The sequence below is a fragment of the Shewanella vesiculosa genome (assembly GCF_009994065.1).
Lineage (GTDB): Bacteria > Pseudomonadota > Gammaproteobacteria > Enterobacterales > Shewanellaceae > Shewanella > Shewanella vesiculosa.
Genome location: NZ_JAACSD010000006.1, coordinates 403,701 through 497,354, shown reverse-complemented (window position 1 = coordinate 497,354; position 93,654 = coordinate 403,701). Strand labels below are relative to the sequence as shown.

80 protein-coding genes and 2 riboswitches (1 of these 82 cut by a window edge) are annotated in these 93,654 nt (G+C 42.1%); of the genes, 37 read left to right on the top strand and 43 right to left on the bottom strand.

What is annotated here, in order from left to right:
* Nucleotides 1-206 precede the first annotated feature (206 nt).
* Nucleotides 207-608 (bottom strand): hypothetical protein, encoded by a 402-nt coding sequence (locus tag GW828_RS08140; protein WP_273059237.1) that lies wholly within the window; start codon nt 606-608, stop codon nt 207-209.
* A gap of 127 nt (nt 609-735) precedes the next feature.
* Entirely contained in the window at nt 736-1,284 is a 549-nt protein-coding gene (locus GW828_RS08135; protein WP_273059239.1) for a hypothetical protein, read from the bottom strand.
* A gap of 390 nt (nt 1,285-1,674) precedes the next feature.
* Between GW828_RS08135 and GW828_RS08130 the strand changes: the two genes are divergently transcribed.
* Nucleotides 1,675-2,631 carry an IS1595 family transposase gene (locus GW828_RS08130; RefSeq protein ID WP_109320312.1) on the top strand — a complete coding sequence of 319 codons (957 nt, stop codon included), beginning with the start codon at nt 1,675-1,677 and terminating at the stop codon, nt 2,629-2,631.
* A gap of 777 nt (nt 2,632-3,408) precedes the next feature.
* On the opposite strand, the gene GW828_RS08125 is transcribed toward GW828_RS08130, so the two are convergent.
* Both GW828_RS08125 and GW828_RS08120 read right to left on the bottom strand, forming a co-directional pair.
* Nucleotides 3,409-4,275, bottom strand: a complete 867-nt coding sequence (locus GW828_RS08125; protein ID WP_420542415.1) for a cobalamin-binding protein — start codon at nt 4,273-4,275, stop codon at nt 3,409-3,411.
* A 72-nt stretch (nt 4,276-4,347) separates the two neighbouring features.
* Complete coding sequence (locus GW828_RS08120) at nt 4,348-5,385, bottom strand: DUF2235 domain-containing protein (protein ID WP_182722724.1); 1,038 nt, start codon at nt 5,383-5,385, stop codon at nt 4,348-4,350.
* Between the two features lie 121 nt (nt 5,386-5,506).
* On the opposite strand from GW828_RS08120, the gene GW828_RS08115 reads away from it, so the two are divergent.
* The 3 genes from GW828_RS08115 (at nt 5,507) to GW828_RS08105 (ending at nt 8,394) form a co-directional block, all read left to right on the top strand.
* Entirely contained in the window at nt 5,507-6,049 is a 543-nt protein-coding gene (locus GW828_RS08115; protein WP_273059242.1) for a hydrolase, read from the top strand.
* 60 nt (nt 6,050-6,109) lie between these two features.
* Nucleotides 6,110-7,141 carry a sulfotransferase family protein gene (locus GW828_RS08110; RefSeq protein WP_273059244.1) on the top strand — a complete coding sequence of 344 codons (1,032 nt, stop codon included), beginning with the start codon at nt 6,110-6,112 and terminating at the stop codon, nt 7,139-7,141.
* 98 nt (nt 7,142-7,239) lie between these two features.
* Complete coding sequence (locus tag GW828_RS08105; RefSeq protein WP_273059246.1) at nt 7,240-8,394, top strand: aspartyl/asparaginyl beta-hydroxylase domain-containing protein; 1,155 nt, start codon at nt 7,240-7,242, stop codon at nt 8,392-8,394.
* A gap of 125 nt (nt 8,395-8,519) precedes the next feature.
* On the opposite strand, the gene GW828_RS08100 is transcribed toward GW828_RS08105, so the two are convergent.
* On the bottom strand, nt 8,520-10,094 hold the full coding sequence (locus GW828_RS08100) for a tetratricopeptide repeat-containing sulfotransferase family protein (protein ID WP_273059248.1): 1,575 nt from the start codon (nt 10,092-10,094) through the stop codon (nt 8,520-8,522).
* Between the two features lie 236 nt (nt 10,095-10,330).
* Between GW828_RS08100 and GW828_RS08095 the strand changes: the two genes are divergently transcribed.
* From GW828_RS08095 to GW828_RS08080, 4 genes are all read left to right on the top strand, one after another.
* Nucleotides 10,331-11,662: an ABC1 kinase family protein gene (locus tag GW828_RS08095; protein WP_124015618.1), complete on the top strand. Its 1,332-nt coding sequence runs from the start codon at nt 10,331-10,333 to the stop codon at nt 11,660-11,662.
* 58 nt (nt 11,663-11,720) lie between these two features.
* Nucleotides 11,721-12,500, top strand: coding sequence for a DIM/SIM/IMP family subclass B1 metallo-beta-lactamase (gene blaDIM / locus GW828_RS08090; protein ID WP_273059250.1), 780 nt, complete (start codon nt 11,721-11,723; stop codon nt 12,498-12,500).
* Between the two features lie 84 nt (nt 12,501-12,584).
* Nucleotides 12,585-12,968, top strand: a complete 384-nt coding sequence (locus GW828_RS08085; RefSeq protein WP_273059252.1) for a VOC family protein — start codon at nt 12,585-12,587, stop codon at nt 12,966-12,968.
* Between the two features lie 289 nt (nt 12,969-13,257).
* On the top strand, nt 13,258-14,982 hold the full coding sequence (locus GW828_RS08080; RefSeq protein WP_273059254.1) for an RluA family pseudouridine synthase: 1,725 nt from the start codon (nt 13,258-13,260) through the stop codon (nt 14,980-14,982).
* 101 nt (nt 14,983-15,083) lie between these two features.
* Here the strand turns inward: GW828_RS08080 and GW828_RS08075 are convergent, their stop codons facing one another.
* From GW828_RS08075 to GW828_RS08065, 3 genes are all read right to left on the bottom strand, one after another.
* On the bottom strand, nt 15,084-16,976 hold the full coding sequence (locus GW828_RS08075; protein ID WP_124015614.1) for a methyl-accepting chemotaxis protein: 1,893 nt from the start codon (nt 16,974-16,976) through the stop codon (nt 15,084-15,086).
* 713 nt (nt 16,977-17,689) lie between these two features.
* On the bottom strand, nt 17,690-18,484 hold the full coding sequence (locus GW828_RS08070; RefSeq protein WP_273059256.1) for a prolyl hydroxylase family protein: 795 nt from the start codon (nt 18,482-18,484) through the stop codon (nt 17,690-17,692).
* A 127-nt stretch (nt 18,485-18,611) separates the two neighbouring features.
* Nucleotides 18,612-19,979: an aldehyde dehydrogenase family protein gene (locus GW828_RS08065; RefSeq protein ID WP_273059258.1), complete on the bottom strand. Its 1,368-nt coding sequence runs from the start codon at nt 19,977-19,979 to the stop codon at nt 18,612-18,614.
* Nucleotides 19,980-20,090: 111 nt separating this feature from the next.
* On the opposite strand from GW828_RS08065, the gene GW828_RS08060 reads away from it, so the two are divergent.
* A complete protein-coding gene (locus GW828_RS08060; RefSeq protein WP_124015612.1) occupies nt 20,091-20,447 on the top strand; it encodes a winged helix-turn-helix transcriptional regulator in 357 nt (118 codons plus the stop codon).
* A gap of 146 nt (nt 20,448-20,593) precedes the next feature.
* On the top strand, nt 20,594-21,430 hold the full coding sequence (locus tag GW828_RS08055) for a substrate-binding periplasmic protein (RefSeq protein WP_273059261.1): 837 nt from the start codon (nt 20,594-20,596) through the stop codon (nt 21,428-21,430).
* 51 nt (nt 21,431-21,481) lie between these two features.
* On the opposite strand, the gene cobO is transcribed toward GW828_RS08055, so the two are convergent.
* From cobO to GW828_RS08015, 8 genes are all read right to left on the bottom strand, one after another.
* Nucleotides 21,482-22,120, bottom strand: coding sequence for a cob(I)yrinic acid a,c-diamide adenosyltransferase (gene cobO, locus GW828_RS08050; protein WP_124015610.1), 639 nt, complete (start codon nt 22,118-22,120; stop codon nt 21,482-21,484).
* A complete protein-coding gene (locus tag GW828_RS08045; protein ID WP_273059262.1) occupies nt 22,117-23,685 on the bottom strand; it encodes a cobyric acid synthase in 1,569 nt (522 codons plus the stop codon). The genes cobO and GW828_RS08045 overlap by 4 nt, the downstream gene beginning before the upstream one ends.
* Nucleotides 23,685-24,215: a bifunctional adenosylcobinamide kinase/adenosylcobinamide-phosphate guanylyltransferase gene (gene cobU, locus GW828_RS08040; RefSeq protein WP_182697458.1), complete on the bottom strand. Its 531-nt coding sequence runs from the start codon at nt 24,213-24,215 to the stop codon at nt 23,685-23,687. The genes GW828_RS08045 and cobU overlap by 1 nt, the downstream gene beginning before the upstream one ends.
* Complete coding sequence (locus GW828_RS08035; RefSeq protein WP_124015607.1) at nt 24,215-25,000, bottom strand: adenosylcobinamide-GDP ribazoletransferase; 786 nt, start codon at nt 24,998-25,000, stop codon at nt 24,215-24,217. The genes cobU and GW828_RS08035 overlap by 1 nt, the downstream gene beginning before the upstream one ends.
* 9 nt (nt 25,001-25,009) lie before the next feature.
* Entirely contained in the window at nt 25,010-26,065 is a 1,056-nt protein-coding gene (cobT, locus tag GW828_RS08030; RefSeq protein WP_273059264.1) for a nicotinate-nucleotide--dimethylbenzimidazole phosphoribosyltransferase, read from the bottom strand.
* 86 nt (nt 26,066-26,151) lie between these two features.
* Nucleotides 26,152-27,258, bottom strand: coding sequence for a FecCD family ABC transporter permease (locus tag GW828_RS08025; RefSeq protein WP_182754997.1), 1,107 nt, complete (start codon nt 27,256-27,258; stop codon nt 26,152-26,154).
* Nucleotides 27,251-28,060 carry an ABC transporter ATP-binding protein gene (locus GW828_RS08020; protein ID WP_273059267.1) on the bottom strand — a complete coding sequence of 270 codons (810 nt, stop codon included), beginning with the start codon at nt 28,058-28,060 and terminating at the stop codon, nt 27,251-27,253. Before GW828_RS08020 ends, GW828_RS08025 begins: the two co-directional genes overlap by 8 nt.
* A gap of 79 nt (nt 28,061-28,139) precedes the next feature.
* A riboswitch (cobalamin riboswitch) is annotated at nt 28,140-28,260 on the bottom strand.
* A 136-nt stretch (nt 28,261-28,396) separates the two neighbouring features.
* Nucleotides 28,397-29,110, bottom strand: a complete 714-nt coding sequence (locus GW828_RS08015; RefSeq protein WP_273059269.1) for a histidine phosphatase family protein — start codon at nt 29,108-29,110, stop codon at nt 28,397-28,399.
* A 420-nt stretch (nt 29,111-29,530) separates the two neighbouring features.
* Here GW828_RS08015 and metH point away from each other — a divergent pair, with 420 nt between their 5' ends.
* From metH to GW828_RS08000, 3 genes are all read left to right on the top strand, one after another.
* Nucleotides 29,531-33,247 carry a methionine synthase gene (metH, locus tag GW828_RS08010; RefSeq protein WP_273059271.1) on the top strand — a complete coding sequence of 1,239 codons (3,717 nt, stop codon included), beginning with the start codon at nt 29,531-29,533 and terminating at the stop codon, nt 33,245-33,247.
* A gap of 625 nt (nt 33,248-33,872) precedes the next feature.
* Entirely contained in the window at nt 33,873-34,361 is a 489-nt protein-coding gene (locus GW828_RS08005; protein ID WP_273059273.1) for a DUF6795 domain-containing protein, read from the top strand.
* 32 nt (nt 34,362-34,393) lie between these two features.
* Entirely contained in the window at nt 34,394-35,554 is a 1,161-nt protein-coding gene (locus GW828_RS08000; protein ID WP_165870058.1) for a lipase family protein, read from the top strand.
* Between the two features lie 367 nt (nt 35,555-35,921).
* Here the strand turns inward: GW828_RS08000 and GW828_RS07995 are convergent, their stop codons facing one another.
* The 4 genes from GW828_RS07995 to GW828_RS07980 form a co-directional block, all read right to left on the bottom strand.
* Nucleotides 35,922-36,368 carry a DUF3465 domain-containing protein gene (locus GW828_RS07995; protein ID WP_182722709.1) on the bottom strand — a complete coding sequence of 149 codons (447 nt, stop codon included), beginning with the start codon at nt 36,366-36,368 and terminating at the stop codon, nt 35,922-35,924.
* A gap of 94 nt (nt 36,369-36,462) precedes the next feature.
* Nucleotides 36,463-36,885 (bottom strand): thioredoxin TrxC, encoded by a 423-nt coding sequence (trxC, locus tag GW828_RS07990; RefSeq protein WP_182755003.1) that lies wholly within the window; start codon nt 36,883-36,885, stop codon nt 36,463-36,465.
* 177 nt (nt 36,886-37,062) lie between these two features.
* Nucleotides 37,063-37,602 carry a type II secretion system protein gene (locus tag GW828_RS07985; protein ID WP_182697468.1) on the bottom strand — a complete coding sequence of 180 codons (540 nt, stop codon included), beginning with the start codon at nt 37,600-37,602 and terminating at the stop codon, nt 37,063-37,065.
* A 282-nt stretch (nt 37,603-37,884) separates the two neighbouring features.
* Entirely contained in the window at nt 37,885-39,171 is a 1,287-nt protein-coding gene (locus GW828_RS07980) for an acetyl-CoA hydrolase/transferase family protein (protein ID WP_273059276.1), read from the bottom strand.
* A gap of 557 nt (nt 39,172-39,728) precedes the next feature.
* Here GW828_RS07980 and GW828_RS19310 point away from each other — a divergent pair.
* Nucleotides 39,729-41,051, top strand: coding sequence for a methyl-accepting chemotaxis protein (locus GW828_RS19310; protein WP_182697470.1), 1,323 nt, complete (start codon nt 39,729-39,731; stop codon nt 41,049-41,051).
* A gap of 189 nt (nt 41,052-41,240) precedes the next feature.
* Here GW828_RS19310 and GW828_RS07970 read toward each other — a convergent pair whose 3' ends face one another.
* Entirely contained in the window at nt 41,241-42,395 is a 1,155-nt protein-coding gene (locus GW828_RS07970) for a GGDEF domain-containing protein (protein WP_273059279.1), read from the bottom strand.
* A gap of 626 nt (nt 42,396-43,021) precedes the next feature.
* Between GW828_RS07970 and GW828_RS07965 the strand changes: the two genes are divergently transcribed.
* From GW828_RS07965 to GW828_RS07955, 3 genes are read left to right on the top strand one after another with little or no spacing between them, the layout of a single operon-like run.
* A complete protein-coding gene (locus GW828_RS07965; protein ID WP_182742875.1) occupies nt 43,022-45,895 on the top strand; it encodes a xanthine dehydrogenase family protein molybdopterin-binding subunit in 2,874 nt (957 codons plus the stop codon).
* Nucleotides 45,892-46,428: a (2Fe-2S)-binding protein gene (locus GW828_RS07960; protein ID WP_273059282.1), complete on the top strand. Its 537-nt coding sequence runs from the start codon at nt 45,892-45,894 to the stop codon at nt 46,426-46,428. Before GW828_RS07965 ends, GW828_RS07960 begins: the two co-directional genes overlap by 4 nt.
* Nucleotides 46,425-47,699, top strand: a complete 1,275-nt coding sequence (locus GW828_RS07955; RefSeq protein WP_273059284.1) for a cytochrome c — start codon at nt 46,425-46,427, stop codon at nt 47,697-47,699. The genes GW828_RS07960 and GW828_RS07955 overlap by 4 nt, the downstream gene beginning before the upstream one ends.
* Before the next feature lie 185 nt (nt 47,700-47,884).
* On the opposite strand, the gene GW828_RS07950 is transcribed toward GW828_RS07955, so the two are convergent.
* The 6 genes from GW828_RS07950 to pbpG all read right to left on the bottom strand — a co-directional run bounded on the left by GW828_RS07950 (nt 47,885) and on the right by pbpG (nt 52,907).
* On the bottom strand, nt 47,885-48,370 hold the full coding sequence (locus GW828_RS07950) for a hypothetical protein (protein ID WP_273059286.1): 486 nt from the start codon (nt 48,368-48,370) through the stop codon (nt 47,885-47,887).
* Nucleotides 48,371-48,534: 164 nt separating this feature from the next.
* Entirely contained in the window at nt 48,535-48,888 is a 354-nt protein-coding gene (locus GW828_RS07945) for a HopJ type III effector protein (RefSeq protein WP_273059288.1), read from the bottom strand.
* 132 nt (nt 48,889-49,020) lie between these two features.
* A complete protein-coding gene (locus tag GW828_RS07940) occupies nt 49,021-50,319 on the bottom strand; it encodes an MFS transporter (RefSeq protein ID WP_182722702.1) in 1,299 nt (432 codons plus the stop codon).
* 98 nt (nt 50,320-50,417) lie between these two features.
* A complete protein-coding gene (locus GW828_RS07935; protein WP_273059291.1) occupies nt 50,418-51,035 on the bottom strand; it encodes an FMN-binding negative transcriptional regulator in 618 nt (205 codons plus the stop codon).
* Between the two features lie 87 nt (nt 51,036-51,122).
* Nucleotides 51,123-51,767 (bottom strand): cupin domain-containing protein, encoded by a 645-nt coding sequence (locus GW828_RS07930; protein ID WP_124015586.1) that lies wholly within the window; start codon nt 51,765-51,767, stop codon nt 51,123-51,125.
* A gap of 228 nt (nt 51,768-51,995) precedes the next feature.
* The gene (gene pbpG / locus GW828_RS07925; RefSeq protein ID WP_182722700.1) at nt 51,996-52,907 is read right to left on the bottom strand and encodes a D-alanyl-D-alanine endopeptidase; all 912 of its coding nucleotides are present in this window, start codon (nt 52,905-52,907) and stop codon (nt 51,996-51,998) included.
* A gap of 323 nt (nt 52,908-53,230) precedes the next feature.
* Between pbpG and GW828_RS07920 the strand changes: the two genes are divergently transcribed.
* From GW828_RS07920 to rpiA, 3 genes are all read left to right on the top strand, one after another.
* Nucleotides 53,231-54,529, top strand: a complete 1,299-nt coding sequence (locus GW828_RS07920; RefSeq protein ID WP_182697479.1) for a P-loop NTPase family protein — start codon at nt 53,231-53,233, stop codon at nt 54,527-54,529.
* Between the two features lie 11 nt (nt 54,530-54,540).
* Nucleotides 54,541-55,353 (top strand): mechanosensitive ion channel family protein, encoded by an 813-nt coding sequence (locus GW828_RS07915; protein ID WP_182722698.1) that lies wholly within the window; start codon nt 54,541-54,543, stop codon nt 55,351-55,353.
* 65 nt (nt 55,354-55,418) lie between these two features.
* Entirely contained in the window at nt 55,419-56,078 is a 660-nt protein-coding gene (gene rpiA, locus GW828_RS07910) for a ribose-5-phosphate isomerase RpiA (RefSeq protein ID WP_182722697.1), read from the top strand.
* A 120-nt stretch (nt 56,079-56,198) separates the two neighbouring features.
* On the opposite strand, the gene GW828_RS07905 is transcribed toward rpiA, so the two are convergent.
* Nucleotides 56,199-58,061, bottom strand: a complete 1,863-nt coding sequence (locus GW828_RS07905) for a methyl-accepting chemotaxis protein (RefSeq protein ID WP_273059294.1) — start codon at nt 58,059-58,061, stop codon at nt 56,199-56,201.
* Nucleotides 58,062-58,455: 394 nt separating this feature from the next.
* Here GW828_RS07905 and GW828_RS07900 point away from each other — a divergent pair, with 394 nt between their 5' ends.
* From GW828_RS07900 to GW828_RS07890, 3 genes are read left to right on the top strand one after another with little or no spacing between them, the layout of a single operon-like run.
* A complete protein-coding gene (locus tag GW828_RS07900; RefSeq protein WP_124015580.1) occupies nt 58,456-59,019 on the top strand; it encodes an RNA polymerase sigma factor in 564 nt (187 codons plus the stop codon).
* A complete protein-coding gene (locus GW828_RS07895; protein ID WP_273059297.1) occupies nt 59,016-59,639 on the top strand; it encodes a hypothetical protein in 624 nt (207 codons plus the stop codon). The genes GW828_RS07900 and GW828_RS07895 overlap by 4 nt, the downstream gene beginning before the upstream one ends.
* Entirely contained in the window at nt 59,636-60,574 is a 939-nt protein-coding gene (locus GW828_RS07890) for a DUF4097 family beta strand repeat-containing protein (protein ID WP_273059299.1), read from the top strand. The genes GW828_RS07895 and GW828_RS07890 overlap by 4 nt, the downstream gene beginning before the upstream one ends.
* Before the next feature lie 162 nt (nt 60,575-60,736).
* On the opposite strand, the gene rsuA is transcribed toward GW828_RS07890, so the two are convergent.
* Nucleotides 60,737-61,426 (bottom strand): 16S rRNA pseudouridine(516) synthase RsuA, encoded by a 690-nt coding sequence (gene rsuA, locus GW828_RS07885; RefSeq protein ID WP_273059301.1) that lies wholly within the window; start codon nt 61,424-61,426, stop codon nt 60,737-60,739.
* A gap of 292 nt (nt 61,427-61,718) precedes the next feature.
* On the opposite strand from rsuA, the gene GW828_RS07880 reads away from it, so the two are divergent.
* The 4 genes from GW828_RS07880 (at nt 61,719) to GW828_RS07865 (ending at nt 65,893) form a co-directional block, all read left to right on the top strand.
* Nucleotides 61,719-63,806, top strand: a complete 2,088-nt coding sequence (locus GW828_RS07880) for a M13 family metallopeptidase (RefSeq protein ID WP_273059303.1) — start codon at nt 61,719-61,721, stop codon at nt 63,804-63,806.
* A gap of 150 nt (nt 63,807-63,956) precedes the next feature.
* Nucleotides 63,957-64,736 (top strand): RelA/SpoT domain-containing protein, encoded by a 780-nt coding sequence (locus tag GW828_RS07875; protein WP_273059305.1) that lies wholly within the window; start codon nt 63,957-63,959, stop codon nt 64,734-64,736.
* A 174-nt stretch (nt 64,737-64,910) separates the two neighbouring features.
* On the top strand, nt 64,911-65,312 hold the full coding sequence (locus GW828_RS07870; RefSeq protein WP_124015574.1) for an SMI1/KNR4 family protein: 402 nt from the start codon (nt 64,911-64,913) through the stop codon (nt 65,310-65,312).
* Nucleotides 65,313-65,392: 80 nt separating this feature from the next.
* The gene (locus GW828_RS07865; protein ID WP_124015573.1) at nt 65,393-65,893 is read left to right on the top strand and encodes a DUF4447 family protein; all 501 of its coding nucleotides are present in this window, start codon (nt 65,393-65,395) and stop codon (nt 65,891-65,893) included.
* Between the two features lie 61 nt (nt 65,894-65,954).
* On the opposite strand, the gene GW828_RS07860 is transcribed toward GW828_RS07865, so the two are convergent.
* Together GW828_RS07860 and GW828_RS07855 are read right to left on the bottom strand one after the other, a co-directional pair.
* Nucleotides 65,955-66,587, bottom strand: a complete 633-nt coding sequence (locus GW828_RS07860; protein WP_182697486.1) for a glutathione S-transferase family protein — start codon at nt 66,585-66,587, stop codon at nt 65,955-65,957.
* Between the two features lie 90 nt (nt 66,588-66,677).
* The gene (locus GW828_RS07855) at nt 66,678-69,245 is read right to left on the bottom strand and encodes a TonB-dependent receptor (protein WP_124015571.1); all 2,568 of its coding nucleotides are present in this window, start codon (nt 69,243-69,245) and stop codon (nt 66,678-66,680) included.
* A gap of 215 nt (nt 69,246-69,460) precedes the next feature.
* Between GW828_RS07855 and GW828_RS07850 the strand changes: the two genes are divergently transcribed.
* The 5 genes from GW828_RS07850 (at nt 69,461) to GW828_RS07830 (ending at nt 74,814) form a co-directional block, all read left to right on the top strand.
* A complete protein-coding gene (locus GW828_RS07850) occupies nt 69,461-70,000 on the top strand; it encodes a PH domain-containing protein (protein WP_182697487.1) in 540 nt (179 codons plus the stop codon).
* A 10-nt stretch (nt 70,001-70,010) separates the two neighbouring features.
* Nucleotides 70,011-71,276 (top strand): Nramp family divalent metal transporter, encoded by a 1,266-nt coding sequence (locus GW828_RS07845; protein ID WP_273059308.1) that lies wholly within the window; start codon nt 70,011-70,013, stop codon nt 71,274-71,276.
* Nucleotides 71,273-72,337 (top strand): serine hydrolase domain-containing protein, encoded by a 1,065-nt coding sequence (locus GW828_RS07840; RefSeq protein WP_165870057.1) that lies wholly within the window; start codon nt 71,273-71,275, stop codon nt 72,335-72,337. Before GW828_RS07845 ends, GW828_RS07840 begins: the two co-directional genes overlap by 4 nt.
* An 84-nt stretch (nt 72,338-72,421) precedes the next feature.
* Complete coding sequence (locus GW828_RS07835; RefSeq protein ID WP_124015567.1) at nt 72,422-72,886, top strand: YehS family protein; 465 nt, start codon at nt 72,422-72,424, stop codon at nt 72,884-72,886.
* Nucleotides 72,887-73,125: 239 nt separating this feature from the next.
* Complete coding sequence (locus tag GW828_RS07830; protein WP_182697490.1) at nt 73,126-74,814, top strand: NAD-dependent malic enzyme; 1,689 nt, start codon at nt 73,126-73,128, stop codon at nt 74,812-74,814.
* Nucleotides 74,815-74,958: 144 nt separating this feature from the next.
* Here the strand turns inward: GW828_RS07830 and GW828_RS07825 are convergent, their stop codons facing one another.
* Together GW828_RS07825 and GW828_RS07820 are read right to left on the bottom strand one after the other, a co-directional pair.
* Entirely contained in the window at nt 74,959-75,393 is a 435-nt protein-coding gene (locus GW828_RS07825) for a DUF3069 domain-containing protein (protein WP_124015565.1), read from the bottom strand.
* Between the two features lie 10 nt (nt 75,394-75,403).
* Nucleotides 75,404-75,940, bottom strand: coding sequence for a phosphatase PAP2 family protein (locus GW828_RS07820; RefSeq protein WP_124015564.1), 537 nt, complete (start codon nt 75,938-75,940; stop codon nt 75,404-75,406).
* Between the two features lie 234 nt (nt 75,941-76,174).
* Here GW828_RS07820 and GW828_RS07815 point away from each other — a divergent pair, with 234 nt between their 5' ends.
* Entirely contained in the window at nt 76,175-78,061 is a 1,887-nt protein-coding gene (locus GW828_RS07815; protein ID WP_273059311.1) for a diguanylate cyclase, read from the top strand.
* A gap of 40 nt (nt 78,062-78,101) precedes the next feature.
* On the top strand, nt 78,102-79,331 hold the full coding sequence (gene queG / locus GW828_RS07810) for a tRNA epoxyqueuosine(34) reductase QueG (RefSeq protein ID WP_165870056.1): 1,230 nt from the start codon (nt 78,102-78,104) through the stop codon (nt 79,329-79,331).
* Between the two features lie 14 nt (nt 79,332-79,345).
* On the opposite strand, the gene GW828_RS07805 is transcribed toward queG, so the two are convergent.
* Together GW828_RS07805 and metE are read right to left on the bottom strand one after the other, a co-directional pair.
* Entirely contained in the window at nt 79,346-79,558 is a 213-nt protein-coding gene (locus tag GW828_RS07805; protein WP_124015561.1) for a dodecin, read from the bottom strand.
* Between the two features lie 211 nt (nt 79,559-79,769).
* Entirely contained in the window at nt 79,770-82,061 is a 2,292-nt protein-coding gene (gene metE, locus GW828_RS07800; protein WP_273059313.1) for a 5-methyltetrahydropteroyltriglutamate--homocysteine S-methyltransferase, read from the bottom strand.
* 155 nt (nt 82,062-82,216) lie between these two features.
* Here metE and GW828_RS07795 point away from each other — a divergent pair, with 155 nt between their 5' ends.
* On the top strand, nt 82,217-83,119 hold the full coding sequence (locus GW828_RS07795; RefSeq protein WP_273059315.1) for a LysR family transcriptional regulator: 903 nt from the start codon (nt 82,217-82,219) through the stop codon (nt 83,117-83,119).
* Here GW828_RS07795 and GW828_RS07790 read toward each other — a convergent pair.
* The 6 genes from GW828_RS07790 to GW828_RS07765 all read right to left on the bottom strand — a co-directional run bounded on the left by GW828_RS07790 (nt 83,102) and on the right by GW828_RS07765 (nt 90,662).
* Complete coding sequence (locus tag GW828_RS07790) at nt 83,102-83,842, bottom strand: HDOD domain-containing protein (RefSeq protein ID WP_124015558.1); 741 nt, start codon at nt 83,840-83,842, stop codon at nt 83,102-83,104. The genes GW828_RS07795 and GW828_RS07790 overlap by 18 nt on opposite strands.
* Before the next feature lie 142 nt (nt 83,843-83,984).
* Nucleotides 83,985-85,964 (bottom strand): TonB-dependent receptor, encoded by a 1,980-nt coding sequence (locus GW828_RS07785; protein WP_273059317.1) that lies wholly within the window; start codon nt 85,962-85,964, stop codon nt 83,985-83,987.
* A gap of 140 nt (nt 85,965-86,104) precedes the next feature.
* Nucleotides 86,105-86,321: riboswitch (cobalamin riboswitch) on the bottom strand.
* 374 nt (nt 86,322-86,695) lie between these two features.
* On the bottom strand, nt 86,696-87,361 hold the full coding sequence (locus GW828_RS07780; protein WP_182697497.1) for a hypothetical protein: 666 nt from the start codon (nt 87,359-87,361) through the stop codon (nt 86,696-86,698).
* A gap of 125 nt (nt 87,362-87,486) precedes the next feature.
* Nucleotides 87,487-87,810: a DUF3622 domain-containing protein gene (locus GW828_RS07775; protein ID WP_182697498.1), complete on the bottom strand. Its 324-nt coding sequence runs from the start codon at nt 87,808-87,810 to the stop codon at nt 87,487-87,489.
* 195 nt (nt 87,811-88,005) lie between these two features.
* The gene (locus tag GW828_RS07770; protein ID WP_124015554.1) at nt 88,006-89,919 is read right to left on the bottom strand and encodes a peptidase U32 family protein; all 1,914 of its coding nucleotides are present in this window, start codon (nt 89,917-89,919) and stop codon (nt 88,006-88,008) included.
* Between the two features lie 176 nt (nt 89,920-90,095).
* Entirely contained in the window at nt 90,096-90,662 is a 567-nt protein-coding gene (locus GW828_RS07765; protein ID WP_101085918.1) for a phosphoribosyltransferase, read from the bottom strand.
* A gap of 369 nt (nt 90,663-91,031) precedes the next feature.
* Here GW828_RS07765 and GW828_RS07760 point away from each other — a divergent pair, with 369 nt between their 5' ends.
* A complete protein-coding gene (locus GW828_RS07760) occupies nt 91,032-91,697 on the top strand; it encodes a DNA-J related domain-containing protein (protein ID WP_124015553.1) in 666 nt (221 codons plus the stop codon).
* Between the two features lie 457 nt (nt 91,698-92,154).
* Complete coding sequence (locus GW828_RS07755; protein WP_273059320.1) at nt 92,155-92,811, top strand: thiol:disulfide interchange protein DsbA/DsbL; 657 nt, start codon at nt 92,155-92,157, stop codon at nt 92,809-92,811.
* A gap of 124 nt (nt 92,812-92,935) precedes the next feature.
* Here GW828_RS07755 and GW828_RS07750 read toward each other — a convergent pair whose 3' ends face one another.
* Entirely contained in the window at nt 92,936-93,466 is a 531-nt protein-coding gene (locus GW828_RS07750; RefSeq protein ID WP_124015551.1) for a cytochrome b/b6 domain-containing protein, read from the bottom strand.
* 3 nt (nt 93,467-93,469) lie between these two features.
* Nucleotides 93,470-93,654 carry the end of a menaquinone-dependent protoporphyrinogen IX dehydrogenase gene (gene hemG / locus GW828_RS07745; RefSeq protein WP_182697500.1) on the bottom strand. 337 nt of this gene lie beyond the right edge of the window, so only the last 185 of its 522 coding nucleotides appear in the window; its start codon lies off the right edge, out of view — the gene reads right to left on this strand; its stop codon occupies nt 93,470-93,472.

The following is a 93,654-nucleotide window of genomic DNA, read 5'->3' as shown; positions in this document are numbered from 1 at the left end:
AAACTCAGAAACCCGAAAATAACGAGAGTTATAAAATGCAAAATTGTGGCAATGGCAATCTGTTTAATTTTCATCGTGCAACATAACGCCCAATTAAGCAGCCCGAAACGCACTGGCTCACTTTCCACATTGCTCTGCAACACCAAACCCGACGCAAACCAAAAGTGCTGAGCGTTGAGGGTCTGCTTGAATTGTTTGTTATACGTTTACTCAAAGGCTGCGCAGTTGAAGCCTTGTAGCATCATGCCTGTATCTTGGTTAATTTTGCTGCTAATAACTTGGTTCATTTTAACAAATGCGGAATATTCTTGGTCGACTCGATTTAAAGGCTTCCCATACAGTACACGTGTATTACCACCATCCGTTGCGACAACTTTATGCCCCCAAACAGGGTCTTCATCTAGCAACAAGTTGTCTTTGATTTCTGTGACTTTGTATTCGACGGCTACGTTTCTGTTTTTATTTATCACATAAACACTATCACCAACCTGAACTTGACTAAATTCATCCCAGCCATGTTGAGAACTCTCTAAGTCAAAGAAAGAACCCGCACCAAATATCTTAGAATGACGTCTATCTGCAATGTTTGAAACTAAATATTTGGACATTTTTCCTCCTAAACGTATAACGCTGCCATAAGCCGCAACCGACCAGAGCGTTTTTTGGGCTAAACTGCCGCTCGCGGCAAGCCCAGAAAACGAGGCGGAAGGGCGTCGGTTTGATGGTTTTGTTAGGCTACTTAAAGCGGGCCTCAATACCTGCGATTGTAGCCTCTCCGTCTGGTGGCAAAAGCAACATCCAACTTCCGTCATGCAACTTTAACTTCTGAACAACATCTTTCTCAACTGATTGATCTTGAATATTCATAGTTAAAGTGTAATTTACGTAGGCGATGTCACCTTTCAAAGCAATTTTAACAACCTCAAAGTATGTAGATTTCATTAACGCTATCAATTGTGGTTGTGCTTTCGCGACAAAATCGTTAAGTCGCTTGTATGCTTCTACATCTGTTAAACTTTTGTATTGCTCAACATTTGAGACGGAGAACAAAGGTAACAACTCCATTTTCGCCTGCTCACGTTTACTTCCTTCGAGAGCGTTTAAAATTGGCGTTCGAAATCGTTTTAAAGCTTCAGGATGCATCATGCTTGACATGATTGCTGTATCATAAACCTGTATTGATTCAAAATACCTATCAACAACACTTTCAACTTCAGACTGATCAGAAGCTTGAACCAATAAGGAAAATACCAGTCCTACAATTAATAAGGAAAAAAACTTCATTACAACTCCTCTCTATAATTTGTAGCCTAACAGCGTATTAGCGAGAATTCCGATAAACATCCTGAGAAGCTCACCAAAACTCAACATCCATACTGCTTTAATTATTAATAATTTTAGTAACTTACCAGCTTAAATAACCCAAATCAATCACCTTTTAGTCTAGGCAAAAGCGAGAATTTAGATAATCGAGAATAATACAAACTCGTTATGTAGAGCAGATATATTAACAAAAATAAGCTAATTCAATTGGGTAGCATTGTCTTTTAGGTGAAACCGAGAATTTTCGCAATTACATAACGAGAAACAACACTGTTGTTCTAACACAAATGAATTATAACTGTATAAAAACAAGGGCTATCCATTTAGCGCCACCAGTGTCAATATGTAGTGATGAAAACTTCATCGTATTTATTAAAAGCTGGTGTAGATTACCCTACAAGTTGGGGCGAATTTGTTGATTGGTTTCATGATGAACAATCCTGCATTAGCTACCTTTACAAACTTCGTTGGCCAAACGGATTCATATGCCCAAGCTGTTCAAGCCATCAATCACCTTATCAGTTAAGTAATGGCAAGTTAAAATGTCATGCTTGTCGTTCTCAGTGTTCAGTAACATCAAGTACACTTTTTGACAAAACAAGAACCCCCATGAAAAGTTGGTTTGCTGCCGTCTGGTTTATTACAAATCAAAAAAATGGTGTCAGCGCTCTTGGAGTTCAAAGGTTATTAGGTCTTGGGAGTTATCAAACCGCTTGGTCATTAATGCACAAGTTAAGGTATGCCATGGTTGATCCTGAAAGGGATAAACTGTCCGGCATCGTAGAGGTTGACGAAACACTAATAGGTGGCGTCGTTCCCCAATCATCTATTAAAAATCAACAGGGTAAGCGTAAGGCTGTAGTTTTGGTAGCAGTTGAGCTGCTATCACGCTCTGGATTTGGCCGGATACGTTTAAGGCAAGTGGAAAGTGCAACCAAAGAACATATCCATCAATTCATTCAAGATGTAATTGAACCTGGTAGTACAATTTGTAGTGATGGCTCTCAAGCATACAAACAAATAGACAAGAAAGGATATAAGCATAACCGAATAGTGCATTTAGGTTCATCTGTACCTGCACATGAAACAATGGCTGGGGTGCATCGAGTCTCATCATTATGTAAAAGATGGCTTTTAGGTACATATCAAGGCGCGGTAAAGGCTAAGCAACTTGATTATTATTTAGATGAGTTTACATTTCGCTTCAATAGAAGAAAGTCAGATTCTCGGGGATTATTATTCTACAGGTTGCTTGAACAAGCAGTGCGTTCTAAGCCGATAACGTACCAATCAATTAAAAATCGATAACCACAATATATAGTGGTTGGTTGTGCTAAGTGGATAGCCCTTATAAAAACACAGTATGCTGTCGCAAAGATTTTATGATGTTAATCGTAGATAAATTTATATCAAAATGGTGCTTTCATAAATTAGCGATAACTAAGTTCGAGCAAAGTTTAAATTGGATGTTCTCTAACAAGGAACGGGGTAAAAACGAGTTAGTTTTCTGGTCTTTAAAAAGGACAGATTCAACTCTGAACTTGAGGCAGTTGAAGAAAATAGCGTGAAGCTCACATGGATGTGAGCTTAGCTTTCGCGGTACAGGTCGTTCCTTGGCATCCTGTCATCACGACATTCGTGAATCCATTCACATCAGATGTACCATTGGGAGCGTTAGCATTTTCGAGTAAGGCTGAAGTAGCTACCCAATAAAGTCAAAAGCTGGATCAATCCCCATGGCGACCTTTTCGCTGCTGTTGTTTAGTAAATAGCGAAAATGTTGCGGGGCGGCTGGGCTAATTCATTTATAAAGAGTAAAGAGGGAATAGCCGTTGATTTCCTCTTGGTCTGGTGTGGGCGAAGCGCCACGACGTTAGTGGCCACAGGCCATAAAAGCAACAAGCAAACACTTGGATCCCGGCTCAAAAGCATTGCCGGAATGACAAAGTATTTGGCCCGTGCAGGGTGGAACCTTGCGATGTTAATTCAAACGAAGTTTGAACAAAAAAGCTGGATCCCGGCTCACAATCATTACCGGGATGACGAGATAAGAAATCGACTATGCCGCCGCGACGGAATAAAGTCTTACTTTCTTACTTTATCCAACGCACCGCAAACTGCATTAATGCCTAAAATAGCCCTTGGGGTGGCCCGATGAAGTAAATCGGCATCGAACTGATATATATGGTGATTTTTTACCGCTGGTAGCTCAGGCCAATCAGACCAATTGATACCTAAAATATTGCCTTCATCCTGGCTTTGTAAGATAACTTCAGCGTCGGTTAGTAAAACATTTTCAATGCTGATTTGTGGGTATTCACTTGCTGCGTCAAAAAACACATTATCACCATGGCAGACCTCAATCAGGTTTTGGATCCAACTGCCTTTAGCAACGGTCATCAGCGGCGTTGACCATAATTGATAGAACACTTTAACGGCCGGCTTAGTTTGATTTTGCAGGGTAATATCAGCTAATTGCTGACGATAATCATCTGCCACTTGTTTGGCTTTAGCGCTATGGCCGGTTAACTGGCCGAGCAGCTCAAGATCTGTCGCAATGTCGGCTAAGTGTTTAGGGTCGCTATTAAACAGGGTAAAACCTAAATCACGTAACTGTTTAATGTCCTCCATTTTGTTGCCACTTTGCCACACCACAATTAAATCAGGATTGAGCTCAATCACTCGCTCGATTTGAATACCATAATAGCCACCTATACTGGGGATATCTTTAGCCGCTTCAGGGAAATCAGCATAATCTGTGGTCGCTAGAATCGACTCACCAGCGCCAATAGCAAACAGCATTTCAACCCCATGGGGCGACAAAGCAATAATCCGCTTAGCCGGCGGTTTATCTTGTAAATCATCTGTGGCCGTCGATGCTGCCGCGGGTAAAACAGGTGATACAGACGATAGTCCTATCACTGTGATGAGCAATAACAATACACGTAGCAAAATACTTTCCTTAATCGAAATGGTTTTTAATGGTGATGATTAACACGAGCAATTGAATGATGTTTTTACCGTTTATTGCGCCAGCTTGTCGGGCCAACCATGCTTATCGATGTAATCGACTAAATTTTTCGGTCGATAATTGCTGTCATTCAACCAGCGTGTTTTAACCGACTGATGTAATAATATTGGCACTAACTCTGGGTCTAGCGATCGTATAAAGCGTTTTTTAACTCGATAAAAGCTACGATATGAATCTTGAATATCCGCCATTGGATTAGGCAATAACGCATCGGCTAAATGTAACTCCACCGTCAAATTAGCCGTTCGCGCTTGGCTTATCATCCACTGTAACGCAATATCAGATAAGGTACTGCCGTCGTCATTAGGTGCAACACTACCACCAATATTACTATGGGCGCCGATAAACCAAACCTGTTGTATGTCTATGCTGGTTCGAGGGGCCCAAATGGTTGGCTCAAAATCGCTGCGATGTTCATCTAGTGCAAGTGCATGACGAGCCACTTTGACATTACGGCCTAATTTGGCATCATAAAACTCATCTTTGTCTTCAAACAAACCGAGAAACGACAGCGGGATCCCCATAGCACCAACAGTATCCCACACGCCAACAAAGGCCACTTCACGTGAAGGATGTGAATGTTGCTGACGAAACTGCACCGAGCGCTCACCATCTGGGGAAAAAGGTTGAGTTTTCATTTTATAGTGGTCGAACGCTTGTTGAATAAGCTTTGCATCTGGGCGAGTAACAATACCGCAATTATTAATCAGGCCACATAAACAGCGAACGGTATAAGCGCCACGGCTAAAACCGAATAGATAAATGTCATCACCAGGCGAATAATTTTGTACGATATAGCGATAAGCATCCATAATATTTTTATGCAGCCCACGACCAGTTGCGCCGCCGATAACAGAATCATAATATGAGCCGATTCCCCAATCGTAAAACACCTGCTGTGGCACACCGTCATCCGCAATGGGTTTGATAGCCCTAGCAAGCTTAAGCACATTAGTGGCGTGATCTTTTTCAAGATCCTTTTCTGGCCGATTCCAGGTGCCATCAGCACAAATAACAATACGTTTTTTCATATCAATCCTTGACACCCAGCATGAACAATAGATGAAGCATAATAGACTAAATGCCTATTTTCACCATCGGAAAAATAACCAATACTCGAAAGTTCACTTAAGTCGATTCGAGTAACTGACCATGATAACAGCAGAACAAAGTGTATTAATGATTGTAGACGTACAAGGCAAACTAGCCCAAGTTATGCAGCAATCAGCTCAACTACACCAAAAACTTGCAGTATTAATTCAAGGTGCGCAACTATTTGAGATTCCGATTATTTGGTTAGAACAATTACCCGATAAATTAGGTCCCACCAGCGAAGAGATCGCACAATTATTAACAAAAACAAGCAAACCCATCGCTAAAGAGCACTTTAGTGCTTGGCATTGTGACGAGTTAAAACAACAACTTAAAGGGTTAAACCGTAATAAGGTTATCCTTGCGGGTATTGAAACCCACGTGTGCGTTTATCAAACCTGTAAAGACTTACTAGACAACGACTATCAAGTGCACCTTGTTGCCGATGCGGTTTCTTCAAGGGGGACAGACAACAAAGTGCTTGGAGTACAAATGATGCTTAATGATGGCGCCCAACTGACCAATGTTGAATCATTACTGTTTGAACTTCAGCATGTCGCCCAAGGTGAACGCTTTAAGGCATTACTTAAATTGATAAAGTAGCCATAAGTTATCAGTATGGGTATGATGTTAAAATAATTATAACAATAACATCATACCGCTATGCACCTATTTGATCGGCCCATCATTATTTTATCTGCGCCCCGCTCAGGCAGCACTTTGTTGTTCGAGGTGTTATCAAAAAGCCAGTCAATATTCACTATTGGTGGTGAAAGCCATGCGCTGATAGAAACTATCCCCAAGCTGAATATTGCCTACCGTAAATTTAGTTCTAATGCCTTAAGTGAGCAGGATATTGATGATGATTTACGACAGTTGTTATTGCAACGCTTTAGCGATGCACTTCAAGATAGCCAGGGCAATAAGCTCAAAAGTGATAGCGATAAGAGTATTCGTTTTTTAGAAAAAACCCCCAAGAATAGTTTGCGGGTAGATTTTTTTAATGCGCTATTTCCTGATGCGTTATTTATCTATCTCGTCAGAGAACCCAAAGAAAATATCAGCAGTATTATGCAAGCTTGGCGCTCGAATAAGTTTGTCACTTATCCTAATTTACCGGGGTGGGATAAACGTAACTGGTCGCTACTGCTTCCTGAAAAATGGCAACAGCTTAATCGCCAGTCATTAGCGTCCATTGCCGCGTTTCAATGGCAAGCCGCTAATGAAGCGATTATGGATTCGTTGCAAAAGATCGACAGCAATCGCTGGTGCATGGTGTCTTACGATCAATTAATTGCAGACCCTGCGAAAACCGTTAAGCAACTCTGTCAATTTACCGCTACAGATTTCGACCCAGCCTTAGCGCAATTATGCAGCAAGCCATTAGCGCATTCTCGCTACACTATATCGACCCCAAAACCAGATAAGTGGCTCGAAAATTACCATGACATTGCCAAAATCTGGTCAAGTACTTGTACAACACTGAACAAAATCAATCATCATTTACGCCAGCGCGGCCATCCAATATATGACACTCAATGGCAGCAACACGACATTGCTAAGCCTGCAGCACTGGCTCCGGAACCCACAAATAAAGTGTTAGCTCAGCCAAACGATCAAAATGTGTCTCGCAACAGTCCCTGCCCTTGTGGTTCGGGCAAACGATTTAAGCAATGTCATGGTCAATTACATTAGCCCAAAAGCGCCAGTATTTGTAAATAGCCAGCAGAACGGGTAAAAATACCTGTGTAGAAAATCATAACGGTAAACGCCGCATTACAGAGAGCCCAATAATGAAGTTACCTCATGAGTTTTATCAATTACCTTTTAGCTTTGATGTCGGTCAATTAACCAAAGAAATCGAGCAATTTACCGGATCAGACTGGGTCACTCATCATGAAGGTTTTCAGGGTAATTCGGCCATTCCGTTAATCTCGGTCAATGGCGAGTTTAACAATGACTTTAAAGGGCCAATGCAGCCCACTGCGGCGTTAGAAAAAAGCCCTTACATCAAACAAATACTCGCTTCATTTGGTGAGGTACTCAGTCGTTCGAGATTAATGCGCTTAGCACCCGGTGCACAAGTGCCACTGCATTCAGACATTAACTACCATTGGTATAAACGCGTTCGAGTGCATATTCCGATTACCACCACCGAACAAGTGCAGTTTTTTTGTCATGATAAACAAGTGCATATGGGCGCCGGCGAGTGTTGGATTTTCGACTCGTGGAAGCTTCACAAAGTAGAGAACAACAGCGACCAATATCGCGTTCATTTAGTGGTTGATTTGGCAGGGTCAAGTCAATTTTGGCGAACGGTATTTAAGCACTCACGTTCAATCGCAGATAATCAATCAACAGCATTAAACAGTCAATTCGTCGGTTTTAACCCAGACTTAGCAGCAAGCTTGATCACAGAGCAATTTAACGCCCCCATTATCATGCCTGTGGCAGAGGTTGAATACTTAACCAATGAGTTGTTAGCTGAGGTCAAACACAATCCTGATAATAGGCTTGCAGAAGTGAATGCATTTTCGTTATTGATAGCTGAGTATGTTGCCGATTGGCGCATGTTGTGGCTGCAATATGAGTGCACTAAAGCCGGTTGGCCGCATTATCATGCGCTACGTGAACAAACCATGATAAAAGCACTACAATGCGCTAAATCACTTCAACTGACCCATTCTGGTTCAGCGGTTAAAGCGTTCGAACAATTGGTTATCGTGGCGTGTATGAATGTTGAACTTAGTGAGCCATTGGCAACGCGTAAACAAGCTATTGCTTCACCAAAAACCTCTCAAGTAAGAGCTAATTCAGCGCCAAAAACAGCGGTAATCAAATCCAGCGACCCGATGATTGAATCTATGATTGCACCGCCATCACGCAATAGCCCTTGCCCTTGCGGCAGTGGCGAGCGCTATAAAGCATGTCACGGTAAGATGAGTTAATAAGACGAAGACCTGCTTAGGTTTATCTGAAAAGTTATAGAAATGGCGCCCTTAGGCGCCATTTCTATAGCGTCAACCAAACGATGGTGTTTTAGCTTGTGGCAATGCCTTACCCCAAGTTTAGATTAACCAAAAAATTGCTGTGCTGCTTTTTTCGCAATGGCATCCAACTCGGCTATTTGCTCAGGTATAAAAGCTTGATATTTGTCTGCCTGACCAATTGCCTTAGGATTCATAGGCTGCCTAACTTGACTAGCGCTAGGTGTTAACACCGCCCGCTCAGACTCATAAAAGGTAAAACATTGCGCTTGAGTCGTTAACTCACAGTAATCCAATATGCGTTGAATTTGTGACTCTGGCTCACGCACTAATTGCTCAAAACAAACATGTAAAATCTCATTAGGGTACAACCTATCCCAATGTTGCATGATGTCTAAATAATGTTGCCAGTAACTTGAAATACCCGCAAACGAATACGAATAATCATGTCCAAAACTGAAATATTGCTTAAATACACTCAAACCATTGTCGACTGTATTACGTACCACATTGATTATTTTTGCTTGAGGAAATAAGGTTTTAATTAGCCCTATGTGTAAAAAGTTATTTGGGTTTTTATCGATTACATACGTTGGTGCATCGCTAAAGTAATGATTCACCTCGGCTAAATAACGTTGGCGGAATTGATCAATATGGCTAGCTGAAAGCTGACTTAATCTAGCCTGATAACCACCCGACATATCCATTTGCAGCGCAAAGCGTTCCATAAACGGTAACTCATCGGTAGCGCCAACATCGCTATGGCACGCCAAAATTTGCTCGACTAAAGTGGTACCAGAACGAGGCATACCAACGATAAAAATCGGTGTTTGGCTAGCCGCTGGCGAGCGATTAATATGCGGCGATGGTGTATGCCCAAGTAGCGACAACACAATATTGGCAAACTGGGTTTGTTTAAACGGTCGGTGAAGCGCCATGATTTGATTGGCTAATAACATCGACTCACACGCTTTTTCGATTTGCTGTGTTTGTTCGTAGGCTTTACACAAAGCAAAATACACCAGCGCTTGATTTTGTTTGCTTAACGACTCATCGGTTACAAAACCTTGTAATAAGGTCAAATCATCAGTGCTGAAACGATACTGCTTTAAATCTGCCAAACTCCAATAACCGACCCCCACTTGCGTTGGGCTTAATTGAATATATTGCTGATAAAAATTGGCTGCTTTTTCTGTATCGCCTTTGGCTTTATAGATATGACCCAAATTAAGCTGCACAGCGGGTTCAGCAAAATCATTTGCCACACACCATTGAAAACATTGTTCCGCTAAGGTCATATCGCCAACTTTAGTCGCGACCAGTCCGAGTTTATAACGGCATTTTGCGTCCTGTGGTAACAAATTAATTAACTGCTCTAAATAAGCTTTAGATAAGAAAAAGTCTTGTTTTACTTCAGCTATAGTCAGCAGCCCCATTAATACTGATACCGTATTCGGTTTAATGGATGCCGCACTGATAAAATAGCTCTCTGCTTGTGCATATTGTTGTTGCTGTAAATGAATATGACCTAGTATGGCTAAGGCTCCGACGTGTTTATCATCGCGCTTAACCACCTTACGAGCATACATTCTGGCCGACGAATAATTTTTTGATTGAAACAGCGATTCCGCTTGGCTCAAATATTGGTCAATAATACTCAAACGAGGGTCCTTTTTATTATAATTAATCCACTATTGTCGACTAAATCTAAGCTCAATCACTTGCCTTAATCACTTAGTTCAATCAGTTCTGTTTCTGTAGAATAACATAAATATCATCAGAATCTTGAGGCAACAAACAGTACCTAAAACCAACCTGAATTAGTGAACGAAATAATTAACTTAAGCGTACAATAGCCATATAGATTTCCCCGTTCACCCGACAAGAGTGAGTTTTGATGAAAAATAATGAAGCCAAAGTACCAACCAGCCGTCTATCTCGATTATCAAAAATGGGTGGGCTGGCTTCACGTTTAGCGGGTAACGTACTTCTTGAAGGCGCCAAACAATTTAGCCAAGGTAAATCGCCATCAATGCAGCAACTGATGATGACCCCCAAAAATATTGGCCATGTAGCAGATAAACTGTCGCAACTACGCGGCGCGGCCATGAAAGTGGGCCAAATGTTGTCAATGGATGCCGGAGACCTAGTGCCTCCTGAATTGGCTGAAATATTGGCTAAGCTGCGCTCTGACGCTAAGGCCATGCCACACAAACAATTAACCCAGTTATTAGTTGAGCATTGGGGCAGCGATTGGATTGCACCGTTTGCCCAATTTGAATTACGCCCTTTTGCTGCGGCATCGATCGGCCAAGTACATTTAGCCTATTTAGATACCGGCGAAAAACTGGCGATAAAAATTCAATACCCAGGTATTCGAGACAGCATCGACAGCGATATCGACAACGTGGCCAGCTTATTAAAAGTCTCGCGGTTAATTCCCGCTAACGTAAAACTCGATACCTTACTCGCTGAAGCAAAAGTGCAGCTGCATAACGAAGCGGACTATCACTTTGAAGCTGAGCAAGTTGCACTTTATCAGCAACAACTGGGCGATAACCCTCACTTCATCGTGCCTAAAGTTTACCCAAAATTGAGTAACAACAGCATTTTATGTATGCAATTTGTTGAAGGCGTGGCGATTGAGTCATTAACCGAATCATCACAAGCAGTGCGCGACCAAATCGCAACGTTACTAATGGAATTGTGCTTTAAAGAGCTATTTGAGTTTAAATTGCTCCAGTCAGATCCTAATTTTGCCAATTTTCAGTACCAAGCAGACACTCAAAAAATCGTCCTATTTGACTTTGGCGCCACCCGCACCATTAGCGACACATTATCGCAAGGTTATCTGCAACTGATGCAAGGTGCGATTGTTGATGATAAACAACAAATGACACAAGCAGCACAACAGATCGGCTTTTTTCAAGACGCCATCGACCCACAACAGAAACAGCTAATTATTGATATTTTCTACCAAGCTTGTGAGCCACTGCGCTTTGATGGTGAATACGATTTTGCTCAAAGCAGTTTAGCTAAACGTATCACTCAGGCAGGTAAAGCCATGAGCACCCAACAAGATGAATGGCATACCCCACCTACTGATGCCATTTTTATTCATCGTAAATTAGCAGGTATGTATTTACTCGCGGCAAAGCTAAAAGCCAAAGTAAACGTCGCTAAATTATTTTCTGTTTATCAAACTCAAATCGGTAAAAAAAATGTGTAACATGTCTACTTAATCTTTATTTTACTCGCCATTTACCATGGCATATATGGACATAGTTATGATTAACCTTACCTTTCACCGCTCATGGCGCATCATGGGCGTAGTTGCATTAATGCTCTGCTTACCCAGTTATGGCCATGAAGCAGAACAAACAACAAACCAAACCGTAAAACCTAGCCTTGAAGGCCAGCTGACTGTATCAAAACTTGCTGATGGAGTGTATTTACATCACTCCTATATGAATGTCAGCAATTTCGGCTTAGTCGAAGCGAACGGCCTTGTTGTGGTTGAAGATAAACAGGCCTATATTATCGATACGCCTTGGACCGACAGTGATACCGCAAAGCTTATTGACTGGATTGCCCAGCAAGGCTTCACCCCAGTTGCCAGTATTTCAACTCATTCCCATCAAGATCGTGCTGGCGGTATCGGTTACCTTAACAGCCAAGGCATTGCGACCACAGTATCTGAAACAACCCAGAAGATTTTAGCTAAAAATGCTAAACCTATCGCTAAAAACACCTTTGGCGGCACACAATACATAATGAAAACGGATTTAGTTGAAGTATATGATCTTGGTGCCGGACATACCGAAGATAACCTTGTGGTATGGCTACCCGCACAAAAAATATTATTTGGCGGATGTTTAATCAAATCGCTGAATTCAAGCGTATTGGGTTATACAGCTGAAGCAGACATGCAAGCTTGGCCATTAACGATTGCCAAGGTACAAGCCCAATTTCCGCAGGTGAAAATGGTAGTACCCGGTCATGGAAAGGTTGGGGATAAAGCATTGCTGACTCACACCATCGCATTACTGAACAACTTAAGCATTTAACATCAAAAAGATAAATCTATTGCGTCGATATGCGATAGCTTATTAACCATTGAGTTCAATTGAACTCGCACAAGGAGAGTTACCATGTTTAGTCACGTTATGATCGGCGTTAATGATATTGATACATCAAAAAAATTCTATGATGCGATTTTAGGTGCATTAGGCCATGCTCCAGGACAAATTGATCCTAAAGGTCGTTGTGTATACATGACAAAGACGGGGATTTTCATACTCACTAAACCGATTAACGGTGAGCCAGCATGCCATGGTAATGGTACAACAATTGGTTTTGCTGCAGAAACACCAGCGTTAGCAGATGCATGGCATGAGGCCGGTTTAGTCAATGGTGGCACCGCGTGTGAAGATGCGCCGGGTATTCGACCTGGCCCTGCATTTGATTTATACCTTGCTTACCTTCGCGATCCAGATGGTAACAAGATATGCGCCTTACACAGAGTGGCAAAGTAATCATCGCTAAGCATTAACCACTATATGGGTGACGTGATTGCACTTCGCCCATTTTTATTTAAATATCAGTGTAAATATCAATTAGCTGACTAATTAATCGATTCAAATAAAATCAAAATCCGAAGCTAACATGCCAATATTTATCAGCAACGGTTTTTTATGGTTAATCCCTTGTGCTCTCTTTTACAGCTAAAATAATTCCATTCCATATACCTCGAACACTTATAGATGCACCAAACAGTACAACAAGGTAAAATAATGGCCCTTTGGTGTAGTGAGTGTGTTTTTGATGTCTGTTAACGACCCGTGTTTTATTTCTTTCAATGATGCAATGGCTTTCAATAACACGCTTGCCGAACAAGGATTGCCTAACTCTTTCACCTTCCCGTTTTATTATCAACCTCATCCAATATGTTTACTGGCAGCAAAGCAGTTGCAGCAGGAGTGGCTTGAGGCGAATCCCTGGGGACATAATTTTGGCTTAGACAGCGAAAATGATCGCGGCATGGTGATTGGTAAAATGTTTGGTGTATTAGTGGTTAAGAATGCACACGGGCAACTTGGTTTTTTAGCGGCTTTTTCGGGTAAGTTAGCCGACAACAATATCTTGCCGCCTTTTGTGCCACCAGTGTTTGATATGCTGACCCAAGACAGTTTCTTTAGCGCTGAAAATAAACAGATTAACCACATTAATCTGTCGATTAGTCAGCAAGAAGCAAATCCATTGCTGGCAACATTAACCGCGACGTTAGTTGCGCAACAACACCAAGCGGAAAGTGAACTAGAGCAGCAACGTAACGCAATAGTTGAAGGCCGCAAGCTGCGTAAGCTACAACGTGAGCAAGCAGATGATGCATTAGCGCAAGCAAGCATCAGTGACGACACCCATAGAACATTGTCTATCGAGTTAAGCCGTCAAAGTGTGCAGCAAAAGCATCAGCTAAATGCGTTAAAGCAACAGTGGCAGACTCAAGTTGAAGCCACTAAAGTGGCATTAGATACGCTTCAATTGCAAATCAAACAGCTTAAACGTCAGCGCAAACAACTTTCAAATGGATTGCAAAAAAAGCTGTTTGCTCAATATCAGTTTTTAAATGTCTTAGGTGAAGCACGAGATTTAAACGATATTTTCAATGATGCACCTAATCATTTACCACCAGCAGGTGCAGGCGAATGTGCGGCACCTAAGTTACTGCAATACGCATTTACACATCAATTTACTCCAATTGCGATGGCAGAGTTTTGGTGGGGCTCATCGCCAAAATCTGAGATAAAACAGCATAAAAACTACTACCCGGCTTGTCACGGAAAATGCCGACCTATTCTGACTCACATGCTAAAAGGCATGCAAGTGGATGACGATCCACTGTTGATTAATCCGGGTAAAGATCAGCACATTGATATTATTTATCAAGATGATGCGATGGTGATTATTAACAAGCCTGCTGAATTGTTATCGGTACCGGGTAAAAATATCACCGACTCGGTGTTTAGTCGTATGCAGCAGCTATTTCCCACTGCGACAGGGCCGCTGATTGTTCATCGCTTAGACATGTCGACCTCAGGCCTAATGGTGATTGCACTCACCAAAGAAGCTAACAAAGCTCTACAACAGCAGTTTATTCAACGCAGCGTCACTAAACGTTATATCGCGCTAATTGAGGGTGTACCAAGTCAAGATGAGGGCGATATTAGTTTGCCATTGCGGGTGGATTTGGACGATCGTCCGAAGCAGTTAGTGTGTTATGAGCATGGCAAACATGCCGAGACGCATTGGCAAGTTTATCAACGTCAAAGACAGCGCACTTTAGTATATTTGTACCCTAAAACCGGGCGAACCCATCAATTACGCATGCATTGTGCCCATCACGATGGTTTGCACATGCCAATAGTCGGTGATGATTTATACGGCATCGCCACCAACCGTTTGCATTTACACGCCCAATATTTAGCGCTTACTCATCCACTGACTGGCGAAGATTTAGTGTTTGAAACGAAAGCCGATTTTGAATAATCATCATATAAAAATAGAGACAGCATCAGTAAAAGTATCTAAAGACACTTTTACTGATCGACTCAAACACTCTGAGTGTTAAGTAATTAGTTGCTTTAATACTACAACTTAAAGCTACTGACCTCTTGTTGAAGTGATGCAGCTAAATGAGCCAATTTCTGTGCTTGTGTCATTGAGGTTTTCGCTTCAATTGACAAGTTTTCCGATACTTCGCGAATAGATTCCGTATTACGGTTTATCTCACTTGTCACTGAGGTTTGTTCTTCTGCTGCCGTGGCAATTTGACTCGCCATATCTGAAATCTCATTAATCGCTTTAGTGATCTGCAATAAACTCTCACTAGCCGAATTAGCATCCGATACGCTGGTTTCTGCCATTTCACGACTTTGTGTCATTGACTTAACAGCTTTTTCCGCCGTTTTTTGTAGGGTCTCAATTGTAGCTTGAATTTCTTGAGTCGATGAATGAGTACGTTGTGATAACACTCGAACTTCATCAGCCACTACAGCAAAACCTCGGCCTTGTTCTCCCGCACGAGCGGCTTCAATCGCAGCATTCAATGCCAACAAATTAGTTTGCTCGGAGATCCCGCTAATGGTTAACAGAATACTGTTAATTTTCTGTGAGTGTTCATTCAAGTCACCAATAATCTGCCCTGCTGTACTCACTTCTTTGGCTAGACTTCGTATTGATGCTTGGCTTTGCATTACCTGTTTTTGACCGTGGGTTGAAAGCTCTACCGCATCTTGTGCTATGTGTGCTGTATGTTCGGCATTGCTGGCAATCTCTTCGGTAGCACTGGCCATTTCAGTTACGGCTGTGGCGACCATAGTCACTTCATCTTGCTGAATGACAATACGATCGCTATTTTTAACCGCTGATGCACTGCTATCTGTCGCTTGATATTCTAATTGGCCTGCAATTTTATGCATCCGAGAAATCATCCCGTGAATACGTTCAGCAAATTGATTAAAACCAGACGCTAAGCGACCTATTTCATCATGACTGTTGGCGGTTTCAATACGCACGGTTAAATCACCTTCTCCTTCGGCAATATCGTTTAGAGCTTGGGCAACACGTTCAAGATCTTTAAATTGAATTTTAAAAATAACGGTAAGCATTAATCCGAAAAGAATAAGTAAAGTCGCCCCTATCGCTGACATCCACCAAGCGAGAACGGTAGCCGGTGACATAATTTGTTGCTTATCCATTACGAAAATTAATGCCCACTCTGTCGAAGGGATTGCCGCAACATACAAAAGCTTAGTTGTACCATCGAGCTCACGCTCTTCAATACTGTTGGCTTTGGACCTTTGTGCTAACCAACTATTAGTGAATTGTTCATCGACGCTACTGAGTTGTTTATTATTCAATTGACTATGTGGATGGCTGATAATCAGTCCGGTATAGTCAACCATTACAGCGTAACCATCACCCGGGACGTCTAAGCTCTGGACGGCATCGGTTAACTGAACAATGGTTAAGTTAGCGGCGGTAACACCAAACAATTTGCCATTAGCCATCACAGGTGCAGCAATCGTCACAACTTGCTTCTGTAAAGTAGTACTAATATAAGGCGCTGTCATAATCATACTGCCTGCGGCCTTAGCATCTATATACCAAGGTCTTACTCTTGGATCATAACCTGCGGTATTTAATGCAGGATCTTGACGGTACATGTTGCCTTGCTCATCGCCAAAATAAGTTAATGCAAAACCCACAGCGTTGTGAGCTTGGAGTAAAAAAGGCGTGATATTAACAGTTGGGTCAGCTTCAATGGTTTGTTTCAGGCTGGTGATGGCCTGCTTTCTATCTTGCATCCATTCGCCAATTCCTTGAGTAAAGGTCACTGCTAGTTGGTCTATTTCATCTTGGGTATTGGTTAATGCATTATTTCTAATAACATAACTAGATATGCTCACCAACACCACGATAGTGATCAGTACTGCAAAAAGACTGCTAAGAAGCAGACGTGTTTTTAGTGTCGATTGCATGAGCTCTTCCTTTATAATCCAAAGTTTTCCAGTGATACGACTTTATATCGGCAGCAAATGTCAAAACATGCGATCGTAAAACACTAAAAAATTAATCGTTGATTCGGATTTTACTCCTGGCCAGGACAATCATTGATTTAGCAGTCAATCATTTAGCATCACAACTTAACCTTAAACACATTCTGCTGCATGTACGCATTCCATCATGACCCAATAGAGCACTCTAATGATGAGTCATTTAAAATCTGAGTATAGCCGAACTAGAAATACAACAATAAGTTAACAATTTGATTTGTATCATACTCCCGAGTTAGTAATAAAACCTAAAATATAATTTCAGATCTTATGTCCCAGTTATCGCTCCATTAAGTCAACATTCGCGTAAATGTTATCCTTGCCATTAGCGCTGACAGTTGAGTTTGCCAAGCATGCGCTGTCACAATAGCCACGTTGGCGAGCAAGCTTATTCGATAAACGTTATAGAAGTTTATTGCTGAAAGTGACACTCGAGTTAATTTGATAACAGCGGGTTTATATTGAGCAGAAATACATGACGGATGACGAACATCGACTTCGTTCAGCGAGGATTAAGCAAGAAGGAAAAGTTCACAAAGGCTTGAGTAGAGCGAACCTTGTACGTTATTTCATTAAAAATATAGCGCTTAACTAACGGGTTAGCTTATCAATAAACTAACCCGTGTTGATGGCCAGTGTTATAACTCAAACAACACATCGGTGCGGATAATGTATTTAACCCCAGACAAAATAGGCTCTGAGCTATGAATGCAATGCAGCGGATGCATGCCATGTGGGAAACACAAGACACTTCCTGCTGGCGTTCGCACGTCAACTTGACGCATATTATCGCCATGTTTTGCTGGTAAACTTGGGTTGTCGGCATTAACTAAAAAGCGCGTGGCACCGCCTTCAAAGTCTTCTGTCAGTAAGATTAAAAATGTCAGCAGACTATAGCGATCGCCAAAAGCATCTCGCACTAACTGACCGTCTATAACTTGGCTTCCCGGCCACGAACCATCTGAATGCGGCTTAAAGAAATCACCCTGATTATAGCGATAAAAACGAAAGCGATTATTGAGTCCCAAGGCTGCTTTACCAGCAAAAATGCCCAAGTTATCATCCATAAGATGGTTAACTCTATTCCAAATAACTTGCTCTGTGGTGTTATCAACCACCCAGGTTAAACTGTCGTTATGGCGAACATTGCGTGGTAATGACACCGCGGCGTCGGGTAAAAAGCCCATCGACTCACTCACCGAAATTAGCCGTTTACACTCATCTGGCGTCAATACATTCAATAATTGAAACGCACCTGGCACTTCGGCTAACATTTTTTTACTCACGTTAGCACGCTCAGTTTCGGTCCACTTTGCCTCATTAAGCTCAGCCACATTAGCGTGATGATTAGCCCATGTCGGCAATGCCGGATGTTCAGCGCCGGGTTCTAGTGCCACCACAAAATAATCTGAATTTACTTTTGCTGTGTTCATGTTTTTATACCTTTAACCATAAAATGGGCTAGCAATGTTTAACTAAAAAAGTGTGAGAGTTATTGTTTAATAAACATTATTTACTAAAAAATAACTGCTTACGAATAAGTGTGGCTAACCGCAAAAATTAATAACTCATCACTCGCACTTGAGCAAATTGGCGATGCCCTGCTGCAGTGCCATGAAAACCAAAACCACTTTGCTTAGCTCCTACCCATGGCGCATTGCCAGAGCCAGCACCTTGATTAACCCCAACCATGCCAGCCTCAAGTTGTTCGGCAACGGCTTTAGCACCTTGGCCACCAAACACCACAGCAGCTAAACCATAGTGGCTGTTATTCGCGCGACTAATGGCTTCATCAATATCACTAAAACGGCTGATAGCCACTACAGGGCCAAAGGTTTCTTCACGTTCTAGCAGCATTTCAGGAGTAATATCTGTCACAACTGTAGGTTGAATAAACGGTAGTTCATAGTGATCACTACCTAATAAAATACTCGCGCCTTTGGCTGTAGCATCTTGTAACTGCTCAAGTACTTTTTGGTGCTGTGTAGGATTCACTATCGGGCCAATATTCACATTCGCAGCGTCCCATGCACCCACACGATAACGGCTGGCTAAGGCCACCACTTTTTGTTCAAACTCATCGGCAATTTGCTGGTCTACATATACTCGTTCAGTGGAAGTGCACATCTGCCCAGCGTTTTCAAACGAGCTTGCCACGGCAAAACGCACCGCGGCATCCATATTGGCACCGGCCATCACAATCATAGGATCGTTGCCGCCAAGCTCCATTACTAAACGTTTTAACCCCGATGCGGCATTAGCCATAATGTGTTTACCTGCAGCCATAGACCCGGTAAATGCCACCATATTAATGTCTGCAGCAACCAGTGCCTGGCCAAGGGCTTTATCACCTTGAACCACTTGCAGCACATGCTGTGGTAGCACCTTATTAAGGGTATTAATAAACAATTCGGCCACTAGCGGAGTTTGTTCAGACGGCTTTAATATCACACTGTTACCCGCTATAAGTGCTGGCATCAGTAAGTTATTGGCCATGGCTATCGGATAATTCCATGGCGAAATGACGGCTACAACACCCAAAGGACGGTATTGTAATTCAGTACGATTATCAACTTGCTCAGTGGCTAATGCATCGCCTATTTCACTGGCAAAATAGCCTGCATTTTGTAATGTACCGCCCACTTCATAGGTGGCACGGCGATAATCTTTGCCCATTTCTTGGCCAATGAGTGTTGCCAGTTCATCTTGCACTGCGTGTAATTGTTGATACGCTTTAACCACATACTGTTGCCGTTCAACTAATGGCAAACTTGCCCAAGCTTTTTGAGCAACTTGCGCATTGCTTATCACTATTGGCAACTGCTCGATGCTGGTTGTTTCTACGCTACCTACCGCTGTGGCTTCAATGTGTTCTCCGCCATCGACTTTATGATAACTCGCGGGATCGTAAGAGGTTAATACTGCCATGGAGAAACATTCCTTAATGGTACTAAAGTGACGCTAGTCTAATTGCTGTCTATTTTGATACAATGGAATACAAAAGCAACCAGTATACTTTTAGTAACCTAGGTTAGATTGATGAAAACTAAAATTGAAACAATGACTAACGGTCAAAAAAAAGTTATCAACGCTTGTGCTGAACCTTGCTCGGTCGAGCGTGGTATGCGGGTATTAGGTGGAAAATGGAAAGCATCGATATTATGGCACTTGCAAGATGGTCCAGTGCGATTTAATGATTTGTCGCGCATGTTAGGCGGGGCAAGTAAAAAAATGGTCGATCAACGCCTGAAAGAATTAGAAGCCCAAGGACTGGTGACTCGCCATGTGATTAGTGATCGTCCTATTGCTGTGTCTTATAGTATTACCGATCTTGGTCGCACGGCATTGGATATTTTAGAGCGCTTAAAAGAGTGGGCAGATGAGTATATTGTTTAGCAAAGTACTCTGGGCTAGATCTCCACAAAGATTAATTAGCTAACGACTCAACAGCTTAATTGTCACAAAATAATAACAATATGTTAGGCTTGTCACTATTACGGAGATGAAATGCATGGAAGCCTTAATCTAAGGTGCTGTTATTTATGTTGCGTTACTTATCTGTGGCGATTTTCATCATTACATTTTTCAATTCGCCGATTTCAAATGCCAGACCAGCCATCACTTTTTACACCGAAAGCTATCCTCCATTTCAGTCGCTAAATTCTCATGGAGAATTGGTTGGCTTTTCGATTGATGTGTTACATGCTACCCAGCAATACCTTGATTTTGATATTAATATTCAAATCATGCCTTGGAGCCGAGCATATAAAAATGCCGCAAAAAATCCTGATACATTTATTTTTTCGATAGGAAAATCCGAAAAACGTTTACAACAGTTTAAATGGATAGGTGATTTTCACACGGTGCGAAATGTTATTTACAAAAAGACCTCTCGAGCTGACATCAATATCGTTAACAAACAAGATATTAATCAATACACGCTGGCGTTACCAAGAAGCGACATTTCACTAGAGAGTCTCAACATTCAGCATGAACACCCAAATGTCTATTTGGTTGCAAACCAAACTAAAGCCCTAAAAATGCTTTATTATGATCGAGTGGATTTAGTCAATAATAATGATATCGGCCTATCCGGCTCAATAAAGGCATTGGGGCTTAAACGGTCTGATTTCACCATTGCGTATGTTATTAATAACATCGAGCTAGGTATAGCAACCCATAAAGATACTCGGGTTGAATTACTCGAAATGATGCGACATGCATTTGATACGGTTAAACAAAATGGCCAGTTCGAGCTTATTGTAAAAAAGTGGTTTCCTGTACGAATATCACCACAAGCAGCAACTCAGATCGCGGGACCAATAACGGTTGAGCCTGATAATCATAGTCAAACCACGATTGAACCACTTTCGCTTTAATAGGCTCATGTCGCTGAAACCAGTATATGGGTTCAGCGACAACATCAATGATTAATAATCGAACCCTAACTGCGCTTTAATGCCATCATTAAACGCATGTTTTATCGGAACAATTTCACTTACGGTATCAGCTAACTCAATAATGTCACGATGACAAGCGCGGCCAGTGATAATCACATGTTGCATCGCTGGGCGATTTCTTAACGCCGTTAATACTCGCTCAAGTTCGATATAGTGATAACTGACCATGTAAGTTAATTCATCTAACAACACCATGTTGATCGATTCATCTTTAAGGAGTTTTTCAGCTTCGAGCCAAGCTTCCATGGCAGCTTGGGTGTCTTTTTCTTTGTCTTGAGTTTCCCAAGTAAAGCCGGTGCCCATGACATGAAATGGTACACCTGCACCTTCGAGTAAATTACGCTCACCACAAGCCCAAGTGCCTTTAATAAATTGCACTACCGCGGCTTTATGACCATGACCCACAGCGCGCGTCACAGAGCCAAAACCAGAGGTTGATTTGCCTTTACCATTACCGGTTAACACTAATAAAATGCCTTTCTCATCTTGAGCAGCAGCAATTTTGGCATCAACACCCACTTTAACTTTCTGTTGGCGGGCTTTATGACGTTCAGCTTTGTTTGCATCAATAGTGCTAGCTTGTTCATTATCGTGGTTATCAGTTGTCATGAGATTATTCCTTTCAATGTGTTCATGTCCAAATGCGCTTCGAGTACGTCGGCAAGACGATTTAGTTGCTGCTCGCGGATCTGGTTAATATCAATAGCATGGCGACTCTCTAAGCCGGCCCACTGCAAAATAAGTTGGCATGCAGCGGGATGATCGAATAATCCATGCACGTAAGTCGCTAAAATTTGTTGGTCATTGCTCACCATGCCATCAAGCTTAGTAACTGGTATGGGCTGATCGGCATATTGTTCAATCGATAACGGCTGAGTTATATTCTCTGTAAGTGAAGACTCACCACAATGGATCTCATAACCACTAAACTCTACCTGCTGGCCTTGTAAACGTAAGTGACCCCTTACTTGAGTTAAGGTTTTACTAGCAGTTAGTACGGTAGTAATCGGTAATAAGCCCAATCCGTCACTGCAACCAACGTTATCTTCAATACCTAAGGGATCATCAATCCACTCACCGAGCATTTGGTAACCGCCACAAATCCCGATGACTTTACCGCCGTAACGTAAATGCTTTTTCAGGGCGAGATCCCAACCCTGCTCGCGCACAAAAGCTAAATCTGCACGCACATTTTTACTGCCAGGCAATATGACTAAATCCGCGGCTGGCCACTCAGATGCTTGAGCCATGCTCTGTATAGTCACATAATGAAAATCAATATGCGGGTGTAAACGCAGTGGATCAAAGTCGGTATGATTACTGATCCTTGGATACACTAATACCAACACAGACAAACGCTGACTGGCAGATAATGGAGTCGATAACGTGCTTTGAGGGTTATCAATTAATGCATCTTCAGCGTCTAAATGCAGGTCGTGTAAATAAGGTAATACGCCTAATACTGGTTTTTGAGTATAAGCTTCAAGCCAGTCGATACCAGACTGCAACAAGCTGATGTCACCGCGAAAACGATTAATCACAAAGCCTTTTACCCGTGCTTGCTCAGACGGGCTTAATAATGCCAACGTACCAACTAAATGGGCGAACACACCACCTTTGTCAATATCGGCAATAATGATTACTGGGCAATCAGCCTCCTCAGCAAAGCCCATATTGGCAATATCACCTTGGCGTAAATTTATTTCGGCCGGGCTACCCGCACCTTCAGTCACCACCAAGGAATATTGCTGCTGCAGGCGAGTGTAAGATTGCATTACCGCCGCTAATGCCATGGTTTTATAACCTTGGCTCTGAGGTCCGAAAAAGGCCTTAGCTTCTAATGTAGACAAGGCTTTACCGTGAATAATCACTTGCGCGCTCGTATCTGAGCTGGGCTTTAATAACACCGGATTAAAATCGGTATGAGGCGCTAAACCACAAGCAATAGCCTGCAGTGCTTGGGCGCGGCCAATTTCACCACCATCAAGGGTTACGGCGCTGTTTAACGCCATATTTTGCGGCTTAAACGGAGCAACGCTCACGCCTTGACGGGCAAATAAACGACACAGCCCCGCCACTAAGGTGCTTTTACCCGCATCGGAAGTAGTGCCTTGCACCATTAATGCGCCGCAAAGGGGGTCACCTGTTACAGGTGTGGAATGAACTAATGACATTATGCTTTTAAGGGCAATGGCAGGCCTGCAACCACCAAAGTCACTTGGTCAGATATCGCTGCTACCGCTTGATTTAACCAACCAGCTTCATCAACAAAACGGCGGTTGAGCTCGCCCATAGGCACAATACCCGAACCGACTTCATTGCTAACTAACACCACTTCACTTTGCAATGCAGACAAACTGTCGAGCAATAATGACTTTTGCATGGCCCACGAAGCGCCATCATCTAGTAGTAAATGATTGGTAAGTAATAAGGTTAGGCAATCGAGCAAGATCACTTGCTGGGGTTTATCGATTGCCACTAAGGTTTGGGCAATATCATAAGCTTGTTCGTGCAGTATCCAGCCATGGGGGCTGGATACTCTATCTTGTTGGTGTTGGTGAATACGTTGCGACATTTCTGTGTCTAACGCGGTCGCGGTTGCTAAATACACGCATTGATAACCAATCGCGGCGTATTCAGCAACGCATTGCTCAGCAAAGCGACTCTTACCACTGCGCGCACCACCTAACACCAAATGAATCATTAGCTTAACCCAACCGCTAAAATAACTAAGTAACAACATACTTCGCTGATTTGTTGCGCTGCCCCTAACGTATCACCGGTGTAGCCACCAATCTGTTTTCGGAAAAAGCCACCAAGCAAAATACGCACTAACCACAAGGTAATAAACAACACAAATGCCGCCACGCCGTTAAGCCATAACAACACAAAAATACCGCTAGCAATCAAAATAAATAAATCGTTTAACTGTTGGTTTTCTGCAATAGGCTTAGATTTGCTGCTATCGTCATCGCGAACATATTGTTCACTAAAAATTAAGCTAGAAGCCACCACTCGACTTAAGGTATGGCCTGCTACCAGAGCGCTTACCGCAGCCATAGGGCTGTATAATGCTAGCTCGACTAACAGTTGCCATTTCAGTAATAACACTAACCCCAAGGCTAAAGCACCATAACTGCCTAAGCGCGAATCTTTCATAATCCGCAGCTTATCTTCTACTGTCCAACCACCACCAAAGCCATCAGCGGTGTCGGCTAAGCCGTCTTCATGAAACCCACCTGTCACCAACACACCGGCCACCATCGCCAGTAGAATGGCAATGCTCGCCGGTAAAATTAATTGTGCTAACCAAAATACCAACGCACAAATCAAACCTATCATTAAACCGACCAAACCAAAATAACGACTGGCCTGATTCAGTTTATCGCGATCAATCACCACCCATGATGGAACGGGGATCCGAGTAAAAAAACTCATTGCCACAAAAAACAAATTTAACTGCCGCAACCACTTTATCTCGCCAGACATGTTGTACCCTTAAACGACATTATGAACGCCAGCATCATCGAAACTGGCCATTTGATTGTAAAAATGCACCGCGGCTTGAATTAACGGCAAGGCTAATGCAGCGCCTGTGCCTTCTCCAAGTCTTAATCCCAGCGACAACAAAGGTGTTGCTTGTAGCTGTTGTAACAAAAGCTTGTGTCCTTGCTCTTGCGACTCGTGAGCAAAGATTAAATAGTCTCTTGATTGTGGGGATAATTTTACCGCAACTAATGCTGCAGCAGTAGCGATAAAACCATCAATGACCACTAATATTTTTTGCTCTGCGGCTGCTAAAATAGCCCCAGTCATTTGCACGATTTCAAAGCCCCCCACATGAGCTAAAATAGCCTCTGGAGACACTAAAGCAGGCTGATGCAATGCCAGAGCTTGATTAATTAATTGTGTTTTGGTGACTAAGGTTGCATCGTCAATGCCCGTGCCTCGACCAACACATTGCTCAACATCAATATTAAGCATTGCTGACATTACCGCCGTCGCGGCAGACGTATTACCTATGCCCATTTCACCTAAGGCAATCAGATTACAGCCTCCAGCAACATGACGCATAACCAGCTGGCGAGCTAACTCAAACCCTTGGGCGACTTTTTCAAGCCCCATAGCAGCACACAAATGCATAGCGTGAGTACCGGCGCCTAAGCGCTGATCGATAACGCTCGTTTGCCCTGTCAGCGGTTGTAATATGCCGCAATCAATAATTTCAAGTTCAAAGCCGACCTGGCGACAAAACACGTTAATTGCCGCGCCGCCTTGAACAAAGTTATGCACCATTTGAGTCGTCACTTCGCTTGGCGCAATCGACACGCCATAAGCGGCAATACCATGGTCGGCAGCAAACACTAACATAGTTGGCTTAGTGATTTGCAGCTGTGAACTTAATCGCTGCTGATTGCCATTATATTGCACCCGAGCAACCTGTAATGCCAACGATTCTAGTTGACCTAAAGCCCCTAGCGGTTTGGTTTTTTGATTAATCTTATGCTGGATGATGTCATCAACATCTGGATTAACGGCTTCTATAACAAACATTTCAACTCCAACAACTTGGGCTAATAAATTTCAACATGATGCGCATAGCAATTCTTATAAAAGTTCTTATACCTGTGTCTAAATAATTAGCGCCGTTGGCGTAAAATAAACAAGAAAAACACACTGCCTAACGCTGCTGTAATAATACCAACGGGCAATTCTTGATTAAATAAAACACATCGCGCTATCACATCAATCCACACCATAAATAAGCCACCCAACATCGCGGTTAAGATCATCGGCTGACGCCCAGAAAACAATAACCTAACCGTGTGCGGGATCATTAAACCGACAAAACCAATGCCACCACACGTTGCCACTAGCATTGCCGTAATAAGCGAACACAGTAACAACATACTCAAACGCAATTTAGCGACATTAATTCCTAAGGTATGCGCGGTTTCATCTCCCGCTTGTAACGCCATAATTTGTCGTCTAAAGGTCAACATAATTAATAAACTAACCCCTACCGTTACACTCGGTAACAGTAAGTTAGACCAACTGGCTTTGGCAAAACTGCCTAAACTCCAAAACAGCACTGACGCCGCAGCCTGTGGGGTCGAAAAATACAACAACAAACTGGTCAATGCACCAAACAGAAACGAGGTCGCCACACCGGATAACAACATACGTTCAACTTGGCTACTTCGACCAGGTCCCGACAACATAAACACCACCAACACAGATAAACTGGCGCCGATGAATGCTCCTATCGGAATACTTAATGTCGACCAAGACCACCAAGGTTGTGCGGTAAAGTTTGGCGCTAGGGTAAATACCCCTGAAAACATCTCGGCAAACAAACCCGTTTGACTGAATAACGACACCACCAACACCGCACCAAATGACGCCCCAGAGCTAATGCCAAACAAATACGGGTCAGCTAAAGGATTGCGGGTCACGGTTTGTAATACACTGCCCGCTATAGACAAACCAGCGCCAGCGACAAAGGCCAATAAAATTCTCGGTAAGCGTAATTCAAGCACAATACGTTGGGTTATCTTAACTGCATGATCACTGCCATCAATCGCACTCGGCATGTCGCCGCCTAATAAGGTATTAAATATCATTAATACGTCATTTAGATGAATATTGGCCGCCCCAAAACTGGCGGCAAAAATCGGGGTAAGCAGTGTAACCACAACCAACAAGCTGAAGTAAACATAATAGCGACGTTGGGATGCATCAATCATGATCAGGGCCCACTTTGTGGCTGGGTTGGTAACCATAAAAATAACTAATCAGGGGTTTTGCGTGTTGTGGATGAACATTAATGTCGCAGCACACACCGAACACATCACTAATTTGTCGCTCGGTCAGCACTTCAGTTGGAGTGCCTTTAGCAATTAACTGTCCGTGATCGAGTAGTAATAATTTATCGCACATCGCGCTGGCTAAATTTAGATCATGTATCGATGCGATAACACTAATGCCTAATGATTTAACCAGTTCAAGAATTTGAATTTGATAACGAATATCTAAATGATTAGTGGGTTCATCTAAAATAAGAATATGCGGTTGTTGCACGATAGCGCGGGCAATAAGTGCACGCTGTTTTTCACCACCAGATAACAGTTCATACTGTTGCAGTGCTTGTTGCTGCAAGCCCACTTTGGCTAATGCGCTTAATACACGCTCACGGTCTTGGACGGTATTAGGATCAAACAAACCTTTATGCGGCGTTAACCCCATGGTCACTAACTGCTCGGTGGTCATGTCAAAATAATGCGGCGTATCTTGTTGTACCACCGCAATATTTTGCGCTAGCAACTTAGATGAAAACTCACTGATGGGTTTGGAAAAAATCGCAATATCGCCGCTCGTGGGCACAATGTAACGATACAGGCAACGTAACAAACTTGACTTACCCGCGCCATTTGGGCCAATTAAGCCTAGCATTTGGCCTTTAGGCAGACTGAAATGAATGTCAACCAAAATCATTTTATTATCGACTTGCCAAAAAAGATGATTTACATCTAATACAGACTCAGACATGCAAGTAACCTCGCCATGTCCAATTAATTAACACATACATCGATTTAATCACTCCACTAAGTCACCCGCTTAGGTATGGATAATGAGGCGATTCAAAGCTGGTATCTGACTTATGCACCAATACTTAATTGATCCATTTACAGTTGCGGGTACAGTTTGGGCTTATCCCAATTCCCAATACCTTGAAAGGCACTACTTTTTAAACTATCGTGTTGAAGATAATCATCTTAACGACATGATGTTAATACAATAAATAGTAAGCTAGTCATTTTAACACCATGATATTGAGACTATAACGACAATGACAGTAACGCCATAACACGACTCTGGTGGTTCTCAAGTCTTAGGCCAATGTAAGGTAAAACTCACTTTAGCGGCTTTAGTATCTTTTATTGGCGGCTGAAAACGATCAATATTATCAACATCGTCAGGCCAATACACATCGAGCACCATAATAGCAGCATAGGGGATCGCAAGGTTAGCGAATAATCCGCTACATTGGCCAGTATTGAGTACATATCCGACTAAACAGCGCATTACGCCACCATGAGTCACCACTAACGCATGGGGACAATCGTCACCATTAGGCTTTTGTTGAGCACTATCGGTCTGCGCAAAAGAGCTCCAAAGAGCATCAACAACGGTCATTAAGCCAGCTTCCACTCGTGCGGCAAAATCGGTTACCGACTCAGCCTTGTCTGGTGTATTTTGTGCCAGCCAAGGGTTATCCCAATAAGCATTAAATTGTTGTGGGTTTTGCAGATAAATAGCATCAAATGATTGCCCATCCCAGACACCAAAATCAATTTCTTGTAGTGAAGATAAAGTGGTTAACGGTAACGATAGTTGCTGTGCTAAAGCTTGACTAAATAACTGACAACGCAACAACGGCGAACTAAATACATGACTAATCGGATATTGCTGCTCGATAAAAGCTTGCTGCATTTGCGTCATACCAATATCGGTAAGCTTCACATCGGTGCGGCCGCGGAATATCCCTCCACCTTCACACTCACCATGGCGCATTAATATTATCTTGGCTCGCTTCATTGACATAAACCTCAGTTAGAGAGTCATAAACATTTATCAAACAGTGCCTTGCACTGCTAACACAGAGCAAATGTCCCCTCAATTTAATTAACTATTCTGATGTTAACTTGCTTATCCAGCTATCGAGTAAATCAAATTAAATCAAATTGCGCCTCATTGAGCTTAAATCAGCCTTGCTCTAGCGGTAAAAATTCGCGTACTATGGACGTCTATACGTTTATATGTCCAAAATACTATCTTAACAGGTCAGCATATAAAAGGTCATCATTATGAGCAATAGCTCTGATCTACACTAGCAACCAAAAATTGCCTGTAGTAGCTGTAATAAACAATGATGTTATCGCCCTACTCTGGTAAAAATAAGGGTATGCTTATCTCAATTAAGGTATCAAGCAACATAGTGATAAAAAGGTAACTGTTATGGCGAAATCGACTTCTTACAGTCAAACACTTGAACAACTTAATGTATTGTTAGCGCAGCGTATTGTGATTTTAGATGGCGCAATGGGCACCATGATCCAAGACTATAAGTTGGAAGAAGAAGATTATCGTGGCGAGCGTTTTAAAGATTGGCATTGCGATGTTAAAGGCAACAATGACTTATTAGTACTCAGCCAAGCGCAAATTATTAAAGATATTCATACCCAGTACCTGTTAAACGGTGCCGACATTATTGAAACCAACACCTTTAATGCCACCACCATCGCCATGGCCGATTACGATATGCAGTCTCTGGCCGCCGAAATTAACCTAGCCGGAGCCCAAATTGCCCGCCAAGCAGCCGACGAAGTGGCTGCGCAAACGGGTTTGCCACGTTATGTTGCTGGCGTATTAGGCCCAACTAACCGCACCTGCTCTATCAGTCCAGACGTTAACGACCCTGGGTTTCGTAATGTCAGTTTCGACCAATTAGTCGACGCTTATGTCGAATCCACCAGCGCCTTAATTGAAGGCGGCGCCGATATCATTTTAGTTGAAACCATTTTTGATACCTTAAACGCCAAAGCTGCTCTATTTGCGATTGAAAAAGTATTCGATCAACTCGGCGATCGCCTACCCGTTATGATCTCAGGCACCATTACGGACGCCTCAGGCCGAACCTTAACTGGGCAAACCACAGAAGCCTTTTATAACTCTTTACGCCATATCAAGCCGTTATCGATTGGCCTTAACTGTGCCCTTGGTCCTAAAGAGCTGCGCCCATACGTTGAAGAATTATCGCGTATTGCCGAGTGTTATGTTTCCGCCCACCCAAATGCTGGCTTACCCAACGAATTTGGTGGCTACGATGAAACCCCAGAAGAAATGGCCGAAGTCATTAATCAATGGGCTCAAGAAGGCATGCTCAACATTGTCGGCGGCTGTTGTGGTAGTACACCCGCTCATATCAGCGCCATTCGTGAAGCGGTACTCAGACACGAACCCAGACAGATCCCAGATCTGCCCGTGGCTTGTCGTTTATCGGGCCTAGAGCCTTTGACCATAGATAAAAATTCGTTATTTGTTAACGTCGGCGAGCGCGCCAACGTGACCGGCTCAGCTAAGTTTTTACGCTTAATTAAAGAAGAAAAGTTTGAAGAAGCCTTAGATGTTGTGCGTGAGCAGGTTGAAAATGGCGCACAAATTATCGACGTCAACATGGACGAAGGTATGCTCGATGGCGTCGCATCAATGGCAAAGTTTTTAAACTTAATCGCCTCTGAGCCCGACATCTCTCGCGTGCCAATCATGATTGACTCATCAAAATGGGAAGTGATTGAAGCCGGTCTTAAATGCGTCCAAGGCAAGTCGATTGTTAACTCGATTTCGATGAAAGAAGGTGAAGCCAAATTTATCGAACAAGCCACCTTAGTCAAACGCTATGGTGCTGCTGCCATTGTAATGGCCTTTGACGAAGACGGCCAAGCTGACACTCGTGAACGTAAAACTCAAATCTGTACTCGTGCTTATCGCATTTTGGTCGATATTGTCGGCTTTCCTCCAGAAGATATTATTTTTGATCCCAACATCTTCGCTATTGCCACCGGTATTGATGAACACGACAATTATGCTGTCGACTTTATCGAAGCCATTAAAGACATCAAAGCCACCTTGCCACACGCGATGATCTCCGGCGGTGTGTCTAACGTGTCATTCTCATTCCGCGGTAACAACCCAGTGCGCGAAGCCATTCACGCGGTGTTTTTATACCATGCCATTCAAGCGGGTATGGACATGGGTATTGTTAACGCAGGTCAGTTAGCCATATACGATGATATTGACCCAGAGCTAAAAAAACGGGTTGAAAACGTAGTTCAAAACTTAACTTGCCCTGTAGCCGACTCAAGTAACACTGAACAACTGCTCGACATCGCTGAAAGCTTTAGAGGCGATGGCTCACAAGTGGCTAAAAAAGAAGATTTAGCCTGGCGCAGTTGGCCAGTATCGCAGCGTTTGTCGCATGCATTGGTTAAAGGTATTACTGAATTTATTGACGAAGACACTGAAGCTGCCCGCCAAGAAGCTGTGCGTCCACTGGACGTGATTGAAGGGCCATTAATGGACGGCATGAACGTGGTCGGCGACTTATTTGGCGCAGGCAAAATGTTCTTACCACAAGTAGTTAAATCGGCTCGGGTAATGAAAAAAGCCGTCGCTTACCTTAATCCTTATATCGAATTGGAAAAGGTTGCTGGCCAGTCAAACGGGCGAATTTTAATGGTCACCGTAAAAGGTGATGTGCATGACATAGGTAAAAATATCGTCGGTGTGGTTCTCGCCTGCAACGGCTACGAAGTGGTCGATCTTGGGGTAATGGTATCGGTCGATAAAATTCTCGATGCAGTAAAAGAGCATAATATCGACATCATCGGCATGTCAGGTTTAATCACTCCAAGTTTAGATGAAATGGTGCACAACGTGAAAACCTTCCACCGTGAAGGCTTAACCATCCCTGCAATTATCGGTGGTGCAACCTGCTCTAAAATTCATACCGCAGTAAAAATAGCACCGCATTATCCACATGGCGCCATTTACATTGCCGATGCATCTCGTGCTGTGCCTATGGTGTCAAAACTGATTAATAACGCCACTCGCCAGGCTACCATCGACGAGGCTTACGCCGAATACGACATGATGCGTGAAAAACGTTTGTCGCAAACTAAGCGTAAAACCATCGTATCGATTGAAGCGGCGCGTGATAATCGTTGTCAACACGACTGGGAAAACTACACCCCGTTTACGCCTAATGTATTAGGCCGCCAAGTATTTGATGACTACCCGCTAGAAGACCTAGTCGAACGTATCGACTGGACGCCGTTCTTTAGAAGCTGGGAACTGCACGGTCATTACCCTGAAATTTTAAAAGACAAAGTCGTTGGTGAAGAAGCAGTTAAATTATTTGCCGATGGCCAAGCCATGTTGAAGCAAATTATTGCTGAAAAGTGGCTTACCGCCAAAGCAGTAATCGGTTTATTCCCAGCCAATACCGTTAATCACGACGACATTGAGCTTTACACTGATGAAAGCCGCAGCACATTAGAAATGACCACCCATCATTTGCGGATGCAGCTTGAGCGCGTGGGTAACGACAACTTCTGTTTATCTGACTTTGTTGCACCAAAAGATTCAGGCGTTGCTGACTATATGGGCGGTTTTGCGGTGACGACAGGGCACGGTATTGATGAACATGTTGCCCGTTTTGAAGCCAATCACGATGACTACAATGCGATTATGCTCAAATGTTTAGCAGACCGTTTAGCCGAAGCCTTTGCCGAGCGCATGCACGAACGTGTTCGTAAAGAATTTTGGGGTTATGCCGCGGATGAAGTGCTCGATAACGAAGCGTTAATTCGCGAACGTTATAAAGGCATTCGTCCTGCGCCAGGTTACCCAGCATGCCCAGACCACACTGAAAAAGGTTTGTTGTGGGATTTGCTCAAACCCGATGAGACTATCGATTTAAATATTACCGAAAGCTTTGCCATGTACCCAACAGCTGCAGTTTCAGGCTGGTACTTTGCCCATCCCAAATCACGCTATTTTGGCGTAACTAATATTGGTAAAGATCAGGTAGAAGACTACGCTAAGCGTAAAGGCATGACCTTGGAAGAGACAGAGAAGTGGCTAGCGCCAGTATTGGACTATGACCCGGAGTAGACTGCCACAGAATAGAGAGTGACCGAGAGTAAAGAGTAATTCTGATTAGAGTGACCTTGAATAGATAATGATCCTGAGTAATTAGGATCATTAATTCTTTTGCAGCCTAATAACCGAGGGAATCGCCAGGTCCCACCCTTACACAGGTCAAATCAAACGTCGTTCCGGCAATGCTTTTGAGCCGGAATCCAGCCCTTTGTTTTATTAAATTCTACGGCCTGTGGCTACCGAGGTCGAGGCGCTTCACAAATAGCAAATTAACATCGTAAGGTTCCCCCTTGCATAGGTCGAAAAGGGCTCAATGGTCCCCCCCCTCTTTTCTATTTACAGAAGAATTCCCCCCTGTCGTTCCGGCAACATTTTCCCTATTTAATCGACCATGGTATTAGACAAAAACCTCAATCAAACATACCCATTTTCATTATTACACCATAAAAAATAGTCATTTATAATAATAGATACCCTTAAAGAATCACTCTACAATAACGTCGTTTAAAAAATAATCGTATGAATGACAAAACAGGGAGTTGCTTCATCTATGGCCTATAGAGCATATATTGGGATTTTTGCATTCCTATCTCTCATCGTCGCCGTTAGTTGCTACTCGGAGGAGTCAATGTTTAGCATGTTTAAAAAAGTCGATGTCGAAGTGTTTCCTGAAGTGATAGGTAGCTTAACCCATGAGGGAAAACCTCTAGCAGGTATTAAGCTAAAAAGGGGTTATAAGTATTCTGGTGTAATGGAAGAAATAGAATGGGATTACACCACGACTGACAATGAAGGGAAATTTAGCTTTCCTGAAATTATTTACAGTACAAGTCACCCTAACAAGCCTTTCGCCGAAACGCGCGTTGCGCAAGCAATTAAAGTCGCAGAAGGTGACTATACAGACACTTTTCTTTGGTCAACAGTGGCTAGAGGCGAGAAACATATATCTTATCTAGTCGAGCGATTAGCACAATTAAATTGTGACCTAGCTAATGAAGCCATTAGTCAAGAAATCATTGATGAAGAGTTCCCCAGCGGAGTTGTGCGATATCAGATATTCAGTATTTGTCGCTGGCCTGAACTGGAAAAATTAGAAATCGAGAAGCAAAAAAGATTCGGTGCATAGCAAATAACAATACTAGTTAACAAGGAATGTTTATGACTCAATTAACCCCTAAATTAGCCTCAGAGCTTGCAGCTAAAGTGTACGATGTAATCGATTTAGAGTTAGTACAAAACTTTGGTAACCCATATATTAACAAACACTTTACATTCAACAATGTAGGCATAGGAAAAACTGGCGGGTTTATTTTTAATCGCCAGTCAGGTTTTGCGGCGATGGGGTTAGGCAAAGGACAATACCAAGGAGATGCTATCATAGCGATCCGCGGCACAGAATTTAGTTCTGCAGCAGACTGGGCTACAAATGCGCAAGTTGGCTTAAGTGTCGGTGATGGTAGCCAAATAGTACACGCTGGATTTAATAATGCTTTTACTTCATTAAGACCGCAGTTTGCGACTTTTTTAGATAAGTGGCGTACCTCAAATCCTGGAAAGGCGATACATTTTGTCGGACATAGCTTAGGAGGAGCAATCGCCTCACTTGCTGCCGACTGGGCATCTGTTAATAATTACGCTTCAAATATTAATTTATACACTTTTGGTGCCCCAAGAGTTGGACAACAAGGTTTTGCCACAGCTAATACCCATAGACTAAATCAAATTTTTCGCTGCACACACGGCGCCGATGTAGTCCCTAAAGTGCCTTTATGGCCTTTTATTCATGCACCTTATCAAGGTGTTGAATATCGCTTAGATAACAGTCAAGGTTTGAGGATTAGTGCTCATGGTATGGATCCTAAAGCTGGGGCTGAACCAGGTTATTTAGTCTCTGCAAACACTGAGCATTGGGGCCATTTACACGTTAAAGCTAGCGAATATTTAAAGCCGGTAAAATTACGTTATGAAAACCGCAATCAAGCAAGCTATTCAGATCAGTGGAGCGACAAACTCAGTGCAGCATTAATTACTGTCTTAAAAGAGGCAGGCTATTATGGTGCAATTGTAGCGCAAGCGACGGCTTCTTACGGTTTGACATTCTATGATCTTGTCGCCAAAACCCTTGAAAAAATTGCAGCCGCGGCAGATTCTTTCGCCGACGATGTCAGAGGCCTACTCGGCCATATGTTGTCTTTTGCAGGGGCTGTAGTCACAACCGTAGTTGACTTAACTTATGCCACTATTCGAGCCATTTTCAATAGAATGCTTTCACGCTTGTATAGTAGTGTAAAAGAAGCGATTAAGTCAGTTCACAAATAATAATTATAATGACGCTAACAAAGGTCTCGGTCACTGTAATATATCATCAGGACCGAGACCTTTTATTTACGTACCCGAATACGTAAGTAATCCCTTATGCTATTAACTGAACCATGATGTATAAGTACCAGACTCCCGAACTCTATTATTCCCTCATTAAACTTAGCTTCATATTGACACTACACACTTATCTTTACTGACACTAAACTCATTTAATCGACTCTAGCCATTGGTTAAATGATGATGCGGGCATAGCGCCCGATTGCTGTGCAACAACGTTACTCGGTTCAAATATCATTAGGTAGAAATAAACGGATAGTAAATTGAGCGAATTGTTAAGTTTACTGAACCTGAGTCAAGCGACTGTTTATTTATAAATACTGTCATTGTGCTTTAACCAGCCACTTTGATGTTGTCCACGTGGGTCGTGGTGAGTCCAATGAATAACGCCACCTTTGTTGTTAAATTCATAAACGCCGTAAAACTCGACCGTATCGCCGACATTTAAGTTTTCTATCCGTGGGGCTAAATCAATATTATGGGCAACTAATAGCGTGTTACCGCCGGCAATTTTCAGAATAAATCGTTGGTGGCGACTGCCTTTCAGATCGTCAGCAAGTATTTTTACCACATCCCCTGAACCACCAACTTGAAGGTTACTTAGCTTATTATCAATAGCATTTTGCAACACACTATCACTGTCAGCGGTATAACCAGCATAAACGTTTTGTACAATTTGAGTGGTTGAAACCTTTCGGTCTAAAAAGCTAAATAATGCGAGGCCAAATAAGCAGATAACTAAGATTTTTTTCATGTTTATCAAATCCTTTTAAACAACAATCAAAATAAAGCTAAGCAAAAACGCGATAGTTTATCGCGTTTTTAATGAGTAATCTAACGTCCACAATCTATTTAATCGACTCTAGCCATTGGTTAAATGATGATGCAGGCATAGCGCCCGATTGCTGTGCAACAACTTTGCCTTGTTTAAATACCATCAAGGTTGGAATAGAGCGAATATTGAATTGGGCAGCGAGAGCTTGTTGCTCTTCGGTGTTGAGTTTGCCGAAACGAAATTTGGGTTCCCATTTTTTAGCTGCTTGTGTAAATACTGGGGCAAAGTTTTTACACGGGCCACACCAGCTAGCCCAAAAGTCGACCACCAGTGGCAGTTCTGATTTATTAGCATGGTGACTAAAATTTGCGGCAGTTAGTGTTATCGGCTCACCCACAAATAGGCTCTGTTTGCACTTTCCACAAGTGGGTTGTTGTTCAAGACGTTCTTCAGGGACGCGATTTAAGGTATCGCAATGGGGACAGGCTATTATCATGATTAGACCTCATCAACTTCATTATTGAGACTATTAAATCATAAACCTAGATGGTGTGTTAAACGAATAATCGTTTAATCTTCTTTATCATATTATCGCCTGCGGCACTAAAGTGTTAGCCGTTAGTGGCCGCAGGCCATAAGCGAAACAGCAACTCAGTGGATGACCACTGAGTTATTAACACCCTGTAATTACCTTGGTAATCTCTGGTTCACCAGCAGTCTTCCAATGATATTGGAAGTAACAACTCGTCGCGATAACCTCAGCCGACGTTGGCTCAGCTACAGCCAAAACACCTTTGGGTGCTGCAGCAAGAATATAACTCCCACTCAATGTGTAAATGCGATAAGCCCAGTCATTAACGTCCAAACCTGCTGCTTTGAATATCTCTGGTGCAGAAGTATAACCAGCGTTAAAACCAGTTCCGGTTGGATTGGCCGCAGCAGCCCAAGGCTGGTAATTACTGCCTTTTATACCAGAAAACTCAACAGTATCAGTTAATGTATTACCCGATGTCAGTGTTTTGGTTTTAAATAAAGTGACCGCTGTTTTGATCGACCCTGTCGCCCCCTCAATAGCGGCTATATGGGCGTCAGTTTTTAAATTGATAAATTTAGGCGCAGCAACAACTGCCAAAATGCCTAAAATAATAATAACAACCACTAGCTCTATCAGAGTAAAACCTGATTGGCGTGAACCTTTTGTTAATGTACTCATACGACGAATACCCTCTGATACAGTTAATGGCCAAAGTTTATATCAATTCAGTAAGCTAATAATAGTTAAATGATTATAATTAAGTCACTATTTTTTAGTGAATTATTGCCGATTAACCTCCCCCCAATATTCACCGTCATTATAGTGATTTTTACTCCGAGGTTAATCGTTGCAAGCAGCGTGAGTCGTTTAATTCATCAATCTAATATAACCTGTAGATACAACAAACTAAGTACAGACTCAATAACATTGGCGTAATGACTAGAGTAATCTAGGGTAACGCTAAACCTTAAGTCGCCAAGTATCAAAGGTTTCTCGGCAAAGCTGCTCTCTAAACTTAGGGTGGGCAATATCAATCAGTGCTCGGGCTCGCTCGCGTAACGATTTACCGCGTAAATAAGCGGTTCCATACTCGGTGACAATATAATGCACATGCGCACGAGTGGTTACTACGCCAGCCCCTGGCGATAATACTGTGCTAATTCGTGACACAGTGCCATTAGCTGCTGTGCTGGGTAATGCAATGACAGATCGGCCTCCTTCAGATAATCCTGCCCCTCGGATAAAGTCCATCTGGCCGCCTACGCCTGAATAAATTTGTGTCCCTAATGAATCAGCACACACTTGGCCTGAAATATCGACCTGTAACGCTGAGTTTATTGCCATCACATTGGGGTTTTTACGGATAATAGCCGTGTCATTAACCTGCTCAATATCCATGAATATTACCGAAGGGTTGTCATCTACAAAATCATAAAGTCGTTGGCTACCCAATGCAAAGCCTGTCACAGTCTTGCCGGGATGAACTTTCTTAAGACTATTGTTTATCACTCCAAGTTCAATCAGATTAAGCACCCCATCAGAGAAAAGCTCTGTGTGTACGCCCAAATCTTTATGTGCGGTTAAACATGCCAGCACAGCATCAGGGATCGCACCTATGCCCATCTGTAAGCAAGCACCATCACCTACCAGTTTTGCCACATGTTGGCCGATGGCCAGGCTGATTGCATCGCTTGGAGCGAATAAATGTTGTGGTAACGGCATGCTCTGCTCATACACTGCGGCCAACTTATTATAATGAATAAAGCCATCACCATGAGTACGAGGCATCATAGGGTTAATATGAGCAATGATTTTAGCCGCCATTTGGCAAGCCGCTAGCGTTGCCTCGACCGATATGCCTAAAGAACAGATACCGTGTTTATCCGGTGGAGACACTTGGATAATGGCAGTATCGATGTGCTGCTCGCCAGAACGAAACAATTTAGGCACTTCAGAAAGAAAAATAGGCACATAATCGGCATCACCTCCTTGTAGCAACAACCGCGTGGGTGATCCGGCAAAGAAGCAACGATGGCGAATATGATCCTTTAAACGGAGATCACTTAACGACTCGGCCCCCTCGGTATGTAACTGCAATAATGTTAAACCATGCTTTGTTAACGCATGTTTGGCTAACGCATCGAGCAGTAATATGGGGGTTGCCCCCATAGAGTGAGTCCATAAGGTTTCACCATTTTCAATAAATGAAACGGCCTCTAATGCACTGCTACAAATTATTGGTTTCATTAATATTACTCAACATAATGACGCTATTGTGATGTCAGGGCCAAGCTAACGCTTTACATAGTGTTAACGAAGCTAAGGTTTAGCTCAAGCATAGAGTTAAGTAAATGAGACATAGAGACATTAGGAATGATCAAATCATTCCTAATGGGAGAATTGAGCCTGAAAGTAACATTGAGGACAGTCTCGAACAGCCACAGAAACAGCATGTGCAGCGATTAAACCACGCCTATTCGGAGGGTTAAATGCAGCCTCTTCTGGCAATACAAGGCCAAGCTTGCGATCGTAAACTGTTGATACCTTCCCCAAAGACAAAACGGAATTACGGCTCAAAAAAACCAGCAAGGTGAATTAACAGTAATAAGATGATTTATCGCCACTAAGTTAAATAATCATTAAAATACTGACTTTTACTTGAGGAAATATTAATATATTTGGTCTACAGTTTTGATACCAAAATGATCTATTGCGTCAATTATTACGTACCAGTTCACATTAAACCTGCCTATTAAGCTAATTCATCTCAATAACTTAATTAATAACTCCTATTGGAAATCTATATGTTGATGTTTAATGGTCGCTTAAAGCAAGAAAATGAACAATTGAAAGAAGAATTGTTCTCCATGCAGCAAGTCAGAAAAAGTCTCGATAGTGAGATGATATCAATGACACTGGCTGCTGATGGCAAAGTGACTGAAGTAAATCAACATTTTACTAATGACATGTTGTTTCAACAACACTCTCCCATTGGACAACAGTTAATTGATATGGTGCCTCAACGCGCCAGAGGAACAGCTCATTACAAGTCAATGTGTACTGCAATAAAACAGTCGCAACATTGGGCTGGCGCACTGCAAATAATTAAAGGTAATGGTGAAGAGGCTTGGCTAAGGGCAATTTTACAGCCGGTAAAAAAGAGCAGCGGAGAAGTAAAATATTTTTCGATATACGCCAATGATCTTACCCGCACGATTGAAACCTCAAAAGAGCATGAGGATTTAATCCAAGCTTTACAGCGCTCTACTGCGGTTATTGAGTTTGATTTAGATGGCACTGTGTTAACAGCAAATGATAATTTTTTAAATGCCATGGGCTACAAAAAAAACCAACTTGTCGGTAAGCATCACAAAATTTTCTGTGAACCGCAGGAGCATAACTCCACCGAATATCAACATTTTTGGGAAAAACTTCGTAACGGAAATTTTGTTGCTGATCGCTTTAAACGTGTTGATAGCTATGGCAGAGTTGTTTGGTTAGAAGCCTCATACAACCCGATTTTCGACAGTTATAATAAGCTGTACAAAGTGGTGAAATTTGCGACTGTCATTACAGACCAAGTCAACCGTGAACAGGCGATATCAGAAGCGGCCGATATCGCTTACAGCACCTCTCAACAAACCGATATTACAGCACAAAGAGGTAATAAAGTGTTGTTAGAGATGGTTGAGGTCATGAACAAGTTGGCGTTACAAATGAACGCCGCAGCCCAAGGGATAGAAGATTTAGACAAACAGTCGCAAATGATTGGGGCACTGGTGCAAAGTATCAGTGGTATCGCCGACCAAACGAATCTACTGGCATTAAATGCCGCGATTGAGGCGGCTCGCGCTGGCGAACAAGGCCGAGGTTTTGCAGTGGTTGCCGATGAAGTTAGACAGCTGGCATCCCGCACCAGCAAGGCTACCGAAGAAATCGTTGAGGTAGTGTCTAAAAACAAAAAACTCACTGAAAATGCCGTTAGCATGATTGAGGCGGGGAAAAAACAAGCACTACAAGGATTAACTCTGTCTACCCAATCTGGAGAGGTAATGTCAGAAATTCAAGATGGGGCACAAAAGGTTGTTAATGCGGTTGGTCAGTTTGCCAATCAACTTAATACTTAATATTAGTTAATTCTATTTCTACGTTTTATACACAAAGAGATTGAGGCATTGGTTAATATCTCAATCTCTTTGTTAGTTTAACAATGGCTTTGCAACAGGGTATCCATCAATCATGTCATTTGCTGTTAAACATTAATTAAGCGCCATGACTAGGTTGAGGACAGCGTAAGCATCGGGCCTCTATTAGCTTTATACCTCAGTAAGTTGACCTAAGGTAACCGTATTTCGGCCACTGTGTTTACTGTGATATAACGCCTCATCGGCAACTTTAAAAGCGCCATGGATCTGATTATGGGCTGGCAAAACTTGCACCATACCGATACTGATGGTCAAATTAATATTATGGCCATCGATAACAGCCATTTGCTTCATAACTTGATTACACAGACGGTTAGCAATTTGCTGCGCTACATCTAACTCAATGTTGTATAAGATAACAGCAAACTCTTCACCACCAATACGACCGATAAGATCGTGGCTTCTGAGTCCTTTAGACATAATGTCAGCTACCGCTTTAAGGGCTATATCACCAACGTGATGGCCGAATTTATCGTTGATCTCCTTAAAATGATCAATATCAATCATCATCAACACGACCTTTACCTGCGGGTATTGCAGCCAATGACGCTCAACCTGACTGAAAAAGAATGTGCGATTAGCCAGCTTAGTCAAACCATCCCGTTGTGACTTGATAGTAAGACTTCGTTCCAGTTTTAAAAATGACAACCAAGGCAATAATAAAGCTGTAAGTGTTGTCAATGTAACGTGGCTAAGCAGAGTGTATATAGCCTGATCAGGCAAACCACTGTAATTGATGTTATCCCAATGAAAACAAACGAGTGCGGCTTGAACTATCAAAACTACACTGTGCAAAATAAAAATGAACTGCAGTGTTCCTGTGTAGATAGGTTCATTAAATACTGAACGCCTAATAAGCCAGGCACCGGCAATAAATAGCATTGCAACACTCAAGGAACCGACTAGGGTAACTAACGCCGGATTATGATAGCTAAAGAATAGTGCCAAAGTCATTAAACAGAGAATGGCGATACTACGCTGGCGTTTAGCTTTAGTGAAGCGAAATCGTGAAAAGCGTATTAACCCAAGTAAGACTAATACTGCTGTGACAATGAGGAAGAAATCGGCGACAAAAAAACTAAAAAATGCCGGAACGTCATATCCTCTAGAGACCGAGGCTGAAATGCCAAAAACAAAGCAGCCACATGATAGCGCCCAATATTTAAAACACTTGTCTTTAGGTCTGCGTCGATAAAGTATCGACAAGTAAAAACCAATCAACAAATTGGTGAGTAAAGTAATGACAATCAGCGTGGGTAAATGCATTTCATTCCTAGCAACTAAATAGATCCCCTTTTGAATCTATCAATTAATGGTAGTAATTAACCATAAAGCAACTCTGTGGTAAGCTTATCGACTTGTATTTCACTCAATGCCATCAAGTTTATCATTCTGTTGTTAATCTCAGCACCGCTTAGCAAGCTACAATAACCGGCTAACTCACTTAAAAACACAGAGATAATCTAGGTGAATTAGGCTAAAGATATATTAATTATCAACAAGTTGAAAATGGATTGCCAAGAAAGTCATTGTGGTGTCGTAAGCGCTACGTGACACATCATCCTGATGCCATTTGCCATTAATCGCCAAGATTAAGCGCTTAAGGTTGATCCTTGTAGTAGGCTTAAGATAGCGCTGCACATAGTATATGTCTACAACTATATGATTATGTTCTATTTAGTATTATCACTTAACCTAAAAGATGGCTGATGTACTGCCCATTAGCAAAGTGGTTTGCAATTGTTATTTGCAATTTTATCGTGCTAACTTGGTTATACGTTATGTTGATAATCAACATTATTTAACAGTGAAAATTACCATCAAGGAAAAAGCTTATCAGGCGTATATTACATTAGAGCCTGATTTTACTATTAAAATTTCAGAGGTGAGATATGGATGTATCTAATGCGTCGAGACGGACCTTTATCAAACAATGCGTGATTGGTGGCGTGGCTGTTTATTCAGCGCCTTTACTGTGGGAAATGAGTCGAGCCAATGCGTCGATTATTTCTCCAGAACTAGCAGCACAATGGCAAACTCAGACTAACGGGCAATCTACTCCCAAATTTCGTAACGACGGTATTGCCAAAGTTACTGGCCAAAAAGTCTATGGCCGCGACTACCGCGCAATGGATATGGCAGGCTGGCCAAAACAGCAAGGCTATGCTTTTATCCTGCGAGCTACTGATGCAGCTCATGTTTATCAAGGCTTCTCGCTCGACCATCTCCCCGCTTCGGCTAAACCCTACAAGGTGATCACTGCGGCAGATCTTGCCCGCGACAAGGTTAAGTTGCCTGACTTTTACGGTGATAATATGTTGCTGGCCGAGGGACAGACCGCAGATTATCTGGGGCATGCAGTGGCGATTTTATTATTCGACAGTTTTCATGCCTTTAAACAAGCTAAATCTTTACTGCAATTTGACAAGGCTTTGTTGCGCTATGGTGAAGAAACGCCTTTTGTATCCGAGACTAAAAACCCATATGCCAATTGGCGTATTATTCGGGTAGAAGGTGAAGATGGTGCCAGTGAGGATACATACAGCCCATTGCACGATGGATTGTTTTTTCCCAATATTAAAAACTACAAACCCGAATGGTCAGGTGATGCAAATGCCCAAGGCTCAGTGTCTGAGCGCGGTCTTTTTTATGCTGGCGAAATAGATAAACAAATTGAAAGTGCTAAAACGAGTCAGCAATGGCAAGTATTAGAGCGGGAATATCGCACTCAAATCATTGATCCTATGATGATGGAACCAGAGGCCTTCAATGGTTGGTTTGATGCCAATAGCCAAACATTCCATACCGTGATTACTGCACAATCGCCACAAGACTTCCAAGAGATGGCCGTGCACATGCTGTCGTCGGGGCCATTAGCGGGTAAAGTGAATAATCTCGTGGTGCACTCGCCTTATATTGGTGGCGGTTTTGGCGCGAAAGATCATTCGATATTTCCTTACTATGGTGTACTGGCAACCATTTATGCCAAGGGGCCAGTAAGTGTAGCCAACGACAGATTTGAGCAATTTCAATCAGGTCTAAAGCGCCATCCGTTTACCATGAAAAGCCGCTTAGCTGTCGATAAAGCGACCCTAAAAATTCAAGCATTAACTTCACAGATGACGGTTGATGGCGGTGGACGTGAAAACTTCAGCCCATCCGTAACCTCGGTTGGCGCGACAGCAATGCAAAGCATTTACTACACCCCGCGTAATGACATTGTCGCCACCGCTTATGCATCGCGTAATCCTGATGCGGGTTCGATGCGGGGTTATGGCACATTGCAATCGATGACCGCAATGGAAAGTATGATCCATGAGATATCAGCTGAGCTAGAGGTCGATCCGTTTAAGTTACGAGCGGCTAATGTGATGGTTTCGGGGCAACGTAATACCCAAGGTGCAATACCTAATGGCACCCTGCGCTATCGTGAAATGCTCGACATGGCCGAACAAGATACCGTGTGGCAACAACGCGTAATCAATAAAAAAGACTATGAAGCGAAACACCCTGGCATGCGCTATGGCGTTGGTTTTGGTATTGCCACTAAAGACTATGGTACAGGCGCCGCAGCTCCCAGCGCTGCGATTCAATTGTCTAAAGACGGTAAAATAAGCTTGGATATTGGCTTTATCGAAATGGGTACTGGCACGCAAACCTCTCAAGCTGTAGTGGTGAGTGAATCGCTAGGGAATTTTGCCGATGAGGTGAAACTGGCCGAAATCGATATTTGGGATGCGATGCAATTAGTACAAACCGACAATCCTTATATTATTTCACAACAACGCCAAGATGAAATGGCCGCTAACCCTCGCTGGACACCGGTTAAAGCCATGGCATCATCGGCATCGATGTCGGCGTATTATCAAAGCCATGTTACCCGTATTGCCGCCGATATTATTTATCGTCACGGACTGTGGCCCGCAGCCGTGTCTATTTGGAACGAGTTGTATTTCAATACGCCAATGGGCGCAACCAATCTCAATGACCCCCGCGATGGCCGTTGGACTGGCGGCAAGCTAACTGCATTGGGCTTCCCTCCGCTTTCAATCGATATCTTGGCTAAACGCGCCCATGATTTGGGCTTAGTGGTTGGCGTAATGGGTCATGCCTTTAACCGCTGGGCGTGGGCCGAAGCGGATTTTGAGATTTTCGGTACCAAGGAGCGTATCGCGCTAGATGCCTTAGCATTGCAATACGGAAAAGGTGATAAATATCATGGCAGCGCTGCTCGTATCGCTCGCATGAACTCTAACGGTTATCACTTAATCGATCGTCAAGCTATGCGCTACCCCAAAGCTGAGCTGAATAATGCCATGGTGACTTATTATGCTCCGTGCGCAACCTTAGTCGAAGTGGCAGTAAATGAAGGCAATGGTGAAGTCACATTACTGAGTTCTCACACTTGGTTAGAAGCCGGTAAAGTGATTGTGAACGAATTAGTTGAGGGGCAAATTCAAGGCGGTCTTGCCATGGGAATTGGCCATGCTCTACATGAAGAATTACCGCCATTTGAAGCAGGAGCGGGTAACGGTACGTGGAACCTCAATCGCTATAAGGTACCGCTAGCAAGGCATGTTGGCGTTTGGAGTCAGCGACATACTATTTTACCGCAATTGTCTGAAACAGATCCAAGCCGTGGTATTGCCGAAGTGGTGATGATACCTGTCGTTTCCGCACTGGTTGAAGCTGTTTATCAGGCGACTCAAGTGCGCTTTTACGATCTGCCTATGACAGCGAAAAAAATCAAGGAGGCCATGGCATGAGCCAGTCAATAAAGTTAACCATAAATAACCAAGCTGTTGGCCCGATTGATGTCGGCGATGGCACCATGATGATTGAGTTTTTGCATGAGTATTTAAATCTCACAGGCACTAAGTTTGGTTGCGGCATTGGCGTCTGTCATGCCTGCACTGTCATCGTCGATGACGACCAAGGCATGAGTGAAGTTGTCCGCACTTGTATCAACGGCGTCGAGCGGTTTAATGGCAAACGTATTCGTACCATTGAAGGCCATGCCAAGCAAAATGCTCAAGGCGAAATCACTACACTGAGCCCAGTACAACAAACTTTCTTGGAACATTTCTCGTTTCAGTGCGGTTGGTGTACATCAGGATTTGTTAATGAATCGACGGCACTGATAGAACGACTGGAACGTAAACCTATCGCCAAAGATAAAGTGGAGCAAGTGATAGAAGAGGCCTTAGCTGAGCACGTATGTCGCTGTACTGGCTACGTTAAATACTATGCGGCGATGAAAGATTTAATCCTCAAAACAAAGGGGTTAACACTCTCATGAAACCATGCGACCAACAATATACCGCCCGCCTTATAAAGGTTGGTAAGCTAGGTCAAAATTTATTATTGACCATAGGTCTAAGCGTGTTCGCCAGTTCTTGTAGCGCGGCCGATGAGCATGTCAATAATAGTGGTGACATCGAACGCGGTGCTTATCTGATGAAGATAGGTGACTGTGTGGCTTGCCATACCGCAGTGGGTGGCCGCGAATTAGCCGGTGGTTTACCGTTCGAAACGCCATTTGGCGCTGTGTACTCAACCAATATCACCTCAGACAAAGAAACAGGTATAGGTAAATACAGCTACGAAGATTTTTTTGATGCTATGCATCATGGTGTCGGCATAAACGGTAATCTATATCCTGCGATGCCTTATACGTCTTACAGCCTGTTAACCGATGAAGATACCCAAGCGATTTATGCTTATTTGATGGGCACCAAACCCATTAAACAAGCTAATCTCGACAATGATGTCTACTTCCCTTTTAACGTCCGCTTTGGTCTTAAGGCATGGAATTTAGTCGCCCATGATGCAAAAAAGTTTACCCCTAAAAAAGATAAGAGTGAACGTTGGAACCGCGGTAACTATTTAGTCAATGCTTTGGGCCATTGTGCTGAATGTCATACTCCAAGAGACAGCTTATTTGCCATGGAGCAAGACAAACACTTTCAAGGTGCAATTATCGAAGGGCTTGAAGCATCGAATATTACTCCAGCCGAACTGAATCGCCAAAACTGGACTCATGATGATTTAAAGTCACTGTTTACCGAGGGGTATTCTCGAAAAGGCACAGTATTTGGTGGCATGTATCCTGTGGTGTACCACAGCTTTAGCCACTTAACTGACGATGATATGTTCGCAGTAAGCAGTTACTTACTCGATACCGATAAGAAGATAGACGCGAAAGCGCTAACCTTTAACGGCCATCAGCGTAAATTACCTGGGTATGATCTCTACATGGGATATTGCGCCGGTTGTCATGGTCAAAGTGGTGAAGGTCGACCTAATGTAGCCCCTGCCATGGCAGGAAATGCCACTTTAGATAAAGCCAGCCCCCACAACATAGTCGCGGTGATGTTAAAGGGAATTAAAAGCCAACATTACAACACTACCACCAGCTTTTATGCCATGCCAGGCTATGCTGATAAATTTACCGATGAGCAGCTAAGAGACTTAGCTAACTACCTGCGAGTGACTTGGAGTCCTCAACCAGGCGATTTAACCTTGAATACAATCAGTGATTTAAAGGAAGTGATATTCGAACATGATTAAACATGTGTAACATATCAGCTTAAACAAAAGCCGACCTGAGGTCGGCTTTTTATTGCAATACAGATAACAGTTGGCTTGAGCGGGGAGGCGATAAACATTAACTTTTTTGGGATAAACCCGTTTATTAAGCAAGGCACTAAAAGCCTTGTAATAGCTTTATCCTAATCAAGTGTTATAGCAACTCCCTACAACACATCATTAAGATCTTGTATTGCATCGATCACCATACCAGTACCAACACTGATCAATAGTAAATCAGTCCCCACACGAACAATTTTCTGTCCTTCAGGTGTCCGTCCTAGCTGGACGGTTAGCGCAGAAGGCACATCATAGTAAACAACATCCGCAGGCAGCGCTTGGCCTTTACGCCATTGTTTAACACTGCCCGGTGGTTCGCAGCGATTGTGTTTCTTGGCTAACCCTGGTGGACAATGCTTGGCATCACGGCCGGTATAGTAGTAATTATTAATAATTACCTGACGGTCATTACTAAAATAAGTCTGGTAATTATTGCTATCATTATCATGTTTCTTATGATGTTTTTTGTCGTGTTTTTCAGATTTTTGCTTATGGCTATGCTCATGCGAATCATGATCTTTAGCAACACTGTGGCTGACAGAAAGCACCGTTAAGGTACTTAATACAATAAGAGGTAATATATAACGATTCATAAAATTGATTCCTTTGCGATCAAATAAGCGCTAGTAAACATGCTTAACCAACGATATGCCTACCGTTAAAACCAAATACTTTTAATGATACGGTTGATGTGGCTGCAAATGTAGTGCTATTGCACGCTGTTGTCGACATTAATCGATAGCATGTTTCTATATGGCTATGACTTCAGTTCCAACGCCAATTGCGAAAATAATACCCCATCCCAACCGTGTTTCATGAACTGACGGATATTTTGATGATCAGAGCCCTGTGGCGTGGCCAAAACATCTCGATAATGTTGGCCGAACATTGCCAAGGTTTGCGGCTTAGATAATTGATGAATTTGTCCAAATGCCAAGATCTTACAAGAACCTGAATTCTGCCCTGCCTCATTGAGCAGATCACCATTTTTAAATGCACTTGGACTAAAATCATAATGGCTATCGATCAATGCCATAGACTCTTCAAAGCTCACGGTCTCCGCTCGCTCAGTTAAAGAGGATATAAATTCACTAATCTGTGTTACAGCCATAAAATACGCCCTTCCCTTAATACAATAAAAGTTAACTCATCCACATCAGATTACGCAAAACAATAGCAAAATAGCGCCACTTACTATAGTGAAAAAGCCTTAATGGTAACTGACCATCAAAGAGCTTGACCTTTAGCTCAACTCTATTGCAGCAAAATTAGGCCTCGGTAGCTTATCCAAAATACTGTATAAATAAATCACTACTAGCGACAAGATGGCACCGATAATAAATAACCAATATCCTCCAAGATGATCCAGAATAATCCCGCCGCCCAATGGCGCAAACGCGAAACCAATTTCATAAAATGATGCCGCACCAAAGTAGGCTCCTCGCAAATGTTTAGGCGCAAGTCGATCAATATGCACATTCATCGTAGGGAACAAAATGGTTTCGGCTAAACTCATAATAATAATGGCGCCAATCCAGCCCCAAAATAAATCAATCGGGTTATAGGCTAACCACACTTGTGAGCACATCAACAGGATCAATCCGAACTGGATCCGATGAATTAAACTGGAGCCAGCCATTAATTTTAATAGTAAAAATTGAGTTGATATGATCACCAAGGCATTGGTAAAAATCATTGCAGAAATTAGCGTCAGTAAATTAGGCGCATTCGCTCGGGTAAGATATTGAATAAGCGAACTGTCCATTTGAGCATAAATGAACATACACAAAATATTCGCCACAATAAGACATTGAAGCAATTTGTCTTGCAGTAAAATCGCCACTATTTGCTTGCGGCTCATCACCGCAGGCTTTCGCTTAACCGCTGATGTTGCATCGCCCATGGTGGGAATAAGCCCATCAGGCACCTGTTCGGTTATTGATGGGCTAGTTTGCCGTGTTTGATGTCTAAATCCCCAAAACAGTAACCCTAATAAAGCAGCAAAAGCCGCTGCAGTAATATAAAAGCTCGATTGTTTACCGGTTAAGCCTAACCAAATACCTAACATAGGCCCAACAGCACAACCCACATTGACGACAAAATACAGTGATTGCATTGCCAATTCACGGGTTTGGGGATCATCAATAATATCACCAATGGTGGCAGAGGTAAGAGGTCGCCATAACGAGGTTGCAATAGAGCACAATGTCATCACCACTACATAGCCTTTAACTGAATCAACTTGTGCCAGTAATGAAAACGAGATGATATAGAGCACACCCGTGAGGTACATGAGCATTTGGCGACCAATTCGGTCAGACAATGCACTGCCAATAAAGCTAGTGAATACCGAAATAATGGCCGCACTCGACAGCACTAAACCGACTTCAGTGGCAGTTAAGGCAAATTTTTCATACAAGATAACAGCCAAAAATGGCCACACCATGAAATAGCTGCCACGGGTAATAAACGAGCCAAATAGCAATATCCACATTAACCTTGGAAATTGCTTAAACCGCGCTAAAGAAACATCGCTATGCACTTTTTGTCCTTAAAGAGTGATGCTGTAATTGAATGTAACAGACTGAATTGGTGGGATTGTTTAGGCTAATCCTAACGACATTTACGCCATTGAACCACCTATTTATTACCTAATCCTATGTTATTATTCATCATATAAGTTAATAGCTGTTTTTCATCAGCTCTATTTGACAGTGATAATCCTTTAACCACACCTTGTTGATCGCTTTGGTTACGGTGCTGGCCTAATTTTTGTTTGCCTTGTAACTCATCGATGACGATCTTAAAACCAACAATGCCCTTGGCTAATTTTTGTTGGTAATCATCTGCAATAAAACCACCACTTTCTAGCAATGAAGGTTCATATTGTTGGATGGTCGATTCGAGTACGTGTGCGGTGGTTGTATCATCAGTTAATTCAATAATGCCTTTTGCATGTACTACGCTGTAATTCCAGGTCGGAACAGCTGGATATGAGTCATACCAAGTGGGTGAGATATAACCGTGCGGACCATTGAAAATGCACAGAACTTTGGTGTTTACTATGTTTTTCCAATGGGAGTTACTACGAGCAAAATGGCCATACAAGGTACCATTTTCTCCCTCAGAGGCCGTGAGTAGTAAAGGTAAGTGTGAGCCCTCTAAATCAGTAGACACAAGAGTCGCAAAACCATATTGGTTAATGAACTGGTGTATTAACTCTCTAGAACCCATATCCCACTTATCAGGTACATGCATAATTCACTCTTTACTAAAATAATCAGTAAAGTCTTTATAATGAATGTAACGACTAAATGCCATCGTTTTATGGGTTTATAGCGATTATTACAAGTGGCCTACTTTAACCAAAATCACCGTATCTTGTTCCACATACGGATTATGCTGACTAAGATGCGGACTGCGGATCCACGTCCCTGCAGGATAACGCCCAAGTTCATCGATAAACTCTCCGCTAATCACGTAGATTTCTTCGCCACCAAAATGACGGTGCGGTTGAAAATGTGTTCCCGCGGGCCACATGACCAATGCTGTCGATTCAGTGCCATGTTGGTGTAACGGCATCACTCGTAATTTGCCATGGCCAGGCAGCCACTCAGCTTGCTTGGTATTGATAGCCACTTGCTGTGAATCAGTGGTTTGAAACTGATGTAGCTTAACCAATAGCGTACAACCTTGCTGGCTAAATGGCGCGTGGACAAAACCTTCAGGGTTACGCAAATACGAGCCTGCTGGATAATCTCCGGTTTCATCAGAAAATACTCCGTCGAGTACTAAAATCTCTTCCCCTAACGGATGAGGATGTGAGTTGAATTTAGCACCGGCTTGATATTTCACTATGCTGGTTGCATGGCCACGTTCAGCCTCTTCACGCGCTAAGCGCTTACGCAATACGCCCACTGCGGGACTATTTTGCCATTCAAGATCGGCAGTGTTAATCACCACTCGCTGACTAAAATCCATATTTAACATCTTGATACCTCACAACTACGATTGCCAGTATCTTAGAGCGAAATCAGCGTAATGAACAGCGAGTACAAAATGGTTTAATAGGTACTTTAAGGTACTTTTTATTGATTAATATGATTATTATTTTTATAAATAAAAAAACCTGTAAATAATATTTACAGGTTTAAGCTTGCGCAAAGCAAATTTAATAACCTCTACCGATGAAAAGGTAAGGCATAAAAATGGGCCTAATTAGCTGTCTGAAGCAGTTAAGGCCATTTGACGTTGCTTTTTATAGGCTTTAGCCGAAGCCGGGATCGGCGTTGTCCGGCCTGTTTCTAGCCATTTTTTAAGGCGATTAGCATCGGCCATATGGGTGTATTTACCAAACGAATCTAATACAACAAATGCCACTTTACGCTTATCCATTTCGGTTAACATGACCAAGCAATGGCCCGCTTTATTAGTGTAACCGGTTTTAGTTAGGGCAATATTCCAGTTATCTTTAAAAACTAATTTATTGGTATTTTGAAAATCCAGAGCATAACGCGGATGTTGAAAAATAATATGCTTTTTATTAGTTGAACTTAGCTTACCTAATAACGGATATTGCTGGCTGGCTTTGAGTAGTAAAATAAGATCGTTAGCACTCGATACGTTCTCTGCCGATAACCCGGTAGGTTCAACGTAATGGGTTTGCGTCATCCCTAATGCCGTTGCTTTATCGTTCATAGCACGAATAAACGCCTTATACCCACCAGGATAATGATGAGCAAGCGAGGTTGCAGCTCGATTTTCAGATGACATTAGTGTCATTAACAACATAGTTTCACGGCTCACTTCACTGCCTAAACGCACCCGAGAGTAAACATTACGCATCACAGGTGAGTCGCTAATTTTCACTGAAATTTTTTCATCTAAAGGTAATTTTGCATCTAGGGTCACCATGGCTGTCATCAGTTTAGTAACCGACGCTATAGGTAATGCTTGGTGCGGATTACTGGAGTACAGCACTTCATTGGTTTTTAAGTCGACTAACATGGCGCTGTTAGATGCTAGTTCTTGTAATAATTGTTTTTGAGACACAGGTTCAGCAACTACCGACTGGCTAATTACGGTATTTGAACACAATAAAATGCAGGCAAAAAAATGACGGAGTTTCATAACTCTCACTTGAAAAATAAACGTAACGATGTTCATTGAGTATACGATAAAGAATTAGGCCTACAATAGATAAATAATCACTTTTAGTAAGATTTTAGTGGATTTGTTGTAGTTCAAGTCCCAAAGATATCCATTAAGCCATATATGACATCTGGCGAGCTAAATCTGGCACGGTAAATCGATAACAGAATGGAGCCCTCGCCCCCAAAAATAGCCAAAGAGATATGCAGTCTTGAGGTGTATAACAAGATCAACTTCAGCACAAATACCGCTTTTGTTGGCTTCATGCTAAGATTAAAAAGTCGTTCAAAAAGAGAGTATAAATGGACATTAACTTGCATTTTTTTAGCCGCTTAAACCCATGGCTTAATAGCTTATTCACCTCTAAAGACACTGTTAAAACAGAGAATGATGATGCTGAGAAAGGACGAATATCGCTGAAGACGATAGCGAATCAATGTCCGCTTCAAGCTCATAGAGGCCCAATCACTCAAGTGATGTTAGACCAACAGCATCATACCTGTGACGATTTTGTCGGTCGGGAAAAACAGCTTAGCCAAATATCTGATGTAATTGATCAATGGCGTAATCACCATGGTGAAATCAGTGCCATTGTCTCTCCTGGTGGTGCCGGAGGTTCTTCTTTTTTAGCTCAGCTGCTGCCTTTACTGCAAACTATTGCTGCTCAAGACGCAAAAGATGTCCCGAAAACTAAGGCAAAACCACTTCCATCTCAATGGCTACTAATGAGTTTTTACCAAGCGCCAATGAATGAAAATGATGCCATTGCTGATATATGTTATTGTTTTGGCATTGTGCCACCGGACACCATCACCGAGACCATAGCTACTATAAACAAGCAGCCGCCTCAGCTGATTCTGATTGATGCTATGCACAAACTGATGTTACGAATGATAGGCAACAATCAAGCTTTAGTCACCTTTGCCACTATCATAATGCAAACTCGTAAACATCACTGTTGGATCATAAGCTGTGAAAAATTTGCATGGCAACGATTAAGCGCACAGTACCAAATTCATCATGTTGTTAAGCATATTATTGAGCTTGATTATTTCAGTGAAACTGAATTAGCCGCGATTCAAACAAAACACCTGCTTGATTTAGGCTTAATCAGCAAGGATGTTATGCCGACAAAAGAGGCCTATAAAGACAGCAAAAAAGATCAAGTTGATATTACCAACCCTTACAAAGAACAACTCAAACAGCTATTCACTGTCAGCCAAGGACACCCTCAATTAGCCACACTATTATTGCAGTATTCACTCGCTCATCAGGTTGATATTAGCTCAGATAAAAGCTCAAATAGCGGTATTGAGATTTGTTGTATTAACGCATCAGCATTACAGCAATGCCATGATAGTGACCTATTTTCATTGGCGGAAATTTATATTCATGGCGGATTACGAGTCAATACCCATGCGCATATTTTTACTCTTAGTATTGAACAAAGCAGCTTGCAATTAGAGTACCTAGCTCGCCAAGGGCTGATTATTGCCCAATATTCGCAACAGGATTTTGCTCAGCATTTCTATTTTATCACTCCAACATTAAGCAAAATTATCGCCACCCACTTGGTCAACAACAATAAGCTGTTTAATTAAACGAGGTGAAAATGGACGATTCACGTAAAGCATTAAAAGCATTTTTAGACATTATTTCCTTTGATCGAATCATTAGTATTTTAGTGCTTTGCATCATGGCATGGCTGCTACTGGTGTTACTGCAATTTTGCTTAAAGCAACTCAATAAAGCCTTGCCTAAATACCGCTTAATATGGAATCGCTCATATCCTTTTATGCGTTTATTTGTGTGGCTATGCGTTATCGTTTATTCGATTGTTGGCATTATCGAACCGCACGAAAATTTAATCCTCGCAGTAGTGGGTTCGATTAGTATCGTGATCGGTTTAGCCACGCAAGAACCGGCTAAAAATATGATTGCCGGATTGATTATGATGATCAATCCACCTTATAGGGTTGGCGATATGGTGACCTTATCGGGCCATTATGGTGAAGTCATTAAACTGGAATGGAGCGTGACTTGGATACGCACCTTTAATGATGACACTGTCATGATCCCCAATGCCGAAGCATTGAGAACAGCGATACCCAATTCAAATAGCGGCGCCTTAGATGAAATGGTGGTGGTGAAATTTACAATTCCAATGAATGCTGATCACCAAAAAGCTATTGCCCTTGCCAGAGAAGCGACTCAATGCTCACCTTATACCTTTTTAAATAAACCTATTATTGTCATCTTAGGTAACGAGCACGAGTTTGGCCACTTTCTACAAACCATCACAGTCAAAGCGTATGTGATGGACGTAAGGTTAGAGAAAAAGTTTATGAGTGACATTAACATACGAGTGCTTTCAGCATTTAAAAATGCTGATTTTTATGATGCGCAACAAACGGTGCTTGAGTAATTTGCGTTATAATCGCCTCAATTGTTAAATCCCACTTTTTGATTGTTACAATGGAGAATATTGCTATGACACAAGATGAAATGAAAAAAGCAGCAGGTTGGGCAGCACTACAGTATGTCAAACAAGGCACTATCGTTGGTGTGGGTACCGGATCTACCGTCAACCACTTTATTGATGCACTGGCAACGATGAAAGATGATATTGAAGGGGCGGTATCGAGTTCAGAAGCGTCGACAAAAAAACTCATCGAACTGGGCATTGAAGTATTTGATTTAAACAGTGTTGATTTGATTGATGTCTATGTTGATGGCGCTGATGAAATTAATGACCGCATGGACATGATTAAAGGTGGCGGTGCAGCCTTAACTCGCGAAAAAATTGTCGCTGCTGTAGCAAAAAAGTTTATTTGTATTGTGGATAATACCAAGCAAGTGCCTATACTCGGCGATTTTCCGTTGCCAGTAGAAGTGATCCCTATGGCGCGATCTTATGTGGCGCGTGAATTAGTTAAATTAGGCGGCGATCCGGTCTACCGTCAAGGTGTTGTAACCGATAATGGCAACGTGATTTTAGATGTGTACAACATGCAAATTCTCGATCCTAAAGTGATGGAAACTAAAATCAATGCCATCGTTGGTGTCGTCACCAATGGATTATTTGCTAATCGCGGCGCCGATGTATTGCTGGTTGGCACCCCAGATGGTGTTAATACCATTACAATGTAAAAACTAAACCATTCGCTTGATTAACTTGAATGTTTAGCAAGAGCATAAAAAATGGCCTAGCAGAAATGCTAGGCCATTTTTATTTATCGATCATCTTATCTGTTAATGATCATAGCGACACTATACGCTAAATTGGCTTACCGCTTCTTTTAAGGCTTTAGCGCGGATTCTTACATCTTCCGATGCTGCGGCATTTTCTTCTGCAGCATGTGAAGATTCATCTGCAATATCGCGAATAATCACCACGTTTTTACCGACTTCAGCAGCGACCATACTTTGCTCCTCAATCGCGGCAGCAATTTGAGTACTCATGTCCATGATATTAGTTACGTCATCGGTAATTTGACGTAACACTTGGCCAGCAATTTCAGCCTGTTCGGCACTCTCACGCCCTTGCTGTTGACTCTCTTGCATAAGGCTAACAATGGAGTGGGTACGAGATTGCAAAATTGAAATAATACTGCTGATTTCTTCAGTTGAAGATTGTGTCCGCATCGCTAAAGAGCGAACCTCATCTGCGACAACAGCAAAACCTCGGCCTTGTTCACCCGCTCTTGCCGCTTCGATTGCCGCGTTTAATGCCAATAAGTTAGTTTGATCGGCAATCCCACGGATCACATCAAGCACACTGCCAATTGTTACACTGTCTTTTTCAAGTTCGGTAACCACCGCGGCAGAATCTACCAGTTGTTTCGCTAACAGGGTAATTTTTTGTACGGTGAGCTCCACGCCCTGTTGGCCCGATTGAGCATTATCATGAGTTTGACTGGCTTTAGTGGCCGCCAATTCAGTATTTTTAGCAATTTCGTCAATGGTCGCGCCCATTTCAGTAATCGCCGTCGCAACCATATCAGTCTCATTTAGTTGGCGTAACACCCCCTCCGATGCCAAAGAAGCATTGTCAGATAATTCATGGCATGACACGTTCATCGCATCAACAGACTCATTAACTTGCTCAATCAGTTCCTGAAAAGAAATCAGCATACGGTTAAAATGATGCGACACCCGTGCTAACTCATCTTGACCAGATTCATCACAGCGCAGAGATAAATCTTTATTTTTTTCAATGGTCGAAATCACAGCAGTAATATTATCTACTGGCACCATAATACTGCGGATAATCATTAAGGTAACAACGACGAGTACTACGGTGATAATTAAAAAGATAATAATAGATAACACCATACTTTGATATTCGGCATCGGCAATATATGCATTGGCTTGCTGATTAAGTTGACGAGTATTATCTTCTGTTGTTTGAATAATTTGACGCAGATCCTCCATTTTCCCTTCGGTTTCCTTTAAGCCAAATTGCTGCTCTTTGGCCACAAGAAGGTTAAAGTCACCTTGGTACTGTTTAATTTTCTGTTCAAGCTGTTGAACGAGTTCACTGCTCAAACTAGAACTTGAAAGTGTATGCACAAATTTATCAATATTTTCATCAAAGGTTTTAACATACTTCATATCACGACGAAGCATAAAATCTTTTTCATTTCGACGTAACTGCAGCATGATAACCGTAATCGAATCTTGGCTATTTAAAGCAAGTTCTTGCTCTACGTTATGAACGGCTTCTCGTAACTGTCCATACAGTCCCGACGTTGGGGTTAGGCCTATTTCTGTTTGTAACTCTACAATGTTACTAAATACATTTTGGTATTGGGTTAAGCTTTGCTCTAAATTATCTAAATGTTGAGTGTCTATACTTCGTGATTGTAATGAGTCATCAACTTGTTTAATTAATGCGAATACATTTGTGATGATTTTTTTGTGGTTGGCCACATATTTCATGTCTAAGCGAGCAAAGAAATCTTTTTCGTCTTTACGAAGTTCTAGGATTTGCTTTTGTACCTCAATAATATTTTTCGACGCCATCGATAAATCGGTTTGAACAGAAGCGGTGTAACGCTGTAAGCCAAACATGGACACTATTGCAGTCAACGACACCATTGCACTGATAATAAGTTTTGAACGGATAAACATATATTGACCACCTAGAGGATAATTATTGTTATTAAAGTGCTTAATAAATATAGTGGATAAAAGATCAGATGCTAATAAAGTTAGATATTATTTGCTGGCGTCTATTTATCGGCACCAGGAACATCAACTGTAGTGTTATCTAATATGCATTACGTCCTGACTCAATTAACAATCAATGCTATGTGTGACTAAACCTCAATACAGACACATAAGCCTTTAAAAAAAATGAACTTTTTAATGATGACCAACGGATTAAACATCCGAGACTTCCCCTTCAACAAAACCGCCTTAATATGATGCTCAGATGATTTATTTTTTTGCTCTCTAAACCTTTTACCTACTTGCGTCTGTCAAATAACCACACAATGATAATGAAAACATTGCAACATTAAGGATGCACAATATTAATCAGCCAATTTCAGAGCCCTTGAACCATCTAGAGGCACTTGACGATAATCAATTAGTTGCCATTGCGACTTTGGGTTGTCAACAGGCATTCGAACAACTATATCGGCGACACCATCAACGTGTTTACGCCATATGTTTTCGTCTCAGTGGCCAAACAAGCTTAGCTGATGATATTACTCAAATTTGTTTTATTCGTTTATGGCATAAATTGGATCAATTTAGAGGCGATAGCCAATTTACTACCTGGTTACATCGCTTATGTGTCCACCAAGCCATTAACGAGCTAAAGGCACAACAATCATGGTGGCGACGTTATTTACCGACAGAACAACTTGACCCATCCAATATCCCCTCGGTGACGTTTGATGATTATCATCTATTAGATAAATGCATCGCCAAGTTACCGCAACGTACTCGAATCGTGTTTGTATTGTGTGCTGTTGAAGGCTACCAACATAAAGAAATCGCCGCCCTGCTTAATATTGCCGAAGGAACCAGCAAAGCCCAGTTCCATAATGCCAAACAATTATTACAGGAGATGCTTGCATGAATAAGTCAGCGCAAGACCTCGATAACCTAGTCAAGTCATTACCTTTAGAAATAGAGTCGACAAGCGATTTGTGGCCAGCGATAGCATCGCAGTTAGGTCCTCAATATCCACAAAAAAATCTGCAGCGCTACTGGCTTATTGCCGCGAGTATTACGATTTTTTCTTTATTGGCCTTGCTGATGTGGCAACGCCCGGATGAGAGTTCATTATTGCCACAAACGGCTGCACTAACGGCAACCATGCCACAATCCACTGTGAATACCGAGGTCAGCCTAGCAACACCCTCAACCCAAACAGAAGCAACATTAGCTGAGCTGGTTGATCAAATAGCCTTAACTCATCAAAGCCAATTACAAGCTTTTAATCAAAATCAATACACAGTGAGTTGGCAACTATCATCAACTGATGCACCACAACAACTGCAAGCTGATATTAGCCAAGCACTTGTTGAACTTGATAACGCTTGCAAACAAGTGCAAGCGGCATTGAAGCAACAACCGACTAATCAACAAATGTGGCAACTATGGCGCTGGATCATGCAACGCCAAATCAACCTATTACAGCAAGGTCAAAAACTGCCATTTATATCCAAGCAAGCATCACAAGGAAATACAATATGAACATGGCTAAATACGTGTTAATCGTGCCGTTAATCGGTATCAGTTTTATGTCAATGGCCAAAGAAACCGTTGACCAACAATTAACTGTCACTGATAACCCTTCGGTCAGCGTTAAAATACAACGAGGTAATGTTGAACTGGTCAGTTGGGACAAAAATAGCATTCAGATCAAAGGTGAACTTGATGAATTAAGCCAAGGCTTATTATTTGAGGTTAACGGCAATAGCGTGATTGTCGAAGATAAATTACCTCGCAGCTATCAGGGCAGTAATCAACAAGGGTCACAACTGACCATTTACCTTCCGAAACAGCTTGGCTTAGATGCAGAGGGAGTGTCTGCAAGTTATCAATTAGCGCAACTTGATGGCCAGATATCATTAGCCGTTGTTAGCGGAAGTATTACCGCTAAACAACTTAGCGGTAATACTAAACTCACCACAGTGTCAGGCAATATTAATACCTCTGAGTTAGCCGGAAAAATTAACCTCGAAACCGTTTCAGGCGATATCACAGACAACAATAGTCAGGGCGAAGCTGAACTGCGCTTAGTCAGTGGCGAACTAAAAAGTCAAAGTGCTTTTACACAGTTAACTGTCGATCAAGTCTCTGGTGACATCAGCGTCACAGTTAATCAAGTCACTGAGTTGAATGTTGTTACGATCAGCGGTGATGCAAAATTGACTCTCGGGGGAGAGTTAAACAAAGCCCAACTCGAAACAATAAGTGGAGATATGGCACTAACCTTTACGGCTATGCCTAACAGCAGTTTTATGATTGATGGCGGCCCTGGTGGCAAAATTAATAATCAATTAACCGATGACAAACCGCTAAAACAAAAGTACTCACCGAGCAAAACCTTGCAATTCAAAACTCTAGCAGGTGCAGGCCAAGTGAACATCAATACCATTAGTGGCAAAATCAGTCTAACTCAATAAGTGTAAATAACATTAGCTCCAGGTAAGCGATGCTTATAAAAGACGATTTCCTCGCAATTGATTTTGTATTTGAGTAGAAAGTGCTCTGCCATGAGCAGATAAAAAAAGCCCGGTAATCATCATATGGTGACAACCGGGCATTTTTATATATTCAAATGATAACTACACAGACTTGACTTCTGCAGCGGTTAAAAAGCGCCATTCACCTGCAGCTAAGTCAGTATTTAACTCGATAGCACCAACCGCTTCACGATGTAAATTAACCACTCTATTACCCACCGCGGCAAACATGCGTTTCACTTGATGGTACTTACCTTCGCTAATCGTCAATCGCACATGAGTTGGGTCAATAATATCGAGCAAAGCAGGCTTAGTCAGTCCATCTTCATTACGCAGTTCAACCCCATCAGCAAAGACTTGGATCAAGCTGGCATCAATAGGTTCGGCCAATTCAACTAAGTAGCGTTTACCACAATCTTTCTTCGGTGAAGTGATTTTGTGCGACCATTGTCCATCACTGGTGATTAACACTAATCCAGTGGTGTCGACATCTAATCTACCGGCAATATGTAAGGTGTCCATTTTTTCAATATCAATTAAACTTAATACCGATGGATATTCCTCATCAATGGTTGAACAAATGGTGTCTACCGGTTTGTTTAACATGATGTAACGTTCACCAATGATGCTAATTAACGTGCCATCTAAATGTACTGCCATTTGTGGTAGTACTTTAAAACCTGAGTTTTTGACCACGACACCATCACAGGTAACATCACCACGATGCAAGGCTCTCTTGGCTAATGACCGGGTCAGTTCGGTACTTTCACAGATAAATTTGTCTAAACGCACAATGATTACTCAATCAAAAAATATTGGCACTATTATGCTGCTTACACACATAAATAGAAATCAATCACCGATATTTTTCACTACAACAGTCATTTTTAGTTACATATAGTCACAAAAAACCCCTTAAAAATGCACCTATGCGGCTTGTTTTATAGGCGGATAAGGCCGTAACATACAATTTATAATAAAAGTAATAGCTTTTCCCTTTGGATAAAGGGGTTATTGCTGGATTAAGTGACACTGATTGCAATGCCCCAATGAAGGGCTCTACAAATAAAGCAAAGGAAACAACATGAGAAAATTGGTTATTGGCGGTCTATGCGCCTCGTTAATTGCGGGCTTAAGTGCTTGTAGTAATGACAAGACAGTCGTTACGCCTGCTGCAGATGTAGCAAAAACGGCGACTGCTGCTGCAGTAGAAAAAGCACTTACGTCTGGTATCACGTTTGATAACATCGACAAGTCAGTGCGCCCCCAAGACGATTTCTACATGTATGTTAACGGCGCATGGATGAACAAAGCAGAAATCCCTGGCGACCGTACTAGTATTGGTGCTTTTTACGACTTACGTGAGAACGCACGTGATGATGTTAAAGCCATCATTGAAGATTTAAGCGCGACCCCAAATCTAGCCGATGGCACAGATGAACAGAAAGTGGCTGATTTATATCGCTCATTCATGGATGTTGAAACGCTTGATAAATTAGGTATTGCACCAATCCAAGCTGATTTAGATAAAATTGCAGCCCTGAAAGATAAAAAAGAATTAACCGCCTTTTTTGGTGAAAATCAAGCAAACGGTGGTGGTACACCTTTAGCATTCTATATTGAAATTGATGCTAAAGACTCAAGCCGTTATGCCACACATATTTGGCAATATGGTTTAAGCCTGCCAGAAAAAGATTACTACTTTAATCAAGAAGAACGCTTCGTCAATATCCGTAAAGCCTTCGTTGAGCACATTGAAAAAATGTACAACCTTGCTGGCTTACCAAATGCAAAAGCCAACGCTGAAGCCATTCTTGCACTGGAAACTCAAATTGCAGAAAAGCATTGGGACGTTGTTGAAACGCGCGACAGCACTAAAACATACAATCTATACCAAGTTAAGAATCTGCCAGAATTGGCCTCAGAAATTAACTGGGATGGCTATTTAGCTGCGCTTGGCGGCGACAAGCAAACTGATATCATTATCAACCAACCAAGTTATATCCAAGGCTTAAACGAGGTAATTAAAAATAACGACCTTGATACTTGGAAAAACTACATGACTTGGATGGCATTAACGCATAATGCCAGCAATTTATCTCAAGCATTAGATAACGAGAACTTTGCCTTTTTCTCTAAAACCTTAAACGGTCAAGAAGAACAAGAACCTCGTTGGAAGCGTGGCGTCAGCACTGTGAGTGACACACTGGGCGAAGTGGTTGGTAAAGTGTATGTAAAACGTCACTTTGCACCAGAAGCTAAAACCCGCATGGAGCAACTAGTTGAAAATCTTCGTGGCGCTTATAGTTCAAGCATTGATTCATTAGATTGGATGAGCGCTGATACTAAGGTTGCAGCAAAAGACAAATTAGCTAAGTTTAACCCTAAAATTGGCTACCCAAACAAGTGGGATGATTACAGCAAATTAACCATCAAAGCAGATGATTTAGTCGGTAACGCTAAACGTGCTGCGATAGTTCAACACAACAAAGATATCGCTAAATTAGGTCAGCCAATTGATAAAGACGAATGGCACATGACCCCACAAACGGTTAATGCCTACTACAACCCAACCATGAACGAAATCGTGTTCCCTGCTGCGATTTTACAACCGCCATTCTTCAACTTAGAAGCCGATGATGCGGTTAACTACGGCGGCATTGGTGCGGTTATTGGCCACGAAATGGGCCATGGTTTTGATGACCAAGGTGCTAAATTTGATGGCGAAGGCAACATGCGTGACTGGTGGACCGAAGCTGACTTAAAAGCATTCGAGTCAAAAGGCAATGCATTAATCGCTCAGTACAATGGTTATCAAGTGTTTGACGACCTACACGTCAATGGCAGCCTAACATTAGGCGAGAACATTGGTGACTTATCAGGTGTTACTATCGCCTATAAAGCTTACAAAATGTCACTTGACGGTAAAGAAGCACCAGTTATTGATGGCTTAACAGGCGATCAACGTTTCTTCATGGGCTTTACCCAAATTTGGCGGGTAAAAATGAAAGAAGAAGCAATGCGTAACCGCGTTGCAACTGATCCGCATTCACCTGGCCATTTCCGTGCATTAGGTGCGTTATCTAACATGCCTGAGTTCTACAGCACTTATGACGTGAAACAAGGCGACAAGATGTATATCGCGCCAGAAAGTCGCGTAAAAATTTGGTAATTTAAGTCGCTGTGAATATTGACTAAGGTCACAATTCCTCTCAAAAGGGCATCATTCGATGCCCTTTTTTATTAAACCTTGTTCATTCAGCCCCTATTCAGTGAAAAAGCGGTACATTGGATTAACAGACACTATGTGGGAAGCTATTCAATGAATAAGTTGTTTCGTACCTTTTTTATATTCTTAATTTTATTGTCTACTCGTGGTGCTATTGCTCAGCCTAACGAGGTTAAATATAACAAGTTAGCTCCGCCTTCCGATTTTAGTCAAAAATCAGCTAACGATATTGAGCAGCTAATGGCGCTCCATGAGCACAATAATGAGCTTGTTTTACAAGATACTGATAACTTGCACGCTTTAATGAGTCGAGCACCAGTGGCGCAACAAGAACTTATCAGTCTACTCAAGATGATCAGTCAATCAAGCAACACCGACATCATTACTCCTGCCACTAAAAGTTATCAGCGTGCGGCTCAAAAAGTACAAGCGAAATTCAATGGCGACGCCAGTCAACTCACTGATATAGCAAGGGCAAGTGTGGTGGCCGATGACGTTAAAAGCTTGCTATCAAGCTACCAGCAACTGCGTCAACACACCGAAATAGTGCAATTAAAAAACCGGTTTGCACATCCAAAAATGTCGGGCTATCGTGACTTAAATGTATTAGTGAAATTGCCCGAAAGCCAAATGGTAGTTGAAGTACAGTTTCACTTAAATGATATTGCCCAAATCAAAAGTGGCCCAGAGCATTATGTTTATGAGCAAATCCAACAAATAGAATCCCAAGCTAAAGCCACATCTAGACACTTAAATGACATAGAACAAGCAATGATAGCCAAGCTTCGTCAAGACTCGCACAAGCAATACCATAAAGCCTGGTTAAGTTATAAACGTCAAAGTTTATATAGTTCACAACGACAAGTTGCATAAACACTGATAACTATACTTATGATGAACAACTCACACCGCCTAAGCCCTTTCTCATCATCCAAGTTTCCACCCTTTTAGCGCTCATATGAGCGCTTTTTTTTTGCCAAACAAGATCCGCAACAATCACATCTGCTATACTCGCGCCCATTACAATACGATCTGCTGGACGATGCGATGAATGACATTATTGAACAACTACAAGAATTAAGTGAAACCGTACCGGTACCGCTAGAACTACCGACGTTTGAGCAACTTGTAGAGGTTGAAGAACAGATCTTAATTGGTTTACCCAAGGATCTAAAAGAATACTTACTTTATGGTAGTGATGTTATTTATGGCACGCTTGAACCCGTTACCGCTGCCGATCCATCCTCACATACCTACTTACCTGAAGTAGCCTGCTATGCTTGGTCTATTGGGCTACCCAGAGAGCAAATTGCCATTTGCCAAATCGGTGATAGCTTTTATTGTATTGATGAAGAAAGCCAAGTGTTGTTTTGGAAAAAAGGCCGATTTAGCGATAAGGTTTGGGAATCGTTTTGGCATTGGGCCGAAGATGTGTGGCTTAATCGATAAAACGCATTAATTAAGTCCAATTGCGGCTAATTTACGTCGAAATATAAATACCTAAATAAATCCTTAATACGAGAACGTCCATGTCTAAAAATAGCGGTTTAAATGCAATTGAAATCCAATGTTTACGTCAATCTTTCGGCTTAACAACAGAACAAGTTGCTAGCATCACTAACGCCAGTAATGAAGATGTGTTGTTGTGGGAATCAGGCGAGAAAGAAGCACCAATTCCAGCGCAGAAAAAGCTGTTAGAAATCGATGATATTATCGAAATGCAGGTGCTTAACACTTCTGATGGTATTGAAGAGTTATTTAAAAAAGAACCTAAGCGTCGGTTGGCGTTTGTGGTGTATCCGACACAAGCTCTCTACACCCAATACAATCCAGAATTTTTAAGCTCTTTGCCATTAACTGAATTGTACAATGCCGCTGCATGGCGGATTAAAAAAGAATGTAAACTCGTGCTTGAAGTGGATGTAAGCTTAGTTGCACTAGATGCTGAAGCCTATAAAGCTTATCGTGCAGATAACGGCATGAGCGAAAGCCGTGAAAGCCGTGCAAAATGGGCTGCAACTCAATTATAAATGTCTCTATGTTGAGCGCTAATAACTAAAAGGAAGCCTCGAGCTTCCTTTTTAATAACCGTTATTGAGTAACATCGGCAAGTGCTTCAGTTTTAGCTAATGCATTGGCTAAAGCTGGACGTTGCTTTAAGCGATTACGAAATGCCATCAGCTTTGGCGGAAGCGTTTGCTCAAATCCCATCGCCCAGCCTAAGGTTTGCGCTAATAAAATATCGGCTATGGTGGGTGAATCGCCACAGACAAAGCCAGTATCTGGCACCCAAGCTTCAGCAATAGCAGCGGCTTGATCAAACTCCCACTTAGCTACGGCAAACATGGCCTCCAATCTAAGTGGTTGTGGCAAGGCAAAGCGATGTTTACCCATACTCCACAGCGGTTGTTCAAGCTCACTAATCACAAAGCTCACCCAGCGTTCATGAATACCTGACGCTTGCGTACCTGGTTTTGGCAACCAGTTACCTTGTCCGTATTTTTCGGCTAAATAACGCATAATGGCCGCGGATTCGCTTAGCACGAACTCACCCTCGGTGATCACAGGCATTTTACCACTAGGGTTAAGGGCTAAAAATGCTTCTGCTTTATTTTCACCTTTAGCAAAATCGATAGCATGAAACTGCCACTCAACACCTAACTCTTCTAAAAGCCAAGATACGCGCAGCGCACGACTTTTTTGGGTTCCGTATAAGGTAATCATATAAGCTCCTATAGCGTGAGAATAATGACAATAAAAAAGCCACATTGCACCTTAAGTGAATGTGGCTTTTGTTATCTTATGACGTTGTCATTAGAAGTTCATTGTGACTTTAGTATAAATATAACGGCCTAATGGGTTATGTACACCCATTGCATAACCATATAGATCAGCATCGCCATCGCCAATCGCAAATGATGGCTCTTCATCAAACACGTTATTAACACCTACAGATAGCTTAACCGTGTCATTGAAACGATATGAGCCAGACATATCGACTAATAACTGCGCATCAACTGTACGAGTTTTGTTGTAGTCTTCAAACTCACCGATGTAGCTTAAGTTAACGTTAGCGGCAAAGTCATCCATCATCCAGTTAGTTGTTGCTAACCAACGGTGTTGTGGGTACTCGTACTCACCAGTGTAATCAACAGTATTGCCATCAACTTCTTTTTCAAAGCTGATTAAATAGCTGTATTCTAAACCAAACTTGATATCACCATAGCTGTTTAGCTCAAGACCATAATGGCTAGATAAATCTACACCTTGTACTTCTTGTGAACCAATATTGACAAATGCTGATTTGATTACATCAATCGTACCAAAGGTTTCACCCGCTTTCGGCGCATTTCGTAAACAAATAGTGCTGTTTTGATCACCACAGTGTTCGTTGTAAACATCTAGGTTTTGCAGTGAGTCAATTTTGTTGTCTTGGACGATATTGAATAAATCAAAACCAATATCAAACTGCTGACTTGGGGCCCAAATCATACCCAGGTTCCAAGTCTCAGACTCTTCTGCCTCAAGATCTGGGTTACCAGCAAACACAAAGTTGTAGTCAAGTAGTTCACAATCAACGTTATCAGCAGCACAACGGTAGCTATCGGTTAAAAAGTCACTCTTTTCAGAAGGACCTAAGCCAATTTGCGCAAGCGATGGTGCACGGAAACCTGTAGACCAAGAACCACGTGCAGTGACTTCGTCACTAATGCCCCATTGGAAAGCAACTTTTGGGTTAGTGGTTGAACCAAAATCACTGTAACTGTCGTAACGGCCTGCGAGTTGTAACTCAAAGTTATCAGCAACAGGGATAGAAAACTCAACATAGACAGCATGTTGATCACGTGAGCCAAACGCAGAGACGGCTTCAGTACCAAAAATCAGACCGCGCTGGAACTGCTCATCAGGCACGTCACTGACACTTTCTTCACGATACTCTGCACCAGCTGCCATCATGATATCGCGATCAGCGATAGTAAAGGCTTGACCTGAAATGCTGGCGTCATAAGCAGTAATACTCGACTTACCTTGTCTTACTAGACTTGTGGTGATGCGATCAATCACATCTGGCGAGTTCATCGTGCCGCCAAACGGGTTGTAGTTACCCGCATCAATTTCGGCTTGTAAATAATCGGTTCTTACCCAACCTTGTGAGCGGTCACCTGTTTGAGTCGATTCACTGCGGCCACGTTGCGCTGATACTTCCCAGTCCCAATCATTGATAACGCCACGAAGACCGGCAACAATACGCATGGTATCTGACTCGATATCCCAACGACGTGCACCTGCATCAACTGTACGATAGCGACCAATCTCAATATCTTGTCCAAAAGGATTATTTGGATGAGTACCAGGAACTGTCAAGCCTGCATCTTCATCCAATGGCGTTGGTGCACCGCCTGCCTCAGAAGTGTTGTGCTGTACAGATAACTCTAAAAATGCAGTTAAGTCTTCACCTAACATATAATCAAACTGGCCAATAGCACCAACACGCTCAGCTGCTGGAATGGTTAAGTTATATGGACCGTAATCAAATAGACAACTCCCACTCGATGTTGCGCTATCAGCAGGACAATCTGGGTCAATGGTTTTCACGCCATTGACATAGAAATAACCAGGGAAGCCACGTGATGAACGGTAATCTTCACCGCCATAAGGTGACTGGTTTGCAGTGCCAAAGCGGCCCATGTCTTCTGCAGACAAGGTGCCATTGGTAAAGTAATCAAGGATAATTGATGCACTGCCTTTGTCAGCTTTTATGCCCCATACTAGGCTGGCTGTAGTTTCATCATAACCAGTGCCATTGTCATCGCCATAACCCAAGTTAAGTTCAATACCTTCAATATCTTTTCTTAAGACAATATTGACCACACCTGCAATTGCATCAGAACCATAAATGGCTGAAGCACCGTCTTTAAGAATATCGATACGTTCAATCGCCGATACCGGGATATTGTTGATATCAACAAACGAATTTGAAATTCCTTCAGCAAATGCACTTGCTCCAACACGGCGACCATTGATAAGAACCAAAGTCGCATCAGGGCCCAAGCCACGTAAACTGATTGATGCACCACCGTTAGCGGTAGAATCTTGACTGTTTCCACGAGTAGAGAATGCACCTGAACCGTTGGCAGGCATACGTTCTAATAATTGTTGTAGGTTGTCAAAACCCATATTAGCAATATCGTCTTTATTCAACGATTGTACTGGTGAAGGTCCTTCAATATCAGTCCGTTTGATACGAGAACCCGTCACTTCAATTCGTTCCACTTTTGAATCGGCACCAGCATCAGCAGCTTGTGCAACAAAGGCGATAGGAGCGAGAGATAGAGATACAGCGATAGCGCAAGCGCTGCGTAAAAGGTTACTTTTTTTCATGATCATCCTTAACGTTAAATTATTGTTTTATATCCATGACTACTGCAAACTGCGGTATGAGCATACCGCTGACAACTTTGTTGGATTGACACAACCAACTTAGGTTAAAATTTAACAAAGTCAATACAATGGCTTAATGTAAATGCAACCAACCACTTAATCAAGAATAAATAGTTAAAAAAAGTGAATTTAAATCTATTTAACAAGGAGGTCATATGAGCGATAAAACACTAGTTAGTGCCCACTTCCACGCAAACCTAGGCCTGTATTGGTTGTTGTCTGGCAGCCTAGTATTTATCCTTAGCTTTATTGGTATTCCATTGTTATTACTATGGTTTCCATTGGGACTATTAGCGACTAGGCATTACATTAATAATATGAGTGCTGAACTAACCGAGCAGAAACTGATTGTGCGTAAAGGCTTATTCACACGGACTGAAAATACCGTTCCATTGGATAAAATCACCGACATGGCACTTATTCAAGGTCCTATTATGCGTATGTTTGACCTTCATAAACTGACCATAGAAACCGCGGGACAATCTTCTGCAGGCGCATTGATTAGCTTAACGGGGGTTGTAGATGTTACTCACTTTAGATCTCAAGTACTGGCACAAAAGTCAAAAATCATGGCACAAAAAGGTAACGCCCCTGCCGATGAAAATACCGATGTACTAATCCTCGACCACCTGCAACAAATGAATGCCACTTTATTGCGCATAGAACAGTCATTAAACGCTAAACCATCAAACTAGGTTTTTTATTATGCTTAAGCAACAAACTGCATCAGACTTACCGTGGATATCTCGCGCAAGCACACTTTTTAAAGCCACTGGACCTGGAATCTTAATGGCCGCCGCCGCGATTGGCGCTTCTCATTTAGTCGCCTCAACTCGAGCCGGTGCAGAATTTGGTTGGCAACTGGCATGGCTCATTTTATTAGTCAATATCGTTAAGTACCCTTTCTTCGCTGCTGGCGCTCGCTACACTGCAGCCACTGATGAAAGTTTATTGCATGGCTATCATAAGCAAGGCCGTGGATATTTGATGCTGTTTACCGGGCTCAATGTGATTGCTGCCATTGCCAGTACCGCTGGGGTATGCATGTTAACTGCGGCAATGTTAACTCAGTTTATTCCGCTATCAATTGACCTATTAGCGCTAATTGTATTGGCCAGCTCGTTAGCACTATTGATTTTAGGCCACTACAAACTGCTTGATAAAATGACCAAAATTATCATGCTAGCTCTTACACTCACCACCCTAGTCGCCGTAGCATTGGCCTTTAATCGTCATAGCGGATTCGGCACTCCAGTGATCAGCGAATCTCCCTGGCAATGGGCGTATGTCGGTTTTTTAGTGGCGATGATGGGTTGGATGCCCGCGCCAATAGAAGTCAGCACTTGGAACTCGTTATGGTTAATAGAAAAACGTAAAAACCAAACGGTGACCGCCAAGCAGGCTATTTTTGATTTTAATTTAGGCTATGTCACCACGGCTGTGTTGGCGATTGTATTTTTAGCGCTAGGCGCATTAGTCATGCACGGCAGTGGTGAGCGTTTTTCTGATTCAGGCGCGGCATTTGCCTCACAATTGATCACCCTTTATAGCCAAGTTATGGGTAATGAAAGCCGTTACTTAATTGGCATTGTGGCGTTTTTATGTATTTTTAGCACCACAGTGACTGTGATAGATGGCTACAGCCGCACACTCGAGATGGGCTGGAAATTGTTGTCTAACACCACATCAACACGCAATTATTTAACCCCCATCATGCTCGGGATCAGTGCGCTTGGTTTATTACTTATTCTATTCTTTAAAGGGGCCTTATTACCGCTGCTAGAATTTGTAATGATCCTTGCTTTTATGACCACAGTTATTTTTGCTTGGCTTAACTTCCGGTTAATGACTAGTAACACCTTAGCGGAAAAGCATCGTTATGGTCGTGTTATGGTGGGGCTGTCGTGGATTGGTTTATGGTATTTAGTTGGCTTCGCTATCTTATTTGTTTATTGGTATCTCACAAAATGATCACATCACAATGGTGTAAATACTTAACTGGCTTACAAAAATTCACCCGTTTGTTACTGGCATTAACAGTAACCTCAGTGTCATTTCAACTCAGTGCATTTGCATTAACTGCAGCGGATGTGCAAACCATCATAGATAAGGATTCAAGACCGTTTAGCGGTAGCATTGTCATTAGCGACAATCATAACCGTTATGTTAATTACCAAGCAGGTACCGGCATAACACCAGACAGTATATTTATGCTTGGATCTATTTCTAAAACGATCACCGCCACGCTTGTATTACAGGCGGTGGATCAGAAAAAGTTAGCATTGGGCGATAACATCACAGATTACCTTGAGATCATCACCGAACACCCAATCACGATTAGTCAGCTGTTAAATCATACTTCAGGAATAACACCACCTAAATCACCGAGTCTTAATGCCGGGTCTCAATTTATACCTGCCAGTCAGTTTAGTTACTCAAACTATGGCTATAAATTGCTTGGCGATATATTAACTCAGGTTTACCAACAACCTTATGGGCAATTGGTTAATCAATTTGCCGTAACCAATCAGCTTGATCTCCAAGCTAATACCGGTTCAATTGCGCAGCGTCAGGCTAAGCAAACACGCTTGGTTGATGGCTATACCGAGCAACAGCAGCAGCGGACACAATTAACTGATTTTACGGTAGACCCTGACTTCATTACATTTGGCGGCATGCAAGCCAGTAGTGCTGCTGTGGTTAAGTTTGTAAATGGTTTACATCAAGGCCAATTTTTATCTGCCACAAGCTATCACGCCATGACCCATGCAAGTACTATCAGGCAGCATCGTTGGGGAGAGGTAGGCTATGGCTATGGTTTGCAAATCAGCCAACAAGCAGGCTTAGTTGAATACAGTCATTCAGGCTATATTCCGGGATACATCAGCTTAATGCTCTATTATCCGCAATCGCAATTAACCGTTGTGATATTGGAAAACACCTCGTGGGATCTGGATAATATCGAGCGTGTTTTTGGTCTACACGACAAGATACGCCAAGCAGTAAGAAAACAATTAACCACATACGAATAATCTGACGGATCAATGATTTCTCGCTATAATAGTGTTTCGTCAATTGACCTAAACCATTTATGCGCCGCCGCGCCAGAGAGCCTTATGATTAACAACGATATTCTTCGCCGTATTCGCTTTGTGTTTGACTATTCAAATGCCAAAATGATTAACATTTTCAGCCAAGCCAATGTAGACATGTCTTCAGAGCAGATTATTGCGCTGTTGAAAAAAGAGGAAGAAGAAGGTTATCAAGCATGTAATGACACATTAATGTGCCAATTCTTAGATGGTTTGATCATTCAAAATCGTGGCTTAAAGCCTGGAGCAGAAGTGCCAGCGCCTTTGAAGCAATTGACCAACAATCTAATATTCAAAAAATTACGCGTTGCACTTGAAATGCGTGAAGAAGATATTATTGCCACGTTACTGTTAGCCGATTTTTCGATGACTAAATCTGAGTTAGGTGCGTTATTCCGTAACCCAGATCATAAAAACTATAAGCCATGTGGTGACCAAGTGTTAAGAAACTTCGTCAAAGGTTTATCAGTCAAACATCGCGGCAAGTAATATTCGCCTAGATATTGAGATAATGCTTTATGAATGCGTAGCTTAGGCTACGCATTTTTGTTTTTAGCGTTTACATATAAACAACCAAAAATGAGAGATGAATAAAAATACTTAAGAATAATGTGATTTGACTCACTTAACAGACCACAAAAAAGATCAGACGTGATAATCTATAATCGTAAGAAAACCAGCCCTATTCTAATAATGATCTAACTGGATCTAACACATTAAGGTTCCCCATGGACGATAACAAACGCCCCCTCTATCTTCCTTTTGCTGGCCCGGCCATTCTTGAATCACCACTGCTTAATAAAGGCAGCGCATTTAGTGAAGAAGAGCGGGTATTTTTTAATCTTGAAGGCCTCATTCCCTGGGTTATTGAAACCATTGATGAACAAGCTTCTCGTGCGTACGAACAATTTAAAAACTTCACCAATGATCTCGATAAACACATCTATTTACGCAATATTCAAGATACTAACGAAACCCTATTTTATCGTTTAGTACGTAATAACATTAGCGAAATGATGCCGATTATCTACACGCCTACGGTAGGATTAGCCTGTGAACGCTTTTCTAAAAACTATCGTCGTAACCGTGGCTTATTTATTTCATATCCGAATAAAGATCGCATTGATGATATTTTAAATAACTCAACGCGCCAAAAAGTGAAAGTCATTGTGGTTACCGATGGAGAACGTATTCTCGGTTTAGGTGACCAAGGTATTGGCGGTATGGGGATCCCAATTGGTAAGTTATCACTTTACACCAGCTGCGGCGGAATTAGCCCGGCCTATTGCTTGGCAGTAACATTAGATGTAGGTACCGATAATCCACATTTAATCGAAGACCCTATGTACATGGGCTGGCGTCATCAACGTATTGGCGGCGAAGAATATACTGAATTTGTTGAAGCTTTCATGCAGGCTGTGAGCCGTCGTTGGCCAGATGCGTTAATTCAATTTGAAGATTTTGCACAAAAAAATGCCATGCCATTGCTTGAGCGTTATAAAGATCAATACTGTAGTTTTAACGATGATATTCAAGGTACAGCAGCAGTTACTGTTGGGTCACTTCTTGCGGCATCTAAAGCGGCGAAGAGTAAGCTTAGCGAACAACGGATTACCTTCTTAGGTGCGGGCAGTGCGGGTTGCGGTATTGCTGAAGCGATTGTGGCACAAATGGTCTCAGAGGGCATTAGTGAACAACAAGCTCGTTCACAAGTCTTTATGGTTGATCGTTGGGGGTTATTACTTGATAACATGCCTAACTTATTACCATTCCAACAAAAGTTAGCTCAACCTTGCTCTACGATTGAAGCATGGGAAAATTACAGCGACAATATTTCGTTACTTGATGTTGTGAATAATGCTAAGCCTACAGTACTCATTGGGGTATCTGGTTCGCCAGGTTTATTCACTGAAGAAATCATTAGAGCAATGCACAAGCATTGTAAACGTCCAATTGTATTCCCATTATCAAATCCAACGAGCCGCGTTGAAGCGACTCCTAAAGATATTTTGCATTGGACATCAGGCCAAGCATTAGTGGCAACAGGCAGTCCATTTGAACCTGTCGTTGTGAATGATGAGACCTTTGAGATAGCGCAATGTAATAATAGCTTTATCTTCCCAGGCATTGGCTTAGGAGTATTATCTTGCGGCGCGAAGCGTGTATCTGACGAAATGCTCATGGCATCTAGCCGTGCATTAGCAGAGTGTTCACCTCTAGGTAAAGAGGGAACTGGGTCGCTATTGCCACGCTTGGAAGATATTCAATCTGTCAGTAAATATATTGCTTTTGCCGTTGCTAGAGCCGCCATTGATCAAGGTTTGGCACTGCCCTGCACTGATGAATTACTGCTGCAATCAATTGAAGCTAACTTCTGGGAACCTGAATACCGTCGTTACAAACGTACGTCATTCTAAATTATTGATAAGCTTGGTTAAGTTATCTTTAACCATAAAAAATCCCAACCTGAGTTGGGATTTTTTGTTTCTAGCAAACAATTAATTTATCTGCCCATAATCTTTGGTTATATATTTGGCAACGCCAAACTTAAGTGCACATAATTAGGCAGACATGACTAATTTAAAGCTATTCAATAATGGTCTGTCAGTACGCGCTTTTTTAAGCTTACGTATACACTCTCTCAATGATTGCTCGGCTAAACGGCCAAATACACCATCATATTCATTATTGTTCATTTCTTCTTCAGAGTCGGCACTATCAGCAATTTCTTGCGCAACACGGCTTAACTGCATCCACGCATTGGCAATGTAAAAGCCATGAAACTCCGCTTTAGTCATTAACTTTTGCGCACTCGCTGGCAAACCATTCCATGCATTGGCAAACGTATTGGCTTTGTCGTCAATAAGTTCGCTAAACAAACCTTCATAAGCCTCAAGCAAGGTTTCAGGTAACTTATCCATCGGCAACACTTTATTGGCTACGTTATACGAAATTTGTTTTGCGACTTCTTGATACTGCGGGTCAACTTTTGTCATGTTTTTCTCTCTAAAATCTGCCACTAATGTACACGCCGTAAGTGTCTGATGAGGCAATTGGAACAATACTAATCCCTTTATAAGGGTCGGTGAAATACCACCCCGCCACGATACCAATGGCAGCACCAGCCAATACATCTTCCACATGATGTTGATCACTGGCAACACGCGTATATGCTACATAAGAAGCTACCGCATATGATGGAATGCCATATTTCCAGCCGTAACGCTGGTTGATAAATGTCGCTGCAGCAAAGGTATCGGCACTGTGACCAGATGGAAATGAATCATTACCACTGCCATCTGGGCGATCTTTTTCTATACCGTATTTCAGTGCTTCAACTAACAATCGACTTGATACACCGGTTTTAACTAATTGCCAAGCACCTTGATAATCATCTTCGACAATTAAACTTCCTGCCAATGCAGTGGCCGGAAGTAATATGTGCAAAGCGTCACCCGATGTTTCCAGGCTTCCTTCAGCATGACAAGGCGATAATGCTATCAGCAAACTTAATCCGATAAATTGCACAATTCTCTGCAACATTTCTATCTCTGTTTATTTCCAAAGGCGTCTTTATACTCGTCTAGATAACTGAATGCAAATAGCCCTGAGTCGCCAGAAAAATACCCTTAACAGTGAATAAGATTAACATATTGATAAAAATAAGATTATTGAACAATAACGCAAGGCTATAATTTAATCACAAGACTTTTCAAGTCGAAGTCTGTTAGTCTTTGTCACATAGAATTAACAATAACTACTTGAGAAAATGCATCCTTGCCCACTTTAAAGCTAAGCAGCATTATTCATATCATTATGCTTGTCTGTGCCATTGGATTTAGCAGCATTGCTTATGCTAATCCAGTGAAGAATTTACGCGCCGATGAAATTTACACACTATTAGACAGTGGTAACTTTATATCCGATGAAGATAATCGTAAATTACTCAGCGAGTATAAAAGTATCTTGTCGGATGACGATATTATTCGCCAAGAACTCTATATACGTCTTAATTGCTGGAGTTTGCCGGCGAACACAACGGAAGAAATGCAAGCCGCGGTTAAATATGCCGATAAATACCTGCAAATATATCGTCAGCCAGCCCCCTCTTTAATCCAGATTGATCTGCAGTATTGTAAGGCTTGGTTTTTGTATGCGCAGGGAGAAAGTGACAGCTTATTTGCCGACCTAAATACAGCGATACTTAATGCTTATAAACTTGAAGACCCGCGCTTGATTGCGGATGGCCGAAGCACTAGAGGTGCAATCCTATCTTATTTAGGTAATTTTTCTGAAGCACTTGAAGATCTTATTACAGCGCAAAACTTATATGAGTCTCTTAATTTAACTTATTGGGCAAATGTTAATTTAGGTGAGCTGGCCAATAGTTATCGCCGCTTTGGCGATGCCCGGACCGCATTAACATATCAAATAAAACTCGAAAAAAGTTATCTCAAAAATAAACAGATTTATGAAGCCAATCTCACCAATAATCAAATTGCGCTGTCATTAGAGAAGCTTGAACGTTATGAAGAAGCCATTGAACGCTTCCAAAAAACGCGCGATTTTTGGTTAACAGAAAATAACCCTATTGCTGCTGCGGATGCATCTATTAGTATTGCCGGTAACTTAATCAGCTTAAATAGACTTAAAGACGCTGAGGTGATTCTGCATGATGCTCAAAAGGTGATTACACCCAAAAATGATAATAGTTATAGCTACATGAATTTATTTATGGCCAAGGTGCATTACCAGCAAGAGCTTTATCAGCAAGCATTAATCGATATTGACCAGGCTGAAAAAGCATTTAATTTCAGTAATAATATCCGTGGCCTCAATCAAGTGTTGCAGCTAAAAAGCGAAATATATCAAGCCTCACAACAATGGCAACTGGCGTATGAAACCCTAAAATTGTTTGTCGAGTCACATCTATCATATGACAAAAAAGTACTTTCAGAGCGCAATGCGGAGATGCAAGCTCGATTTGATAACAACAAGATTCAAACTGAAAATACAATGCTTATTCAAAGGGATAAAGAAAAACAGCTGCAATTGGACATCATGAAGCGCAATGAAGACATGCAGATCATTATTATCAGCTTAGTCGCGATCATTTTAGTGATTGTATCTATCTTCGCCTACAAACAACTGCTCAGAAAACGTCTGTTTAGGCGTTTAGCGCTCACCGATGAACTGACCAAAGTAGCCAATAGACGTGATTCACATTCTCAAAGTAATTACTTTTTAAAAATCGCTCAGCAATCATCCACGCCATTATCATTGATTTCATTTGACGCTGATAACTTTAAAGCCGTTAACGATACATTAGGCCACGATATGGGCGATAAAGTACTGGTAAAACTAGCGGTAATTAGTACAAGCATGATGCGTGACACTGATGTGATTGGTCGAGTTGGTGGTGAAGAGTTTTTGATTTTATTACCTAATATCGACAAAGCAAAAGCCATTGAGATTGCTAATCGCTTAGTCGAGACCATAGCAAAATATGATTGGTCACAAATCTCGCCTAATTTGCATCAAACAATCAGTGCCGGAGTCGCCAGTTACACCAATGAAACAGAGTTGTCGCCATTATTGCTAAAAGCCGACAAAGCGCTCTATTCTGCCAAAGCTGCCGGCCGAAATTGTGTCAAAGCCGAGTAAAACGCGTATAATTTCCATGTGTTTACTTAATGATAGTGTTATGACAACAACGACCCCAGTATTAACGCCTGATCCAATTACCGATCCTGAGATCAATTCAATCCCCGAGCCCTGCCCATTGACCGCAGCTCAGCTTGATGTGCTCAATAGACAGATCAAGCTTTGGGGTAAAGAACTTGGTTTTGCTCATATTGGTGTTGCTGATGTCGACTTAAGCCAACATGAGGCAGTATTACAAGATTGGTTAGATAAAGGTTACCACGGTGAGATGGCTTACATGGCTAATCATGGAATGATGCGGGCTAGACCCGCTGAATTACATCCAGGAACCATTAGAGTCATTTGTGCCCGGATGGATTATCTACCGCCTGACGCTGGCTTTGCCAGTAATTTAACCGACCCCAACCTTGGTTATATTTCTCGCTATGCCGGTGGACGTGATTATCATAAATTAATCCGCCAACGGCTTAAAAAACTCGGTGATAAAATTCATCAATATTGCCAACAATTCGACTTTCACAACACAGATTTTAGACCGTTTGTTGACTCTGCACCGATTTTAGAACGTCCATTAGCCGATAAAGCGGGACTAGGCTGGACGGGCAAGCACTCACTCATTTTACACCCTGATGCCGGCAGTTGGTTTTTCCTCGGCGAGTTATTAATTAACTTACCTTTGCCGTTAGATATCCCAATCGAAGAAGGCTGCAACACTTGCGTAGCCTGCATAAAGTCATGCCCAACAGATGCGATTGTCGAACCCTATGTGGTCGATGCAAGGCGATGTATATCTTACTTAACCATTGAATTGCAGGGCGCTATTCCAGAAGAGTTTCGTCCACTCATCGGCAATCGTATTTATGGCTGTGATGATTGCCAACTCGTGTGCCCAGTTAATGCTAAAGCACCACTGACCCAAGAGACAGATTTTCATACTCGCAGTGCGCTTATTCAACCCGATTTACTGACTCTATTTGCGTGGTCTGAAAGCCAATTTTTAAGCCAAACAGAAGGCAGCGCGATTCGCCGAATTGGCCATAAACGTTGGTTACGTAATATCGCGATAGCATTAGGTAATGCTCCGGCTAATCCGGCCATTATTAGTGCATTAGAGCAACGTAAACACAGTGATGAAGTAGATGGCATGGTGCTTGAACATATTGAATGGGCATTAGTGCAACAAATACAAAAAGCGCCACAGTCGGCGCTTTCACGTAAAACTCAACGAGTGATCAGATCAATCCAAAAGGGTCTACCCAGAGATGCATAAACCACATGCGACAACTAAGCATTAGGGTCTAAGGTAAAACCCACTTTAACGGTGACTTGCCAGTGAGCCACTAAACCTTCTTCCAAGTGACCACGGGTTTCGATAACTTGAAACCAGCGCAAATGTAATAAACTTTTATTGGCTTCTGCAATCGCATTTTTGATCGCCTCATCTGAACTGATCGGTGATGAACCCACTAGCTCAATGACTTTATAAGTGTGACTCATAATCGCTCCTTTTGTTAACTGAAAGACGTATTTTGAGTGTAGTCAATAATGGCTCAGTTCACAGCAAATAGGCTCAATGAGTCCGCAGTGAATACCCCATCAGCCAGTATCACAAGGTTGAGAAGTTAATCACAGAGTTCTGCAACAAAGCCGCAGCTCCAGCGATCAGCTGGTGAAGCACAATGACCCATTGTGAGCAGGATCATGCTAATTAAAACTGGCGTCGAAGCACTTTAGTCGCTGCAATCATATTGCGCAGCGCTGGCTCTACTTCATCCCAAGTACGGGTTTTTAAACCACAATCAGGGTTAACCCATAATTGTTTCACCGGCACTTTCTGCGAAGCTTTAGTAATAAGGTCAACCATTTCGGCTACCGTTGGAATATTGGGCGAGTGAATGTCATACACCCCAGGACCAATTTCGTTCGGGTAACAAAAATCTTCAAACGCATTCAATAATTCCATCCGTGAGCGCGATGTTTCAATGGTGATCACATCAGCATCCATAGCCGCTATGGCATTAATGGTGTCATTAAATTCGCTGTAACACATGTGAGTATGGATTTGAGTTGCATCGTCTACACCAGCCGCCGACAACTTAAAGGCATCTACTGCCCAAGTTAAATAATCTGCCCACTGGCTCTGCTTAATCGGTAAACCTTCACGAAATGCTGGCTCGTCAATTTGAATAATGCCAATGCCGGCTTTTTCTAAATCGATCACTTCATCGCGCACCGCTAACGCAAGTTGATTGGCAATATCTTGACGAGGGATATCTTCTCGAGCAAACGACCAATGCAAGATGGTCACTGGGCCTGTTAGCATGCCTTTGACAGGCTTGTCGGTTAAACTTTGCGCATAGGTAGCCCAATCAACCGTCATCGGCTTAGGACGTGATACATCACCATAAATTAGCGGTGGTTTTACACAACGAGAGCCATAACTTTGCACCCAACCAAATTGAGTAAAGCCAACACCATCGAGCTGTTCACCAAAATACTCCACAATGTCATTTCGTTCAGCTTCACCGTGCACTAATACGTCAATACCGAGTTTAAGTTGACGACAAATGGTGTCCTGAGTGACTTGCTCAAGCTGTAATCGGTAATCAGTGTCATTGATTTCGCCTTTACGCCAGCGTTTGCGTAAACCACGAATCGCAGGCGTTTGCGGAAATGAGCCTATGGTGGTTGTGGGAAGTAATGGCAGTGCTAGCTTCTGTTGCTGAGCAATAATACGCCGAGCAAAAGGGCTATGACGTTCAAAATCACTCGCAGTAAGCTGTAACACACGTTGAACAACCTCTTGATTAGCTGCAGCAGCTGTGGCTAAACGCCTTTGCTGGCAACGATCAATAATCACTTGGCTGCTTTGTGAATCTTGATCGTTAATTAGCTGCTGAATGTCACTAAGTTCAAACAGTTTCTGTTTGGCAAATGCTAATTGTCCCTGTAACGGACTGATCAATTGCGTCTCGACGTCAACATCAACCGGACAATGTAACAATGAACATGAAGGTGCAATCCACAAACGATTGCCCAACGTGGTCGCTAATTCTGCCAGCTGATCAGCAATAACATCAACATCGGCAGCCCACACGTTGCGACCATTAATCACTCCAACCGATAAAATTTGTTGGCTGCCGAGCGCTTTGATAAACGCCTCAACTTGTTGTGGTGCTGTGACTAAATCAAGATGCAAACCATCAACCGATAATGCACTCACCAATGCTTGATGATGGCCAATAGAGCCATAATAACTGGCAAGTAATATCTTCAATGATGCCGGTTTTTGTTGCGCTAAAAATTGATAACTGTGGCGAATGGCTTGTTGCCACTCCTCGGTTAAGTCTGCGGCTAATACCGGCTCATCAAGTTGTACCCAACTCACACCTTGGTCAGCAAAACGTTGCAAAATCTGCTGATAAACCGTCAGTAGCTGCGGTAATAACGATAGCTTATTAAACTCAGTCAGGCTTTTCGATAAATACAAATACGTCACTGGGCCAAGCAATACCGGTTTTACTTGATGACCGAGTTGCTGCGCTTCACTGACCTCATCAAACAACTGTTCGAAGGCAATCTCGAAGCTTTGATCTACACTAAGTTCAGGCACTTGATAATGATAGTTAGTGTTAAAAAACTTAGTCATTTCTGCTGCACAGGCATGTTGGCCAGTTTGCGATCGGCCACGGGCCACACGAAATAAGGTGTCTATATCGATAGGCTCTTGGCTGCCATCGGCTTGAGTAGCTCGGTGGCGATCTGGGATCACATTTAAAGTCGCACTTAGGGTTAATACTTGGTCGTAATAAGCAAAGTCGCCTACTGGAACTAATTCAACGCCGGCATCTGCTTGCCACTGCCAATGCGTTTTTTTTAATTCACTGGCGACCTGTTTCAGTTCAAATAATGAGATTTCTGCGCGCCAATAACGCTCAAGTGCAAACTTCAATTCACGCTGACGTCCAATGCGGGGAAATCCTAAACTTGAAATTTTCATGCTGCTTTCCTTTTCGTTGAAGCAAAATTTATAGCCATTTATGCAGAAAAACCCGCATAGGCGTCTGGACGTCTAGAAGTTTATTGTGCTACTCTGCTGTCAAGCAATCGAATTGATTTCATCGGCTAGTTGAGCAAGATTCATGTGGAGAGAAAATGATAGAGCTTAGACACCTTCGCACCTTGATGGCGTTAAAGGAAAGTGGCAGTTTAGCGGGTGCAGCTAAAAAACGATTTGTAACCCAGTCGGCGCTTTCTCATCAAATAAAAGAGTTAGAAACACGGATTAACTCAACTATTTTTGTTCGTAAAAGTAAACCGTTAACGTTTACTCACGAAGGTTCACGTCTGCTGAATTTAGCGGAAGAAATCTTACCGAAAGTGATTGCAACCGAATCTGATCTTAAGCGCGGTTTAGAGGGTGAAAGCCACCAACTTAAGCTCGGCATTGAATGCCACAGTTGTTTTCGTTGGTTAATGCCGGTTATTGAACAATTTAAACAATATGCGCCAGCAACTCAAATTGATATTTCAAGTCGTCATTTATTTGATTCACTCAATGCGTTGGAAACGGGGAGTTTAGACATAGTGCTCACCTCTGACCCAGTGCCTGGACATAGCGTAGCTTATCAACATCTATTTGATTTTGAAGTAAAGTTAGTCGTTGCCAGTGATCACGCATTAGCGGCACAAGCCTTTGTAACCCCAGCTCAATTGGCAAAGCAAACTTTAATCAGTTACCCAGTGCCTCTCGCGCGTTTAGACATATACAAACACTTTTTAGAGCCCGCTGGTATTGAACCTGGTGAGCAAAAACAATGCGACTTAACCTCAATGTTATTGCAGCGAGTTGCCTGTAATGACGGCGTAGCCACCCTACCAACTTGGTCTATCCGAGAAAGTCAGGGGCTGAGTCTTACGGCGGTAAAATTAGGCGCAGAAGGACTAAAACGTCCATTGTTTGGCGCGTATCGCCGCGATGCCACTAATGCAAATTTAATCCAACAGTGGCTCGAGCTGGTAGCAAGTGAAGGTATAAATTTACAGCGGGTTGATTAATAAACCTCTTTTAGATAACACGCGTCGAAGCACAAGTCCTGGTGAATCAGGGTTTTGTGTTTGGCGTAAGTTATGGGCAATTAAAAACTCTTCGCGTAAATCGTCATCCAATCCTAATGCATCAAATGCATCAAGGGATAATTGTTGTTGCTGGTTATCAATCAGTGATTTTAATACTTTTAGTGACACGGGACGAGACAGCTCTGCATTTAAATAGGCAAAAGCCGTTAATACAATCACCTGACCAAAAACACTAAATAATGCTAAGGTTTGCATTTCATCCGCATCAATTTTGATGTTATCACCGGTTTCAATCTGTTCACGTAACTGTTCTAAACAATCATCCGCAATCGTTTCATTTAAGGCCCAATAACCTTGAACCAATTTTTTGTAAGGTTCAGGGAGTTCATCAAGGCGTTCTTTAAGATAAAATGAAAATGCATATCGATAGATATTCACTTGGCCTAAACGAATTAAGCAATCTTTAACACTGCGACTTTTAGTCGATATCATTCCAGCTGAATGGGCGCTATTACTGCGCAATAACAAGTGTGCAGCCAATGCCGGATCAGCAGAGACTATGTCGATTACGATTCTAATATCAGCTTCGTTAATCAGGGCTTTTTTTAATGGAATTAATATGCCACGACGACCAATGACTTGCTCTTCATTGCTAATAATAGCTTTAACTTGAGTAAAAACTTGTTGCTCAAGACTCGTCATATCTATCGATTACCTTTTTTAAAATTAACACACTATTAATCAATTTAACGGTATATTAAAACGAAAGCCAGCGATAGTTCACTGGCTTTCATAAGTAATAATTTACTGGCTGTTGTGACTAAGACTTGATCAACTAAATTATCTAGAAACGATAACCCGCTGTAAGTCTAATTGAACGACCAGTACCTGAATAATAGCCACTGCCATAAGCAGAGTAATACCCTGTGCCGACATAGTCTTCATCAAGTAAATTATCAACACGTAAACTGGCATTCCACCCTACATAGCTGTAATTCAACGCAAGGTTGGTTAATACATAACTGTCTAACTTATCGCCAGTATTGCTGTTGTCGCCTTCCATGTAACGCTGGCCAGTGTAAACACCTTCAACAAACGCTTGCCAATGAGCTGATATATCGTAACTCATATAAGCTTTACCAGAGTGCTTAGCCACCCAAGATAATGCTTTACCATCGTTCTCGCCTTGAGTGAATTCTGCATCAATATAGTCGTACGACGCACCTAATAACCAATTCGTTGAAAGCTGAACATCATAAGCCGTGCTTATACCAAAACGACGTGATTTATCAGCGTTAACGTTAGCACCGCCACCATAAGGACCATCGGTACGACCACCTTCGTAAACAATCTCATCTTCTAATTCAAGTTGATAAGCATTGATCTTCAATGTTTGAGTGGTAGTGGTATAATCCCAACCCGCTTCATAAGAGCGACCCGTTTGTGGATCTAACCCTTGAGTTGTCAGCGGTGTATAAGCTTGTTCATCGACTTTGGCAAAGCGGAAGTTATCATTAGCACGAACATAAAAACGATGTTCGCTGCTCGGACGATAATTAACACCAAACTCAAGTGCATGGGCGTCATTATCAATTTCAATACGGTTAGGATAAAGTAACTGATCATACAAATCGTCAGTCACTTCCGAGTAACGGCCACCTACTACATAAGATAATGTCTTGGTAATAGGCACTGATGCTTGAACATAAGCACTACGTTGAGTCTGTTTATTATTGCGTTGAATAGAAGCCGTATCAAAATCTGCTTCACCTGTACTCACATCAATGCCGGTGACCAAATTCAAGTCGCCATGATCTAAGTGATAATTGGCGGTCGCTTTAGGCGAAAAGCTTAATAAGTCACGCTCAATTCGCCCTTCACTGCCATATAGCAGACTGGTGATTAACGTGTCAGAATAGGTTAAATCGGCACTCAATGCCCAAATATTATTTAACTGGTACTGATAGCCACTGCGTAATGCGGTGGTCATTTCATGAGTGAATTCACCCTCAGAAAAGGGAGCCACTTGACGAGGATTGGCTTCATATTGCGCTAAGGTCAGTGCACCTGGTACTTGACGATCATTATCAAAATAATTAACTTCGACAAAAAAGTCTTCTACGTCAGTTTGATACTGAATGCGACCTAAAATAGAACTGGTGTCATTGTCGTTATTGTCGCGGTAATTATCACTTTTGTTATAACTCGCCGCTAAAAAGTAACGCCATGCATCATTGATAGCACCCGAAATATCACCTTTAGCTTCATAAGTGTCAAAACTGCCACCACTGACTTGTATGCCACCACTGGTTTCTGTTGGTGCTTTAGTAATAATATTGATAACGCCGCCAACAGCTTGATCGCCATACAACACACCAGCACTACCAGATAGAATCTCAACTCGCTCAATTAAGTTAATTGGAATAGATTCAATACTCGGTGCAGCAATATCAATGTTATTCAGTCTGCGACCATCAACTAAAATCAGGGTGTTATTCGCCGCTTGCGAAGCTGAAAATCCGCGCATAGAAAATACTGTTCCCGAATTATTATCCGACACCTGAATACCAGATTGTCCACGTAATAAATCGGTTAAGTTAGTCGCGCCGCTCATTTGAATGTCAGCAGCATCAATCACATTGACGTTGGCAGCAATATTTAATGGCTTAGCAGCATTACGACCAATAACCACTAGGGTTTCATCCATGCTGATTGCTGAAGATGAAGAAGATGTAGCCTCTGAGTCTGCTGCCATAGCATTCACACTGACTACACTGAAGAATGCACTTAATAGCAATGCAATTTTTGTTGGTTTAGTACCCATTTACCTTTAACTCCTGAAAGGAAAAATGGGGCAAAAGTGCCGCAATATAGATGACGACTGTTGGCAAATCTACAGCTCAATTCTTAGGGTATGCCAACAAGCGGTATTATATTACATTTCGAGATCTGCCCACCGAAATCATCGAAATCACCTTTAAGGCCGGTCTCCGGACTAAGGCTGTGGTGCTAAGACCTCAATGGTATAGCACGCGCGAGTCTAGATGATTAACGCAATCGAGTTGCGCACCTGACTCTCACCAATCACCGTTGCGGGGGCAGTACCAGACTTGCACTGGTTTCCCGATTATCCTGCTGTGGGATATTGACCCACGGCAAGCACCATAAAGATTGACTCACTCACCTCAACGCTGATTTAGCCTTTAGGTGAGCGATTAAAATAACATGAGGCTCAGCTCAACATTAAAAAATATGTCTTTGGTTATGACAAGCTTGTATTAAGTCACTGCGTGCTAAACGTAACCGTCTGCGCGGCAAAATAATAACGCGGCGATTATAACGGATCCTAAGGTGTACTTCATACTTACAAAAGGTAATCTCACAGATAATTCAACTTAATGATAAATAAACTCATAGATTGCTATGGTCTTAAAGGCTAAGGGAACTGGTGAGCACACATTTATATTCGTAAACATCAAGATGTATAGTTAAAACTTGGATACAAATAAGTGTAAATGACATCTTCGGGTTAATGTTCAACACCGAGAAAAATGATTAGGGCTGGGTCATAAACTGACGATAATTATCGATAGTGATAGGTGCTGTATCAGGAGTAAATATGTCGGTACGAATAGATTTATGAATAAGGTAGACATCATCGTCGTCACTTATTACCGTAAAATAGCCCATTTCACCTTGTAAAGGGGATATAAAAGACGTTTCAATCACAGCTGAAGCGCTATGAATATTAGGCATACTGGTACAGCCTAATAAACCATGCACAGCCTCGAGGCCATCCACCTTAGAACTGCCGAGCTGTTGATAAATAACCTGCCCTTGGCAATGTTGTCGATAAGTGTCAGCCATTGAATTTAAAAATTGTTCTGGTTCAACGTCATCGGCTAAGCCCTTAAAGCCTTGCATACAGACTAAACGAGACCAATTATTTAACGACTCATCACTAGGAACAAACTCAGCCATGGTCATATCACCACGTTTTTCGTTAAAGGCAAGCTTCCAATCCAATGGTGGTAAAAAACCAAACTTCGCAGACAGCTTTGTCAGTTGCTGAACATCATCAGACATCACAGCAGTAGCTGATGAATGACCAACTTCACCAAATGTCATGGGGATTTGAGAGGTAGCAGATGCACTACTCGGGAACAGGAACAATATCCCTATGCACCCCGAGCAGCCAATAATTGCAGCAATCTTGTTCATCCAAATGAATCCTTATTTGGTCAAGATAAAGATAAGTTGATCGAAACCATTCTAATTGAGCATATCCTATCCTGAACATACAAAAATTGAAACTTATCTATAACATTTACATCTTGGATAACATATTAATTAAACGTTTCGTCATCTTCAGCATCATCTTCAGCGTCGAAAAGTTCTTCTTCGTCGATAGCTGATTCAGCAGCAATGGCCGCGGCTACGCTTTTAGCTTTAAGGTGTTTCTCAGTTTTACGCTTGTTACGATCAGCTTGCTTAGCTAAAAAACCTTGCAGAGATTGCTCGCCCCATGCAATGGCTTCAGCTTCTGTGGCAAAACCATCTTGGCTTTTTGATACTATGGTTTTAGTCGCTGTCATACGACGAGTAATTTCAGTTTTCCACGTGTTTTCAATTTGAATAACACGTAAAGCATACTTTTTGCTATCGCTCATAATCTATTCTTTCCTAACTTAAGGTATCACAGGCTTAAACCCGTGAAATTTCAGCCGCGCAGTGTACTCGAAACGCACGAGTTTGGGCAGCTATTTAATGGCTGTTTTTTCAGCTTATTCAAAAAACTTATCCAGTGACAAGGAGAATATTGCCACTGGAAAAGCAATGATGAATAAAATATTGCTGCTACACCATTATTGTTTGACTAATTGGTTGGAGCCAACAATCATCATTTCGCATTTATGGCAGTCGAATACTAACTTCAATTTATCTTTGCCAACATCTAAAAACATCGGATCAGCTTTAATACCTTCAACTTCTTTCGGGCATAAATTAAAGCTGTAGCGGAGACAATGTTTGGTCACCATTAACGGCGCATCATGTAACACATTATTTTTTTCATAGGTGTCTTCAATTTGAATCACCCCATGCTGATGATAAAACGATTTGGCTTTTTCGTTGGCCACATTGGATAAAAAGCTCAATGCTTTTTGTGGAAAACGCGCCGTTTTATCATGCACCCAACGCTCAGGTCGTTGGTAACTGGCAACCCTTGCCGCCATTAATGCACTTACAGCATCGCGGCGTAACTCATTGACCACAGAGGCAGGTAAAAACCACATGGTTTGTGTCAGCAAATTAATCTTATTCAGCACAAAGTCGCTACTGCCAAGTTTACTAAGTTGTTTTTTCAAATTTTCAGCGGTTTTAGCTTGATCATTAGCAGGAGCTTTATCGCACACTAAAGTGACGGTGGCACTAATATTATGCACATCGGTAATCGTTAAGCCTACGCCGTCATCAGTATCAAAGAATTGCATATCGACAGCAATTTTACGGCTAGCTGAATCTTTGTTGAGGATAGCTTCGAACTTATGATCAAAGTTTCGGAACATCATCACCCCAATTTTAAGATCTTTGGGCACTTCAGTTAAATATAAAGTGTTGCCCTCAGCGCGGTTGATGCGTACACCAGAGAGTTTATCGTCAGACAAACGCTGAGTTTCATAATGCTCAACAAAGAAACACAGACCATCACCATTGTTAAAGTGAATGTCTTTACCACTTTCACTGGTATCGATTTTAATAAAGTCTTTACCGACATGAGTAATTCGGCCCACTTTTTCACCAATAAACTTAGGCGAACTAAAATGCTCAATCGCCTCGGTCCGTTCATTAACAAAATAATCGGTTTTACCGCGGTTAAAGCTTTTATCAGGATCGGGAGTGAAATTAAATTCGCAACGACCATGAGAAATAGATTCAAGATCGGCACGCTTGGCAATAATTGCATCAAGCTGCTGGCGATAATGTGCGGTAACATTCTTAAGGTAAGTAATGTCTTTTAAACGGCCTTCAATTTTAAACGAGCTAATACCCGCATCAATTAACGCCTCTAAATTATCCGTTTGATTATTATCTTTTAATGACAATAAGTGCTTATTTTCGGCTAAGACCTCGCCTTCGCGCGTGGTCAAATTACAGGGTAATCGACACATTTGTGAACATTCACCGCGATTAGCACTGCGATTAGAGTAAGCGTGACTTAAATTACACAAACCACTGTAGCTGACGCACAGAGCGCCATGAATAAAGAACTCTAACTTCATTTTTGTGCTGGCTGCGATATCACGAATTTGGGGAATATTCAGCTCGCGGGCTAACACCACCTGAGAAAAACCAACTTGCTCAAAAAATACCGTTTTTTCTGGGCTGCGGTTATCGGTTTGGGTGCTGGCATGTAACGCAATAGGCGGAAGATCAAATTGTAACACCCCCATGTCTTGCACAATCAAGGCATCGACACCCGCTTCATAAAGCTGCCAAATTAGCTTTTGGGCTTTATCAAGTTCGTCATCCATTAAAATAGTGTTTAAGGCCACAAACACCTGGGCATGATAACGATGAGCAAATTCTGCTAAGCGAGCAATGTCTTCAATACTGTTGCCAGCATTGTGACGGGCACCAAACGCTGGGCCACCAATATAAACCGCATCAGCACCATGACGAATAGCTTCAATGCCATAATCGGCATTTTTAGCGGGGGCTAAGAGTTCTAACTGGCGCTTTACAGGAGCCTCTGGGGTGAACAATTCTACAGAAACCATAATGTTAACTAAATTTCGCATCAATTCGGATAAAAAAGTGCGCCAACATACTAATATTATCGCATTGACATAAGTATGTTGGCGCACTCGCATAGTGCTTGTATTTTAGCAAACTTTACCCAAAGTTCTAAGTAAATTCGTTGCTAATAACCGCGATAAGCTGTGCAGCATTACGCTTATAAAAACAACTCTTGGATGTTTTTAAAGTCAGCTTTGCCTTCAGCAATTTCTTGTGGGTTTAAACCAGACACTTCATGTGGGAACACTAACCAATCTTCAGATGAATGAATGAAATATTCTGGTTTTAGGTCCACTTTGGTATTTTTCGGTTTGTAGTAAGGGCAGGCAATACGGATATCCGTTGGCATATTCAAGCGCATAAACTTTCTTAACTTACCAATAAGCGCATCAATGCTGCGTCCTGAGTCAAAGACGTCATCAACAATCAACAAACCATCACTGGCGTTAGCGTTTTCAATAATATAATGCAGACCATGTACTTTAATATTTTTATCTTGCTTATCGGTTCCAATGCCGTAATAAGAAGAGGTTCTCACCGCGATGTGGTCAGTTTCAACTTTCTTAAAATCGAAATATTCTTGTACTGCAATACCGATTGGAGCACCACCGCGCCAAATACCCACAATAAACTGTGGTCGAAAGCCACTGTCATACACTTGTGCAGCGAGTCTAAATGAATCTTCCAGTAGTTGTTGCGCACTAATAAAGTGTTTATCTGTCATTGGTTAAGCCCCCGATTATTTTATTGCGGGGAATTTTATACCAAATAAAGCTTTCTTGCCTGTAAGAATAGTAATTAATTGATCAAGGTAAATAAAAAATTTAACCGCTTCATGAAATCGCAATACCCTATTATCAACCAGTGGATGATGTCCATCCTCGCTTGATTGAATCATTTGCTCGGCGCCAGATTACAAAGCACTTAAGCATTACATTCAGGTCGAGGTCCAGATCGCCAAATAAAGCTGCATATGCAGGCTCAAATCGACATCTCTGCGAGTATAAATCTACTTGTGATTAACAACGGCTATGGCATAGTGTGGTTTCATGATAAGTAGAATTTATCGCCAATTCAGGATGAATACACCACCATGTTACTCAATAAAACCTTACACTCGGCCCATGCTCCTGAATGGGACGATACAAATAAAAGCAATCAAATCAATGCAAATAAAAGTGATAATCCGCTTATATGGCCTGTGCTGAGTTTATTGCAGTCAACTAATCAAAGTTGGAAAGTGCATCATTTAGCCAGCGAGCTGCAAGCCAAAGGGCTAATGCACAACCTTGATCCGTTACCGGAAAAAGATCTTTTTAAACGTAACTTTTTATTGATGAATGCCTTGTATGAATTACAAGATATATTAATGCCCAAACAGTGGTTACAAGTTAAGGCAATGGAAATCCAAATATTTAGGATTATTCCGGCCAGTGCAGATGTCCAACATATTCGCGATGGTGCATTACGCGATTACTATCTCGACTGGGCTAATTACGATGCCAGCGTTAACGTAGTGCGAGAAATGCTCGAGTCGTTCTGGTCAACTTATAAAGAGTATATTGGCGTTAATATCAAGTTAATGCATGTGGGCCAAGCCTTAAAAGTGTTTGAACTGGATGAAACTGCTACCGATAGAGACATCCGTAAACAATGGCGTAAGCTGGCGCTTAAATGGCATCCAGACCGCGATCAAGGCAATGCTGAACGTTTCCGTGAAGTGTGCGAAGCATGGCAAACTCTAAAAGAGTCACTCTAGTCTGCAAACATAATTACCAGCTAATGGCTTAACTGCACCTTTGTATAAACCATTAGCATAACGACAACGTCGACAGTATCTGTCCCTATCATTCATAGTATCTGTCCCTATCACTCATAGTACTGCGTATAACGAGTCCACATTAACATGTTGAGCGGCGCATTGACTGTTAATCGCCAACGCTTACAGCACTCAATAACATCAACAGAGCGGAATAATCCCTGCAGCAGAAACACATCTTTTATTGCCACCTCATCACATCATCTCGCTACATGATTCAATTGGCTCACTTCAATATCCGCAGTTAACCTCATAAAGCACGCATCGGTCACGAAATTAGCGCCTTTTTAAGTGATGATTTAAGTCATAATTCAGCTTAAAAACTTACCCTATTTAACTAAAGCAGATAAGTCTATTGCTCGCGATGACTTGCCATCCACATTGATTTGAGGTTTACATGATTAAATATTTTGCCATTACACTGATGCTAATAACAGCCTCATTTAGCACACTCGCCACACCGTTTATTGCCGGTAAACATTACACTCAAATATCGAATAACATGGTGACCAGTTCACCTAAAATTACTGAGTTTTTTTCATTTTACTGCCATAACTGCTTCAACATGGAAACTCAATATCTTCCTGAAATTAAAGCGGGATTAGATAAACAGATCAGCTTTGACACTAAGCATGTAGACTTTATGAACAGTGACTTAGGCACTGAAGTAATGCGTTCACTGGCTGTTATTCACCAGGTTGGTCAAGCAGACAAACTTAACCATGCAATGTTTAGCGCTATTCAAGGCGATGCAGGTGCTAATGGCCATGATCACAATGCTCAAGGTCACCAGCATCAATCACAAATCAATAGCCGTGAAGACATTCGAAAAGTCTTCAGCGAATTTGGCATCGATGCCGCAACCTATGACAACATCGCCGACAGCAGTAATACCGAGAAACAATTAGCCTTGTGGCGCCAGCAACAAGCACTATATAAAGTGAATAGCGTCCCCACCTTTATCGTTAATGATAAATACGCTATTAATATGAATGAGATGAATAGCTTAGACCAACTAATTGAATTAATGAATTTTTTAGCTCTATCGAAATAAAAACTTACTGCTAATCCTTAGTCGAAATACAGATTAGACCTAACACTTGCAATAAAAATGGCTATCAATTGATAGCCATTTTATTTACTCACTAAACTCACAGTGCCAAACTCAGACTGAAAACCTAATCAAAAAAGTCACGTAAATGCAGTAGTCCAAGTAATGCATGCAGCAGTAATACCGCCACAAAGCAGTCGGCAAACAAACTGTGATAATAACGTAAACTCAGGGCGTACTCACCACCTTGGGTCAACCACCAGCCAACACCTGTCACAGACACCAACAACAATAATAATAAACCTATGCCAGCAATCACGCTCAATAAGCCTTTGCCACCAGAATGAGGCAACTGGCCTTGAGCCAAACCGCTTATGTCTTGCCAGCACTGACGCCATTCGCCAACAAGCCAAGGAAAAAACTGCCGCCATTGACCCTGACGACAAACATGAAAGCTCAGCGCCACCGCTAATAAAGCACAACACAGGCCGCCATAAACATGCCAGTGATTCCACCCGCTGCTATTAGGGGCTAAACGACGCCCGATTAATATCCAAGGACTAGTAGCAATAAGTAATACGCTTAATCCGCCGGTTATCACATGCAGTTTAGTCGCGATAGAATCGAATAATTGCGATAGCCTTGTCGCTCGCTTCATCCATTATTCCTTAATGATCTGCTGCGCGAATTGATCCACTTTTTGCCAATCAGTAAATTCTACCTTAGTGTTGGGGTCGGTAGGACCTTTGGTTAGCCACATTATAAAGCGAATAATATTTCGATCTAATGCGTTGTAACCTTGGTAATCTAAATTACCACCAAATACCTGCAGCAACTTAGGTTGCC

Bases quoted from the DNA above. Each gene is read 5' to 3' on its own strand.
- GW828_RS08140 (WP_273059237.1), bottom strand. From the start codon at position 608: ATGTCCAAATATTTAGTTTCAAACATTGCAGATAGACGTCATTCTAAG.
- GW828_RS08135 (WP_273059239.1), bottom strand. From the start codon at position 1,284: ATGAAGTTTTTTTCCTTATTAATTGTAGGACTGGTATTTTCCTTATTG.
- GW828_RS08130 (WP_109320312.1), top strand. From the start codon at position 1,675: ATGAAAACTTCATCGTATTTATTAAAAGCTGGTGTAGATTACCCTACA.
- GW828_RS08120 (WP_182722724.1), bottom strand. From the start codon at position 5,385: ATGAAAAAACGTATTGTTATTTGTGCTGATGGCACCTGGAATCGGCCA.
- GW828_RS08115 (WP_273059242.1), top strand. From the start codon at position 5,507: ATGATAACAGCAGAACAAAGTGTATTAATGATTGTAGACGTACAAGGC.
- GW828_RS08110 (WP_273059244.1), top strand. From the start codon at position 6,110: ATGCACCTATTTGATCGGCCCATCATTATTTTATCTGCGCCCCGCTCA.
- GW828_RS08105 (WP_273059246.1), top strand. From the start codon at position 7,240: ATGAAGTTACCTCATGAGTTTTATCAATTACCTTTTAGCTTTGATGTC.
- GW828_RS08095 (WP_124015618.1), top strand. From the start codon at position 10,331: ATGAAAAATAATGAAGCCAAAGTACCAACCAGCCGTCTATCTCGATTA.
- blaDIM (WP_273059250.1), top strand. From the start codon at position 11,721: ATGATTAACCTTACCTTTCACCGCTCATGGCGCATCATGGGCGTAGTT.
- GW828_RS08085 (WP_273059252.1), top strand. From the start codon at position 12,585: ATGTTTAGTCACGTTATGATCGGCGTTAATGATATTGATACATCAAAA.
- GW828_RS08080 (WP_273059254.1), top strand. From the start codon at position 13,258: ATGTCTGTTAACGACCCGTGTTTTATTTCTTTCAATGATGCAATGGCT.
- GW828_RS08075 (WP_124015614.1), bottom strand. From the start codon at position 16,976: ATGCAATCGACACTAAAAACACGTCTGCTTCTTAGCAGTCTTTTTGCA.
- GW828_RS08070 (WP_273059256.1), bottom strand. From the start codon at position 18,484: ATGAACACAGCAAAAGTAAATTCAGATTATTTTGTGGTGGCACTAGAA.
- GW828_RS08065 (WP_273059258.1), bottom strand. From the start codon at position 19,979: ATGGCAGTATTAACCTCTTACGATCCCGCGAGTTATCATAAAGTCGAT.
- GW828_RS08060 (WP_124015612.1), top strand. From the start codon at position 20,091: ATGAAAACTAAAATTGAAACAATGACTAACGGTCAAAAAAAAGTTATC.
- GW828_RS08055 (WP_273059261.1), top strand. From the start codon at position 20,594: ATGTTGCGTTACTTATCTGTGGCGATTTTCATCATTACATTTTTCAAT.
- cobO (WP_124015610.1), bottom strand. From the start codon at position 22,120: ATGACAACTGATAACCACGATAATGAACAAGCTAGCACTATTGATGCA.
- GW828_RS08045 (WP_273059262.1), bottom strand. From the start codon at position 23,685: ATGTCATTAGTTCATTCCACACCTGTAACAGGTGACCCCCTTTGCGGC.
- cobU (WP_182697458.1), bottom strand. From the start codon at position 24,215: ATGATTCATTTGGTGTTAGGTGGTGCGCGCAGTGGTAAGAGTCGCTTT.
- GW828_RS08035 (WP_124015607.1), bottom strand. From the start codon at position 25,000: ATGTCTGGCGAGATAAAGTGGTTGCGGCAGTTAAATTTGTTTTTTGTG.
- cobT (WP_273059264.1), bottom strand. From the start codon at position 26,065: ATGTTTGTTATAGAAGCCGTTAATCCAGATGTTGATGACATCATCCAG.
- GW828_RS08025 (WP_182754997.1), bottom strand. From the start codon at position 27,258: ATGATTGATGCATCCCAACGTCGCTATTATGTTTACTTCAGCTTGTTG.
- GW828_RS08020 (WP_273059267.1), bottom strand. From the start codon at position 28,060: ATGTCTGAGTCTGTATTAGATGTAAATCATCTTTTTTGGCAAGTCGAT.
- GW828_RS08015 (WP_273059269.1), bottom strand. From the start codon at position 29,110: ATGAAGCGAGCCAAGATAATATTAATGCGCCATGGTGAGTGTGAAGGT.
- metH (WP_273059271.1), top strand. From the start codon at position 29,531: ATGGCGAAATCGACTTCTTACAGTCAAACACTTGAACAACTTAATGTA.
- GW828_RS08005 (WP_273059273.1), top strand. From the start codon at position 33,873: ATGTTTAAAAAAGTCGATGTCGAAGTGTTTCCTGAAGTGATAGGTAGC.
- GW828_RS08000 (WP_165870058.1), top strand. From the start codon at position 34,394: ATGACTCAATTAACCCCTAAATTAGCCTCAGAGCTTGCAGCTAAAGTG.
- GW828_RS07995 (WP_182722709.1), bottom strand. From the start codon at position 36,368: ATGAAAAAAATCTTAGTTATCTGCTTATTTGGCCTCGCATTATTTAGC.
- trxC (WP_182755003.1), bottom strand. From the start codon at position 36,885: ATGATAATAGCCTGTCCCCATTGCGATACCTTAAATCGCGTCCCTGAA.
- GW828_RS07985 (WP_182697468.1), bottom strand. From the start codon at position 37,602: ATGAGTACATTAACAAAAGGTTCACGCCAATCAGGTTTTACTCTGATA.
- GW828_RS07980 (WP_273059276.1), bottom strand. From the start codon at position 39,171: ATGAAACCAATAATTTGTAGCAGTGCATTAGAGGCCGTTTCATTTATT.
- GW828_RS19310 (WP_182697470.1), top strand. From the start codon at position 39,729: ATGTTGATGTTTAATGGTCGCTTAAAGCAAGAAAATGAACAATTGAAA.
- GW828_RS07970 (WP_273059279.1), bottom strand. From the start codon at position 42,395: ATGCATTTACCCACGCTGATTGTCATTACTTTACTCACCAATTTGTTG.
- GW828_RS07965 (WP_182742875.1), top strand. From the start codon at position 43,022: ATGGATGTATCTAATGCGTCGAGACGGACCTTTATCAAACAATGCGTG.
- GW828_RS07960 (WP_273059282.1), top strand. From the start codon at position 45,892: ATGAGCCAGTCAATAAAGTTAACCATAAATAACCAAGCTGTTGGCCCG.
- GW828_RS07955 (WP_273059284.1), top strand. From the start codon at position 46,425: ATGAAACCATGCGACCAACAATATACCGCCCGCCTTATAAAGGTTGGT.
- GW828_RS07950 (WP_273059286.1), bottom strand. From the start codon at position 48,370: ATGAATCGTTATATATTACCTCTTATTGTATTAAGTACCTTAACGGTG.
- GW828_RS07945 (WP_273059288.1), bottom strand. From the start codon at position 48,888: ATGGCTGTAACACAGATTAGTGAATTTATATCCTCTTTAACTGAGCGA.
- GW828_RS07935 (WP_273059291.1), bottom strand. From the start codon at position 51,035: ATGCATGTACCTGATAAGTGGGATATGGGTTCTAGAGAGTTAATACAC.
- GW828_RS07930 (WP_124015586.1), bottom strand. From the start codon at position 51,767: ATGTTAAATATGGATTTTAGTCAGCGAGTGGTGATTAACACTGCCGAT.
- pbpG (WP_182722700.1), bottom strand. From the start codon at position 52,907: ATGAAACTCCGTCATTTTTTTGCCTGCATTTTATTGTGTTCAAATACC.
- GW828_RS07920 (WP_182697479.1), top strand. From the start codon at position 53,231: ATGGACATTAACTTGCATTTTTTTAGCCGCTTAAACCCATGGCTTAAT.
- GW828_RS07915 (WP_182722698.1), top strand. From the start codon at position 54,541: ATGGACGATTCACGTAAAGCATTAAAAGCATTTTTAGACATTATTTCC.
- rpiA (WP_182722697.1), top strand. From the start codon at position 55,419: ATGACACAAGATGAAATGAAAAAAGCAGCAGGTTGGGCAGCACTACAG.
- GW828_RS07905 (WP_273059294.1), bottom strand. From the start codon at position 58,061: ATGTTTATCCGTTCAAAACTTATTATCAGTGCAATGGTGTCGTTGACT.
- GW828_RS07900 (WP_124015580.1), top strand. From the start codon at position 58,456: ATGCACAATATTAATCAGCCAATTTCAGAGCCCTTGAACCATCTAGAG.
- GW828_RS07895 (WP_273059297.1), top strand. From the start codon at position 59,016: ATGAATAAGTCAGCGCAAGACCTCGATAACCTAGTCAAGTCATTACCT.
- GW828_RS07890 (WP_273059299.1), top strand. From the start codon at position 59,636: ATGAACATGGCTAAATACGTGTTAATCGTGCCGTTAATCGGTATCAGT.
- GW828_RS07880 (WP_273059303.1), top strand. From the start codon at position 61,719: ATGAGAAAATTGGTTATTGGCGGTCTATGCGCCTCGTTAATTGCGGGC.
- GW828_RS07875 (WP_273059305.1), top strand. From the start codon at position 63,957: ATGAATAAGTTGTTTCGTACCTTTTTTATATTCTTAATTTTATTGTCT.
- GW828_RS07870 (WP_124015574.1), top strand. From the start codon at position 64,911: ATGAATGACATTATTGAACAACTACAAGAATTAAGTGAAACCGTACCG.
- GW828_RS07865 (WP_124015573.1), top strand. From the start codon at position 65,393: ATGTCTAAAAATAGCGGTTTAAATGCAATTGAAATCCAATGTTTACGT.
- GW828_RS07860 (WP_182697486.1), bottom strand. From the start codon at position 66,587: ATGATTACCTTATACGGAACCCAAAAAAGTCGTGCGCTGCGCGTATCT.
- GW828_RS07855 (WP_124015571.1), bottom strand. From the start codon at position 69,245: ATGAAAAAAAGTAACCTTTTACGCAGCGCTTGCGCTATCGCTGTATCT.
- GW828_RS07850 (WP_182697487.1), top strand. From the start codon at position 69,461: ATGAGCGATAAAACACTAGTTAGTGCCCACTTCCACGCAAACCTAGGC.
- GW828_RS07845 (WP_273059308.1), top strand. From the start codon at position 70,011: ATGCTTAAGCAACAAACTGCATCAGACTTACCGTGGATATCTCGCGCA.
- GW828_RS07840 (WP_165870057.1), top strand. From the start codon at position 71,273: ATGATCACATCACAATGGTGTAAATACTTAACTGGCTTACAAAAATTC.
- GW828_RS07835 (WP_124015567.1), top strand. From the start codon at position 72,422: ATGATTAACAACGATATTCTTCGCCGTATTCGCTTTGTGTTTGACTAT.
- GW828_RS07830 (WP_182697490.1), top strand. From the start codon at position 73,126: ATGGACGATAACAAACGCCCCCTCTATCTTCCTTTTGCTGGCCCGGCC.
- GW828_RS07825 (WP_124015565.1), bottom strand. From the start codon at position 75,393: ATGACAAAAGTTGACCCGCAGTATCAAGAAGTCGCAAAACAAATTTCG.
- GW828_RS07820 (WP_124015564.1), bottom strand. From the start codon at position 75,940: ATGTTGCAGAGAATTGTGCAATTTATCGGATTAAGTTTGCTGATAGCA.
- queG (WP_165870056.1), top strand. From the start codon at position 78,102: ATGACAACAACGACCCCAGTATTAACGCCTGATCCAATTACCGATCCT.
- GW828_RS07805 (WP_124015561.1), bottom strand. From the start codon at position 79,558: ATGAGTCACACTTATAAAGTCATTGAGCTAGTGGGTTCATCACCGATC.
- metE (WP_273059313.1), bottom strand. From the start codon at position 82,061: ATGAAAATTTCAAGTTTAGGATTTCCCCGCATTGGACGTCAGCGTGAA.
- GW828_RS07795 (WP_273059315.1), top strand. From the start codon at position 82,217: ATGATAGAGCTTAGACACCTTCGCACCTTGATGGCGTTAAAGGAAAGT.
- GW828_RS07790 (WP_124015558.1), bottom strand. From the start codon at position 83,842: ATGACGAGTCTTGAGCAACAAGTTTTTACTCAAGTTAAAGCTATTATT.
- GW828_RS07785 (WP_273059317.1), bottom strand. From the start codon at position 85,964: ATGGGTACTAAACCAACAAAAATTGCATTGCTATTAAGTGCATTCTTC.
- GW828_RS07780 (WP_182697497.1), bottom strand. From the start codon at position 87,361: ATGAACAAGATTGCTGCAATTATTGGCTGCTCGGGGTGCATAGGGATA.
- GW828_RS07775 (WP_182697498.1), bottom strand. From the start codon at position 87,810: ATGAGCGATAGCAAAAAGTATGCTTTACGTGTTATTCAAATTGAAAAC.
- GW828_RS07770 (WP_124015554.1), bottom strand. From the start codon at position 89,919: ATGGTTTCTGTAGAATTGTTCACCCCAGAGGCTCCTGTAAAGCGCCAG.
- GW828_RS07765 (WP_101085918.1), bottom strand. From the start codon at position 90,662: ATGACAGATAAACACTTTATTAGTGCGCAACAACTACTGGAAGATTCA.
- GW828_RS07760 (WP_124015553.1), top strand. From the start codon at position 91,032: ATGTTACTCAATAAAACCTTACACTCGGCCCATGCTCCTGAATGGGAC.
- GW828_RS07755 (WP_273059320.1), top strand. From the start codon at position 92,155: ATGATTAAATATTTTGCCATTACACTGATGCTAATAACAGCCTCATTT.
- GW828_RS07750 (WP_124015551.1), bottom strand. From the start codon at position 93,466: ATGAAGCGAGCGACAAGGCTATCGCAATTATTCGATTCTATCGCGACT.